This window comes from Celeribacter sp. ULVN23_4, assembly GCF_054788345.1.
This window is the reverse complement of sequence record NZ_JBTVYO010000005.1, coordinates 54,556-165,922: the sequence shown is the minus strand read 5'-3', so window position 1 is coordinate 165,922 and position 111,367 is coordinate 54,556. Positions and strand designations below refer to the sequence as shown.

At 59.8% G+C, this 111,367-nt stretch carries 108 protein-coding genes and 1 riboswitch (1 of these 109 cut by a window edge); of the genes, 73 read left to right on the top strand and 35 right to left on the bottom strand.

Translation table 11 applies throughout. The annotated features are described in order from the left end of the window. Positions 1-141, bottom strand: partial view of a LysE family translocator gene (locus ACYBHZ_RS12745; RefSeq protein ID WP_460274667.1) — the start only. The gene continues 453 nt to the left of window position 1, outside the view; 141 of the gene's 594 nt are visible here — the first part of the coding sequence; its start codon is at positions 139-141; its stop codon lies beyond the left edge, outside the window. A gap of 82 nt (positions 142-223) precedes the next feature. On the opposite strand from ACYBHZ_RS12745, the gene ACYBHZ_RS12740 reads away from it, so the two are divergent. The 4 genes from ACYBHZ_RS12740 (at position 224) to ACYBHZ_RS12725 (ending at position 2,426) form a co-directional block, all read left to right on the top strand. After that, complete coding sequence (locus ACYBHZ_RS12740; protein ID WP_460274666.1) at positions 224-667, top strand: Lrp/AsnC family transcriptional regulator; 444 nt, start codon at positions 224-226, stop codon at positions 665-667. A gap of 105 nt (positions 668-772) precedes the next feature. After that, complete coding sequence (locus ACYBHZ_RS12735) at positions 773-1,402, top strand: FMN-binding negative transcriptional regulator (RefSeq protein WP_460274665.1); 630 nt, start codon at positions 773-775, stop codon at positions 1,400-1,402. Between the two features lie 163 nt (positions 1,403-1,565). Then, a complete protein-coding gene (locus ACYBHZ_RS12730) occupies positions 1,566-1,958 on the top strand; it encodes a hypothetical protein (protein ID WP_460274664.1) in 393 nt (130 codons plus the stop codon). Positions 1,959-2,192: 234 nt separating this feature from the next. Beyond that, the gene (locus ACYBHZ_RS12725) at positions 2,193-2,426 is read left to right on the top strand and encodes a hypothetical protein (protein WP_460274663.1); all 234 of its coding nucleotides are present in this window, start codon (positions 2,193-2,195) and stop codon (positions 2,424-2,426) included. Positions 2,427-2,496: 70 nt separating this feature from the next. Here ACYBHZ_RS12725 and rpiB read toward each other — a convergent pair whose 3' ends face one another. From rpiB to secG, 3 genes are all read right to left on the bottom strand, one after another. Next, positions 2,497-2,946: a ribose 5-phosphate isomerase B gene (rpiB, locus tag ACYBHZ_RS12720; protein ID WP_460274662.1), complete on the bottom strand. Its 450-nt coding sequence runs from the start codon at positions 2,944-2,946 to the stop codon at positions 2,497-2,499. Between the two features lie 11 nt (positions 2,947-2,957). Further along, positions 2,958-4,601, bottom strand: a complete 1,644-nt coding sequence (locus ACYBHZ_RS12715; RefSeq protein ID WP_460274661.1) for a CTP synthase — start codon at positions 4,599-4,601, stop codon at positions 2,958-2,960. Positions 4,602-4,845: 244 nt separating this feature from the next. Continuing rightward, positions 4,846-5,217, bottom strand: coding sequence for a preprotein translocase subunit SecG (secG, locus tag ACYBHZ_RS12710; protein ID WP_460274660.1), 372 nt, complete (start codon positions 5,215-5,217; stop codon positions 4,846-4,848). A gap of 165 nt (positions 5,218-5,382) precedes the next feature. Between secG and ACYBHZ_RS12705 the strand changes: the two genes are divergently transcribed. From ACYBHZ_RS12705 to ACYBHZ_RS12695, 3 genes are all read left to right on the top strand, one after another. Further along, entirely contained in the window at positions 5,383-5,922 is a 540-nt protein-coding gene (locus ACYBHZ_RS12705) for a GNAT family N-acetyltransferase (protein ID WP_460274659.1), read from the top strand. A gap of 187 nt (positions 5,923-6,109) precedes the next feature. Further along, positions 6,110-7,405 carry an adenylosuccinate synthase gene (locus ACYBHZ_RS12700; protein ID WP_460274658.1) on the top strand — a complete coding sequence of 432 codons (1,296 nt, stop codon included), beginning with the start codon at positions 6,110-6,112 and terminating at the stop codon, positions 7,403-7,405. A gap of 10 nt (positions 7,406-7,415) precedes the next feature. Further along, entirely contained in the window at positions 7,416-7,661 is a 246-nt protein-coding gene (locus ACYBHZ_RS12695; RefSeq protein ID WP_460274657.1) for a DUF2842 domain-containing protein, read from the top strand. A 52-nt stretch (positions 7,662-7,713) separates the two neighbouring features. On the opposite strand, the gene ACYBHZ_RS12690 is transcribed toward ACYBHZ_RS12695, so the two are convergent. Next, positions 7,714-10,020: an SPOR domain-containing protein gene (locus ACYBHZ_RS12690; protein WP_460274656.1), complete on the bottom strand. Its 2,307-nt coding sequence runs from the start codon at positions 10,018-10,020 to the stop codon at positions 7,714-7,716. Between the two features lie 169 nt (positions 10,021-10,189). Between ACYBHZ_RS12690 and ACYBHZ_RS12685 the strand changes: the two genes are divergently transcribed. After that, positions 10,190-10,936, top strand: coding sequence for a thiamine diphosphokinase (locus ACYBHZ_RS12685; RefSeq protein WP_460274655.1), 747 nt, complete (start codon positions 10,190-10,192; stop codon positions 10,934-10,936). A 3-nt stretch (positions 10,937-10,939) separates the two neighbouring features. Here ACYBHZ_RS12685 and ACYBHZ_RS12680 read toward each other — a convergent pair whose 3' ends face one another. Beyond that, positions 10,940-11,872 carry a DMT family transporter gene (locus ACYBHZ_RS12680; RefSeq protein ID WP_460274654.1) on the bottom strand — a complete coding sequence of 311 codons (933 nt, stop codon included), beginning with the start codon at positions 11,870-11,872 and terminating at the stop codon, positions 10,940-10,942. A gap of 41 nt (positions 11,873-11,913) precedes the next feature. Beyond that, on the bottom strand, positions 11,914-12,282 hold the full coding sequence (locus ACYBHZ_RS12675; RefSeq protein ID WP_460274653.1) for a YbaN family protein: 369 nt from the start codon (positions 12,280-12,282) through the stop codon (positions 11,914-11,916). Positions 12,283-12,437: 155 nt separating this feature from the next. Between ACYBHZ_RS12675 and rpiA the strand changes: the two genes are divergently transcribed. From rpiA to ACYBHZ_RS12645, 6 genes are all read left to right on the top strand, one after another. Continuing rightward, entirely contained in the window at positions 12,438-13,223 is a 786-nt protein-coding gene (gene rpiA, locus ACYBHZ_RS12670; RefSeq protein WP_460274652.1) for a ribose-5-phosphate isomerase RpiA, read from the top strand. Between the two features lie 119 nt (positions 13,224-13,342). Beyond that, complete coding sequence (gene gor / locus ACYBHZ_RS12665) at positions 13,343-14,704, top strand: glutathione-disulfide reductase (protein WP_460274651.1); 1,362 nt, start codon at positions 13,343-13,345, stop codon at positions 14,702-14,704. A 164-nt stretch (positions 14,705-14,868) separates the two neighbouring features. Then, on the top strand, positions 14,869-16,023 hold the full coding sequence (hflK, locus tag ACYBHZ_RS12660; protein ID WP_460274650.1) for an FtsH protease activity modulator HflK: 1,155 nt from the start codon (positions 14,869-14,871) through the stop codon (positions 16,021-16,023). After that, positions 16,023-16,898 (top strand): protease modulator HflC, encoded by an 876-nt coding sequence (hflC, locus tag ACYBHZ_RS12655; RefSeq protein ID WP_460274649.1) that lies wholly within the window; start codon positions 16,023-16,025, stop codon positions 16,896-16,898. The genes hflK and hflC overlap by 1 nt, the downstream gene beginning before the upstream one ends. Then, positions 16,895-17,092, top strand: a complete 198-nt coding sequence (locus ACYBHZ_RS12650) for a DUF2065 domain-containing protein (protein ID WP_460274648.1) — start codon at positions 16,895-16,897, stop codon at positions 17,090-17,092. Before hflC ends, ACYBHZ_RS12650 begins: the two co-directional genes overlap by 4 nt. A 266-nt stretch (positions 17,093-17,358) precedes the next feature. Beyond that, positions 17,359-18,837 carry a DegQ family serine endoprotease gene (locus tag ACYBHZ_RS12645; protein WP_460274647.1) on the top strand — a complete coding sequence of 493 codons (1,479 nt, stop codon included), beginning with the start codon at positions 17,359-17,361 and terminating at the stop codon, positions 18,835-18,837. Positions 18,838-19,034: 197 nt separating this feature from the next. Here the strand turns inward: ACYBHZ_RS12645 and ACYBHZ_RS12640 are convergent, their stop codons facing one another. Continuing rightward, positions 19,035-19,562, bottom strand: a complete 528-nt coding sequence (locus tag ACYBHZ_RS12640; RefSeq protein ID WP_460274646.1) for a peptidoglycan-binding domain-containing protein — start codon at positions 19,560-19,562, stop codon at positions 19,035-19,037. 259 nt (positions 19,563-19,821) lie between these two features. Between ACYBHZ_RS12640 and ACYBHZ_RS12635 the strand changes: the two genes are divergently transcribed. The 3 genes from ACYBHZ_RS12635 to purU all read left to right on the top strand — a co-directional run bounded on the left by ACYBHZ_RS12635 (position 19,822) and on the right by purU (position 21,887). Then, positions 19,822-20,145: a 2Fe-2S iron-sulfur cluster-binding protein gene (locus ACYBHZ_RS12635; RefSeq protein WP_460274645.1), complete on the top strand. Its 324-nt coding sequence runs from the start codon at positions 19,822-19,824 to the stop codon at positions 20,143-20,145. Then, on the top strand, positions 20,145-20,858 hold the full coding sequence (locus ACYBHZ_RS12630; protein WP_460274644.1) for an FG-GAP repeat domain-containing protein: 714 nt from the start codon (positions 20,145-20,147) through the stop codon (positions 20,856-20,858). The genes ACYBHZ_RS12635 and ACYBHZ_RS12630 overlap by 1 nt, the downstream gene beginning before the upstream one ends. Before the next feature lie 144 nt (positions 20,859-21,002). Then, on the top strand, positions 21,003-21,887 hold the full coding sequence (purU, locus tag ACYBHZ_RS12625) for a formyltetrahydrofolate deformylase (RefSeq protein ID WP_460274643.1): 885 nt from the start codon (positions 21,003-21,005) through the stop codon (positions 21,885-21,887). A gap of 593 nt (positions 21,888-22,480) precedes the next feature. Here the strand turns inward: purU and purD are convergent. After that, positions 22,481-23,746: a phosphoribosylamine--glycine ligase gene (purD, locus tag ACYBHZ_RS12620; protein ID WP_460274642.1), complete on the bottom strand. Its 1,266-nt coding sequence runs from the start codon at positions 23,744-23,746 to the stop codon at positions 22,481-22,483. Between the two features lie 75 nt (positions 23,747-23,821). Between purD and xseA the strand changes: the two genes are divergently transcribed. Further along, on the top strand, positions 23,822-25,420 hold the full coding sequence (gene xseA / locus ACYBHZ_RS12615) for an exodeoxyribonuclease VII large subunit (protein ID WP_460274641.1): 1,599 nt from the start codon (positions 23,822-23,824) through the stop codon (positions 25,418-25,420). 140 nt (positions 25,421-25,560) lie between these two features. On the opposite strand, the gene ACYBHZ_RS12610 is transcribed toward xseA, so the two are convergent. Next, a complete protein-coding gene (locus tag ACYBHZ_RS12610; RefSeq protein ID WP_460274640.1) occupies positions 25,561-25,950 on the bottom strand; it encodes a hypothetical protein in 390 nt (129 codons plus the stop codon). A 52-nt stretch (positions 25,951-26,002) separates the two neighbouring features. Beyond that, positions 26,003-27,055, bottom strand: coding sequence for an alkane 1-monooxygenase (locus tag ACYBHZ_RS12605; protein WP_460274639.1), 1,053 nt, complete (start codon positions 27,053-27,055; stop codon positions 26,003-26,005). 85 nt (positions 27,056-27,140) lie between these two features. On the opposite strand from ACYBHZ_RS12605, the gene ACYBHZ_RS12600 reads away from it, so the two are divergent. The 5 genes from ACYBHZ_RS12600 to ACYBHZ_RS12580 all read left to right on the top strand — a co-directional run bounded on the left by ACYBHZ_RS12600 (position 27,141) and on the right by ACYBHZ_RS12580 (position 31,335). After that, a complete protein-coding gene (locus ACYBHZ_RS12600) occupies positions 27,141-27,758 on the top strand; it encodes a lysoplasmalogenase family protein (RefSeq protein WP_460274638.1) in 618 nt (205 codons plus the stop codon). 63 nt (positions 27,759-27,821) lie between these two features. Then, positions 27,822-29,189 (top strand): signal recognition particle-docking protein FtsY, encoded by a 1,368-nt coding sequence (gene ftsY, locus ACYBHZ_RS12595; RefSeq protein WP_460274637.1) that lies wholly within the window; start codon positions 27,822-27,824, stop codon positions 29,187-29,189. After that, complete coding sequence (locus tag ACYBHZ_RS12590) at positions 29,189-29,620, top strand: GNAT family N-acetyltransferase (RefSeq protein WP_460274636.1); 432 nt, start codon at positions 29,189-29,191, stop codon at positions 29,618-29,620. Before ftsY ends, ACYBHZ_RS12590 begins: the two co-directional genes overlap by 1 nt. A gap of 172 nt (positions 29,621-29,792) precedes the next feature. After that, positions 29,793-30,695 (top strand): EamA family transporter, encoded by a 903-nt coding sequence (locus tag ACYBHZ_RS12585; protein ID WP_460274635.1) that lies wholly within the window; start codon positions 29,793-29,795, stop codon positions 30,693-30,695. Positions 30,696-30,705: 10 nt separating this feature from the next. After that, positions 30,706-31,335, top strand: a complete 630-nt coding sequence (locus tag ACYBHZ_RS12580; protein ID WP_460274634.1) for an inner membrane-spanning protein YciB — start codon at positions 30,706-30,708, stop codon at positions 31,333-31,335. Between the two features lie 3 nt (positions 31,336-31,338). On the opposite strand, the gene ACYBHZ_RS12575 is transcribed toward ACYBHZ_RS12580, so the two are convergent. Then, positions 31,339-32,460 carry an alpha/beta hydrolase gene (locus ACYBHZ_RS12575; protein ID WP_460274633.1) on the bottom strand — a complete coding sequence of 374 codons (1,122 nt, stop codon included), beginning with the start codon at positions 32,458-32,460 and terminating at the stop codon, positions 31,339-31,341. Further along, the gene (locus ACYBHZ_RS12570) at positions 32,457-33,173 is read right to left on the bottom strand and encodes a glutathione S-transferase N-terminal domain-containing protein (RefSeq protein ID WP_460274632.1); all 717 of its coding nucleotides are present in this window, start codon (positions 33,171-33,173) and stop codon (positions 32,457-32,459) included. Before ACYBHZ_RS12570 ends, ACYBHZ_RS12575 begins: the two co-directional genes overlap by 4 nt. A 245-nt stretch (positions 33,174-33,418) precedes the next feature. Next, positions 33,419-33,497, top strand: a riboswitch (SAM riboswitch). Positions 33,498-33,570: 73 nt separating this feature from the next. On the opposite strand from ACYBHZ_RS12570, the gene metZ reads away from it, so the two are divergent. From metZ to ACYBHZ_RS12555, 3 genes are all read left to right on the top strand, one after another. Continuing rightward, positions 33,571-34,755 (top strand): O-succinylhomoserine sulfhydrylase, encoded by a 1,185-nt coding sequence (gene metZ / locus ACYBHZ_RS12565; protein WP_460274631.1) that lies wholly within the window; start codon positions 33,571-33,573, stop codon positions 34,753-34,755. A 76-nt stretch (positions 34,756-34,831) separates the two neighbouring features. Further along, entirely contained in the window at positions 34,832-35,947 is a 1,116-nt protein-coding gene (gene folE2, locus ACYBHZ_RS12560; RefSeq protein ID WP_460274630.1) for a GTP cyclohydrolase FolE2, read from the top strand. A 91-nt stretch (positions 35,948-36,038) separates the two neighbouring features. After that, positions 36,039-37,487, top strand: a complete 1,449-nt coding sequence (locus tag ACYBHZ_RS12555; RefSeq protein ID WP_460274629.1) for a TrkH family potassium uptake protein — start codon at positions 36,039-36,041, stop codon at positions 37,485-37,487. Positions 37,488-37,566: 79 nt separating this feature from the next. On the opposite strand, the gene ACYBHZ_RS12550 is transcribed toward ACYBHZ_RS12555, so the two are convergent. Continuing rightward, positions 37,567-39,309 carry a serine protease gene (locus tag ACYBHZ_RS12550; RefSeq protein ID WP_460274628.1) on the bottom strand — a complete coding sequence of 581 codons (1,743 nt, stop codon included), beginning with the start codon at positions 39,307-39,309 and terminating at the stop codon, positions 37,567-37,569. Between the two features lie 243 nt (positions 39,310-39,552). Here ACYBHZ_RS12550 and ACYBHZ_RS12545 point away from each other — a divergent pair, with 243 nt between their 5' ends. The 8 genes from ACYBHZ_RS12545 (at position 39,553) to glmM (ending at position 50,279) form a co-directional block, all read left to right on the top strand. Further along, positions 39,553-40,509, top strand: a complete 957-nt coding sequence (locus ACYBHZ_RS12545) for a glycine--tRNA ligase subunit alpha (protein ID WP_460274627.1) — start codon at positions 39,553-39,555, stop codon at positions 40,507-40,509. Beyond that, on the top strand, positions 40,506-41,033 hold the full coding sequence (locus ACYBHZ_RS12540; protein ID WP_460274626.1) for a DUF6446 family protein: 528 nt from the start codon (positions 40,506-40,508) through the stop codon (positions 41,031-41,033). The genes ACYBHZ_RS12545 and ACYBHZ_RS12540 overlap by 4 nt, the downstream gene beginning before the upstream one ends. A 3-nt stretch (positions 41,034-41,036) precedes the next feature. Continuing rightward, the gene (glyS, locus tag ACYBHZ_RS12535; RefSeq protein WP_460274625.1) at positions 41,037-43,265 is read left to right on the top strand and encodes a glycine--tRNA ligase subunit beta; all 2,229 of its coding nucleotides are present in this window, start codon (positions 41,037-41,039) and stop codon (positions 43,263-43,265) included. A 135-nt stretch (positions 43,266-43,400) separates the two neighbouring features. Further along, positions 43,401-45,950 (top strand): putative PEP-binding protein, encoded by a 2,550-nt coding sequence (locus ACYBHZ_RS12530; protein ID WP_460274624.1) that lies wholly within the window; start codon positions 43,401-43,403, stop codon positions 45,948-45,950. Between the two features lie 207 nt (positions 45,951-46,157). Further along, positions 46,158-46,841, top strand: coding sequence for a cell wall hydrolase (locus ACYBHZ_RS12525; RefSeq protein WP_460274623.1), 684 nt, complete (start codon positions 46,158-46,160; stop codon positions 46,839-46,841). A gap of 166 nt (positions 46,842-47,007) precedes the next feature. Further along, the gene (locus ACYBHZ_RS12520; protein WP_460274622.1) at positions 47,008-47,913 is read left to right on the top strand and encodes a dihydroneopterin aldolase; all 906 of its coding nucleotides are present in this window, start codon (positions 47,008-47,010) and stop codon (positions 47,911-47,913) included. A gap of 1 nt (position 47,914) precedes the next feature. Then, a complete protein-coding gene (gene folP, locus ACYBHZ_RS12515; protein WP_460274621.1) occupies positions 47,915-48,943 on the top strand; it encodes a dihydropteroate synthase in 1,029 nt (342 codons plus the stop codon). Continuing rightward, complete coding sequence (glmM, locus tag ACYBHZ_RS12510) at positions 48,933-50,279, top strand: phosphoglucosamine mutase (protein ID WP_460274620.1); 1,347 nt, start codon at positions 48,933-48,935, stop codon at positions 50,277-50,279. The genes folP and glmM overlap by 11 nt, the downstream gene beginning before the upstream one ends. A gap of 79 nt (positions 50,280-50,358) precedes the next feature. On the opposite strand, the gene ACYBHZ_RS12505 is transcribed toward glmM, so the two are convergent. From ACYBHZ_RS12505 to ACYBHZ_RS12485, 5 genes are all read right to left on the bottom strand, one after another. After that, positions 50,359-50,814 carry a hypothetical protein gene (locus tag ACYBHZ_RS12505; RefSeq protein ID WP_460274619.1) on the bottom strand — a complete coding sequence of 152 codons (456 nt, stop codon included), beginning with the start codon at positions 50,812-50,814 and terminating at the stop codon, positions 50,359-50,361. Positions 50,815-51,011: 197 nt separating this feature from the next. After that, positions 51,012-51,407 carry a hypothetical protein gene (locus ACYBHZ_RS12500; RefSeq protein ID WP_460274618.1) on the bottom strand — a complete coding sequence of 132 codons (396 nt, stop codon included), beginning with the start codon at positions 51,405-51,407 and terminating at the stop codon, positions 51,012-51,014. Positions 51,408-51,457: 50 nt separating this feature from the next. Further along, a complete protein-coding gene (locus ACYBHZ_RS12495) occupies positions 51,458-52,378 on the bottom strand; it encodes a DMT family transporter (RefSeq protein WP_460274617.1) in 921 nt (306 codons plus the stop codon). A 69-nt stretch (positions 52,379-52,447) separates the two neighbouring features. After that, positions 52,448-53,470 carry a ketol-acid reductoisomerase gene (gene ilvC, locus ACYBHZ_RS12490; protein WP_460274615.1) on the bottom strand — a complete coding sequence of 341 codons (1,023 nt, stop codon included), beginning with the start codon at positions 53,468-53,470 and terminating at the stop codon, positions 52,448-52,450. Positions 53,471-53,631: 161 nt separating this feature from the next. Further along, positions 53,632-54,762, bottom strand: a complete 1,131-nt coding sequence (locus ACYBHZ_RS12485) for a Hint domain-containing protein (RefSeq protein ID WP_460274614.1) — start codon at positions 54,760-54,762, stop codon at positions 53,632-53,634. 270 nt (positions 54,763-55,032) lie between these two features. Between ACYBHZ_RS12485 and ACYBHZ_RS12480 the strand changes: the two genes are divergently transcribed. From ACYBHZ_RS12480 to ACYBHZ_RS12470, 3 genes are all read left to right on the top strand, one after another. Then, a complete protein-coding gene (locus tag ACYBHZ_RS12480; protein ID WP_460274613.1) occupies positions 55,033-55,488 on the top strand; it encodes an Lrp/AsnC family transcriptional regulator in 456 nt (151 codons plus the stop codon). Further along, a complete protein-coding gene (locus ACYBHZ_RS12475; protein ID WP_460274612.1) occupies positions 55,485-55,940 on the top strand; it encodes an Lrp/AsnC family transcriptional regulator in 456 nt (151 codons plus the stop codon). Before ACYBHZ_RS12480 ends, ACYBHZ_RS12475 begins: the two co-directional genes overlap by 4 nt. Before the next feature lie 116 nt (positions 55,941-56,056). After that, positions 56,057-56,929, top strand: coding sequence for a dioxygenase family protein (locus ACYBHZ_RS12470; protein ID WP_460274611.1), 873 nt, complete (start codon positions 56,057-56,059; stop codon positions 56,927-56,929). Positions 56,930-57,004: 75 nt separating this feature from the next. Here the strand turns inward: ACYBHZ_RS12470 and ACYBHZ_RS12465 are convergent, their stop codons facing one another. The 3 genes from ACYBHZ_RS12465 to pepN form a co-directional block, all read right to left on the bottom strand. Beyond that, complete coding sequence (locus tag ACYBHZ_RS12465) at positions 57,005-57,604, bottom strand: cytochrome b/b6 domain-containing protein (protein WP_460274610.1); 600 nt, start codon at positions 57,602-57,604, stop codon at positions 57,005-57,007. Between the two features lie 35 nt (positions 57,605-57,639). Next, positions 57,640-58,098 carry a c-type cytochrome gene (locus ACYBHZ_RS12460; protein ID WP_460274609.1) on the bottom strand — a complete coding sequence of 153 codons (459 nt, stop codon included), beginning with the start codon at positions 58,096-58,098 and terminating at the stop codon, positions 57,640-57,642. Positions 58,099-58,319: 221 nt separating this feature from the next. Continuing rightward, entirely contained in the window at positions 58,320-60,869 is a 2,550-nt protein-coding gene (gene pepN / locus ACYBHZ_RS12455) for an aminopeptidase N (protein ID WP_460274608.1), read from the bottom strand. Between the two features lie 226 nt (positions 60,870-61,095). Here pepN and ACYBHZ_RS12450 point away from each other — a divergent pair, with 226 nt between their 5' ends. Next, on the top strand, positions 61,096-63,237 hold the full coding sequence (locus ACYBHZ_RS12450) for a malate synthase G (RefSeq protein ID WP_460274607.1): 2,142 nt from the start codon (positions 61,096-61,098) through the stop codon (positions 63,235-63,237). Between the two features lie 136 nt (positions 63,238-63,373). Then, positions 63,374-64,150, top strand: coding sequence for a gamma-glutamyl-gamma-aminobutyrate hydrolase family protein (locus ACYBHZ_RS12445; protein ID WP_460274606.1), 777 nt, complete (start codon positions 63,374-63,376; stop codon positions 64,148-64,150). Positions 64,151-64,687: 537 nt separating this feature from the next. Here ACYBHZ_RS12445 and ACYBHZ_RS12440 read toward each other — a convergent pair. Next, the gene (locus ACYBHZ_RS12440) at positions 64,688-65,164 is read right to left on the bottom strand and encodes a GNAT family N-acetyltransferase (RefSeq protein WP_460274605.1); all 477 of its coding nucleotides are present in this window, start codon (positions 65,162-65,164) and stop codon (positions 64,688-64,690) included. A gap of 46 nt (positions 65,165-65,210) precedes the next feature. On the opposite strand from ACYBHZ_RS12440, the gene ACYBHZ_RS12435 reads away from it, so the two are divergent. The 5 genes from ACYBHZ_RS12435 to ACYBHZ_RS12415 all read left to right on the top strand — a co-directional run bounded on the left by ACYBHZ_RS12435 (position 65,211) and on the right by ACYBHZ_RS12415 (position 71,534). After that, positions 65,211-65,654: a methyltransferase family protein gene (locus ACYBHZ_RS12435; protein WP_460274604.1), complete on the top strand. Its 444-nt coding sequence runs from the start codon at positions 65,211-65,213 to the stop codon at positions 65,652-65,654. Positions 65,655-65,764: 110 nt separating this feature from the next. Next, positions 65,765-67,336 (top strand): Re/Si-specific NAD(P)(+) transhydrogenase subunit alpha, encoded by a 1,572-nt coding sequence (locus tag ACYBHZ_RS12430; protein ID WP_460274603.1) that lies wholly within the window; start codon positions 65,765-65,767, stop codon positions 67,334-67,336. A 12-nt stretch (positions 67,337-67,348) separates the two neighbouring features. Next, on the top strand, positions 67,349-68,779 hold the full coding sequence (locus tag ACYBHZ_RS12425; protein WP_460274602.1) for an NAD(P)(+) transhydrogenase (Re/Si-specific) subunit beta: 1,431 nt from the start codon (positions 67,349-67,351) through the stop codon (positions 68,777-68,779). 164 nt (positions 68,780-68,943) lie between these two features. Next, positions 68,944-70,137 carry an amidohydrolase gene (locus ACYBHZ_RS12420; RefSeq protein ID WP_460274601.1) on the top strand — a complete coding sequence of 398 codons (1,194 nt, stop codon included), beginning with the start codon at positions 68,944-68,946 and terminating at the stop codon, positions 70,135-70,137. A gap of 110 nt (positions 70,138-70,247) precedes the next feature. Next, positions 70,248-71,534 carry a DUF3422 family protein gene (locus ACYBHZ_RS12415; RefSeq protein ID WP_460274600.1) on the top strand — a complete coding sequence of 429 codons (1,287 nt, stop codon included), beginning with the start codon at positions 70,248-70,250 and terminating at the stop codon, positions 71,532-71,534. Between the two features lie 49 nt (positions 71,535-71,583). On the opposite strand, the gene ACYBHZ_RS12410 is transcribed toward ACYBHZ_RS12415, so the two are convergent. From ACYBHZ_RS12410 to ACYBHZ_RS12390, 5 genes are all read right to left on the bottom strand, one after another. Next, entirely contained in the window at positions 71,584-72,501 is a 918-nt protein-coding gene (locus tag ACYBHZ_RS12410) for an ABC transporter permease (RefSeq protein WP_460274599.1), read from the bottom strand. 12 nt (positions 72,502-72,513) lie between these two features. Then, complete coding sequence (locus ACYBHZ_RS12405) at positions 72,514-73,521, bottom strand: ABC transporter permease (protein WP_460274598.1); 1,008 nt, start codon at positions 73,519-73,521, stop codon at positions 72,514-72,516. Positions 73,522-73,617: 96 nt separating this feature from the next. Beyond that, a complete protein-coding gene (locus ACYBHZ_RS12400; RefSeq protein ID WP_460274597.1) occupies positions 73,618-75,315 on the bottom strand; it encodes a peptide ABC transporter substrate-binding protein in 1,698 nt (565 codons plus the stop codon). 51 nt (positions 75,316-75,366) lie between these two features. Next, positions 75,367-76,380 (bottom strand): ABC transporter ATP-binding protein, encoded by a 1,014-nt coding sequence (locus ACYBHZ_RS12395; RefSeq protein ID WP_460274596.1) that lies wholly within the window; start codon positions 76,378-76,380, stop codon positions 75,367-75,369. Continuing rightward, positions 76,370-77,416, bottom strand: a complete 1,047-nt coding sequence (locus ACYBHZ_RS12390; RefSeq protein WP_460274595.1) for an ABC transporter ATP-binding protein — start codon at positions 77,414-77,416, stop codon at positions 76,370-76,372. Before ACYBHZ_RS12390 ends, ACYBHZ_RS12395 begins: the two co-directional genes overlap by 11 nt. A 335-nt stretch (positions 77,417-77,751) precedes the next feature. On the opposite strand from ACYBHZ_RS12390, the gene ACYBHZ_RS12385 reads away from it, so the two are divergent. Next, positions 77,752-78,915, top strand: a complete 1,164-nt coding sequence (locus tag ACYBHZ_RS12385) for a M20 aminoacylase family protein (RefSeq protein WP_460274594.1) — start codon at positions 77,752-77,754, stop codon at positions 78,913-78,915. A gap of 99 nt (positions 78,916-79,014) precedes the next feature. Here the strand turns inward: ACYBHZ_RS12385 and moaA are convergent, their stop codons facing one another. Genes moaA through glmU form a run of 5 tightly spaced genes read right to left on the bottom strand, consistent with a single transcriptional unit; the run spans position 79,015 to position 84,474 of the window. Next, the gene (gene moaA / locus ACYBHZ_RS12380; RefSeq protein ID WP_460274593.1) at positions 79,015-80,028 is read right to left on the bottom strand and encodes a GTP 3',8-cyclase MoaA; all 1,014 of its coding nucleotides are present in this window, start codon (positions 80,026-80,028) and stop codon (positions 79,015-79,017) included. 42 nt (positions 80,029-80,070) lie between these two features. Next, on the bottom strand, positions 80,071-80,715 hold the full coding sequence (locus ACYBHZ_RS12375) for a DNA alkylation repair protein (RefSeq protein WP_460274592.1): 645 nt from the start codon (positions 80,713-80,715) through the stop codon (positions 80,071-80,073). A 16-nt stretch (positions 80,716-80,731) separates the two neighbouring features. Continuing rightward, positions 80,732-81,301, bottom strand: a complete 570-nt coding sequence (locus tag ACYBHZ_RS12370; RefSeq protein ID WP_460274591.1) for a GNAT family N-acetyltransferase — start codon at positions 81,299-81,301, stop codon at positions 80,732-80,734. A gap of 2 nt (positions 81,302-81,303) precedes the next feature. Further along, positions 81,304-83,118 carry a glutamine--fructose-6-phosphate transaminase (isomerizing) gene (glmS, locus tag ACYBHZ_RS12365; RefSeq protein WP_460274590.1) on the bottom strand — a complete coding sequence of 605 codons (1,815 nt, stop codon included), beginning with the start codon at positions 83,116-83,118 and terminating at the stop codon, positions 81,304-81,306. A 3-nt stretch (positions 83,119-83,121) separates the two neighbouring features. Beyond that, positions 83,122-84,474 carry a bifunctional UDP-N-acetylglucosamine diphosphorylase/glucosamine-1-phosphate N-acetyltransferase GlmU gene (gene glmU / locus ACYBHZ_RS12360; RefSeq protein WP_460274589.1) on the bottom strand — a complete coding sequence of 451 codons (1,353 nt, stop codon included), beginning with the start codon at positions 84,472-84,474 and terminating at the stop codon, positions 83,122-83,124. Between the two features lie 171 nt (positions 84,475-84,645). Between glmU and ACYBHZ_RS12355 the strand changes: the two genes are divergently transcribed. The 28 genes from ACYBHZ_RS12355 (at position 84,646) to ACYBHZ_RS12220 (ending at position 109,178) form a co-directional block, all read left to right on the top strand. Then, positions 84,646-85,311, top strand: a complete 666-nt coding sequence (locus tag ACYBHZ_RS12355) for an HAD-IA family hydrolase (RefSeq protein WP_460274588.1) — start codon at positions 84,646-84,648, stop codon at positions 85,309-85,311. After that, a complete protein-coding gene (locus tag ACYBHZ_RS12350) occupies positions 85,308-86,507 on the top strand; it encodes a DegT/DnrJ/EryC1/StrS family aminotransferase (protein WP_460274587.1) in 1,200 nt (399 codons plus the stop codon). The genes ACYBHZ_RS12355 and ACYBHZ_RS12350 overlap by 4 nt, the downstream gene beginning before the upstream one ends. A 299-nt stretch (positions 86,508-86,806) precedes the next feature. Continuing rightward, positions 86,807-87,172, top strand: coding sequence for an NADH-quinone oxidoreductase subunit A (locus ACYBHZ_RS12345; protein WP_043870546.1), 366 nt, complete (start codon positions 86,807-86,809; stop codon positions 87,170-87,172). Continuing rightward, the gene (locus tag ACYBHZ_RS12340; RefSeq protein ID WP_460274586.1) at positions 87,163-87,696 is read left to right on the top strand and encodes a NuoB/complex I 20 kDa subunit family protein; all 534 of its coding nucleotides are present in this window, start codon (positions 87,163-87,165) and stop codon (positions 87,694-87,696) included. Before ACYBHZ_RS12345 ends, ACYBHZ_RS12340 begins: the two co-directional genes overlap by 10 nt. Before the next feature lie 12 nt (positions 87,697-87,708). After that, positions 87,709-88,311 carry an NADH-quinone oxidoreductase subunit C gene (locus ACYBHZ_RS12335; protein ID WP_460274585.1) on the top strand — a complete coding sequence of 201 codons (603 nt, stop codon included), beginning with the start codon at positions 87,709-87,711 and terminating at the stop codon, positions 88,309-88,311. Positions 88,312-88,314: 3 nt separating this feature from the next. After that, complete coding sequence (locus tag ACYBHZ_RS12330; RefSeq protein WP_460274584.1) at positions 88,315-89,211, top strand: sulfotransferase; 897 nt, start codon at positions 88,315-88,317, stop codon at positions 89,209-89,211. A 2-nt stretch (positions 89,212-89,213) separates the two neighbouring features. Continuing rightward, the gene (locus tag ACYBHZ_RS12325) at positions 89,214-90,455 is read left to right on the top strand and encodes an NADH-quinone oxidoreductase subunit D (protein WP_460274583.1); all 1,242 of its coding nucleotides are present in this window, start codon (positions 89,214-89,216) and stop codon (positions 90,453-90,455) included. Further along, the gene (gene nuoE / locus ACYBHZ_RS12320) at positions 90,455-91,543 is read left to right on the top strand and encodes an NADH-quinone oxidoreductase subunit NuoE (RefSeq protein WP_460274582.1); all 1,089 of its coding nucleotides are present in this window, start codon (positions 90,455-90,457) and stop codon (positions 91,541-91,543) included. Before ACYBHZ_RS12325 ends, nuoE begins: the two co-directional genes overlap by 1 nt. Before the next feature lie 69 nt (positions 91,544-91,612). Then, positions 91,613-92,317, top strand: a complete 705-nt coding sequence (locus ACYBHZ_RS12315; protein ID WP_460274581.1) for a helix-hairpin-helix domain-containing protein — start codon at positions 91,613-91,615, stop codon at positions 92,315-92,317. Between the two features lie 13 nt (positions 92,318-92,330). Then, positions 92,331-92,552, top strand: a complete 222-nt coding sequence (locus tag ACYBHZ_RS12310) for a DUF5337 domain-containing protein (protein ID WP_460274580.1) — start codon at positions 92,331-92,333, stop codon at positions 92,550-92,552. Between the two features lie 13 nt (positions 92,553-92,565). Further along, positions 92,566-93,864 (top strand): NADH-quinone oxidoreductase subunit NuoF, encoded by a 1,299-nt coding sequence (gene nuoF, locus ACYBHZ_RS12305; protein WP_460274579.1) that lies wholly within the window; start codon positions 92,566-92,568, stop codon positions 93,862-93,864. Between the two features lie 5 nt (positions 93,865-93,869). Continuing rightward, positions 93,870-94,133, top strand: coding sequence for a hypothetical protein (locus ACYBHZ_RS12300; RefSeq protein ID WP_460274578.1), 264 nt, complete (start codon positions 93,870-93,872; stop codon positions 94,131-94,133). Further along, positions 94,133-94,663: a hypothetical protein gene (locus ACYBHZ_RS12295; RefSeq protein WP_460274577.1), complete on the top strand. Its 531-nt coding sequence runs from the start codon at positions 94,133-94,135 to the stop codon at positions 94,661-94,663. The genes ACYBHZ_RS12300 and ACYBHZ_RS12295 overlap by 1 nt, the downstream gene beginning before the upstream one ends. Further along, positions 94,663-95,079, top strand: coding sequence for a DUF5333 domain-containing protein (locus ACYBHZ_RS12290; protein WP_460274576.1), 417 nt, complete (start codon positions 94,663-94,665; stop codon positions 95,077-95,079). The genes ACYBHZ_RS12295 and ACYBHZ_RS12290 overlap by 1 nt, the downstream gene beginning before the upstream one ends. Next, the gene (locus ACYBHZ_RS12285; protein ID WP_460274575.1) at positions 95,076-95,474 is read left to right on the top strand and encodes a DUF5333 family protein; all 399 of its coding nucleotides are present in this window, start codon (positions 95,076-95,078) and stop codon (positions 95,472-95,474) included. The genes ACYBHZ_RS12290 and ACYBHZ_RS12285 overlap by 4 nt, the downstream gene beginning before the upstream one ends. Positions 95,475-95,481: 7 nt before the next feature. Further along, positions 95,482-97,500: an NADH-quinone oxidoreductase subunit NuoG gene (gene nuoG, locus ACYBHZ_RS12280; RefSeq protein ID WP_460274574.1), complete on the top strand. Its 2,019-nt coding sequence runs from the start codon at positions 95,482-95,484 to the stop codon at positions 97,498-97,500. Then, positions 97,500-97,922, top strand: coding sequence for a hypothetical protein (locus tag ACYBHZ_RS12275; protein ID WP_460274573.1), 423 nt, complete (start codon positions 97,500-97,502; stop codon positions 97,920-97,922). The genes nuoG and ACYBHZ_RS12275 overlap by 1 nt, the downstream gene beginning before the upstream one ends. Before the next feature lie 15 nt (positions 97,923-97,937). Beyond that, the gene (nuoH, locus tag ACYBHZ_RS12270) at positions 97,938-98,975 is read left to right on the top strand and encodes an NADH-quinone oxidoreductase subunit NuoH (protein WP_460274572.1); all 1,038 of its coding nucleotides are present in this window, start codon (positions 97,938-97,940) and stop codon (positions 98,973-98,975) included. 3 nt (positions 98,976-98,978) lie between these two features. Beyond that, positions 98,979-99,476, top strand: coding sequence for an NADH-quinone oxidoreductase subunit NuoI (gene nuoI / locus ACYBHZ_RS12265; RefSeq protein ID WP_460274571.1), 498 nt, complete (start codon positions 98,979-98,981; stop codon positions 99,474-99,476). A 43-nt stretch (positions 99,477-99,519) separates the two neighbouring features. Further along, entirely contained in the window at positions 99,520-99,909 is a 390-nt protein-coding gene (locus tag ACYBHZ_RS12260; protein ID WP_460274765.1) for a carboxymuconolactone decarboxylase family protein, read from the top strand. Further along, positions 99,906-100,520 carry an NADH-quinone oxidoreductase subunit J gene (locus ACYBHZ_RS12255; protein WP_460274570.1) on the top strand — a complete coding sequence of 205 codons (615 nt, stop codon included), beginning with the start codon at positions 99,906-99,908 and terminating at the stop codon, positions 100,518-100,520. The genes ACYBHZ_RS12260 and ACYBHZ_RS12255 overlap by 4 nt, the downstream gene beginning before the upstream one ends. An 87-nt stretch (positions 100,521-100,607) precedes the next feature. Further along, entirely contained in the window at positions 100,608-100,913 is a 306-nt protein-coding gene (nuoK, locus tag ACYBHZ_RS12250; protein WP_460274569.1) for an NADH-quinone oxidoreductase subunit NuoK, read from the top strand. A 6-nt stretch (positions 100,914-100,919) separates the two neighbouring features. After that, a complete protein-coding gene (gene nuoL, locus ACYBHZ_RS12245) occupies positions 100,920-103,007 on the top strand; it encodes an NADH-quinone oxidoreductase subunit L (protein WP_460274568.1) in 2,088 nt (695 codons plus the stop codon). Beyond that, positions 103,007-104,539 (top strand): NADH-quinone oxidoreductase subunit M, encoded by a 1,533-nt coding sequence (locus tag ACYBHZ_RS12240; protein WP_460274567.1) that lies wholly within the window; start codon positions 103,007-103,009, stop codon positions 104,537-104,539. Before nuoL ends, ACYBHZ_RS12240 begins: the two co-directional genes overlap by 1 nt. A gap of 12 nt (positions 104,540-104,551) precedes the next feature. Continuing rightward, the gene (nuoN, locus tag ACYBHZ_RS12235; RefSeq protein WP_460274566.1) at positions 104,552-105,985 is read left to right on the top strand and encodes an NADH-quinone oxidoreductase subunit NuoN; all 1,434 of its coding nucleotides are present in this window, start codon (positions 104,552-104,554) and stop codon (positions 105,983-105,985) included. 9 nt (positions 105,986-105,994) lie between these two features. Next, positions 105,995-106,741, top strand: a complete 747-nt coding sequence (locus ACYBHZ_RS12230; RefSeq protein ID WP_460274565.1) for a biotin--[acetyl-CoA-carboxylase] ligase — start codon at positions 105,995-105,997, stop codon at positions 106,739-106,741. Continuing rightward, positions 106,741-107,520, top strand: a complete 780-nt coding sequence (locus ACYBHZ_RS12225) for a type III pantothenate kinase (RefSeq protein WP_460274564.1) — start codon at positions 106,741-106,743, stop codon at positions 107,518-107,520. The genes ACYBHZ_RS12230 and ACYBHZ_RS12225 overlap by 1 nt, the downstream gene beginning before the upstream one ends. Continuing rightward, positions 107,517-109,178, top strand: coding sequence for a ribonuclease J (locus tag ACYBHZ_RS12220; protein ID WP_460274563.1), 1,662 nt, complete (start codon positions 107,517-107,519; stop codon positions 109,176-109,178). The genes ACYBHZ_RS12225 and ACYBHZ_RS12220 overlap by 4 nt, the downstream gene beginning before the upstream one ends. A 115-nt stretch (positions 109,179-109,293) precedes the next feature. On the opposite strand, the gene ACYBHZ_RS12215 is transcribed toward ACYBHZ_RS12220, so the two are convergent. Beyond that, positions 109,294-110,730 carry a DEAD/DEAH box helicase gene (locus ACYBHZ_RS12215; protein ID WP_460274562.1) on the bottom strand — a complete coding sequence of 479 codons (1,437 nt, stop codon included), beginning with the start codon at positions 110,728-110,730 and terminating at the stop codon, positions 109,294-109,296. Positions 110,731-110,882: 152 nt separating this feature from the next. Then, positions 110,883-111,332, bottom strand: a complete 450-nt coding sequence (locus tag ACYBHZ_RS12210; protein WP_460274561.1) for a hypothetical protein — start codon at positions 111,330-111,332, stop codon at positions 110,883-110,885. Positions 111,333-111,367: the final 35 nt, after the last annotated feature.

The following is a 111,367-nucleotide window of genomic DNA, read 5'->3' as shown; positions in this document are numbered from 1 at the left end:
GGCGATGCCGAACATATGTGGCAGGCTGCGGCGGATGCCGAAATTCGCCCCCGATGCCAGCAGCATAAGGTTGTTGGGCCCCGGCGTGACCGAGGTGACGAAGGCAAAGGCGAGAAGCGCGAGAAAGAGTGTCGTATCCATGTCGGTGAGATTAGGCTTTCTCTGGCGCAATGACTGTGCAAAGTTTCGGTTAAATTGTCATTATTTGCATGAAGTGTTGGATATGGATCAAATTGACGAAAAGATATTGCGTGAGCTGGAGCGGGATGGCCGTCTGAGCAACCTCGATCTCGCCGACCGCATCGGCCTGTCGCCCTCCGCGACCTCGCGCCGTGTCAGTGAGCTGGAGCAGTCCGGCGTGATCCGTGGCTATCGTGCTCTAACCGATCCGCAAAAGACCGGGCGGGGATTTGTCACCTATATCGCAGTGGGCCTGTCCGCGCATAGCAAGGATGCGCAAAAGGGATTTGAGCGGGCGATGGAAGCCGCCTCTGAGGTGAAGGAATGTCACAACATCGCCGGGGCGTTTGAATATCTCCTGCGGATCGAGACCTCCGGGCTTGAGGCCTATAAGCGCTTTCACACCGAAGTTCTGGCCACCGTGCCGACTGTGGCCTCGATCACCTCCTATATTGTGATGGATAGCCCGAAAGATTTGCGGGGCTGAGATGTCTGGACGAGTATTCGTCGCTGCGATCAAGAGGGGCAGGGAAAACAGGTGCGATGTGATCCGGGGCGTGGTAGGCCGGGGCATCACAGAGACAGGCAGCCCATGTACCGACCGAACAATTCCGCCATCGACGATCCCGAGGTGCTGCGCCATGTGATGGCGGAGATCGGTTTTGCCGCCCTTGTGACGCCGCATGAGGCGGGGATCGAGATCACGCATGTGCCCGTGGTGGTGCGCGAAGAGAATGGCGGGACGGTCATTGAGACCCATCTCGCCCGCGCCAATGCCCATTGGAAGCTGGCGGGCGCAGGCTCGGTTCTGATTTTTCAGGGGCCACAGGCCTATGTCTCCCCGTCTTTCTATCCGTCGAAACAGGAACACGGCAAAGTCGTCCCGACATGGGCCTATATTGTCGTCCACGCCCACGGCGCGTTTGAGACCTTTGAGGGATCAGAAGCGCTGGGCGCGCATTTGAAGGCGTTGACCGACCGGCATGAGGCAGGCCGTGCCGAGCCTTGGTCCGTGTCTGACGCGCCTGTGCCCTATATCGCCGCGCTCAAACGCGGCATTGTCGGGCTACGCTTCACGGTCGGGCGGCTTGAGGGCAAATGGAAGGTCAACCAGCACCGGTCTCTCGAAGATCGCCAAGGCACCTATGACGGCCTCATGGCCGCCGGAGAGCAGGGCATCGATCTGGCGCAGGCATTGGCGAGTTTTCCGGACGGGGAGTGAGAGAGTGATGCCGGTTGATCTATCGCAGCATGAAAGCCCCCTCGAAAGGTCGAAGCGCCTGACGGATGTGGCGAAGCGCCGGTCGATTAAGTTTGCCGAAATGATGCGCTCTTTCCGTAGCGAGTACGAATATGACAAGTGTCCTGAATAGGAGGAGATTGCCATGGCGACCCGGCCAAAGATTTTGCAAATTGTCGAGGTAATACAGTCGATGGGAGTGGTGTTTGTCGCTCTTGCTGTTGTTGGCTGGGCTGCTTTCTATGTTCAAGCTTGTCACGCTGGGTTTGTTATTCGGCTTGCCTCATATGTCGCTATCTTTGCCGCTCTTTTGCTTTTGGCGCTCGCGACAAAACTAGGATTCAATTTAGCGAGAATATTTGGAGAGGGCCACTCAACATGTTTTGTTGTTACATTGGAGGCTGTGGTGTTTGTCTTGGTGCTTTCGACTTGCATGGTGCTAGGTCAATTTGCCTTGGATCAGTGGTCATATCGGCTAGACGATTGTTCCAACGCCGTTGGCTTTGAACTCCAAGCGTCCAGCAAAATGGAGGGATAGCATGGCAAAGAGCACGATTACACGCGGGCAAGTGTTCCATTGGCGGGGGGGGGAGAGGCGCGCGTCATGGCTGTCGCGGATGGATACGCGATGTGCCGGAAGAAAGGCTGCATGCTATTCGTCGTGAGCCTGAAAGAGATCCAGTAAAGGAGCCCGTTGCGGACTGCCGATTGTCAGACGTCCGAGCGGCGCTAGAATACCCCGCGACAAAGCACCAATGCGAAAGGCGCAGCCATGCTTCAGGACAAGAGAAACGAGCTTGATGCGGAGAAGCAGAAGAAAACCCTGACGCGTCTCGTGACGGCGCTCAGTGAGACAAATCCTGAGCTGTATTATCAATCGACCTCTGAAATTGCGGGGCTTTTGAAAGATGCGATTGATGAGGGGAAGAGCTTGAACGGCGAGGAGCGGCAATTGCTGCAACGCCTGTCCCTGCGCGATATCGAGGTGATGCTGAGCCTGCATTGAAGCTTGGCGATCCAGACAAAGAAAAGGCGCCCGGTGAGGCGCCTTTTTTATTCGGAATGAAGAGAGGGGATTAGCTCTCGATCTCCATGATCATATCGACCCGCGTGCCGTGGCGACCGCCTTCGAACTCGGTGGAGAGGAAGGCTTCGACGATGTCGAGCGCAAGCCCTTCGCCGATCACACGCGCCCCGAGGGAGAGCATGTTCGCGTCGTTATGCTGGCGGAGCATTTTGGCCGAGTAAGATTCGGAGCACACGCCGCAGCGGATGCCTTTGACCTTGTTTGCGGCCAGCATGATGCCTTGGCCGGTGCCGCAGAGGATGATGCCAAAGCGGCAATCGCCAGAGGCCACCAGTTTCGCAGCCGCTTCGCCGTGTTTCGGGTAATGCGTGCTTTCCGGCGTGGTCGGGCCGATGTCGACGGCTTCCCAGCCGAGGGAGGTGATATGGGCGGCAATCGCCTGACGCAGCTCAATGGCCGCGTGGTCGGAAGAGAGCGCGATGCGTTTGTTCTCGGTCATCAAATCGGTCCTTACACCAGTCGCGAGTTTTCTTTCGCCGCCCGGATGAAATCACGGAACAGCGGGGCAGGGGCAAAGGGTTTCGACTTCAGCTCCGGGTGGTATTGCACGCCGATGTACCAGGGGTGATCCTTGGCTTCGACGATCTCCGGCAGACGTCCGTCCGGCGACATGCCGGAGAAGATCAGACCGCAGTTTTCAAGCTGCTCACGGTATTTCGTGTCCACCTCATAACGGTGACGGTGGCGCTCTTCGATCTCGGTGGAGCCGTAAATCTCAGCGACTTTCGAACCTTCCTTGAGGCTGGCGGTGTAAGCGCCGAGGCGCATGGTGCCGCCTTTGTCATCGGTGGATTTGCGTTTGACCGTGTGGTTGCCCTGCACCCATTCCTTGAGGTGATAGACCACCGGTTCAAAGCGTTTCTTGCCGGCTTCGTGGTCGAACTCTTCGGACCCTGCGGATTTGATCCCGGCGAGGTTGCGGGCGGCCTCGATGACCGCCATCTGCATGCCGAGACAAATGCCGAGATAAGGCACCTTGCGTTCACGGGCGAATTTCGCCGCTTTGATTTTGCCTTCCGTGCCGCGCTCGCCGAAGCCGCCGGGCACCAGAATGGCGTCGAACCCTTCAAGATAGGGCGCGGGGTCTTCATGCTCGAAGGTTTCCGCATCGACCCATTCGACCTTGACCTTCACCCGGTTGGCCATGCCGCCGTGGGTGAGCGCTTCGCTGACCGACTTGTAAGCGTCTTCGAGCTGAACGTATTTGCCGACGATGGCGACTTTTACCTCGCCTTCCGGATTGAAAATCCGGTCCGCCACATCGTGCCACACCGCCAAATCCGGCTTCGGGGCAGGGGCGATGTTGAACGCATCGAGCACCGCCTGATCGAGACCTTCACGGTGATAAGCGAGCGGCGCTTCGTAGATGGATTTGAGATCGGGAGCCGCGATCACGTCCTCTTTGCGGACGTTACAGAACAGAGCGATTTTCTCGCGCTCTTTTTCCGGGATTGGATGCTCGGAGCGGCAGACCAGAACATTCGGCTGAAGACCGATGGTGCGCAGCTCTTTCACGGAGTGCTGCGTCGGTTTCGTTTTCAGCTCGCCAGAGGCCGTAATGTAGGGCAGCAGCGTCAGGTGCATGAAGATACACTGACCGCGCGGGCGGTCTTGGGCGAACTGACGGATGGCCTCGAAGAAGGGCAGGCCCTCGATGTCGCCCACGGTGCCGCCGATCTCGCAGAGCATGAAATCGACCTCGTCGTCACCGATTTCGATGAAGTCTTTGATCTCGTTGGTGACGTGCGGAATGACCTGAATGGTCTTGCCAAGGTAATCCCCGCGGCGCTCTTTCTCCAGCACGTTGGTGTAAATCCGGCCCGAGGACACGGAATCGGTCATCCGCGCCGACACGCCGGTGAACCGTTCGTAGTGACCCAGATCGAGGTCGGTCTCCGCCCCGTCATCGGTCACGAACACTTCGCCATGTTCGAACGGGCTCATCGTCCCGGGGTCCACGTTCAGGTAGGGGTCGAGTTTGCGCAAACGTACCGAATATCCGCGTGCTTGCAGCAAAGCGCCAAGGGCGGCCGATGCAAGACCTTTCCCGAGCGAAGAAACAACACCGCCGGTGATGAAGACATAGCGTGCCATGGGCTGGAGAGACTCCCGTGATAGTCCAAATTCTTGTCGACACGTTGTCCCAATGACCAATTCATCCGATCTTTTCGACCGGTTGGTCCCTGCTCAAAACAACGTGGTTCACGGGATTTAAGAAGTAACAGATTCGGTCATCCCGCGCAACCAAACCGCAACATGTTGAGGGGATTTTCCCCTCAACTCTCAAGGTATTGTTAACTTTTGGAAAGATCCGTCAGAACGGATCAGTCTGTCCCGATCAGTCGGCGCGCGGCGGCGCAACCGGAGAATCGGAGCTGCTCGGCGGCAGAAGATCGTCGCCCGACGGCAGCGCCGGCGTCGTTTCTTCGGTCGTGTCAGCCGGAAGCACATCTTCGACAGAGACGCCATCCATAACCGAGGAGGAGGCCGCATCCTTACGGGCCAGAACCGTCAGCGTCACCGAGGTGATGATGAACCCGATGGCGAAAATCCATGTCAGCTTGCTCAGAGCGGTCGCCGCAGCGCGCCCCGTCATGACGTCGCCGCTACCGCCCATGCCAAGACCGCCGCCCTCGGAACGCTGCAAGAGCACAATGCCGATGAGGCAGAGCGCGAGGATCAGGTGGATGACGAGAATGACATTTTCCATGGATCGGGCCTTTGAGGTCGTACGATGGGGCTACTTAAGTGGTCTGGCCCCATCACGCAACCCCGATTTGGCCCGATTTGGCCCCGATTTGCCCGTATCCCTCTGGAACGCGGCGCGGGAAGCACAAGGACTTGTCTTTCAGAGGCGTTTGGGCATTTTGACAGCATGACCGAGCGTTTTTTGATCCGTCCCGCTACTCTTAAAGATGCCCTTTCCATTGCGGAGGTGCAGGTCGCCGTCTGGCGCGCTGCCTATCGTGAGATTCTGCCGGATGCACTGATCGACAGGATGACGGTGCCGGATCGGGAAAAGGGCTGGGTCAAAATTCTGGACGCTTATGAAGCCTCCGGACGCGGCGCGGTGTTCGTGGCGGAGCAAGAGGGGGCTGTCGTCGGGTTCCTGTCCTGCGGCGATCAACGCGACGAGGATTTGCGCACCGCATTTCCCGGCGAAATTTCCGCCATCTATGTTGCAGCCCCGCGCCAAGGGATCGGCTCTGCGCTTATGTCTGCCGGGGCGCGTGCCCTGATCGACATGGGACACAGTTCAGCCGCCCTATGGGTGCTCACGGAAAACGCCCCCGCGCGCGCCTTCTATGAGGCCTTGGGCGGGGCACAGGCCGCAGAGCGGATCGACAACCGGCCCGAGGGCGGGATGAACGAAGTCGCCTATGGATGGAGTGCGCTTTCCGATTTGACTGGCTGATCTGCGCCTGTCCATCGCGAAAGCGGCGTTGATTTTTCCCGGCCATAGGGGCGAAAGGGTCCGACAAAAGTCCGACAGAAGTCCGACGCTTTGCCGACAGGTCAAAAGCTTGCGCAGATTAGGGTTTCATCGCCTTGCACGGATCGCTATACAGCCACGGGTTTTCATCCGTTCATAAGGACTCACTATGGCTAACGTCGTCGTTGTCGGCGCCCAATGGGGTGACGAGGGAAAAGGCAAGATCGTGGACTGGCTCTCGGAGCGCGCAGATGTGATCGCGCGGTTTCAAGGCGGTCATAACGCGGGCCACACGCTCGTCATCAACAATCAGGTGTACAAGCTGAACGCTCTGCCGTCCGGCGTGGTGCGTGGCGGCAAGCTGTCCGTGATCGGCAACGGTGTCGTGCTCGACCCGTGGCACCTTGTGAACGAGATCGCAAAGATCCGCGAACAGGGCGTCGATATTTCGCCGGAAACGCTGATGATCGCGGAAAACACGCCGCTGATCCTGCCGATCCACGGCGAGCTCGACCGCGCCCGCGAAGAGGCTGCTTCCAAAGGCACCAAGATCGGCACCACCGGCCGCGGCATCGGCCCGGCATATGAAGATAAAGTGGGCCGTCGTTCGGTACGCGTTGCCGATCTGGCCGACGAAGCCACGCTCGAATCCCGCGTTGATCGCGCGCTTCAGCACCATGATCCGCTGCGCAAAGGTCTCGGCATCGCGCCGGTTGACCGCGAGCGTTTGATCAATGATCTCAAAGACATCGCGAAAGAAATTCTGCCCTATGCCGGCCCGGTCTGGAAAGTGCTGAACGAAAAACGCAAAGCTGGCAAACGCATCTTGTTCGAAGGCGCGCAAGGCGCACTGCTCGACATCGACTTTGGCACCTATCCCTTCGTGACCTCTTCCAACGTGATCGCTGGTCAGGCTGCCACGGGCGTGGGCATCGGCCCGACCTCCATCGATTATGTGCTCGGCATCGTCAAAGCCTACACCACCCGCGTGGGTGAGGGGCCGTTCCCGACCGAGCTTCTGGACGAGGACGGCAACCGTCTTGGCACCCGTGGCCACGAGTTTGGCACGGTGACGGGCCGCAAACGTCGTTGTGGCTGGTTCGACGCCGCCCTCGTGCGTCAGACCTGCGCCACCTCCGGCGTGACCGGCATCGCCTTCACCAAGCTCGATGTGCTTGACGGCTTTGAGACGCTGAAGATCTGTGTGGGCTATGAACTGGACGGCGAAGTGCTCGATTTCCTGCCGTTCGCGGCCGAAGATCAGGCTCGCTGCACCCCGGTGTACGAAGAGATGCCCGGCTGGTCCGAGTCGACCGAAGGCGCACGCAGCTGGAACGATCTCCCGGCCAACGCGGTGAAATATGTCAAACGGGTCGAAGAGCTGATCGACTGCCCGGTGGCGCTTCTTTCCACTTCGCCGGAACGCGATGACACGATCCTCGTGACCGACCCGTTCGCGGACTGAGGCCGCACAGATGGCGCTCTCCTATAAGGCCCGTCGCCGTCTGGCTCTCGCGATCCTCGTTCTGGGTTTGCCCGGCTATATCGTCGTGGCGGTCAGTGTGCTGAGCCTGCTGAACCGTCCTTCGATCTGGGTCGAGCTTGGGGTCTATATCGGTCTTGGTGTGCTTTGGGCTTTCCCTCTGAAAGCCGTGTTCAAAGGCATCGGGCAACCTGATCCGGACGCGCCAAGCGGGACCAAGGACGACGAACACAGCTAACAAAAAGGCCGCCTCATCGGGCGGCCTTTTGATTTGCAATGTCTTGGTTTCCTTACGGTTTGAAGCGTGTCGTGCTCGAAACCGCGAACTGGCCGCGGCTTTGTTTCCGGATTTTGCCCTGACGCAGAAGCTGGCCAAACGCGCGGAGGCGTTCTTCGATCGGCACATCCTCCGGCGTCACGTCTTTCGCGAGCTGCATGAGCTGCGGGCGGGTGACCGTCTCGCGGCCCTGCACCAGATTCGAGTAGGCGGCAGCAGCCTCCAGAACGTCACAGAGGCCCTCGGCCCCTTGCTCCTCAATGAACTCCGGGAAGGAGATATTGATGTTCGGGGCTTCGAACGGGAGATCGTCCTCGATGGCAAGCGCTTCGCTTTCCGGCACGGCCATGAGAGCCGCACGGGAAACGCGGCGCGGCTGCACCGGGCTGATGTTGGCGCCGCCCGGCATATCCGTAGGCGTGTCGATGCGCTGTTCCGACACAAGCATCAGGGGCGGCAGTTGGCGCGTGCTATGCGTCCCGCTCTCAGGGCGACGCGGATGCACGACACGGGCAAGATCGGCCTTGTAGATTTTGGCCTCTTCCTCAGCCTCATCGTTGAGGTTGCGGTTCTTTTCCGCGCGGATCGCGGTGACGGCGGCTTTCAGATGTTGGATGGCGTTGCGGCGGCGGGTGTTTTCGCCCTTCGCCATTTCCTTGTCGGTCTCCTGCATGAGGCGCGACATGGACGCGTCGGAGGTTTCGAAGACATTGCGGTTGTCGTTGTCGTCGTCGAACTCCGCGCCGCCGGTGAGAAGGGAGAGGGAGGCCTCCGGGGCCTCGTCCTCGACGTCCTCGTCAATATCTGCGGCGATGGCCACTTCGGCCAGTTCGCGCATCAGATCTTCTTCGTCCTGGGCATCCAAGGTGGACGCACCAAGCTCACGGCGCAGCGTTTCTGTCAGCGTGACGGGCTCTTCCGTCTCGGCCAGAAAATCTTCGTCTTGATCGTCTTGGACCTCTGCTGCGGCGTCTTCTGCGGCGAGTTCTTCGATAATCTCGTCCGCGTCGACTTCTACAGCTTCAACTTTCTCAGTCGATTGTGCCTCGTTGGCATCGGCACGACGCATTCTCTCGACGCGCGCACGCACCCGGCTGATCGGATCATTGGACGCGGTCTCATCCTCCTTGACCTCTGCCAGACGGCTGGCTTCGGCGATGTCTGCGGCGAGATTCGGGTCCATCTCGTGCAGTTCGGTGTCCGTGTCGTCTTCTTCAGTTTCGGCCTCATCGGCCTCAACATCCGTTGCGGCTACGGCGTCTTCTTCACTAAGCACGAGGGGGCTCGACAGGCTGTCGTCTTCGGTCTCGTCCGAAGCTTCCTCAGCCTCAAGCGCAGGCTCCTCATGCGTCGCGACATCTTCGGTGACTTCGCTCTCATCCTCTGCTGCTGCGGAAGCTTCCTCATCGGCCAGATCGTTGTTCATCTCTGCGATGATTGCAGCCGCCTCTTGAAACGGTGCAGCGGTGCGGGACAGTTCTTCGGCTTCGGCTTCGGCTTCGGCTTCGGCTTCGGCTTCGGCTTCTGGCTCCGGGGCTAGGACAGCAGCAGGTTCGGCAGGGGATTCGGAAATCTCTTCCGCGATCTCGGCTTCTTCGGCGAGATCGGAGGCAATGACTTCGTCTGCAACTTCTTCAGTGGCGATTTCTGCAGACGGGACGACGTCTTCTTGAGGCTCGTCTTGGACGTCATCGACGTCATAAGAGCTGAGAGGCGCCGCTTGAAGCGGTTCGTCTTCCAGCATCTCTTGTTCAAAACTGTCACGAGCGGGGGCGGTGCCGAAGCTCATGTCATCGTTCTGTTCTTCTGCGAAGTCAGCCTGATTGCGTTGCGCGACGGCTGCGCGAATGCGCTCCAGCTTGTCCGCGATAGAGCCGCTCTCAAGTGTGGCATGCGCAACAGGTTCTACGCGGGCCGCGGCAGCCGTCGCCGATTCGGGCTTCGTGGCCGGTTTCTCAGCAGAGACTTCAGCCGCAGCAATGGGCTGCGGTTGTTCTTGGTTAACGGGCGCGGGGTGCGACTCTGCTGTCTGATTAGGGGCCTGTGCGGGGGCGCTGGCGGGCGGAGGAGGGGATGGGGGAACGGACGGTGTGCTGCGCTCTGCGCGCGGCTCGGGCGCGGCGGCTTCGGTCGGTTCCGCGGTCTCTTTATCCATCTGGCGCAGAACAAGATTGCCTTCCTGAACGCGTGCCTCCACACGACGCTGGATTTCTTTTTCCGCAATGGAATGAAGCATTTGGGGGTCGGGCGTCGGCGGCTCAGCCCCGAAGTAGCGATCATCAGCAGCGAGATCGCGAAAATACTCTGCAATAGAACGCATCGTAGAGAATGGGTCGTCAAACCCCTCCAGCGTACAGGAGAATGTCCCATATGATACGGTTAGAATTTTACTCTCGTTTACCATTATAAATCCCCGCCTTCCCTAATACCCACCGAGCCCTCTTTAACCAAGACTACTCTGCAAAACTGATCAAAACAGGGAAAGGCTAATGATCTTTTCCTGTCCAAAATATGGCAGAGCGGTTAACGACACACCTATGACGTGCATTGAATTTTTGCTTCAAACTGAAAAAAGAGTCACTCTGGTCGGCGGAGGGGCTGTTTCGCCTGCGAGCCTCACAAAAGCTCTATCATACACATGCCATTTGGTGGCTGCTGATGGTGGTGCGGATAGAGCTTTGGCCCTTGGGCACATGCCGGAATACGTGATTGGCGACCTCGATAGTCTGAGTAATTCGGCCCGTGCGCGGATTCCTCACACAAATTTGTGCCACATTTCGGAGCAGGACAGCACCGATTTCGAGAAGAGTTTGACGCAGATCAAAGCGCCGTTGATTCTCGGTGTCGGCTTCACCGGGGCAAGAATCGATCATGAGCTTGCGGTCTACACGACACTCGCGCGTTTCCCCGACCGCCGTTGCATTATTCTGGGCGAGGAAGACATCTGTTTCATGGCGCCGCCGGAGCTTTGTTTCACGACTAAGCCCGGAGATCGCGTCTCTCTTTATCCGATGGGGCCGGTGACAGGACGTTCGGAAGGGCTACATTGGCCGATTGACGAGATTGCCTTTGCTCCTGACGGGCGGGTCGGAACATCGAACATGGCCGAGGGTGATCAGGTGACGCTGACTTTCGATCGTCCCGGCATGATGGTGATCTTGCCGCGAGACTATCTGAGCGAGGAGTTGGTCGACCGCTATGTGAACGCGCCGATTTGGGGTGTCGCCGGAGAGTGACCCCTAAAGCGCGGTCGGATCGCCGGGTATGGCCGGTTTGCGCTGGTTCACGCGTTCGCGGTGAATGAGGTAGAGCCCTGAGGCGACGATCACGGCGATGCCGATCCAGACCATCGGGGCAGGGAAATCGCCGAAGACGAGAAATCCGGCCAGCGTCGAGAAGGCCAGTTCCAGATAGGACAGGGGTGCGATGGTGGCGGAAGGTGCGTTCTTGAGTGCGAGCGTAAGCCCCTGATGCGAGATCGTCGCCGCGACGCCGACGCCCAGAAGCCAAAGCCAGTCGCGGCCTGAGGGCATGCTCGGATCGAACAATCCGCCAGAGCCATCGAAGATCACCAGAAGCGGCAGCGCCACGACCAAGGTCGCCAGCGCGGTGGAGGCCTGAAGGGCTACGGGGTGGTAATGGCGCAGAGCGCGGGTCACGAGCATGTAGCAGGCAAAGAAGAAGCCGGAGGCGAGCGGCAGAAGCGCGGCTGAGCCGAAGGCCACCAGCCCCGGACGCACGACGATCAACACACCGACAAACCCGGTGAGCGAGGCGATGATCCGGCGTGGCCCGACCTCTTCTCCGAACAGCGCCCAGCCGAAGAGCAAAAGAATGAACGGCTCGACAAAGGTGATCGCCAGCGCATTGGCCAGTGGCATCACGGACACGGCCCAGACAAAGGTGAAGGTCGCCGCGAGCGTGAACAGTCCGCGCAGGAAGATCAGCGCCCCGTCGCGTTGGGACATTAGCAAAGGCAGGCCGAGCCCCAAAGCGACAGGCAGCAAAAGCCCGCCCTGTACAAGAAACCGCGCGGCCGTGATCTGGCCGATGGCGTGATGCGCGGAGGCAAGTTTTGCAAAAACGTCGATCATCGGTGCAATGGCGCAAAAGGCCAGCATCATGACCATGCCGAACAGCGGTCGATCTTGGGAGGGGCTTGGTTTACTCATGCGCTCTTGTTGGCGGGAAACACGCCGCGCGCAAGTCACTTTCAGGCATCAGGCCGTGTGAGAATATAAAGAGCCCCCAGCGCGATCAGCACAGCCTGTACCGCGATCCACAGCCAGGGGACGCCCATAAGTGTCGTGGGCACAAAGCTCAGCATCATCATGGAGATCGACAATACTTTGATACGGCGAGGGATTGCTCCGGTCTCTTCCCATGCTCGGATCGTCGGGCCGAAATGCGCGTGGTTGAGCAACCATTGCCGCAAACGCGGTGAGCCTTTGGTGAAAAAGAAGGCGGCAAGGATGAGAAAGCCGGTGGTGGGCATGACGGGAAGCACCGCGCCGATGAAACCAAGCGCGACACAAAGCCATCCGAGGGTGAGGTGGAGGTATTTCGACATCCGGTCCGTCATGTCTTGCGTGTATATCCTATCCCCTTACCTGATCATTTACGTCAGTTGTGGAGCATGTCCAGCGACTTGCGCCGGATTTTGCCTATCCAAATGGTCGCAGCAGCCCTATAAGCGAACAGATATAAACATCTCCATTCGTTGCGTTGGGAGCCGCCATGTCCGACACACTCTCTCCGATCGACACTGCGAAATTCGTCGCGGCCAAGAAGGCTTTGGAATTTGTCGAAGACGGTATGAAGCTCGGTCTTGGGACAGGATCGACGGCGGCATGGATGGTGCGTCTTCTCGGGGAGATGGTGCGCGAGGAAGGACTTGATATCATTGGTGTGCCGACCTCTTCGCGGACGGCGGAACTGGCGCGGCAACAGGGTATTCGTGTCGCATCGCTCGATGACGTAAAATGGCTTGACCTGACGATTGACGGCGCCGACGAGTTTGATGACGAGTTGAACCTGATCAAGGGCGGCGGCGGTGCGCTGTTGCAGGAGAAAATCGTCGCGACGGCTTCGGACCAGATGATCGTGATCACCGATGTCTCTAAAGAGGTCGGTATGCTGGGGAATTTCCCGCTCCCGATCGAAGTGATCCCATTCGGCTGGCAAACCACGAAAGCGCTGGTCGAGGAAACCTTGGTTTCCATGGACGTGCTGGGGCAGCAATCGACGCTGCGGATGAATGGCAATGTCGCCTACATCACGGACGAGGGAAACCACATTATCGACCTGCACCTGCAGCGCATCGGCAATGCCCGCCAGCTTGCTCTCGTGCTCAACCAAATTCCCGGCGTCGTTGAGAACGGCCTTTTTATCGACATTTGCGACAAGGTCATCATCGGCCACGGCGATGGCCGGGTGACGACGAAAGACATCGTGTCCGGCGAGATGCGAGATGATTACGTCGAGTTTGAAGACAGCGAGAATATCTTCGTTGATCTCGACTGAACCCGCGTTCTACCTCTGAAACTGCAAAGACCCCGTGCAAAAGGCGCGGGGTTTTCCTTTCGCATCAAACCGCCTACATCTACCCGCAACTTTAGAATTCTTCCAAAAGGGCGAGACAGATGGATTTCGACTATGATCTCTTCGTGATCGGTGGGGGCTCCGGCGGGGTGCGTGCGGCGCGGCTGACGGCAGCGGGCGGCCAGAAAGTGGCAATGGCGGAGGAATTCCGCATGGGCGGCACCTGCGTGATCCGGGGCTGTGTGCCGAAGAAACTCATGGTTTTCGCCTCGCAATACTCCGCCGCGGCTGACGAGGCCGGCAAATACGGCTGGGACGTGAAACTGGGCAAGTTCGAATGGTCGGGCTTTCAGAAAAAGCTGAAAGCCGAGCTGTCGCGCCTCGAAGGTATCTACACCAAGAACGCGGGCAATGCCGGTGTCGAAATTCTGCACCAGCGCGCGACCGTCAAAGATGCGCACACCGTTGTGCTCGCCGATGGGACCGAGAAGACCTCCAAGCACATTCTCGTCGCGGTCGGTGGCACCCCGTTTGTGCCGGAGCAAACGCCGGGCATCGAACATGCGATCACCTCGAACGAGATTTTCGACATTCCGGAACTGCCGAAGAAAATCCTGATCGTCGGTGGCGGCTATATCGCCTGTGAATTCGCCTGTATCTTCAATGGTCTCGGCTCCGAGGTGACACAGGTCTATCGCGGCGCGCAAATCCTGCGCGGTTTTGACGATGAGGCGCGCGGCCACATCGCAGAGCTGATCGAAGGGCAGGGCGTCAAGCTGCATGTCGGCACGGACATCGAGCGGTTGGAAAAACGCAAGGACGGCATCTGGGTCAAAACCACCGATGGGCGCGAGGCGACCTTTGATGTGGTGCTTTATGCCACGGGGCGCAAACCGGCGACGGCGGGGCTTGGTCTTGAAGAGGCTGGCGTTGAGCTTGGCCGCAATGGTGAGATCAAGGTCGACGACTACAGCCAGACCAACATCCCGTCGATCTTTGCCGTGGGCGATGTAACGGACCGCATCCAGCTGACGCCCGTCGCGATCCGCGAGGCGGTGGCCTTCCACGAGACTGTGTTCAAAGGTAACCCGATGAAGCCGGACCACGCCAATGTGCCCTCCGCGATTTTCACTCAGCCGGAATACGGCGCGGTCGGCCTGACCGAGGAACAGGCGCGCGACGAAGGCCCGGTCGAGGTCTATACCGCCGCCTTCCGCCCGATGCAGAACAGCTTCATCGAGAAGAACGAGCGCGTGATGTTCAAGCTGATCGTGTGTCAGGAAACGCGCAAAGTGCTTGGTTGTCACATCATCGCGCCGCACGCAGGCGAGATGATCCAGCTTGCTGGCGTTGCGGTGAAAATGGGCGCGACCAAGGAAGATTTCGACGCGACCGTGGCGGTGCACCCGACCATGGCCGAGGAAATCGTTCTGATGAAGACGCCGACCCGCGTTCACAACTGACCTGTCCTGACGCCGGGGCGGCTGATTTCATGCGAGAAAGACCGGGAGTTCCCCGCTCCTGCTCTTGAAAATCGGCCCCGGAAAGAACAGGTTGAGAAAGAGCCTCGACCCGGCGGGACATTCCCACCGGGTCGGACCCATATGTAAAAGAGGAAATGACCTTAATGGCCAGCAACAATGGCGGTCCCTGGGGCGGCGGCGGTGGCAACCGACCGACGGGCCCCTCGGGGGGAGACAACCGTGGGGGAGACAATCGTGGCAATAACGGACGGCGTCCGGGCGATCAGCCACAAATCCCCGAAATCGATGAGATGCTCAACAAGGGCAACGAATACCTGAAAGTCCTGATGGGCGGCAAAGGCGGCGGCACAGGTCGTCCCGGCGGCTCCGGTTCGGGTGGTCCCGGTTTCAACAAAGGCACCATTGGCCTTGTGGTGCTCGGCGCGGCCGCGCTTTGGGCTTATTCCTCTTTCTATACAGTCCAGCCGCAGGAGAACGGTGTCGAACTGTTCTTGGGTGAATATCACCGTACCACGGGCGAAGGTCTGCGTTTTGCGCCTTGGCCTGTCGTGACCCATGAGAAAGTGCTGACCACCGCACGCCGGACCGAGACCATCGGCAAGGGCAGCGGCGCGGACAGCGGTCTCATGCTGACCACGGACGAGAACATTGTCGACATCGACTTCAGCGTCGTCTGGACGGTGAAAGATCCGCAGCAATACCTGTTCAACCTCGCGGACCCGCGCGGCACCATTCAGGCCGTGTCCGAATCTTCGATGCGCGAGATTATCGCGGCCTCGAAACTGGCCCCGATCCTCAACCGGGATCGTGCGCAGATCGGTGTCGACGCCAAAGACCTGATCCAATCGACCCTCGACGGGCTCAATTCCGGGATCGCCATTCAACTGGTCAACCTCGACAAGGCCGATCCGCCTTCCGAAGTGATCGACGCTTTCCGCGACGTGCAAGCCGCCGAGCAGGAACGCGATCAGCTTGAACGTCAGGCCGACGCCTATGCCAACACGGTTGTGGCGGGTGCGCGCGGTACTGCGGCGCAGATCGTTGAAGAGGCCGAAGCTTACCGCTCGCAGGTCGTCAACGAAGCCGAAGGTGAGGCGTCACGCTTTACCTCCGTTCTGACCGAGTACAAGAACGCTCCCGAAGTGACGCGCAAGCGTCTCTATCTTGAAGCGATCGAAGAGGTCTACGGCGGGATGGATAAGATCATCCTCGACGAAGGCGCATCCGGTCAGGGCGTTGTGCCTTACCTGCCGCTCAATGAGCTAAAGAAATCGACGACCGATGAGGGAGCGAACTGATGAAGAAACTTCCTATTCTTTTCGCCGCGATTTTCCTTGTGGTCGTTCTGGTGATGTCTTCGCTGTTCATCGTGGACGAACGCCAAAAGGCGCTCGTGCTGCAATTCGGTCAGATCAAGGCCGTGAAGGAAGAGCCGGGTCTCGGCTTTAAAATTCCGTTCATCCAGAATGTCGAATATTTCGATGACCGTATCCTGTCGCTCGACACGGCTGCCATTGAGGTTACGCCTTCTGACGACCGTCGTCTCGTTGTGGACGCCTTCGCGCGGTTCCGCATCAGCGATGTCGAGGCCTTCAAACGGAACATGCCGCTTGGCATGTCGCAGGCCCGTCAGGAACTTCAGGGCATTCTGCTCGACCGTATCCGGGTTGTGCTCGGTGAAGATGGGGTGACGTCCAACACCATCCTGTCTTCTGATCGTGCCGCTCTGATGCAGAAGATCACCGTACAGTCGCGCGTCCGTGCGCAGGGCTTCGGGATCGAGGTGATCGACGTGCGCCTCAAACAGACGAACCTGCCGGAGCAGAACCTTGATGCGACTTTTGCGCGGATGAGTGCGGAACGTGCCCGTGAGGCTGCTGACGAGCGTGCGCGCGGTAAAGAAGCCGCGCAGCGTGTGCGTGCGCAGGCGGATCGTACCGTGGTCGAGCTTGAGTCTGATGCGCGTCGTCAGGCAGAGATCACCCGCGGTGAAGCCGATGCGGAGAAAAACCGGATTTATGCCGATGCCTATGGCGCCGACCCGGATTTCTTCCAATTCTACCGCTCGCTTGATGCCTACCGTCAGGGGCTGAAAGGCTCCAACACCACGATGGTGATGTCGCCGGACAGCGAATTCTTCGATTACCTGAAATCGGATCAAGGCAACCAATGAGCTTTCTGATCCTCGCTGTAGGATTGGTGCTTTGTATGGAGGGGCTGGTGCTTGCACTGGCCCCTTCGCGTTTGGAGGAAGCACTCAAAGCCTTTTCCGAACTTCCCCTGTCCACCCGCCGTCTCATCGGATTGGGGGCTATGGCCATCGGTGTGGTACTGGTCGCTCTGGCACGGCGGGCGCTTGGGCTATGACGCAGGACTTTAACACTGGACTTTAACACGGGGCTGTGAGCGCTCACGTGATCTCGGCATTGCGTGCTCAAAAGAGGGGCGATTTGTCGTCAGAATTCCCCCTTTTCGCGCCGTCTTTGGCCTTGTCACACCCGGCTCACATGCTGTTGACTAAATGCGACAGGGTTTGAGTTGTGCCGCGTGGCCCCCATCTGTACCCCGAAAAGGCAGTTGTCGCGCAGGGGGCCGATGCTCTCGCGCAATCCAATACGGAGGACCGATTACCGATGACACAGGCTCGCGCCGTTTCCCTTCCCATGCGTGCCCCGCGCACCGATCTGAGAACGCTTTTCCTTGCGTTGGTCGGCGCACTTGCACTCATGTTCCAATCCGTCGCCGCAGAGGCGCGCGGGGCCCCGGAAAGCTTTGCCGATCTCGCCGAAAAGGTCAGCCCTGCCGTGGTCAACATCACCACCACGACGATGATCGAAGCGTCGACGGATCAACAACCTGTCGTGCCCGAAGGCTCCCCGTTTGAGGATTTCTTCCGCGATTTCATGGACCGCAACGGTCAGGGCCAACATGGTCCGCGTCGTTCGCAGGCCCTTGGCTCCGGCTTCGTGATCTCTGAAGACGGCTATATCGTCACCAACAACCACGTGATCGAAGGCGCCGACGAAATTTCCATCGAGTTCTTCGAAGGCTTCACGCTTCCGGCGAAACTGGTCGGGACCGACCCGAAAACGGATATCGCCGTGCTGAAAGTCGAAAGCGACAAGCCGCTGAAATTCGTTCCCTTCGGCGACAGCGATGCCTCCCGCGTTGGCGATTGGGTCATGGCGATGGGTAACCCGCTGGGTCAGGGCTTCTCCGTGTCCGCAGGGATCGTATCCCAGCGTGGCCGTGCTCTTTCTGGCGCCTATGACGATTACATTCAGACCGACGCCGCGATCAACCGTGGGAACTCCGGCGGCCCGCTCTTCAACATGGACGGTCAGGTCATCGGTGTGAACACCGCGATCCTGTCGCCGAACGGTGGCTCGATCGGCATCGGTTTCTCGATGGCCTCGAACGTCGTGTCGAAAGTTGTCGATCAGCTCAAACAGTACGGCGAAACCCGTCGCGGCTGGCTCGGCGTCCGCATTCAGGACGTGACCGACGATGTTGCCGAAGCCATGGGGCTTGATGCCGCCAAAGGCGCTCTGGTCACCGATGTGCCGGATGGCCCGTCGAAAGACGCAGGCATTGAAAGCGGCGACGTGATCCTGTCCTTCGACGGCAAAGAAGTCACCGATACCCGTGAACTGGTGCGCACCGTAGGCGAGACCGAGGTCGGCAAAGCCGTCCGTGTCGTGGTGTTCCGCGATGGCAAAACCCAGACGCTGATGGTCACGCTGGGCCGCCGGGAAGACGCTGAAAGCACCTCTTTCCCCGAGGATGCACCCGCTGCGGAGCAGGCACCGCAATCCGAGCAGATGATGGGCCTGACCCTGCAGCCGCTCGATGACACGCTGCGCGAAGAACTGGGTATCTCCGCTGGCACCGATGGTCTGGCCGTTGTGGAAGTGGACGAAGCTTCTGAGGCCTACACGAAAGGCCTGCGCGCTGGTGACGTGATCACCGAAGCCGGTCAGCAGAAGGTGACGAGCTTCTCCGATCTGCAGGCCCGTGTGGGCGAAGCCGAGGACGCCGGTCGCAAAACCGTGCTTCTTCTGGTCCGCCGTGCAGGTGAGCCGCGCTTCGTGGCGCTGGGTGTTGAGGAATAACACCTAATGCGTTTCGACTTAAACCTGAATCAGGGTTTGAGCAGAAACGCGGAGCAACGTCCAAGCGGAGCGGGCGTTTCGACTTTATGTGATAGATCAAGTTAAAGTCGAAACGCTTTAGGCATAGACAAAAGAAAAGGCGGTCCCGATGGGCCGCCTTTTTTGTATCTATTTGGGAAGTTCCCGTCCTCAGAGGGTTAGCCTTCGCGCGCAACTTCCTTAAGTCCAAGCTGACGCGCCGCTGCGATGGAGAGGACATCGCTGTCGACCCCCTGTTCCACCTGATAGGCCCGGATCGCCCGCCGCGTGGCATGGTCCATCTTGCCGTTGACGTTGCCGTGGAAATAGCCACGCACCGCGAGCGCGCGCTGAATGGAGGAAATGAACTCCGGGGTCCAATCTTCAAGGCACAGGGTTTCGAACCAAAGCTCTTTGCGTTCTCGCACGATTTCCTGACGGGTTTCGGTCCGGTAGACAGCGGGGTAGGCCACAGCACCATTGGTGTCGATCTGTGGCGGTTGGACCATCACCTGTTCGGTGACGGTTTCGATGATCGCCGGGGTGACATGGCGGGCATAGCAAGACGCTGGATCGGCGCCGGGCGGCGCGCCGGGCGTGTCGGCGGCCCGCAGGATTTCTTCTTCCGGTGCGGACATCTGACAGGCGGACAGCAGAACGGCCATCACGGCAAGCGAGAGGGGCAGGGAAGGTCTGGCTGGTGTCATCGCTCTGCTCTTGTTGCGCCTCTTCGGGCTTTCCGAAATATTAACGCGCCTTTCCCGAATTCCAAAGCAGGAAAGGCGGAGCTTGTGGGCGCAGATGGGGCGGCGTGCCTAAAAACTGGTCTCGGGGCTGTGCATCGTGGGGAAATCCTCAGTTTTGACAGAACTGGACCCGGAGTCGCGGCGGAATGGCCCTTTTCTCAGGGCGAGCTGCGCGATAAGCCTGTGGCGACGCAAAAGATGCGAAAAGAAGGACAAGCCAATGGTCAAGATCACCTATGTCGAATTCGGCGGAACCGAACATGTCGTGGACGTTCCTGTCGGACGTACCGTCATGGAAGGCGCCCGTGATAACGGCGTTCCGGGCATTGACGCCGACTGTGGCGGCGCCTGCGCCTGCTCCACCTGCCATGTCTATGTCTCCCCCGATTGGGTCGAGAAGCTCCCGGAAAAGGACGACATGGAAGAAGATATGCTCGATTTTGCCTTCGAGCCCGATCCCGTACGCTCCCGTCTGACCTGCCAGATCAAGGTCACCGAGGACATTGACGGCCTTGTCGTCAACATGCCCGAAAAGCAGATCTGATGCTGAAACTGGCCACCTGGCTCGCCTTGGTGGCCAGCCCGCTTGCCGCCGCCGAGATCGCCTCCGCCCGCTACAGCGCGCCGACAGAGGTCTACGGCCATGGCGCGGTCAGAGACGGCGAGTATGCGCGGATGGTGGTCACGCTGGATGACGGCACCGCGCGCGATGTGTCCTTCAAGAAAAGCGTGTTCGAGGATACCGCGCCGCGTCTCCACGATTTCAACGGTGATGGCGCGCCCGAGATCGTCACGGTCGTGAGCGGTTTCGTGACGGGCGCTTGGGTGCAGGTTTGGTTCCTCGATGATCAGGACCGCCTGATCCCCGCCAAGGCGAGCGCGCCCATCGGGACGCGCCACCGCTGGCTCGCCATTGCCGGGATTGCGGATTTTGACGGCGATGGCCTAGACGAAATCGTCTACGTTGATCGCCCGCATCTCGTGAAAGAGCTGAAACTCCTGCCGGTTGATCTCTCCGCCGAAGGTATGCTCGTACCATCAATTTCCGCCCCCGGTCTCACCAATCATCACCTTGGGTCTGATGTGATCGAGGGCGGTTTGCGCACCTGCCTGGATGACGTCCCGGTGATCGTAACCGCCAATGCGGAGTGGACGCAGATCATGGAAACCCGCTGGCAGGCGGGCGCGCTGATCTCGACGCCGGTTGCGCCCTACGAGGGGCCGGAGAGTTTCTCCCCCTATCTGCGCTGCCAATAATCGCATCTGACGCCTTTCGGAAACTTTCGCACCAGTTCGGCGCGGCGGGGCTGAAACTTCTGCGCCAACCCGCCGTTTTGCCTCTGGTTCCCGGGCGCATCCCACTGCAAAACTCCGGGTCAGAATAAAAAACGAAGGCCCGCTATGTCCTCCCATGTCCTGACCGTCACCTGTCCCTCGAAACGCGGCATTGTCGCCGGTATCTCCGCGAAGCTCGCGGAATTGGGATGCAATATCACAGATTCCGCTCAATTCGACGATCCGGTGACGGATCAGTTCTTCATGCGGGTGAGTTTTGTGTCGGAGAAGGGGCTGACACGCGATGAGCTGATCTCCGAGTTCACGCCCGTTGCCGAAGCGTTCGAGATGCAATGGGCGGTCCATGACGAAGAGAAGAAGATGAAAGTGGTGATCATGGTGTCCCGCTTTGGGCATTGCCTGAACGATCTTCTCTACCGCTGGCGCATCGGGGCTTTGCCGATCGACATCGTGGCGGTGGTGTCCAATCACATGGAGTATCAAAAGCTCGTCGTGAACCACGACATCCCGTTCTATCAAGTGCGTGTGACGAAAGAGAACAAACCGCAGGCCGAAGCCCGCCTGATGGAGATCGTCGAGGACAGTGGCGCGGAACTCATCGTTCTGGCGCGCTACATGCAAATCCTGTCGGATCAGCTTTGCAAGAAAATGTCCGGTCGGATCATCAATATCCACCACTCTTTCCTACCGTCCTTCAAGGGCGCGAACCCTTATAAACAGGCGTTTGAGCGCGGCGTGAAACTGATCGGGGCGACGGCGCATTACGTGACCGCTGATCTGGATGAGGGGCCGATCATTGAACAAGACACGATCCGTGTGACCCATGCGCAATCGCCGGAAGATTACGTGTCCTTGGGCCGCGATGTGGAAGCGCAAGTGCTGTCCCGTGCGATCCACGCGCATATTCATCACCGGGTGTTCATCAACGGCACCAAAACGGTGGTCTTTCCGGCCTCTCCGGGGAGCTATGCGTCGGAACGTATGGGGTAAGGCGCGATCAGTCCGTAAGGGTCGATCAAGCGCTCCAGTGGAGCGAGTGAAGCGCCGAACGCGCCCGCATACTTGTGGGCACCGGGCAAAAGAGCCAGTCATCGAAAAGGGGCGCTGCCCCTCTGGCTCCGCCATTCACCCCGGGATATTTGACGACAAAAGAAGCACGCGCCCTCAGTCGCTCTGAGGCCTTGGCGTGTGCCTCTGTCCCGTGATCCGGAACAGAGGGCTTCTTCTGTCACGGTCATCGGCGTCCCCGCCTGTACCGTGCAGTTATCTTGGCGCATTAAAGTTAATCGCCGCTTAACCGCTTTTCTTTTGTCTGGAAATATCCCGGGGGTTTGGGGGCTGGCCCCCAATTGGTCATGTGTTTGGGGGCTGGCCCCCAATTGGTCGTGTGTTTGGAGCAAGTCCTGCAGACAGAAAAAAGGCGCGCCGTTCGAGCGCGCCTTTTGATCTGTCGCGACAGCCGCACGATCACGGCGTCAGGCTTTTGCACCGAAGTTCAAACCGGAGGGCCATTCGAGCCTTGGGTGCCATTCGCAAGGTGGTTATGGCACGGGTAAGGTTAATAAAACCTTATCTCGCGCCGATTATTTCAGAGCGCGCCAGCCGATGTCGGAGCGGTTAAACCCTTCCGGCCAGTCGATCTGATCAATCATGGCATAGGCACGGTCACGGGCTTCCTGCAAGCTGTCGCCGCGTGCGGTGACGTTCAGGACGCGCCCGCCGGTCGCGACGATCTGGCCGTCTTTCTTGGCGGTGCCTGCGTGGAAGACCATGTTCATGCTGTCCTCAGGCAGGGTGTCCAGTCCTTTGATTGCAGAGCCTTTTTCATAGGCCCCCGGATAGCCTTTTGCCGCCATCACAACGGTCATGGCGTGATCGTCGGCCCAGTTCACCTTGGCCTGGTCAAGCGTGCCTTCAGCGGTCGCAAGGAGCAGGTCCAACGCCTGAGCGCCGAGGCGCATCATCAGCACCTGACATTCCGGGTCGCCGAAACGGCAGTTGTATTCGACAAGGCGCGGCTGGCCGTCTTTGATCATGAAGCCTGCGTAAAGCACACCTTGATAGGGCATGCCGCGTTTCGCCATTTCGACAACCGTGGGTTTGACGATTTCGTCCATGGCTTTCTGGATGACGCTGTCGGTCATCACCGGGGCGGGGGAATAGGCGCCCATGCCGCCGGTGTTGAGGCCGGTGTCGCCATCGCCGACGCGTTTGTGGTCTTGTGCCGTGCCCACGGGCAGGACGTTTTCACCATCGCAGAGGATGAACCAGGACGCCTCTTCGCCGTCCATGAATTCTTCGATCACGACCTCTGCGCCCGCGCCGCCGAAGGCCCCGCCGAACATGTCGTCGATGGCGTCGAGCGCGGTGTCGAGATCCATTGCAACGATCACGCCTTTGCCTGCGGCCAGACCATCGGCCTTCACCACAATGGGCGCGCCTTGTTCGCGGATATAGGCTTTGGCTTTTTCTGCGTCGTCAAAGCGCGCATAGCCAGCGGTCGGTGCACCGGAGGCGTCGCAGATTTCCTTGGTGAAGCCTTTCGACGCCTCAAGTTGCGCAGCGGCTTTCGACGGGCCGAAGGTCAAAACACCTGCAGCGCGCAGATCGTCGGCGACACCGGCGGCCAAGGGCGCTTCCGGGCCGATGATCACGAAATCGATGGCGTTTTCCTCAACGAAGGACACGACAGCGGCGCCGTCGTTGATGTCGAAGGACGCGCATTCGGCAATCGCGGCGATGCCCGCATTTCCGGGCGCCACGATCAGCTTGTCGCATTTCGGGTTTTGCATCACCGCCCATGCCAGCGCATGTTCACGTCCGCCGCTGCCCAGGATAAGGATGTTCATCAACGCTCTCCGCTTCACCTTTGGTTGCGCGCGTTCTAAGGTCACTGAGACTTTGACACAAGCACGAGCCGCCTCATGTCCGACCTTTTCGAAGACGATGGCCCCAAAGCCACGTCCAATGCCCCGGAATTTTCCGTTTCCGAACTCTCGGGGGCGGTGAAAAAGATGATCGAGGGCGAATTCGGCTTTGTGCGGGTGCGGGCCGAGGTGGGCCGTGTGTCGCGGCCGCGTTCCGGCCATCTCTATTTTGATCTGAAAGACGACAAGGCGGTGATCAACGCCGTGAGCTGGAAGGGTCAGGTCGCGCGGATGGAGGTCCAGCCCGAAGAGGGGATGGAAGTCATCGCGACGGGCCGGATGACGACATTTCCCGGTGGATCGCGCTATCAGATCATCGTGGACAATGTGGAACCGGCGGGCGCGGGCGCGCTTATGGCGATGCTGGAGAAGCGCAAAAAGGCGTTGGCGGCGGAAGGCCTGTTCGATGCCGCGCGCAAGAAACCTCTGCCGTGGTTGCCGGAGGTGATCGGGGTCGTCACATCGCCTTCAGGCGCGGTGATCCGCGACATTCTGCACCGGCTGAGTGATCGTTTTCCACGTCATGTGCTGATCTGGCCGGTGGCCGTGCAGGGGCAGAAATGCGCCGCTGAGGTTGCCAATGGCATTCGGGGCTTCAACGCCTTGCCGGAAGGCGGAGCGATCCCGCGACCGGACTTGATCATCGTGGCGCGCGGCGGCGGATCGGTCGAAGACCTTTGGGGTTTCAACGAGGAAATCGTGGTGCGCGCGGCGGCTGCATCAGAAATTCCGCTGATCTCCGCCGTGGGGCACGAGACGGACACAACACTGATTGATTTCGCTTCGGATCGCCGTGCCCCGACCCCGACCGCTGCGGCTGAGCTTGCCGTTCCGGTGCGGCGCGAATTGTGGGTGACGGTGCAGGAGTTGCGCGCCCGGATGGAGCGGGCTTTGAGCGGCGGTGTGGAGCTTCGCAAGCAACGGCTGCGCGATCTGAGCCGGGCTTTGCCGCCGAAAGAGCGTCTGCTCGACGGGCCGCGCCAACGTGTCGATCAGATAGACCTGCGTTTGACGCAGGCTTTGATCAATGGCGTACGCAATCGGCGGTTGGCGCTGTCAGAGGCTGCGACCGTTCTGCGTCCGTCGCTTTTGCAAGGCCGGATGCAGGCGCAGGGAGATCGGTTGTCGTCCCTTTCCACGCGTCTGGCCCCGGCACTTGCGCGCGGCGCGGCGCAACATCGCCGGGAGTTCGACGGACTGGCGCGGCGGTTGTCTCCGGCGACGGTGTCGCGGAACACGGTGCAGGCGCGGCGGGATTTGATCCAGCTCTCTGACCGGTTTGCCCGTGCGGCATCCGGGCAAACTCAGCGGTGGCGCGCGGCGCTGGATCAGCGGGCGGGGATGCTGTCCGCGCTGTCCTATGAGGAAACGCTGAAACGCGGTTATGCGGTGGTGCGGGATGCTGAGGGCGGTGTGGTGACCTCGTCCAAGGATGCCGCCAAAATGCATGAGGTGCAGTTCGCGGATGGGCGTGTGCAGATCGGCGGCGCTGTGGCGACACCTTCGCAGGCTCCGAAAGCGACGGCTTCGAAAACTTCAGCGTCCAAACCGCGTGCGAAAAAGGATGCGGGACCGGAGCAGGGCAGCCTGTTCTGAGGCTGTCGGAGGTGCATTAAGCGTTGCGCTCTTTCTCAGGCGTTAACCTTAATCAGATTAACCTTAATGCAAGGTAAAGATGTGCGAGGTGAACGTGCGTCGGGGCAAAGGCGCGACGACGAGGGCCTGCGATGTCTGGATCAAACCCCGACCTCTGGCCCCATGCAGGCGAGCGGCCCATCCGAGGCCCAGGCCTCGTAAAGCTCGGTGCCGCTGTCGCCCTGAAACACGGCCTTGAGCTTGTCGCTCTCAATAAAAAACTGCCAGCACTGCGGGGCGAACCCGTCCTCATAGACGAAACAGATGTTCTGGCCCTGCTCGTACCAGATGCCTTCCTTGCAGGTGTCCTCATCGAAGGCCCAACGAACGCGGTTGTTCGGGAGGTATTGCTCTGCGCCATAGGGCTGCCCGTCTTCCGCGAAGGTCAGGGTTTTGCCCGTGGCATAGGCGTCGAATTCAGCGCCGGTGAGCGGGTCAGCAGCCAAAGGGGCCGCGAACAGAGATAGGAGAAGGAACAGGCGACTCGTCATAGGGAAACCTTGGCACGGGAGACTGTCTCGCACCATTCACGTTCTGAATAGGTCATGCTTCGACCTCTTGTGACTGCGCCGTGAGGCGTTCAACGCGCGGGTCCATCACCTTGCGCCACAAAGGCGGGATCAGCGCGAGCGTCGCCATCGCAGGCAAGGAACGCGGCAGTTGCGGCATCTCCTCGGTGATCTCCAGCGCCGGATAGGGCTTCATCGGGTGCGCGTGGTGATCGGAATGGCGCGGGGCGTTCAGCATCAGCAGAGAGGTGAACCATTGCGGGCTGTTCCAGCTATGGGCCGGGCCGACGGGTTCATATTTCCCGTCCGAGATTTCGCGGCGGCGCAGCCCGTAATGCTGGACGTAATCGGACAGCATGAGCTGGGCGGAGGCGTATCCCGCCAGCAGGATATATTTGAAAACGCCGAGAAAGCCGCCGATCAGGAAGGCGAGGGTGATACAGGCCAAAGCGCCGCCGACATAGAGCGCATAGGGGTGCAGATCGGTGGAGCTTGCCCGCGCGCGCATCGCGTTTTCCTCGCGCAGACCAGCGCGGAACGATCCAAACCATGCGCGCGGCAGGAACCGATAATAGCTCATGCCGAGAGGTGCGGAGTTGGGGTCTTGCGGAGAGGCGGCATAGCGGTGGTGGACACGGACATGGGCGGTGGCGTGATGGCCGAACAAGAGCGTGATATAGACCCATGTGCCAAGGCGGCGGAGCATCCGATCAGAACGGTGCACCATTTCATGGGCGTTGGAGTTCGAGACTTGCCCGAAGAACAGCCCCATGCCGAAAAAGATGAACAGGCGCTCCCACCAGACATGCTGCCCGTTCGAGAGCGCCCAGACCGCGAGCGGCAGAAGCGCGAAATGCGAGAGCGCCAGAACCGTTGAGAGCGCATTGGCGTCGGGAAATTCGGCTTCCGGGTTTTCCGGGTCGCAGGCCAGCGCCACGAGTTGGTCGAGCGAATAGGCCAGAGCCGTCATGTAGAGAAACGCCGCCACGGCCCAAAGTCCGCCAAACAGCGCGCCAAGCGCGAGAAGTCCGACGGGGGCCAATGTCGTTACGGCAAAAAAGCGAACGATATGCGTGGTTTTCTGCATCGTGGGGCCTCTTTCGATTAAGGTGACTATAGACAGTGGGATTTCGTCCTGCAAAAGCGAAAACTGCGACAAATGGGAGGGCGGAATGGATATGGTGCTGATGAGCATCGCGGGGATGACGGCACTGGCGTATCTGCCGCTCACAGCGCGGGAGCCGGGAATGTGGCGCAGTGGGATCAAGGCTGCGCCGGTTCTCTGCCTCTCCTTGATAGCCGTGTTCGCGGGATTGCCTGCGCTTTTGATTCTGGGGCTGGCTTTGTCGGCCTTCGGCGACTGGGCGCTGTCGCGTCCGGGAGAGCGGGCGTTTTTGATGGGGCTCATTGGATTTGCGCTGGCGCACCTGTGCTACATCATTCTCTTTGCTGTGCATCTGGAGGGCTTTGCGCTCTGGACTGTCGCGCCATTCCTGTTGTTGGCCCTCTCCACAGAGGTTTGGCTCGTGCCCCACACGGGGGTGCTCAAAAATCCGGTGCGTCTCTATGTCATCCTGATCTGCGTCATGGCGGTGGCTGCGGTCAATCTGCCTGCGCCGTTGCGGCTCGCCAGTTTAGGGGCGATGGCCTTTGTCCTCTCCGATCTGATCCTCGCGCTGCAACGCTTTCGCCTGAGCGGTGCCGGGACATTAGACCGTGTGGCGGGATATGTGCTTTGGATGCTTTATGTTGTGGCACAGGCGCTGATCCTTGGCGCCTTTGTCCTTTGAGCGTGCGCTGGGGGCTTTCTTCTTGGGGAGAGACTCATTAAGTGACGAAGGAACGGAGGCCCAATGTCGCTTTTTTCGAAACTTAAATCCCGTCTGATGAAATCCTCGTCGAAGATCGACGAGGGGTTGGAAGCCATTGTCGAGGATGGTGGCGAGGAAAGCGGGGCCGATGAGGCCTTTGCCGAAGAGGTCGCGGCTGCTGCCGCAGAGCCTTCCGCGCCTGAGGTGACCCCTGAACCTGCGCCTGAACCGGTTCCGGAACCCGAGCCGATCCCTGCGCCTGAACCGGATGTCGTGCCGGAGATCGTGCCTGAGCCCGAAACGGAACCTCAGCCTGAGCCGGAAATTACGCCCGAGCCGACACCAGAACCGACGCCAGAAGAAATTCCGGTCGATGTGCCGCAGGAAATGCCCGCTGCGCCTGCGCCTGATGTGACGCCCACGCCTGTGGAAATGCCCGTCGAGCAACCTGCCGAGATGCCTGTCGAAATGCCGACGGAAATCCCGGTCGAGGATGTGGTCGAAGCGCCCGCAGAGCCGGTCAAACCGGGGTTCCTCGGTCGCCTTCTGGGCCGCAAGGATCAAAAGACCGTCACCCGCCGGGTGCTTGACGATGACATGCTGGAGCAGCTCGAAGAGCTGTTGATCACCGCCGATATGGGCGTCGAGACCTCCATGCGTGTGACTGCGGCCATGGCCGAAGGGCGCTTTGGCAAGAAGCTCTCGGTCGAAGAAATTAAAAGGCTCATGGCGCGCGAAGTGGCGCGGATCATGGAACCTGTTGCGAAACCCATGCCGCTCTATCCCAAAACGCCGCAGGTGGTTTTGGTCGTGGGCGTCAATGGCTCCGGCAAGACGACGACCATCGGCAAGCTTGCTTCGCAATTCAAAGCGGCGGGCAAATCCGTCGTGATCGCTGCGGGCGATACGTTCCGTGCGGCCGCCGTTGAGCAATTGCAGGTCTGGGGCGACCGCGCTGGCGTGCCCGTTCTGACCGCACCCGAAGGCTCTGATCCGGCGAGCCTTGCGTTCGACGCGATGACCAAGGCGCAGGAGAGCGGGGCTGATCTTTTGATGATCGACACGGCGGGGCGCTTGCAGAACCGTCAGGATCTCATGGAAGAACTGGCCAAGATCGTCCGGGTGATCCGCAAGAAAGACGAAAGCGCGCCGCATAACACTTTGCTTGTGCTCGACGCCACGACAGGGCAGAACGCGATTTCGCAGGTCGAGACCTTCCAGAAACTCGCGGATGTCTCCGGCCTCGTGATGACGAAACTTGACGGGACCGCGCGCGGTGGCGTTCTGGTGAGCCTGGCCGATAAATTCGGCTTGCCGATCCATGCCATTGGCGTGGGCGAGAAGATCGATGATCTCGCGCCCTTCGATCCCGAGGAATTTGCCGCGGCCCTGATGGGTCTGGAGGTTTGATGCTCGAAATTCTGCACGCAATCGGCCCGAACAGCTGGGTGTCGGGGGGCGACCCTGTGGCCCGGCGTGAAGCCATGCATGATCTGTTCTTCGATCATCCGGTCTGCCCGGATGAAACCGGCGAAGACTGGCCCGATGATCGCGAGCTCTATTCCGAAATGGTGATCGTGGACGGATCTCGCCTTGTCGGTACGGCGATGCTGGTCGTTGACCCGGAGCGCGAGGACCGTCCCGCGCGCATCTGGGGCATGGGGGTTTTGCCGGAATACCGCACGGATTTCGTGATCCGCACGCTGGAAGAAGCGCTGATCACCGCCGGATATCTTGATCCGGCCTATGCGTTCATCGAGGCAACGGACGGCATGTTGGTGCCGAATCCCTATTCCGAGATGCCCGGTTTCATGAAATCCGACGGCCCCCGCGCCGCCTGATCAAGGACAGTGCGCTGGTTGCGTTGCCGTAGCTTTTGATACGATGGGCCTGTCTTTGGCGTTGAGACGCTTGGAGCGGCCTCTGCGCGAACACTCTTCTTGAGCGCTGTGCAGGGACGTTGTGCGTTTTCACGCTCTGGACTTGTTTCCGGGCGACGGATAGCAGAGGGCCATGAGCGATTTTATTCTGTCCCTTGAAGGCACCGAAACGGGCCACCACGCGGCGCTTATTCTGGCGCTGATGGCGGCCTTCCTGCATGCGCTGTTTGGTGCGCTTCAGAAGGGGCGGCATGACCCGTGGCTTTCACGTGGGGCGATGGATTTCTTCTACGGGCTGATGGCCGCGCCCTTTGCGCTTTTCGTCGTGCCGTGGCCCGAGCCGCATATGTGGATCATCTTCCTTGGCATGTTCCTGATCCACTTGGGCTATAAGATCGCGCAGGGCTACACCTACACCAAGGGCGCTTACACCGTGGTTTACCCGGTGGTGCGCGGCTCCGGCCCGCTCTTTGCGGTCATCGGGGCAGGCTTTGTCTTTGGTGAGCATTTCACTTTGGTGCAATGGCTCGGCGTGCTGGTGCTGATCTCCGGCATCTTCGGGCTGGCGGTTTACAATCTGCGGACGATTACGGTCGGGCGCGAGACCATGGTGCCCGCTTTGATGCTGGCCGTGCTGACAGGCGGGTTCGTGGCGCTCTACACCACCTATGACGCTTACGGCATTCGCGCCACGGCCGATCCGTTCACCTTTCTGGCGTGGTTCTTCTTCCTCGACGGGCTTGTGATGCCGGTCGTGGCCTTCCTGCGCTATCGCAATATGACCTATAAACCCGATCTAGGTCCGCTCGCGGTCAAAGGCTTTTTCGGCGGGATCGTCGCCTATTTCTCCTTTGGCTGCATCATGCTGGCGACCCGGCTCGACAATGTCGGCGAGGCCGCTGTTCTCCGCGAAACCTCCACCGTTTTTGCGGCATTGATCGGTTGGATCGTGCTGGGCGAAAAGGTGGGGCCGAGAAGATTGTCCCTCATGGCCTTGATTGCCGTTGGCGCGGTCATAGTTGAGATGGGTGGCTAAGAGGAAACGCATGTCCGATCAATCTGAGAAACAGCTCAAACCCTGGGTCAAACCCGCTTTGGAAATGGGGCCGATCCTTGCGTTCTTCGCGGGTTATATCGCGCTTCGGGATCATACGTTTATGATCGGGGGCGCGGAGTATTCCGGGTTTATCGTCATGACGGCGGTGTTCATTCCGCTTCTGGCGCTCTCGACGCTGGCGCTTTGGAAACTCACCGGCAAGCTGTCGGCGATGCAGATCATGACGCTGGTGCTGGTCGTTGTGTTTGGCGGGCTGACGATCTGGCTCAACGACGAGCGGTTCTTCAAGATGAAGCCGACGATGATTTACATCATGTTCGGCGGCATTCTCGGCGTTGGTCTCCTGCGCTCTAAAAGCTATCTTTCACTGGTGCTTGGCGATGTCATGCCCTTGGACGCGGAAGGCTGGCGCAAGCTTGAATTTCGTATGATGCTGTTCTTCTTCGGCCTCGCGGTCGCCAACGAGGCGATCTGGCGGACGATGACCACGGACACATGGGTGAAGTTCAAAACCTTTGGTCTGCCGATTGCGATGTTGGCGTTTTTCATGAGCCAGTCCGGCCTGATGGCGCGTCACTCGACCGAAGAGAAAGACGCCGACAAGGATGCCGCAGAGTAAGCTTCAGTTTCCGGCAATCGTGTAGGGCAGGTAGGCAATCGCGAGGGCCGCATTGCTGGTCATGGAAAGACCGCTGATCAGGATGTCCTGCCCCGGTGAGCCCGCGACAATCTGGTTCACCAGCTCTCCCGAGGAAATCATCGACAAAAGCGCGGGCGAATGCATCAGCGAGGCGTGGCCCAATGGGTCGCCCTTGGGGGCGCCGGATGTGTCAATGACCACCACGCCAAGGTTGCGCAACTCCTCGATATTCGCCGCCTCTCCGACACGCGGGTGTCCGCCGGTCAGCACAGCAGAGATCTTGAGCGCCCGGTCGCGGCGGGAGGCAAACACCGCCAAGTCCACGTTATAGGGCCGGATGTCCTCAACCTGACGCCGGAAGAGATCGACGTCGATGTCCGGCTGCACGAGTACCACACCGACCAGACGGTCGAGGGTTTTGCGGTCGCCTTCAAGCGCCAGCCGTTTGATCGCCTCCATCACCAGCAGACCGCCCATGGAATGCCCCATGATCATGATGTTCTCGGCTTGGCTTTTGCACAAGAGCTGCAAGGTCTGTGCGAGCGCCGAGCGGGCATAGAGTACGGAATCTCGGTCATAGGCATAGCGCGAGAGCCGTCCTGCCGAGGGCCATGAGAACAGCACCATGGGTTGAGTGATGGCAAAGTCGGTGGCGATCTGAGCGGCGCGGAACACGGCGCCGGGGTAGGAGACGTTGTAGCCGTGCACGAAGAGAACGACATTGCGTTCCCCAACGGGCTGCTCCCGCACGCGCTGGTTCAGGCGGTCCAGAAACCCGCGTTGATCGGCGAAATGGGTTGTCTCATCGACAAAGAATTGCGTGTTCGGATCAAGCTTTGCTTTTGGAAAGGAAAACTGGCCGGGATTGCGATCCGGCGGGACGGAAATGCCGTAATCGCAATAGAAGGTCGTGTCAGAGCGCAGGCTGTCGAACTCGATCCCCTGCGTCTGCGAGACGTGCCGGTTGGTCACAACCAAAAGATCCTGACGCCGGGAAACCTCTATGTCGGTAACATCCGGCGGGATGGTCATCTGCGGGATGGAGCAGCCGCTCAGCGTCAGCGCCCCCACACCGAGAACCATCTCCCGCCGGGTTAGAATCACTTTTTATCCCCTTGGCCAAAAAGGACTTTTTGCGCTTCTTTGTCCTGACCAACATCTTTGCGCTTCTCAGCCGCGAGAGCGCGGCCTCGTTTCACCGCGCTGCGCGAACCGATCCGTTCGATCCAACGCGCCAGATGCGGTTTGTCATCGAGTGTTTGCTCCTGCTTCTCCCACAGCGACGCCCAAGGCCAGATCGCCATATCGGCGATGGAGTAAAAGTCGCCCGCGACGAATTCCTCTTCGGCCAGCCGACGGTCGAGCACGCCGTAGAGACGGGTCACCTCGTTGCGGTAGCGGTCCTTGGCATAGGGGATGTCGTTCGGCGGTTCCATGTTGGGCGCATAGCTCAGAAAATGGTGCGCTTGACCTGCCATCGGGCCGAGGCCCCCCATTTGCCACATCAGCCACTGATCGACAGAGGTGCGGTCACGCTCGCCACCGCCATAGAACTGGCCGGTTTTGCGGGCGAGATATTGCAGGATTGCCCCGGACTCGAAGATCGAGATCGGTCGACCGCCGGGGCCTTCCGGGTCCACGATCGCGGGCATGCGATTGTTCGGCGAGATTTTGAGAAAATCGGGGGCAAATTGTTCGCCTTTGCCGATATTCACAAGTTTCACTTCGTAGGGCAGATCCATCTCTTCGAGCGCGATGGAAATCTTCCAGCCATTCGGCGTTGGCCAGTAATAAAGCGTGATGGGAGTGTCGATCATCTCTCTGGTGTCCGTGAGTCATCCGCAAATCGGATGTGGATCAGGATGACGCTTTATTCGGAAAGGACAAGGGAGAAGCGACAGATTCTTGCGCACGCAATCGTGAACTTGGGCGGCAGGTATAGCTGTGGGGCGCGATAAGCCGCGCGCTTTGTCACGATGCTGCGATAGGCGGGGTAAATCTTTGTGAACGAGGGCGTTCGTTGTGGCCATCGTCTTGACAGAATGTCGCAGGATTTGTACCCCACCGCGCATGTGGCGATTTGTTCTCCGGATTGCGGGCCACGATAAACAAACCGCTAAAGAGGTCAGGACGAGACACTGGGTTGCTGAGGACCCGCCGTGCCCCCGCTCTTGATCGAGAGGGGGCTTTTTGTTTGGCGAAAGGATCGCGACGATGGCGAAAGAAAACTGGAAAACCCGGACGAAACTGATCCACGACGGCGTGCGTCGCTCGCAATATGGCGAAGTGTCCGAAGCTTTGTTCCTGACGCAGGGCTTTGTCTATGACACCGCCGAGGCGGCCGAAGCGCGGTTCGTCGATCAGGGCGAGGATGAATTCATCTACGCGCGTTACGGCAACCCGACGACCCGGATGTTCGAAGACCGGATGGCTGCGATCGAGGGCTGTGAAGACGCCTTTGCGACCGCCTCCGGGATGGCCGCCGTCGCGGGTGCTCTGATGTCGGTCCTGAAAGCGGGTGATCACCTCGTGTCCTCCAAAGCGCTGTTCGGCTCCTGTCTTTACATCGTGACCGAAGTGCTGCCGAAATTCGGCGTCGAGACGACGCTGGTCGATGGCAAGGATTTGGACGAATGGAAGGCCGCGATCCGGCCCGACACCAAAGCGGTGTTCCTTGAAACCATCTCCAACCCGACGCTGGAAGTGATCGATCTCAAGGCCGTTTCCGAACTGGCCCACGCCGTCGGCGCTCTCGTCGTCGTGGACAACGCCATGTGCACGCCGATCTTCTCCTATGCCAAGGAGTGCGGCGCCGATCTGATCATCTATTCCACGACGAAACATGTGGACGGGCAGGGGCGTTGCCTCGGCGGGATCATCGCGGGCGACAAGGAGCTGATCCGTGGTCCGGTGGAAATGTATATCAAGCACACGGGCGGGGCGATCTCTCCGTTCAACGCGTGGATTCAGCTCAAGTCGCTCGACACGCTCGATCTGCGCGTGCGGCAACAGGCGGCGACCGCGATGAAGCTCTGCGAGGCGCTCGACGGGCATCCGGCACTCGCCTCTGTGCGCTATCCGTCTTACAAATCGCACCCGCAATACGCGCTTGCCACCGCGCAATCCGAGGCCGCGGGCACCGTGATCACCGTCGATCTCAAAGGCGGCAAGGAGGCGGCGTTTAAATTCCTCAATGCGCTCGAAGTCTTCACGCTGTCGAACAACTTCGCCGATGCGAAATCCATCGCAACGCACCCCTGCACCACCACGCACAAGAACGTGCCGGTGGAGAAACGTCCGGAGCTTGGCTTGACGGACGGGCTGGTGCGCCTGTCGATGGGGCTTGAGGATACCGACGATATTATCGCGGATATTCTGAACGCGCTCGAAGCTGTTTGATCCATACGCAAGTTTCCTTCGTATTGGTAAAAACGCCAAAACCTCCTATATGGAGGCAAAAGGAAGGGCACTGCGGATGAACATGCACCCGAGCGATCTCGACAAAGACGACAGGGCGGCCGCCGAGGCCGCTCTTGCGACGCTGCGCGACTGGGCGTCCCGTGCGACGCCGACAGAGGTGGCCGAGCTTGATCCGGCCATCGCGCGGCTTTTGCCCGAGGCGGATGATTACGCCAACTACCCGGCACTGCGCCGCGCCTATCCCGAGGATTTCGAGGTGTCCGAAGCCTATAAGGAAGGCCTGCCAGACCTGCAGAACGGGCCGGAAAGCCTGATCAAAGGGGCCAAGCGGCAAATCCAGCATGTGGGCATCTCGAACTTCCGCCTGCCGATCCGGTTCCGGACCCGCGACAGCTTGAATGGCGGGGGCGATCTGACGCTTGAAACCTCCGTCACGGGCACCGTGTCGTTGGAGGCGGAGAAGAAGGGCATCAACATGTCCCGCATCATGCGCTCCTTCTACAAACACGCGGAACGCAGCTTTTCCTTCGACGTGATCCAAGCCGCCCTGCGCGACTATCAAAGCGATCTCGACAGTTTTGACGCTCGTATCCAGATGCGCTTTTCCTTCCCGGTGAAACGCCAGTCCCTGCGATCCGGGCTTGAGGGCTATCAGTATTACGACATCGCGCTGGAGCTTGTAGAGCAGGGCGGTGAGATGACAGAAATCATGCATCTGGACTATGTGTATAGCTCCACTTGCCCCTGTTCTCTTGAACTTTCCGAACATGCCCGCCGGACACGGCATCAGCTGGCCACGCCGCATTCGCAGCGATCCGTGGCGCGGATTTCGGTCGAGGTGAGGAACCAGCCGGACACGCTCTGGTTCGAAGACTTGATCGATCTGTGCCGCAAGGCGATCCCCACTGAGACGCAGGTCATGGTGAAACGCGAGGACGAACAGGCCTTTGCGGAGCTGAACGCGGCCAATCCGATTTTCGTGGAAGACGCGGCACGGCTCTTTGCCGAAGCGTTGGAAAACGACCGCCGCGTGGGCGATTTCCGTGTTGTCGCGAGCCATCAGGAAAGCCTGCATTCCCACGATGCGGTTTCGGTCCTGACGGAAGGCGAGACCTTCGCAGCGCAAAGCCTTGATCCGAAATTGTTTTCGACGCTGTTCCATGTCGGCTGACGGCTCCGCCATCTGATTGCGACGTGATGACGTCACAATGGTCGAAAGGCGCGCTTGACTTGTCCGCGCGCTGCGGCCAAGCCTTGGCACCATGACGGATTTACGGCCAGTAGTATATGTGATCGGAACACTTGTCGGCCTGCTCGGTCTGACGATGGTCATTCCTATGGCGTTGGACCTTGCCATGGGCACAGGGGAGTGGGACGTCTTCCTGATGGCGGGCGTGTTCACCTTCCTCTGCGGCGTGGGTATGGCGCTGGCGACCCAGAACGGCCAGCAGCAGGGCCTCTCGATTCGTCAGATGTTCCTTTTGACCTCGCTGATCTGGCTGATCCTGCCGCTGTTCGGCGGCATTCCCTTTATGCTCGGCGCGACAGAGGCCTCTCTGACCGATGCGTTTTTCGAGGCCATGTCGGGGGTGACCACCACCGGCTCGACGGTGTTCTCCGGTCTCGATGATCTGCCGGCGGGCATCTTGCTCTGGCGCTCGATGCTGCAATGGTTCGGCGGCGTGGGGATCATTGTGGTCGCGATGGTCTTCTTGCCTGAACTCAAAGTGGGCGGCATGCAGGTGTTCCGCTCAGAAGCGTTTGAGACCGATGGCAAGGTCTTGCCGCGTGCGGGGGAGATCGCCGCCCGGATTTCGGTGATCTACCTCGCGCTGACATTTGCCTGTTTCTTTGGCTACCTCCTTGTCGGCATGAGTGTTTTCGATGCGGTGAACCACGCGTTGACGACGCTTTCAACCGGAGGATTCTCCACGCGTGACGCGTCTTTCGGGGCCTTTCAGGGGCCTGCCGAATATGTGTCGTCTTTCTTCATGATCCTCGCGAGCCTGCCCTTCGTGCGCTATGTGCAGCTTTTGGCAGGGACGGCGAAGCCGTTCTGGCGCGATACACAAATTCACGCCTATCTCATCATTATCTTTGGTTTGACGCTGGCGTTCTCGGTCTATCGGCTTGTGGTCAACCAAGACCATTTCGAACATTCCTTCCGCGAAGGCCTGTTCAATGTCTCCTCGATCATCTCGGGAACGGGCTATGCCTCGACGGACTATCAACTCTGGGGCGCGTTCCCCGCAGTGGCGTTCTTCTTCATCGGGCTGATCGGCGGCTGCGCTGGCTCGACGGCCTGTTCGGTCAAAGTGTTCCGCTATCAGCTCCTCTGGGCCTCCATGCGCGTGCAAATCCGCCGCATCCTGAGCCCAAACGGGGTATTCACCCCCCGCTATCAAGGCCATCCGGTGACCGAAGATGTGCTGTCTTCCGTGATGGCGTTCTTCTCGTTTTTCATCGTGACGCTTGGCGTGACCTCGGTGCTCTTGGCTGCCACCGGGCTTGATTTCATCACCGCGATTTCGGGAGCGGCCACGGCGTTGGCCTGTGTCGGGCCGGGGCTGGGCGATATCATCGGGCCGTCGGGGAATTTCGAGACGGTGAATCCGATCGCGAAGTGGATTCTCGCCATCGCCATGCTGATCGGACGGCTTGAGGTTATGTCGGTGTTTGCACTGTTTACCATCCGATTCTGGCGCGCCTGATCCCGCCCTGAAACATGAACGCAAAACCCCGCGCAGCGAAAACTGCGCGGGGTTTTGATTTTGCAGTGCCGATAAGGGCTTAGTTCCAGCAGCTCACCAGAACCGTCAGATCACGACCAATGCTGACCAGATCGGCGTCCGGCGTGGTGCTGTCCGAGGCGGATACGGTCACGCCGTTGTCGGACAGGAAGCCGGCGATCTTCTCCATGTCATAGGCAAAAGCGACATCCTCGGGCAGGCTGCGGGCCTGCGCTTCGGGGATGGCGTCTTTGGCGGCCAGCATGCCGATCACGGCGCCCGAGCTGTTCAAAAGCGGTCCGCCCGCTTCGCCCGGAAGTGTCGTCATCGCGAGGCGGAGCAGGTCATCTTCGCCCGACAGCCCTTTGTGCTCTGCCATGAGGCCATAGTTCAGCGTCGGCGCGTCGAGGCGACCGGCGTAAGCGTAGCCGGAGACCGACACTTCGGACTGAAGGCGCGGCATGTGGCTGTCGAATTTGGCGACGCCAAGCGGGGCGAGCGCCTCAGATGGGGTCAAAAGCGCCATGCCGTCTTCGGTGGCGGAGACGTTGGCCTCATAGCCGTCATCAATGGTGATCTTGGCGCAGCTGCCGACGAGATCGGCTGAGGTCAGGACCGTGCCTTTGTCATCAACGTAAAAGCCGGAACCCGCTTTTTCCGGGCGACGAATGTCCAGACCGGCCATCAGGTCGATGTCCTGCACCGCGCCGTCGCCATAGGCATCGGGCAACACGCCGTCGAGCGTCGCGAAAGAGGTCTTCATCGCGTCGAGCGCCATTTGATGCCGGGTCTCATCCCCGGTCGGCCAGATCAGGGTCCAGCCCTTGACCGTGCCATTCACCAGCTTGGCCTCGGTGTGCGAGGTGATCTGCGAATTGGTGCCAGTGAGTGAGAAGCTGTTGCCGCTGCGCGAGCGTGGCCCGTCCATCGGAACGATCTCAAGCGTTTGCATTATTTCATAAAGCCCGCCCAAAGTGGCCTCGTCGCCGGTCTGGGAAATCAGCAGAACCTGCACGCCGGAGCCGTCCGTGGCTTTGTATTTCGCGAAGGGGGGCGTGTAGCTGTCGAAGGCGACCATGCCCATCGGCAAGGTGATCGAAATCCCGGCGACGTCATCCGTCACGGGTTTGAGGCCAAGACTGTCCACGACCGTGCGGTAGGCGGCGAGCACCTCTGTGCGTTGGCGCGTGGTCAGGACGCCCGTGATTTCATAGCCGTTCATCGCCTGCCAGTCGGACATGGCGCGGCGGGTGCCGGGACCGAACGCGCCATCAATGCCGGAGGAATAGACGCCCGCGAATTTCAGCGCGACCTGAAGGTCTTCGCGTTCGGTCCGGGTCAGATCGCGCTCGGAGGCGCGGGCCTCGGCGGGGCTCTCGTCCGGAAGCTCCATAGGCGTCATTGCCGCGTCGATCACATCGGTTGCGGGGGCCTCAGTAACCGACGTGTCAGCTGCGGGCAGGGTGGAAAGCGTTGCGCCCACCGGCCAGAAGGGCTGGCGGTATTGGGCGCCGTCGGAGAGATAGCTGTCGCCGGGGATCAACCCTTGGGCGCGGAGCGTGCGGCGTGCGGCTTCGGCTTCGGCTTCGGTCGCGTAGGGGCCGAGCGCAATGGCGTTCCAGCGGCCCGGCAGTTCGAACCCGACCACATTCGGCAAGCGCCCGGCATATCCGCGCGCGGCCTCTGTTGCCTCTGTCAGGGACGGTTGCGCTTCGATCTGAATCCACTGTTCGGCGTGCAGCGCCGTGGTGAGAAACAACGTGGCGGCGACCCCGAGCGGGGCAACGGCGAGATACCTTTTCATGAAAACCCTTTACATCCTGTCATGCGGACCTTCGGCCCTTATATTGCGGCTTAAGAAAACAGGTTTGGCGGCAAGGTCAACATCAAGCGCGCTGCGCGCCGTGCAAATGGCGGGGTTGTGATCGGAAATCGCCGCGGAATCTGGCCTTGAATCTGCGCTCAGCGCCCCCTTGTCATTGACGCCCTTGCCGGGTCCGGCTAGGGATGTGCCCGCGTTTGACCAGCAGAATTGGCGAAAGAACCCATGTCCCTGTCCCCCTCCGTGAGTGTCGAGAAACCACGTTCTTTTCAGGAGATCATCCTGAGGCTTCAAAGCTATTGGGCCGCACGCGGTTGCGCCATTTTGCAGCCCTATGACATGGAAGTGGGTGCGGGCACGTTCCACCCGGCGACGACGCTGCGCTCTTTGGGCACGACCGCATGGGCTGCGGCCTATGTACAGCCCTCGCGCCGTCCGACCGACGGGCGCTATGGTGAGAACCCGAACCGTCTGCAGCACTACTACCAGTATCAGGTGCTGATCAAACCGTCGCCGCCGGATTTGCAGGACCTCTATCTCGGCTCCCTGAAAGCAATCGGCATCGATACCGATCTGCACGACATTCGTTTCGTGGAAGACGACTGGGAAAGCCCGACGCTTGGCGCTTGGGGCCTCGGTTGGGAAGTTTGGTGTGACGGCATGGAAGTGTCTCAGTTCACCTATTTCCAACAGGTCGGCGGCCATGACTGTAAACCCGTCTCCGGCGAGCTGACCTACGGGCTTGAGCGTCTGGCGATGTATGTTCTCGGGATCGACCATGTGATGAACATGCCGTTCAACGATCCGAGCGCGCCGATCCCGCTGAGCTATGGCGATGTTTTCAAGCAGACCGAGGAAGAATATTCCCGTCACAACTTCGACGCCGCCAACACCGAAGTGCTGCTCAAGCATTTCGAAGAGGCGGAGGCAGAATGCCACGCGCTTCTGGCGAACCCGGCGGAAGACCCGAAAACCGGCAAGCGTATCATCATGGTGCACCCGGCCTATGACCAGTGCATCAAGGCGTCTCACCTTTTCAACCTCTTGGATGCGCGGGGCGTGATCTCCGTTACCGAACGTCAGGCCTATATCGGGCGCGTGCGGGCGCTGGCGAAAGCCTGTGCCGATGCCTTTGTGCAGACCACCGCAGGCGGCTGGATGCCCGAGGCGGAGAGCGCATGAATGGCAAGCTGATCGCAGGGTTTATTGTGGTGCTCGCAATCGTCTTTGGAGCGGGCCTGTATTACACGCAGGTTCACGCCTATTACGAGCGACTGGACGCGTCTGCGCCGGTCGCCGAGATTCATGCGACCACATTTGCCGGCATTTCCGAGGATCTTCTCGCGGAGAAGTTCGAAGGGATCGATGCCGACACCTCGCCGATCAAGTTTCGCGCCTGTTTCATGACGCCTCTTTCGGTCGCGATGATGACCGAAACCTTTCAGCCCTATGTGCGCCCCGAACCTCTGGTGGCACCGCATTGGTTCTCTTGTTTCGACGCCAAGCGCATTGGCGCAGATATCGAATCCGGACGGGCCGTCGCCTTTTTGGGGCAGGAAAATATTGAATATGGCATTGACCGTGTCGTCGCCGTCTATCCTGATGGGCGCGGCTATGCCTGGAACCAGATCAACCGTTGCGGGGAGGCCGTGTTCGACGGCGAGCCCGCCCCCGCGGGCTGTCCGCCCGCACCTGAAGGAAACTGACCCATGCCTGACTTGCTGATCGAGCTGTTCTCCGAAGAAATCCCGGCGCGGATGCAAAAACGCGCTTCCGAGGATTTGAAGAAACTCATCACCGACGGTCTGGTCGAAGCCGGTTTGACCTATGCCAGCGCTGGCGCATTCGCGACGCCGCGCCGTCTTGTGCTCTCGGTCGAAGGCCTGCTTGCGGAAAGCCCGACCACGGTTGAGGAACGCAAAGGTCCGCGCGTCGGTGCGCCTGAGAAAGCTCTGGAAGGCTTCCTGCGTGGGGCTGGGGTCACGATGGACGATCTCGAAATTCGTGACGAGAAAAAAGGTCAGGCCTATTTCGCCAAGATCACCAAGCCGGGCCGTCCGGCGGCGGAGATCGTCGCCGAGGTGCTCGAAGCGACCGTGCGCAATTTCCCGTGGCCAAAATCCATGCGTTGGGGCGCTGGCAGCCTGAAATGGGTGCGCCCGCTGCATTCCATCGTCTGCATCCTGTCGAAAGAAGACGGCGCAGAGATCGTGCCGCTCGACATCGACGGGATCACCTCTGGCAACACCGTTTTTGGTCACCGTTTCATGGCGCCGAAAACCTTCACCGTGTCCTCCTTTGAGGACTATGCCGCCAAGCTGAAACAGCATTTTGTGATCCTCGATCCGCAAGAGCGCGCCGATCACATCTGGCACGACGCCACCAACCAAGCCTTTGCGCAAGGGTTGGAAGTTGTTGAAGACAAAGGGCTTCTGGCCGAGGTCGCCGGGCTTGTCGAATGGCCGGTTGTTCTGATGGGCGAGATTGGCGAAGACTTCCTCGGCCTGCCGCCGGAAGTGCTTCAGACCTCGATGAAAGAGCACCAGAAATTCTTCTCCGTGCGCAATCCGAAAACGGGCCGCATCGAGAAATTTGTCACGGTTGCCAACCGCGAAACCGCGGACAATGGCGCGACCATCCTTGCCGGGAACCAGAAAGTGCTTTCCGCGCGTCTCTCGGATGCGAAATTCTTCTGGGAAAACGATGTGCGCACGGTGGAGCGCGAGGGGCTGGAGGCGATGGCCGCCCCGCTTTCTAATGTCACCTTCCACAACAAACTCGGCTCGCAAGGCGCACGGATTGCCCGGATCGCTCAGCTTGCCCATGACATCGCGCCCATCGTTGGTGCGAAGAAGGGCGATGCGGCGCTTGCCGCAAAAGTGGCCAAGGCCGACCTGTCCTCCGAGATGGTCTACGAGTTCCCGGAACTGCAGGGCATCATGGGCCGTTACTATGCGCTGAAAGCCGGTCTGCCGGAGGCCGTGGCCGATGCCTGCCGCGACCACTATTCGCCGCTCGGCCCGTCCGACGATGTGCCGACCGAGCCGGTTTCCGTGGCCGTCGCTCTGGCGGACAAGCTCGACACGCTTACGGGCTTCTGGGCCATCGACGAAAAGCCGACCGGCTCGAAAGACCCGTTCGCGCTGCGCCGTGCCGCGCTTGGGGTGATCCGGTTGCTGATCACCAATGACGTGCGTCTGCATCTGGACCGTTTCATCGACAGCCAGCTTCTGGCGCATAAGATCGCGACGGCCGATGAGAATGACGGTGTGATCGATACGCTTAAGGACATCCTCGACGAGATCGCCGAGCATGGCGTTTTCGGTGCGGCTTTCGATGCGATTTCCGACAAGCTGTCGGACGAGCAGAAAGACGCCGTGAAATCGGTGGCGGGTGGCGTGCCTGACACGTCCGACGATCTGCTGTCCTTCTTCCACGACCGCCTGAAAGTTTTCTTGCGCGACGAGGGCATTCGCCACGACGTGATCGACGCCTGTCTCGCGATGGACGGCACGGATGACATCACGCTGCTGGTCAAACGTGCCCGCGCGCTACAGGCGATGCTGGACACCGAAGATGGCACCAACCTGATCCAAGGCTTCAAACGCGCCAATAACATTCTGACGCAGGCCGAAGAGAAGGACGGCGTCGAATACAGCTTTGGCCCGGACATCAAATTCGCCGAAACCGAGGAAGAGAAAGCGCTGTTTGCCGCGCTCGATACCGCCGAAGATGCGATCAAGCCCGCGATGAAGGTCGAGGACTTCACCACCGCGATGGAAGCCATGGCCGCCATGCGCCCCTCTGTCGATGCGTTCTTTGAAGCGGTTCAGGTCAATTCCGACAACGATATCGTGCGCCGTAATCGTCTGAACCTTCTGGGCCGTATCCGTGAGATTTGCCTCTCCGTGGCCGATCTGGCGCGGATTGAAAGCTGATCGAACGCTGATCTGATCCCGTTGCCGTGTTAACTTCGCGGCAACGGTTTCCCGCCAATTCTGCACTCCATTAAGCTTAATGGTTGCGCTCACGCGGTTTGGCGGCGTAGCGTTTCGGCAAAGGGAGGTGCCGCAGTGCAGCAAGAGAGCGATATCCTTGGGTTTACCCGTATCCGCCGCGTCGCTCCGATCGCGGTGAAGACCCATGGCGGGCGTGCAAAATGCCTGCAACGGTTGATCCGCCTTGATCTCCCCGTGCCTGAAACCGTGGCCCTGTCCTTTGACTCCGTCCATCGGCTCGCGGAAGGGCAGGGCTTTGATATCAAAGCGCTCTTGCGTGTCTTTGGGGATGCGCCCTTGCTCTCCGTGCGCCCGTCGTCGGAGGACCCCGATTGGGGTGGGCCGGGCGCTGTTCTGAATATCGGGATGAATGATGAGCGTCATGCCGAGTTGGTGAAAAGCCACGGGGCCGAGGCGGCAGACACATTATATCTTCGATTTGTGCAAGCTTTCGCGGTGCATGTCGAACGGCTTGACCCGGAATTGTTCGAATTTGACGCCTCTGTTCCTGTGAGCGAGGCGCTCAAATCGGCGCTTCAGGCGCATGAGGATGAAACCGACGATCCTTTCCCGCAAGACCCGGCGCATCAGCTCGGTCAAGTGCTGCGCTCCATGGCGCGCGCTTGGGAAGGCACGACCGCGCGGCTTTTGCGACAAGCCAAGGGCGCACCTGCGGACGCGGGGCTCGGGCTGATCGTACAAAGCATGGCGCTCGGGCTTGGGGCCGGCGAAAGCGGTGCGGGTGTTATTCAGCTCGTCGATGAAGTCAGCGGGATGCCGAAGGTCAAAGGCCGGTACATGCGGCAATCGCAGGGGCGCGATGCCGTCAGTGCGGCGCCGGGCGAGGATGTCTTTTACCTGACCAGCGACAGCCGTGGTCCGTCTTTGGAAGAGACACAGCCCGCGCTATTTGAGCGCCTTCTGGAGATGACCCGTCTTTGCCGCACGCGGCTGCGCGAAGAGATGCAGGTGGAATTCACCATTTCCGAGGGCAAGCTCTTTATCCTTGATGCGGTGCGTGTGCCGCGCGGGTCACGAGCGGCGTTGCGGATCGCGGTGGAACTGGCGGAAGACGGTATCATTCCGCGCGAAGAGGCGATCTTGCGCGTTCCTGCCCGCTCTCTGACCGAATTGTTGCACCAACAGGTCGACCCGACGGACAAACGCGATGTTCTGGCCAAGGGGATCGCCGCCTCGCCGGGCGGTGCTGTCGGGCGGATCGTGTTCAACTCGACGGTGGCACAGACTTATGAAGCGCGGGGCGAGCCTTGTATCCTTGTGCGGCGTGAAACCACGCCCGAGGACATTCGCGGCATGCATTCCTCTGTCGGTATCCTGACTGAGCGCGGCGGGGTCACCTCGCACGCGGCGGTGATTGCGCGCGGCATGGGCGTCCCCTGTGTCGTCGGTGCGTCGATCCGGATCAATTCCCGCGAACATACCCTGACGCTGGCCGATGGCCGCAAGCTTGAGGAGGGCGACGTGCTCACGCTCGACGGCTCGGCAGGGGAGGCGCTTATGGGCGCGGTTCGGATGCTGCCGCCGGTGAAGGATCATTGGTATGTGACCCTGATGGATTGGGCCGACGCGATCCGCGATATCGGGGTGCGCGCCAACGCCGATACACCCGCCGACGCCTCGGCCGCCCGGAACTTCAAGGCGCAGGGGATCGGGCTTTGCCGGACGGAACATATGTTCTTCGAAGGCGACCGTCTGACCGTGATGCGGGAGATGATTTTCGCCGCGAAACACGAAGATCGCGCCGAAGCTATCGCACGGTTGTTGCCGATGCAAAGATCTGACTTCATTGAGCTTTTTAGGATCATGGAAGGGCTTCCGGTCTGCATTCGCCTGTTCGATCCACCGCTCCATGAATTCCTGCCGTCCGATCGCGAAGGGGCCAAAGATCTGGCCGAAGCGCTCGATCTGCCGCTCTCTGATGTGACCCGCCGCATAGAGTGGCTGTCCGAATTCAACCCGATGCTCGGCATGCGCGGAGTGCGTCTTGGGATCACTTTTCCGGAGATCTACGAGATGCAGGCGCGCGCGATTTTCGAGGCCACGATTGAGGCCAGCAAACACGGTGCGCCGGTGGTGCCGGAGATCATGATCCCTCTGGTGTCGGCGAAACGCGAGGTGGAGCTGGTCAAAACCCAGATCGATGGTGTGGCCGCTGCCGTGCGCAATGAGACGGGCGCGGATTTCACCTATCGCCTCGGTGTCATGGTCGAAACGCCGCGCGCCGCGTTGCGGGCCGGGGACATCGCGCAGAGTGCGGCTTTCCTGTCCTTCGGCACGAACGACCTGACCCAGATGGCTTACGGCCTGTCCCGCGACGATGCCGGACGCTTTATGAACGCTTATGTTCAACAGGGGGTGTTCCCGGAAGACCCGTTCCATACGCTGGATTTCGAAGGGGTCGGCGAACTCCTCAAAATCGGCGCAGAGCGGGGACGGGCGATCCGTCCCGATCTGACCGTTGCAGTTTGTGGTGAACACGGCGGCAACCCCGAATCAATCGCGTTTTGTCGGGCTGCGGGCTTCGATTACGTGTCCTGTTCGCCGTTTCGGGTGCCCGTAGCGCGGCTGGCCGCTGCGCAACTTGTTGCCGAAGAGGCAAAATGACCACAGGGCTATGACAAACTGCTGAAAATAAAGGCTCTCAGATGCCAAATTCTGCGCGTCTGAGTGCGTCTCTGCGCCTTTTGCTTGACGCGCTGGAAACCTCGAAAAACGCCCCGGGGTGGACCTTTTGGCAAAATCCTCCTATGTCCCGCTGCTGAAACCACCCGTGAGGCCCCGATTGAGGGGTGCAATGGAGGGATAACCCTTATGACCCCCTTAGCTAGGCTCAAAGCGTTCGCGCTTCTGGCCACGCTCGGCTTTTTTGCGTTTTCCGGTACGGCTCAGGCCGAGGTGACCGTAAGCCATTCGAATGATCCGAACCTTGTGCTCGGTATGGAACTGAACGCGCTTCTCGATCAGGAGCGTGATGGTATGGAGAACGTCGGCTCCGATGCGATTGAACGCTTGCTGCAAAGCTTCAAGCCGAAATCCGCAGCGCCGAAGAAGATCGAGTACACCAAAGCGTTCCTCGCGAGCCGTCCTGTGGCGACCGGCGACGAGCAATGGCAATGCCTGTCCGAGGCGCTTTATTTCGAAGCGCGCGGGGAGAGCGTGAAAGGCCAGTTCGCGGTTGCGGAAGTGATCCTGAACCGTGTGAACTCGACGTCCTTCCCGAACACCGTCTGCGGTGTGGTCCATCAGGGCACGGGCAAGAAATATCAGTGCCAGTTCACTTACACGTGTGACGGCTACTCCGATGTGATCCGCGAGAAGGCCGCATTTGAACAGGTCGCGAAAGTGGCCCGTCTCATGCTCGATGGCGGGTCACGTGCTTTGACGCAGGGCGCAACCCACTATCACACCAATGCCGTGCATCCCCGTTGGGCGCGCAAATTCGCCAAGACGGCCCAGATCGGTGTGCATATGTTCTACCGCATGCCGCAGGCATAACGCCCGCACAGAACTCAACGCGGCAATCACAGAATTGTTTCAAACCCCGCTGTGAAAACGGCGGGGTTTTGCCGTTCTAAGGCTCTGACTTCGGGAGGGACGATTGGGACTTGGCCCGCCAGCGCCAAAGCGGTAGCAAGGGCCGAACTTTCAAAAGGGACCATAAATGTCCGAAATCAGACAAGCGTTTGAGCATCCAGAAGCCCGCGCGCTCGCCACGTCCGATGATGCGCCGCTCGACCGGATTTCTCTGCGTGACCATGTGGTCGATGTGGAGATCGGTGCCTTTCAGGCCGAGCGCGGTGTGCGCCAACGGGTTTCCTTCAACATCGTGGTCGAGTTGACGCCGGTCTCCGGGCCGATTGATGACGATGTGGACCGCATTCTGTCCTATGACCGGTTGACTGAGGCCATCCATACCGAGCTGGAGGCGGAGCGTCTTAACCTGCTTGAAACCCTCGCTGAACGCATTGCAGAACGTATCCTGACCGAACCGCGTGCTTTCCGCGTGTTCGTGCGTGTCGAAAAGCTGGACCGTGGTCCCGGCGCTTTGGGTGTCGAGATCGTGCGCAGCGTCGATCAGGTCGGGCGGGCCGAAGCGATGGAAGCGCCGGTGCCGCATCCGCTGATCGTGCATCTTGGAGAAGAAGCACTGGCCAGTACCAAGCTGACCGCATGGATTGACGCGCTTGACGCCGATCCGCGCCCGGTGATCCTGACCGTGGGCCTGCCGTTCGGCGAATGGCCGAAAGCGGCGCACAAGGCCGCGCAACGACGGATCGACCTTTTGGCGATGGAACAGAACGCATGGGTTCTTGCAGGGCGCGATGCCCGCTGTGTCGTGCGCGCCAGCCGGACCGAATTGGATTGGGCGATGAAGCACGGGCAAATCTCTGTCTGGGCGCCGTCCAAACTTGTGCTTGATGCGGTGCACGGGCCGAAGGGCGGCATTGCGGAGATGGTCGCCTGGCTTGCCGAGGAACTGTCGGCGACCCAAGTTTTGAGCCTTGGAACGACACAGATCGAAGGCGCGGAGACGCGCGATCCGAACGCGGCGGTGGAGCTGTCCTGAGATGGCACAGGCGTATTACGACCGTCCAATCCCAAGCTGCGACCCGGCGCGCCCCGAAGGCGCTCTGACGCTGGCGGGCGGTTGGGCATGGTTCAGCCATGTGGAACGGATGCGCCGCGATGCGCCGCCGGAGATTTTGCCAGTCTCCGAGCTTGATGAAGAAACGGTTGAGCGCCTGACTGCGCCGCGGACCGCTGTTGCGGGGCTTGATCTGAGCAAACCTGCGGTGATGAGCATTCTCAACGTGACGCCGGACAGCTTTTCCGATGGTGGCAAGTTCAACCGCCCCGAGGCGGCGTTGGCGCAGGTGCGGGAGATGCTGGCCGACGGGGTCGAGATCATCGACATCGGCGGGGAGAGCACACGTCCCGGCGCGGATTATGTGCCCGTAGACGAGGAAATCGCCCGCACCGTCCCCGTGATCGCGGCCATTCGCAAGATCAGTTCCGTGCCGATCTCCATCGATACGCGCAAAGCATCGGTGGCCGACGCGGCGCTTAAAGCCGGGGCGAGCCTTGTGAACGATGTCTATGCCTTCACGCATGACCCCGATCTGGCGTGTGTGAGCGCCGAGGCGGGCGCGCCCGTCTGCCTCATGCATGCGCAGGGCGATCCCGAGGTGATGCAGGACGCACCGCAATACGACAATGTGCTGCTCGACGTGTATGACTTTCTCGAAGAACGGATCGCGGTTGCAGAAGCAGCAGGCATCCCACGCGGTCAAATCCTCGTCGATCCGGGCATCGGCTTTGGCAAGACGGTGGCACACAACCTTGCGCTTCTGGAGCGGATTTCGCTGTTCCACGCTTTGGGCTGCGGCATCCTCCTGGGCGTGTCGCGCAAAGGCTTTATCGGCAAGATCGGCAAAGCCCCCGCGCCGCAGGATCGGGCGCCGGGCACGATTGCGGTGACACTGGCGGCGCTCGGACAGGGTGTGCAAATCCACCGGGTGCATGATTTTAAAGAGACGAAACAGGCGCTTGCTCTCTGGCAGGCGGCGACGGGTGTGGGAGGCGTTTATGACGCGTAAATTCTTTGGCACGGACGGGGTGCGCGGGCGCGCCAATAGCCATCCGATGACGGCCGAAATGGCGCTGAAACTCGGGGCGGCTGCGGGGCGCTATTTCCGGCGTGATGGTTCTCGCGCGCACCGCGTCGTGATCGGCAAGGATACGCGTCTGTCGGGCTATATGTTCGAGACCGCGATGACGGCGGGTTTTACCTCTACCGGGATGAACGTCTTCCTGCTCGGACCGGTGCCGACGCCGGCGGTCGGGATGCTGACCACCTCGATGCGCGCGGATGTCGGCGTGATGATTTCCGCCTCGCACAACCCGGCTGAGGACAATGGCATCAAGTTCTTTGGTCCCGACGGGTTCAAGCTGTCGGATGAGGCTGAGAGCGAGATTGAGCGGCTGATGGAAGAGGGCGTTGAGCCCGCACAGGCCGCCAACATCGGGCGTGCCAAGCGGATCGACGACGGGCGTTTCCGCTACAATGAGCGGGTGAAATCCACCTTGCCGCGTGGCATGACCTTGCAAGGGCTGAAAATCGTCATCGACTGCGCCAACGGGGCCGCCTATCGCACCGCGCCTGAGGTGTTGTGGGAGCTTGGGGCAGAGGTCATCGCAATCGGGACAGCGCCGAACGGCAACAACATCAACGATCACTGTGGTTCGACCTATGTGCAGACCGCTGCTGAGGCGGTTTTGGACCATGGTGCCGATGTCGGCATCTGCCTCGATGGTGATGCGGATCGGGTGATGATCCTCGATGAGCGCGGGCAGGTGGCCGATGGTGATCAGCTCATGGGGCTGATGGCGAAAAGCTGGGCCGATCAGGGCAAGCTGGCGGGCGGGGCCTTGGTCGCGACCGTGATGTCTAATCTCGGGTTGGAGCGCTTCCTTGAGGCCGAAGGCCTGCGTCTTGAGCGCACCGCCGTGGGCGACCGCTATGTGGTCGAGCGGATGCGGCAGGGCGGTTTCAACCTTGGCGGAGAGCAATCCGGGCATATCGTAATGACCGACTATGCGACCACGGGCGACGGGCTGCTCGCAGGGCTGCAATTCCTCGCGGCCATGGTCGAGACGGGTAAGAAAGCTTCCGAGCTGGCGCAGGTGTTCGAGCCGGTGCCGCAGCTTTTGAAAAACGTGCGCTATGGCACGGGGCAGGCGCCCTTGGACGACGCACAGGTGAAGGCGGCGATTTCCGATGCAGAGATCAAGCTGAACGGCAACGGGCGGCTCCTGATCCGCAAGTCCGGTACGGAGCCATTGATCCGTGTGATGGCGGAAAGTGTTGACGAGGCTACTTTGAACATGGCGGTAGACAGCGTTGTCGAGGCGGTTCAGGCCGCAACGCGTTAAGGTCAAACTGTTCGAATGAGACAAGAAAGGCGGCTTTTGGAGCCGCCTTTTTTAAATCAAGACACGCTTTGTCTAAGCCTCAGCGCCCGAGCGGGATGACGATACCGGTCGAGATGACGCCGTAAATGTCATCGTCATAGCCGGTCGCAGCATTGATGAAGAAGTATTTGTAACCAACCTGAATAGAGGGCGCGAAGCCCGTGTAGCCATCGCCAAAGGAGTGGATGTAAGCCCCCACGATCCCGGCTTGGGCATGTTCCCCGATGTCCCACATCTTTGCGGCAGACAGGTGGACCGAGGTGTCGGACATGCTGTCGCGATAGGCACCGACTGTGTAATCCAGCCCATAGGCGCGATCGGCCCATGTGAGCATCAGCCCCGGATTGAACTCGTTGAAATCGTCACCGTGCTCTTTGCCCCAGTCGCCATAATGGTGCGAGGCGAGCGGGATCATGGCGTAGTCGGGGGCAAGCCCGTCGGCCAAGGCAGGGCTGGAGGACAGGAGGAGGGCGGTGAGGGCTGCTTTTATCTTCATGGGTCTCGTGAGATTTGGCTGTGCGATCTGGGGTGGGGTTCTGGTTGGCGGGAAAATAAGGCGTGCGTAAGGCGTTCGTGCGGTTAAAGCGTTTCTCAAAAAACTTGAGGCACTCAATTTTTGAGAAACGCAGCAATATCAATTCAGTGTGGCAACGCTTCTCGCACAATCTGATTTCAGATTAAACGATAAACGCTTTAAGAGCCGCCTGTGAACGGCGTGTAGGCGAGCGACATGGCGGCGTTCATCAGGGTCCAGATCACGCCGAAGATCTTCCACCCCATGCCGGAATTGCCCTTGGGCTTGGCGAGCCAGACCGCGCGCGCGACAAAAAGCAGGTAAATCCCGAACAGAATGAACACCACGGGGATCAGCCCGTAGAGCGGCGGGATCGCGATCAGAAGAACGTAGATCGGCACGAAAAACAAAGCGGCAAGGTAGTTGCCCGCCCAGAACGTATCGCCCATGCCCTCGCGCCCGGCCAGAAGGCTTTTCCAAAAGCCAAAGGTGAACATACGAGCGCGTTCGGCCTCGATCTCGTTTTCATTCTCTGGAGTGAGATCAGCGGGGATGTGGTCGTCATGTTCGGTCATGCGGGAACCTCTTTTGCCTCATCTGTTCACGATTGAGGGCGCTCTGCAAGTCAGGGTTGTACGAAAATGCGTTTCACCACAGGCCATTGCGAAATGGCAACGCCGCCGAGGATTAGGGCCAGAGCGATCAGCAATGTGGGCGGCAGCGGTTCGCCCAATATCTTTGCGCCAAGAACCACGGACCAGACCGGCACTTGGTAATTCACCAATGTCATGAAAGTCGGTCCCGCGGAGCGGATGACCAAAACCCGGAGCTGGTTCATCGCGGCGGTCGAGACCACGCCGAGGAAGATCAAGGCGACAAAGGCTTTGAGCGGCGGCAGGCCCGGCAGCCCTTCGGCGATGAGGGAAAAGGGCAGGGTGATGAGCGCGCCGCTGGCCATCATGATCGTTGTCAGCGCGGTCGAGTCGATCGGCGGCAGACGCCGGATGGTGATCGAGTTCAGGGCATAGCAGAACGCAACGGTCAGGCAGGCCATGCGGCCCCAGAATTCAAGATCAGCGCCGGAGCTGTGCAGAGCATCCTGTCCCACAAGGAGGAACACCCCGATAAAACCGAGGGCGACCCCGATTACGGAGCGGATGGTGAGACGTTCTCCCACGACCATGAAATGCGCCATCGGCAGGACGACCAGCGGCACTGCGGCCATGGAGGTGCCTGCGAAACCGGAGGTCACATATTGCTGGCCCCAGTTCAGGAGCAGGAAGGGAATGGCGGAGGAGAATGCCCCGGCCCAGATCAGCGCCATAGGATGCGGCTTGTTCTCCGGGTCCGTCCCCATTTTAAATCCGTCTACGCCCCAGAAGGCCGCCATGACGATCGCCGCGATGGCGAGGCGGAAGGTGGCGAGCCAGAAGGGGGAGATGCCGACGAGGGCGATCTCGATCACCATGAAGGTCGAGCCCCAGACAAAGCCGAGAATGCCGACCATGATCCATGAGGCGGGGGTGATGTTTGGAAGCGGAGACATATGAACCTTATAAAATAAAAAAGCCCCGACGCATGCGCCGGGGCCTTTCGTCTCTTTTGGACGTAGCGCTTAGTTGCGCTCTTTGTCCACCATTTTGCCAGCGGTGATCCACGGCATCATGCCGCGCAGTTTCTCACCGGTTTGTTCAATGAGGTGCTCGTCGTTGATGCGACGGGTGCCTTTGAAGAACGGTTGGCCGACAGCGTTTTCCTGCATGAAGTCACGCACGAATTTGCCGGTCTGAATGTCGGTCAGAACTTCTTTCATCGCCTTTTTGGTGGCTTCGTAAGGCACCACGCGCGGACCGGAGACGTATTCGCCGTATTCCGCCGTGTTGGAGATGGAGTAGTTCATGTTCGCGATGCCGCCTTCGTAGATCAGGTCGACGATCAGCTTCACTTCGTGCAGACATTCGAAATAGGCCATTTCCGGTGCGTAACCGGCTTCGACCAGCGTTTCGAAACCGGCGCGGATCAGTTCGACGAGGCCGCCGCAGAGCACAGCTTGTTCGCCGAAGAGGTCGGTTTCACACTCTTCGCGGAAGTTGGTTTCGATGATGCCCGAACGGCCGCCACCGATGGCGGAGCAGTAGGACAGGCCGATTTCCAGCGCTTTGCCGGTTGCGTCGCTGTCAACAGCCACAAGGCAGGGCACGCCGCCGCCTTTGGTGTATTCGCCACGCACGGTGTGCCCCGGGCCTTTCGGTGCCATCATGATCACGTCGACGCCTTCTTTCGGCTCGATCAGGCCGAAGTGCACGTTGAGGCCGTGGGCGAATGCAATCGCGGAACCCGGCTTCAGGTTGTCGTGGACGTATTTTTTGTAGGTTTCGGCCTGCAACTCGTCGGGCATGGTGAACATGATCACGTCACACCAAGCAGCGGCTTCGGCGATGCCCATCACGGTGAGGCCTTCAGCTTCGGCTTTTTTCGCGGACGGGGAGCCTTCACGCAGTGCGACGACAAGGTTTTTCGCGCCGGAGTCGCGCAGGTTGAGCGCGTGGGCGTGGCCTTGGGAGCCGTAGCCCAGGATGGCAACTTTCTTGTCTTTGATGATGTTCACATCGCAATCGCGATCGTAATAAACGCGCATATCGGCGCTCCTTCTGATTTGTCTCGAAGGGAAAATACGCCAATCTCGTTTATGAGGGGTGCATAATGTCGAAATTTTACGATTTTTGATGTGTATTCATTCGTAATTGGAAAATTTTACGAGAAAATCATTCTTTCATGCATGCCTGTGGGGCCTTGAGGTCAGGCCAGGCTCGTGAAATTCCGCTTGTGCTGTAGATGACTCGCTGTCGCGGGTGCGCGAAGCGCCGCTGCCTCTGTCATGTTGATTTCCGGACGGCACAGCATGTCAGTGGAAGGGAGCGTATCGCCGAAGATTTCGACGAGCTCTTCACGCGCCTCGTCATTCATGGCGCTCATCGCCATTGGTCCGGTCAGAAGGCTTTCTGTCATGACGCCTTCCGCGAAGATAACTTCATGTTCGCTCAGTAGCAGGTGGATATAGGTCACGCGGCGGCAGGGCGTTGGTCTGATGGTGCAATCATTCACCAGCGCTTTCGCAGGAGAGAATACAGTGTCTTGGCCAAACAGAAGCTCGACATCCGCGCCGCTTAAAAGGAGGCGGTGGTTGGGGGAGATGCGCAAGCGATTGCGATTTCCGAGCGCGCCCGCTTCAATCAGGATCGGCGCGAGTTTCCCGCGGCCATCAACGGTGCTGCGCCCGATCCAAAGAATGGGCTGGGGGCCGTGATCGAGCGTTACAACAAGATCCCCAGCCTTAAGGCGTTCAATCGGCACGTCGCCGTCTGGGGTCGAGATTTTTGTGCCCACGGTGAAGCAGGGGACCGTCGGAGAGGGGGCAAGCTCTGGGCCGTTACTTTGGTAGGTTGAATTGCCTTGAATATAGGTCAGCGTCACGCCCGCAGGGGGCTGGGCGCCATCAAAGGCGACGCCGACGACTTCCGTGTCATATCCTGTGGTGATGGAGATCCCGACCAGCGTATAGGTGATGCCGTCGGAGCCGAGAAGCTCTACGCTATACTCGCTTTCAACTGTGACCGGGGAGGGGCTCGCCCATCTGACAGTGCCGGAGCTCGGCGAATATGTTGTGCCGTTGAGCGTTGTCTCTTCTGAGAGCGTCTGGTCTGTGACGTTACTGCCCGAATATGGATCATCCTGAAGCAGACCATCCTCATCTTCATAGACGATTGCAGTGGTGGTCTCGGGGAGTGTCAGAACGAGATCGTTCGGATTTTCCCAGCTGAAAGCGTCGCCCCACAACGCGCGCTCCAGTACGTTAGATACACTGTCGCCATCTGTCGTCGCGATTGAGATCGCGCTCACCTCGTAGACATAAAGCGTTGTTGTGGTCATGGAATTCGATGCAGTTCGCGGTGGATTGGAGGGTTAACGAGCGAGTTAGAATTTGTTCGTGGCGTTTTGGTGGCGAAACTAGCGTCTAAAAGCGGAATGTGTAACTTGATTTGCCTCTAAGGGATTGGGATTGCTTGGGGGTGTATCTTTCTGGCCTCTCTTCTGTTGCGGTCAGTGGCGGATGTGGATTTCCTTCTGTGTATGAATTTTCGTGCAATTTCGGTTTCGAGTTATTTATTATGCAGATATGAGATGAAATCTGGTGAATTTATGGTAGATGATACAGATCGGCGCTTGCTGCGGCAATTGCAGGCCGCCCCGGATGCTTCTGTCGCCATTTTGGCGGAGCGTGCAGGGATGACGCAATCGACCTATATCCGCCGCCTGGAACGGATGCGCGAGGCCGGTGTCGTCCAAGCGATCCGCGAGGAGGTCGATTGGCGTGCGCTTGGCTATGCGGTGGAGGTGAGCTTGCGGATCACCCTCGACAAGACGGAGCCGCGTGCTTTCGATGAGTTTATCGCTGCGGCGCGCGAGGTGCCAGAGGTGATCAATATTGGCACCTTCCTCGGTCGGGTGGATGCGCGCCTCTTGGTGATCGCCCGGAATATGGCGGATTATCAACGGATTTATCGCGATAAAATTCTGACCCTGCCGCATATGACGGATATCGAAGCGTTGATGCAGGTCGCAACGATCAAAGACAGTCAGTCGGTGCCGCTATGATCGAGTTCGATGATATGGATCGCCAGCTGATCCGCGCGCTGTGCGAGGATGCGACGCAATCGGCGGGGGCGCTTGGGCGCGAATTGGGGCTGAGCCAGCCTGCGACATGGCGCCGGATCAAGCGATTGCGCGAGGCGGGCGTCTTTGGCGCGCGCCGGGTCGATCTCGATCTCGAAGCGCTGGGGTTCGGTGTGACCGTGTTCTTGGGGGTGAAACTCGCCACGAAGGGGCGCGTCAGTCTTGAGGATTTCGAACGCGCCGTACGTGCGATCCCGGAGGTGCAGACGGTGCAGCACGTTTTGGGGCTGTTCGATTACCGGCTCCGTGTCGTCGCGCAGGACTTGCCCGATTTCGAAAGGGTTCTGCGACGGCGGATCATGACGCTTCCGGGCGTGGGGAATGTCGAGGCGAACGTGGTGCTCTCTGAAGAGCGTCTGCCCGGGCCATTATAGATAACGCATCCGGGGGCGAATGCGTTCCATCACGTTCATTTTATAAATTCGACCGACCGAATTGGTGCCATGCCGCGTTTGTGTATCAAAGACAATGATAAGCCAGGAGACACCACATGTCGCACAGCCATGACCACGGATTTAAACATGACCTTCCGAAACTTCTCGGCCGCCGTCGCTTTCTGAGCTTCATGGGCGGTTTGGGCCTCGCTTCTGCCTCCGGGCTTCCGGCCGCCGCCCTCGAATGTATTGCATTGCCTTGGGAGACGCAGGGACCATACCCGGCGGACGGTTCCAATGTGAAAGACGGTCAGACCGTTAATGCGCTGCTTCAGGAAGGCATCCTGCGAGAAGATATCCGCGCCTCCTTCGGGGATTACGAAGGATCGGTCGAAGGCGTGCCTTTGGAACTTGAGCTGACGCTTCAGAATGCTGACGGCTGCACGCCGCTTGAAGGCTATGCGATTTACATTTGGCATTGTGACGGGGAGGGTAAATATTCCCTCTACGACCACACTGAGGCCAACTGGCTGCGCGGTCTGGCAATCGCCGATGCCGAGGGCAAGGTGAAGTTCACCACCATCGTACCGGGCTGTTACCCGTCGCGCTGGCCGCATATTCACTTTGAGGTCTTTGAAAGCGTTGAGGCCGCCGTGTCGGGCGAAAACTCCGTGCTGACGGCGCAGATCGCAATCCCGGAAGATCAGGCACGTCTGGTCTATGAAGATGAGAACTATACGGGCAGCACCGCAAATCTCGACGCCAACTCGATTTCCGGAGACAATGTCTTTGGCGACAACACCGACGATGAAATCGCCCAGCAGACGCTGGCAATGGAAGGCACACCGGCGGATGGGTATGCCGGTTCCGTTGTGATCCCGATTGATTTCGACGCGGAACGCGTTGTTGATACGCCGCCGTCCATGCCGGGTGAAATGGGGCCGGGGGGTATGGACGGAGAAATGCCGCCGATGCCGCCGCAGGATTGATTGCGACGCATGAGGATTTTAAAAGGGGCGCTTGCGAGCGCCCTTTTTCATGTCATTCTGGAGTGAGCATCAGACTTACCCGCGATGCGGGATTTTCTCCGGCGGCAGCTCGGCGTAGCCGGTGATCATAGGCGTGACGAGGTTCTCGCCCTTGCGCTTCTTATACCAAAGAATTGCGGCGATATGCGCCAGCACCATGATCAGAAGCAGAAACGAGAGCGGCTCGTGCAGTGACAGTGCCTTCCGCGTTGTGGCGCTTGAGACGTACTGAGCCAGAGGGCCGACATTGATGTAATCTTCGGGGTCCGCGAGAAGCCCGCTCATGACTTGCATCGCCAGAACGATCAGCACGCCGACGACAAAGATCGCTCCCACCGGGTTGTGCCCGTATGAGCGGGACGGTGTGGCGGAGGGAAGCGTCCGTGCATAGGAGAGAATCTTGCCCGGACCTTTGACAAAATTGGCGAAGCGCGCAGTGTAAAAGCCGAAAAACCCCCACAGAACCCGCAGCACGACGATCGCGGCCACGGTGTAGCCCGCGTAGAAATGCAGCGTCATCTGGTCCGGGCCGAATTTTCCCAGCCCGAAGGCCGTGAAAAACGCGATCACCAGCGCCCAGTGCAAGACGCGCACAACGGGATCCCAGAGATAAGTCTTTTCAAGCTGTTCCGACATCGCTTCGCCTCATGTCTTTTGCGTTTGGGGCCGGATCAGAAATCCTTGGCGCGATAGTCGTCATGGCAGGCTTTGCAGGAGCCACCGACTTTGCCAACCGCCGGGCGCAGTGCGTCAAGACCGTTGCCTGCGACCTCATTAAGGGCGACGACGGCTTCATAGAAAGCCATGCCCTTTGCGCTGAAATCATCCATATTTTCCCAGATAGCGGCCTCCGCGCGCGTTTCTCCCGGAAGGTCGTCGTTCGACGTGCCGGGCGCGAAATAATCGGCGCTGTGCAGGCTGGCGAGGCTCATGAGATCCTTCGCGGTTTGCGTGGCCGTGTCGGCGTCGTAGTCGTTTTTGCCCTGCGCCATGCCGCCCAGAGTGGCCATTTCGAAGCCTATGAGGTCGAAATAGCTTTTGCGGGCCTTGGCCACATCGGAAGGAGATTGCGCGAGTGCGCTGGTCGCGACGGTGGTCACGATCACGGAAGAGATGAGAAGTTTGCGCATTGGATAGGGGTCCCTGTCTGGTCACAAAATAAAAGCGTACAATCCGCACGATGGCAGAGATCATGACACAGCATTGCGTGTTTTGAATGTGACAATCCATCCACCCTGTCAGCTTAATGACCGAAAGCAGGTCAAATTTTTGTTATGACAGGGAGTGTTTGCGCAAACGGTCGCCTGTTTGCGCAAACAACTTTTGGTTGTGTTGGGGCGCGCCGCGAGGCTCAGGCCGCGAGAATCCGACTGACCATCTCCGTGGTGTCGCGCGACAGGTTCGGCGTGGCCAGAATGCGCTCCAATTCGGCGCGGATCATCTGCTGGCGGTCGGCGTCGTAGCGCTTCCATGTCTCGAAGGCACCGCTCATTCGTGCGGTGATCTGCGGGTTCATGGCGTCCAGTGCAATCAGTTGATCTGCAACCAATTTATAGGCCGCGCCGCTGGCATGGTGGAAACCCGCGTGGTTGCCCGTCAAGGCGCCGAAGACCGCGCGGAAGCGGTTCGGGTTCTTGTTGGTGAAAGCCGGGTGATGGCTCAGAGCCTCGGCAACCTCGGCAGCCTTGTCCGGGGCGGCGGAGGCGACCTGCATGGCGAACCATTTGTCCATCACAAGGCGATCGCCTTTCCATTGATCTTCAAAGGCTTGCAACTCTTGCGTGCCGAGCCCCGCGGACAGAAGCGCCTGCAACGCGCCCGCTTGTTCGGTCATGTTGTCGGCCGAGGCAAAAAGCGCTTTCGCCGCCACGCCAGTGTCCAGAAGGGTCAGGAAGGACAGGGCGGCAAGGCTCAGAGAGCGCCGCCCAGACCCTTCTGCGTCGGGCTTATAAGTGCCGGGTTTCGACGGTCGGAAAAGTGTCGGCAAAGCGTCGGACAAGTGTCGGGCAACGGTTTGCCGCAGAACTTCACGGGCCTCGTAGATTTTCTGCGGGTTGGGCGTGACGCCCGCATCAAACAATGTCTGGGCCAGATCGTCCTGCGAGGGCAGGCCAAGCACCAAAGCGCGGAAGGCCGGGTCTTGGCTCTCGTCGGTGACGACGGCGCGGATCGCGTCGAGATAGTCGGCGGCGGGGGCCGCATCATCGACGATCATCGCGATCAAGGTGTCCTTGGCCAATGTCCGGCCCATCTCCCATTTCTGGAACGGATCGGTGTCATGGGCCAGTAGGAAGGCGCGGGTCTCGCTGTCGAGCGCGCGCTCCAAAATCACTGGCGCGGAGAAATCGCGCAAGACAGAGGCCACAGGGCGCGCGCCGAGGCCTTCGAAGGTGAAGCTCTGCTCGGCTCCGGTCATTTCCAGAACCGTGGTCGGTAGAACCTCGTCACCATTCGGGCTGATGAGACCGACGGCGATCGGGATGACCTGCGGATTTTTCTCGCTCTGGCCGGGCGTGGCGGGGGTCTTTTGGGAGAAGCTGAGGGTCAGGGTGCCGTCGTCCCAGCTTTCTTCCATCTTGAGGCGCGGGGTGCCGGCCTGAGAGTACCATTGTTTGAATTGTGTAAGATCACGCCCTGTGACGGTCTCGAAGGAAGCAAGCCAATCCTCGATGGTCACAGCCTCACCGTCATGGCGCTCGAAATAGAGATCGCAGCCCTTGCGGTAATCCTCATCCCCGATCAGGCGGCGCAACATGCCGATGATTTCAGCGCCTTTCTCGTAGACGGTCGCGGTGTAGAAGTTGTTGATCTCGACAAAGCTCTCCGGGCGCACAGGGTGGGCCAGCGGTCCGTTGTCCTCGCGGAACTGGCGAGCGCGCAAAATCATAACTTCTTCAATGCGTTTCACCGCATGGCTGCGCATGTCGCCGGAGAACATCTGGTCGCGATAAACCGTCAGGCCTTCTTTGAGGCAAAGCTGGAACCAGTCACGGCAGGTGATCCGGTCGCCGGTCCAGTTGTGGAAATACTCATGCGCGATGATGCCCTCGATCCGCTCGAAATTGGCATCCGTCGAGGTTTCCTGCGAGGCCAGCACGCAAGACGAGTTGAAGATGTTCAGCCCCTTGTTCTCCATCGCGCCCATGTTGAAGTCATCGACGGCGACGATGTTGAAAAGGTCCAAGTCATATTCACGCCCGTAGGTGTCCTCGTCCCATTTCATCGACTTCTTGAGCGCTTCCATCCCGAAGGCGCATTTGTCCTCATCACCGGGGCGGACCCAGATGTTCAGTTCGACCTCGCGGCCCGACATGGTGGTGAAAGAGCCGGGGTGATTGATCAGCTCGCCCGCGACCAGCGCGAAGAGGTAGGAGGGTTTTGGCCAAGGATCGTGCCAGACCGCGAACCCGTCGCCGCGCTCCACCGGGTTGCCGTTCGACAGAAGCACAGGAAGATCGCCTTCGACGCGCACCGTGAACACCGCCATCACGTCGGGGCGGTCGGGGTAGAAGGTGATCTTGCGAAAGCCCTCGGCTTCGCATTGCGTGGAATACATGCCGTTGGACATGTAGAGCCCTTCGAGCGCGGTGTTGGTTTCGGGGCTGATCTCGACCTCGGCTTCCCATAGGAAAGGGCCATCGGGCACATCGGCCTCAAGCCCGCCCGCAACCAGACGCGGGGTGACGGGTTTGCCGTCAATGCTGGCGGAGATCAGCTTGAGTTCCTCACCATGGAGAAAGAAGCGTTTGTCCGTTGCCTCCGGGGTCGGCGCAAAGGCAATTTTGGAGATCACGCGGGTCGCGGTCGGGTGAAGCTTGAAGGTGAGGTCGACGCTCTCAATCCGGTAGCCGAACGGGGTGTAATCTTTCAGATAAATGGTCTGAGGGGCGGCGTCTTTCATATCCAATTCCTTCTGCGGTCTTCACCGGTTTCGAGCGACGTTAGACCGCGGGTTCGGGGGCTTCAACACCTGCGGTGAGGTACGTCTCGGGAAAGTGAGGTCGGATGACGCCGCGGGAGGACAGAGCGCAGAGCGGGCCGGAGCGTGCCTGTGGCTTGTTTCCGATAGGAAACTCGCTTATTCACGTTTTTAATTCCCCAGAACATTTGCGAAAGGTGATTCCCATATGACGCGCGTCGATAAATCCGGCCTGATGGTTGCCGAAGAGCTCGCCCAGTTCATTGAGGCCGAGGCCTTGCCGGGCACCGGGATCAGTGCCGCGCAGTTCTGGGATGGTCTGGCGGGGATCGTGCGTGATCTCGGGCCGAAGAACCGCGCGCTTCTGGAAAAGCGCGAAGATATTCAGGCGAAGATCGACGCATGGCATCTTGAGCGCAAGGGGAAGGCGCATGACGCCGAGGCCTATACGGCGTTTCTGAAAGAGATCGGCTATTTGCTGCCCGAGGGGGAAGATTTCCAGATCGAGACCAGCAAGATCGACCCGGAATTTGCGACCAAGCCGGGGCCGCAGCTTGTGGTGCCGATCACCAACGCGCGCTATGCGCTCAACGCGGCGAATGCGCGTTGGGGGTCTTTGTATGACGCGCTTTATGGCACGGATGCGCTGGGCGATCTGCCGGAGGGCAAGGGCTATGACGCGGCCCGTGGCGCGCGGGTGATTGCTTGGGCGAAGGCGCATCTGGATGCGGTCGCGCCGCTGGCGGGTGGCTCTTGGGCCGATGTGACGGGGCTGACCGTCAAGGGCGATCTGTTGCTCGTTGAGGGCAAAATGGGCGAGACCGGTCTGGCCGATCCGGCGCAGTTTGCGGGATCGTCCGAGGGGCATGTTTTGCTCCAGAAGAACGGTCTTTATATCGACATCGTGATCGATCCCTCGACGCCGGTCGGTGCACAGGACAGCGCGGGGATTTCCGACATTCTCGTTGAGGCGGCAGTGTCCGCGATCATGGATTGCGAGGACTCTGTGGCGGCCGTCGATGCGGAGGAGAAAACCACCGCCTATCGCAACTGGCTCGGCCTGATGAAGGGCGATCTGACCGAAGAGGTGTCGAAGGGGGGCAAAAGCTTTACCCGCGCGCTGCACGGCGATCGGGTGTTCACCGCGCCGGACGGATCGGAGATCACGCTTCAGGGCCGCGCGATGATGTTGGTGCGCAATGTTGGGCATTTGATGACCAACCCGGCGATCATCGACCCGGAGGGTCATGAGATCGGCGAGGGGATCATGGATGCGCTGGTGACCGTGATGATCGCCATGCATGATCTGCAAAAGACCTCCGGGCCGCGCAACTCCGTGGAGGGCTCGGTCTACGTGGTGAAGCCGAAGATGCACGGGCCGGAAGAGGTGGCTTTCGCCGACGAGATTTTCAGCCGTGTCGAGACTATCCTCGGGCTCGCGCCGAACACCGTGAAGCTGGGCATCATGGATGAGGAGCGCCGCACCTCCGCGAACCTCAAGGAATGTATCCGCGCCGCGAAACATCGCGTCGCCTTCATCAACACCGGTTTCCTTGATCGCACCGGCGATGAAATCCACACCTCGATGGAAGCGGGGCCGATGATCCGCAAAGGCGAGATGAAGGATCAGCCTTGGATCAAATCCTACGAGGAGCGCAACGTCGATATCGGTCTGGCCTGCGGGCTGAAGGGCAAGGCGCAGATCGGCAAGGGCATGTGGGCCATGCCGGACCTGATGCATGCGATGCTTGAGGCCAAGATCGGTCATCCGAAGGCGGGGGCGACCTGTGCTTGGGTGCCGTCGCCGACGGCAGCCACGCTGCACGCGACGCATTATCACAAGGTTGATGTCTTTGCGGTGCAGGACGAGATCGCCAAAAGCGGTGCGCGTGGCTCGTTGGACGATTTGCTGACCATTCCGGTGGCGAAGGGCGTGAACTGGTCCGACGATGAGATCACCGCCGAGATCGAAAACAACGCGCAGGGCATCCTTGGCTATGTGGTGCGCTGGGTCGATCAGGGTGTGGGTTGCTCGAAAGTGCCGGATATTCACGACGTGGGGCTGATGGAAGACCGCGCGACCTGCCGAATTTCGTCTCAGGGCCTTGCGAACTGGCTACACCACGGCGTTGTCACCGAGGAGCAAGTCATGGCCGCGATGAAGAAAATGGCGGCCGTTGTGGACCGTCAAAATGCGGGCGATCCGCTCTATGTACCGATGGCGCCGTCTTTCGACACCATCGCGTTCAAAGCTGCCTGTGATCTGGTGTTCAAAGGCCGGGTACAACCGTCGGGCTACACAGAGCCAGTGTTGCATGCGCGTCGGCTGGAACTGAAAGCGCTGCGCTAAGCGGCATTTCTGCCTGGATGTGCAACATTCCACAGCGCGCGATGCTCTTCGCGCGCTGGTGCATAAGGGCTGCGCGCGGCTTGGCCTTTTCTCCCATGACAAAGCGACTATCTTTGGAGAAAAGGAAAGGCACATCATGAAACGACCTGTCGTTGGCATTATCGGCAACTCTGACATGCTGAATGAAACCTACCCGGCCTACACGGGTGGGAAAATGAATGCTGAGGCCGTGTCCGATGTCGCAGGCTGCCTGCCGCTCTTGATTCCGCCGCATCCGAGTTTTGTCAGGACTGAAGAGTTGATGGAGGTCTGCGATGGCTTCCTGTTCACCGGCGGTCGTCCGAATGTGCACCCGGAAGAATATGGTGAAGAGGAAACTTCCGCGCATGGGGCTTTTGATCGCTGCCGTGATGCGGTGACCTTGCCGCTGATACGGTCCTGTGTCGAAAAAGGCCTGCCGATCTTCGGTATCTGCCGCGGTTTTCAGGAAGTGAACGTCGCGATGGGCGGCACGCTTTATCCGGAAATCCGGGATTTGCCCGGCCGGATGAACCACCGCATGCCGCCGGATGGCTCGCTTGAGGAAAAATTCGCGCTGCGCCACCCGGTCAAGCTGACAACGGGCGGTGTGTTCGCAGGGCTTCTCGGCTCTGACGAGGTGATGACCAACACGCTGCACGGTCAGGGGATCAAGAAACCCGGCGCGCGTATCGTGATCGACGGCTACGCGCCGGACGGCACGCCCGAGGCGATCTATGTGAAAGATGCGCCGGGCTTCACGCTTGCCGTGCAATGGCACCCGGAATACCGCGCCATTGAAGACCCGGTGTCGCGGCCTTTGTTCGAGGCGTTCGGGAAAGCGGTCTATGCGTTTGCTGAGGCACGGCGGGGGAAAGTCGCCGTCGAGGCCTGAATGAATATCTGAAGCCAAGAGGCCACTGAGAGTGGCATGTAAAAGGCGCTCCGAAGGGCGCCTTTTTTGTTGTGGCTAAAGCGTTTCTCCTTAAACCTGAATCAGGGTTTGAGCAGAAACGCGGTGCAACGTCCAAGCGGAGCGGGCGTTTCGACTTTATGTGATAGATCAAGTTGAAGTCGAAACGCTTTAGGCCATGATTTTCTCCTTTTCGTGATGAAAAAGGGTCGCAGAGGTATCTCGTGTGAAAGGCGAAGCCATAGCGCAGCTCCTCTGACCTGCTGAAAAGGACAGGGTCGAAAACCGTGCGGAACACCGAAGCGTTCATGACTTCGCCTTTCCTGCGTTGGGCTGCGTGAAGGCAGGCCAACGTCATGTGTGTGAAACCAGATACAACTCGCGATCCGGGAGGCGTCCTGACGGATCATGGCCGTGGCGTTTCTCCTCACAGGGCCGAAAACTGCGGCCCTCGTTGTAGAAGTAAGTTTGAGATCAGCGATTTAAAGGCCCGTCGCCGGACCGTCTGAACACATCCCATCACGAGTTTTCGATCAGGTTTTTCTGCATTCGGAAATTTTCGATCCCGACCGAGTCGCGGATCACGGTCTGGCGCGCCACCACGGACCAGCCGCGCTTCTCGAAAAAACGCCGGGCCAGATGCGAGGCTTCGGTGTGCATATGCGCAAGGCCAAGACGACGGGCCTCTGTCTCGCAGGCCCCGTAGAGTTTGAGCGCGGTGCCTTTGCCCATCTCTTCGAGCGCGACATAGGCAAAATCGATATGCCCGTCATAGCCCATGGTGAAGAAGCCGACGATCCGCCGCCAGCGGGTGGCGCAGATCGCATAGCCTTCGGTCAACCGGTCGGGCCAGCTTTCCGGGGCATGTTCCCGCGCGGGAGCCCATGCGGCGCGCTGCGCGGCATCGTAAAACGCGCCGGTGCCACCATGAATGGTCCGGTGATAGAGCGCATAACAGGCATCCGCGTCTTTTTTACTCAGGGGGCGCAATCTCATGGGGAGTTCCTAGCTTGAGTGTCTGGGGCGGGCTAGTGTTCTTTGCATGAAACATCTCGATTATCCGTCGATCTGGCTTTTGGGCTTTCTGACGCTCACATGGGGCTGTGCAGAGGCGGGGCTGGCGATCCCATCGCCCGTCTGGCTGAAAACTCTCGGCGGCCTGCTCATTGCCGTCGGGCTTGGCCTCATGGGGCCCGTTGTCGTTCCCATGTGGCGACATCATACCACAGTGGTCCCTCACCGCGTCCCGTCCGATATTGTCACCGATGGGGTTTGCCGATTGTCTCGCAACCCCATTTGCCTCGGCGATGCCTTTACTCTTGCAGGCTTTGCTTTACTGTGCGGCAGCCCGGCAGGGATGTTGATGAGCCCCGTCTTTATGGCGGTGATTCAAAGATGGTTCATTGTTGAGGAAGAACGATGGCTCAGGACGAAATTCCCTCGGGAGTTTCAAACCTGGGCACAACACACACGACGTTGGCTGTGACCTGCCGTCACAGTTGTGGATTTGTTTGCGCAATATTGTTGCGCCGCACTGCCGCAATTGGGTAAGGAAGGTGCCAAGGATGAAGACTGGGGAAGAAAAGGACATACACGTTGAAATTCGGTGTTCCTAAGGAAGTTTTCGAGGGGGAGGCGCGTGTCGCGCTGACACCTGAGAGTGCCAAGCAATTGCAAAAGCTTGGCTATGACTGCGCAATCGAAGCCGGGGCCGGTGCGCTCGCGGGCTTTTCCGACAAAAGCTATGAAGAGGCCGGTGTCGAGGTGATCGAAGGGGCGAAGCCGCTCTGGGATGCCTGCGATATCGTCGCGAAGGTGCGTCAGCCCGACGAGGCTGAGATGGGTTATCTGCGCGCAGGCCAGACCCTGATCTCCTTCTTCAATCCGGGCGGCAATGCCGACGGGATGGAAAAGGCGAAAGAAACGGGCGCGAACGTCATCGCCATGGAAATGGTGCCGCGTATTTCGCGCGCGCAGAAGATGGACGCTCTGTCGTCGATGGCGAACATCGCGGGCTATCGCGCCGTGATCGAGGCGGGCAACAACTTTGGCCGGTTCTTCACCGGTCAGGTGACCGCCGCCGGTAAAGTGCCGCCTGCCAAAGTGCTGATCGTCGGCGCTGGTGTGGCAGGTCTTGCGGCCATCGGCACCTCCACCTCTCTGGGGGCGATCACCTACGCTTTCGACGTGCGGCCGGAAGTGGCCGAGCAGGTCGAATCCATGGGCGCCGAATTCGTCTATCTCGATTTCGAGGAAGAGCAGCAGGACGGCGCCTCGACGGGCGGCTATGCCTCTGTCTCCAGCCCCGAATTCCGCGAAGCCCAGCTCGCCAAGTTCCGTGAGCTTGCGCCCGAGATGGACATCGTGATCACCACGGCCCTCATTCCGAACCGCGAAGCGCCGGAACTGTGGACCGAGGACATGGTTGCCGCGATGAAACCGGGCTCCGTGATCGTGGACCTTGCTGCGGAGAAAGGCGGCAACTGCAAACTCACCGTGAAAGACGAGAAAATCGTTACCGAGAATGGCGTGACCATCATCGGCTACACCGATTTCCCGTCCCGCATGGCGACGCAGGCCTCGACGCTTTATGCGACGAACATCCGTCACATGATGACCGACCTGACCCCTGAGAAAGACGGCCAGATCAATCACAACATGGAAGACGACGTGATCCGCGGCGCGACCGTGACCTATGATCACGAGATCACCTTCCCGCCGCCGCCGCCGAAAGTGGCTGCGATCGCAGCGAAACCGAAGGAGAAGCCGAAAGAGCTGACGCCTGAGGAAAAACGCGCGGCAGAAGTCGAGGCCTTCAAGAAACAGACCCGCAATCAGGTTGGCCTGATCGCCATCGGTGCTGTGCTTCTTCTGGGCGTCGGTCTTGTGGCCCCCGCAAGCTTCATGCAGCACTTCATCGTCTTCGTGCTTTCCGTGTTCATCGGCTTCCAGGTGATCTGGAACGTCAGCCACGCGCTGCACACGCCGCTGATGGCGGTCACCAACGCGATCTCCTCGATCATCATCCTTGGCGCGCTGATGCAAATCGGCTCGGGCAACTGGCTGGTGATCATTCTTGCCGCGCTTTCGGTCTTCATGGCCGGGATCAACATCTTCGGCGGCTTCCTTGTCACGCGGCGCATGCTCGCCATGTTCCAGAAATCGTAAGGGAGAGAGATTATGGATTTTGGTTTCACCACTGCGGCTTACGTGGTCGCTGCCGTTCTCTTTATCCTCGCGCTTGGCGGCCTTTCGGGGCAGGAAAGTGCGAAACGTGCGGTCTGGTACGGCATCGCTGGCATGGCTCTGGCCGTGTTCGCAACCCTGATCGGGCCGGGCTCCGGCCTCTGGCTCCTCTCCGCGATCCTGATCGCGGCGGGCGGTGTGATCGGCTGGTATGTCGCGAAAAAGGTCGAAATGACCGAGATGCCGCAGCTTGTCGCCGCGATGCACTCCCTGGTCGGTCTGGCGGCTGTCTTCGTCGGCTATAACGCGCATTTCGTCATGGGCCATGTCGCCGGTTTCGAAGGCCATGCCGAGGATCTCGGCACTTTCGCGCAGCTTGTGGCACACAAAAGCGCCGTTGAACTGAACATTCTCAAGGTCGAACTGTTCCTTGGTGTGTTCATCGGTGCTGTGACTTTCACCGGTTCGGTCATTGCCTTTGGCAAGCTGGCGGGCAAGGTCAACACCAAGGCGGAGAAACTGCCGGGCGGACATATGCTCAACGCGGGCGCGGCGATCATCTCGCTTCTCTGCCTGATCTGGTACTTCAACACCGGCGCGTTCTTCCCGCTGTTCCTGATGACGCTTCTGGCGCTGTTCATCGGCTATCACCTGATCATGGGCATCGGCGGCGCCGACATGCCGGTGGTCGTGTCGATGCTCAACTCCTACTCGGGCTGGGCCGCTGCGGCGATTGGTTTCTCGCTGTCGAACGATCTTCTGATTGTGGTCGGTGCTCTTGTGGGCTCCTCCGGTGCGATCCTGTCCTACATCATGTGTAAGGCGATGAACCGCAGCTTCGTCTCCGTGATCCTCGGCGGCTTCGGCGGCACGGCGGGTCCGGCGATGGCAGTGGAAGGCGAGCAGGTCGCCATCGACGTCGATGGTGTGGCCAATGCGCTCAACGAGGCCGACAGCATCGTGATCGTGCCGGGCTACGGCATGGCCGTGGCTCAGGCGCAGCAAAACGTGGCGGAACTGACCTCGAAACTGCGCGCCAAGGGCAAGAATGTCCGTTTTGCGATCCACCCGGTCGCAGGCCGTCTGCCGGGGCACATGAACGTGCTTCTGGCCGAAGCCAAGGTGCCTTACGACATCGTGCTGGAAATGGACGAGATCAACGACGACTTCCCGGAGACGGATGTGGTCATCGTGATCGGCTCGAACGACATCGTGAACCCGGCGGCACAGGACGACCCGAATTCCCCGATTGCGGGCATGCCGGTTCTGGAAGTGTGGAAAGCCAAGCAGGTCTTCGTCTGCAAACGCGGTCAGGGCACGGGCTACTCGGGCATCGAGAACCCGCTGTTCTACAAGGACAACACGCGCATGTATTACGGCGATGCGAAGAAATCCATCGGCGACCTGCTGCCCAAAATCGATTGATCGGGGCAGACAAAAGATAGGAAGGGCGGTCTTTGGGCCGCCCTTTTTCTTTGAGTATTTGGGGCAGCAAAGGAAACGCACAACTGCCTTTCGCGGAGAGGACTTTTCATCGTTGTGGCAAGCGGTCATTCTGGCTTTAGAAAAGCCCGAAAACTGGAAGCCCCATGAAACATGTGACCCCCGAAGATATCGCCGCCGATCAGAGCTTTGTCGAGAAGATGACCGCGATCCGGCGCGATATTCATGCCCATCCTGAGACCGCATTTGAAGAGGTGCGGACCTCTGATTTAGTGGCAAAATTTCTGGAGGGGCTTGGCATTGAGGTGCATCGCGGGCTTGGCAAAACCGGCGTCGTTGGGACGCTCAAGGGCAAGCGTCCGGGGCAGAAGGTGATTGCGCTCAGGGCCGATATGGACGCGCTGCACATTCATGAGCAGACCGGGCTGCCCTATGCTTCGACCGTGCCGGGCAAGATGCATGCCTGCGGGCATGACGGGCATACGACCATGCTTTTGGCAGCGGCCGAAAAGCTGGCCCATGATCCTGATTTCGCAGGCACGGTGCGCTTTGTCTTTCAGCCCGCCGAAGAGGGCGGCGGCGGGGCCAATGAGATGATCAAGGATGGTTTGTTCGATCTTTTCCCGACCGATGCGATCTACGGCGTTCACAACGGGCCGCTTGACCCGCTTGGGCAGCTGACAACGCGAGCGGGGCCGTACACTTCGGCATGCGACGATTGGGAAGTGACGTTCGAAGGCAGCGGCGGGCACGGGGCTTCGCCGTTCAAGGGCACCGATCCGACGGTTGCCGCAGGGCAGTTCATGGCCAGCCTCGGCAATATCATCTCGCGCAAGGTTGCACTCACGGATTGGGCGGTGATGTCCATCGGACATGTGGCGGGGGGCGAGCGGGAAAGCCCGAACATCATTCCGGCCAAGGTTCTGGTGGCAGGCACCGCGCGCAGCTACAAACCGGAGGTGCGCGAGACTTTGATGACGGAACTCACGCGGTTGGCGGAGGGCTGCGCCTTGGCGGCGAATGTGACGGCCACCGTTGAGATTGACCGGGGCTATCCGCCGCTGGTGAATACAGCCGATGAGGTGGCGCTTGCGGGGCGGGCGCATGCGGCGGGCGCAGGGGCGGCGCTGACCGACACGGAGGCCTCCGCCATCGGTGCGAGCGAGGACTTTGCCTACTACCTCGAAAAGATCCCCGGCGCTTATGTGTCGATCGGCAATGGTGACGGTCCGGATGCCTCTTTCGTGCATACGCCGACCTTCGATTTCAACGATGCGCTCATCCCGATTGGCGTGGCCTATTGGCTCAATATCGTCACGGAAGAGCTGGGGGATGTGTAAAGTATACCATGGCATTCCGTTAAGTCTTTGATAAAGCTCTAAAATTTTTATTGCCTCAAAGGGCGTGTGCAGGCTATAGCCGAAGGAACGCAAACGCACGGAAAACGCCAATGGCCCCTTTGCAAGACCACCCACGCCGCTATGAGCTGGCCAATGAGTTGCATGCCCGTCCCTTTCCTGAGGTGACGTCCAATGCCCGTGCGGCCTATCTGGCGATCCGGGCGGCGGGGGATGCCGCACGGCGGGATCGTGATCTGGATCGGGCACATCTGCTGGCGCTTTTGGACCGCTACGGGGCACCGCATCCGGCGCCGGGGGCGACACATTACATCGGGCCGTTGGGCAAGTATCGCCTGAAATGGGAAAGCCACACGGAATTCGTGACGTACACGATTTTCGCCGAGGGTGTGGCGGAACGCGCCTTTGACAAGAACACTTTCGATCTGTTCCCCGAAGACTGGCTTGGAGACGCGCCGGGGCAGCGGATCACCTCGGCCCTCATCCGCGTCGAGACGGTGGAGCAGGATGCGCAGATCGTCGAGCGGATCGACAGCTGGTTCGAGCGCGAGAGCCTTGCCGTGGCGCGGGTGCTTGACGGCGCGATGGTGGTCGCGGGGGATTTCCGGATCGACGAAGCGGGGCATATGCGCTTTGCAATGTTCCCGAGCCCCGATTGCGGCCAGCGCCGGATCGGGCGGGTGCTTCAGAGGCTTTGCGAGATCGAGACCTACAAGGCGATGTCGATGCTGGGCCTTGTGCAGGCGCGCAATGTGGTGCGCGAACTGGCGGATATCGAGAAAGAGCTTTCCGAAATCATGGCGACGCTGACGTCGAAGAACGGCGCGTCGGTGGAAGCGTTGCTCGGCGACATTCTCGGCCTGTCGACCCGGATCGAAGGCATCGTGACCCGGACGAATTTCCGGTTCGGCGCGACGGGGGCTTATGAGGCGATTGTCAATCAGCGGATCGAAGTGCTGCGGGAGAGCCGTTTTATGGCGCGCCAGCTGTTTCGCGAGTTCATGATGCGGCGTTACGATCCGGCGATGCGCACAGTGAGCGCGGCGAAAGGGCAGCTCGAAGGGCTTGCCGAACGGGCGGCGCGGGCGGCGAACCTGCTCCGCACCAAGGTCGATGTGAGCCGTCAGGACCAGAACCAGAAGCTTTTGGAGAGCATGGACAAGCGCGCTGATATGCAGCTGCGGTTGCAGGAGACGGTGGAAGGGCTGTCTGTGGTGGCGATCAGCTACTACGCGGTGAGCCTTGTGGGCTATGTGATCTATCCGGTGCTGGAACCACTTGGCCTGTCAAAAGGCGTGGCTCTGGCGATGGCGACGCCGGTGGTCGTGGGGCTGGTTTGGCTCGCGATCCGGCGGATCAAGAAACAGCATTTCGGATAAGAAAAACGCGCCCGGTGGGGCGCGTTTTTGTGATGGGCGAGGCGGGTGATTACCGGCCACGAATGCGCGGGTCGAGCGCGTCGCGCAGACCATCGCCGATGTAGTTCACGGCCAGTACGGTCAGAGAGATCGCCAGACCCGGCCAAATCACGCGCTCGGGGTATTGCTGGATCATATCTTTCGCATCGAACAGCAGACGACCCCATGTCGGGTAATCCGGCGGGAAGCCGAGGCCGAGGAAGGAAAGCGCGCTTTCCGTGATGATCGCATTGGCGATGCCCAGCGTGGCGGAGACCATGATCGGCGACATGATGTTTGGCAGGATGTGACGCAGCACCACACGGCGCGAGGGCGTGCCGATGGAGCGGGCGGCCAGAACGTATTCGCGTTCCTTGAGGGCCAACACATCGCCGCGCACGATGCGGGCGGTCTGCATCCAGCTGGTGATGCCGATGACGAAGACGATCAGGATGAAAATCCCGGCCTCAAGTCCGAAGACATTCCGCAGCGGATCGCGGAACAGCATGATGATGACCATCAAAAGCGGCAGAAGGGGAAGGGCCAGAAACAGGTCGGTGAGGCGCATCAGCAGCCCGTCGAGCCTTTTCCAATAGCCGGCCAGCACACCTACGAAGGTGCCAAGTACGAGAGACAGCCCCATCGCGGTGAGGCCGACGGAGATCGAGACCTGCCCGCCGGTGAGCATCCGGGCCAGAATGTCCCGGCCCAACTGGTCCGCCCCGAACGGGTGCGCCAGAGAAGGGCCGGAGTTGCGGGCGCGGATGTCGATATAGGTCGGGTCGATGGTCCAGATAAACGGGCCGAGATAGACCGCCAGAATGATGAAGATAAAGAACACCAGCCCGGCCATGGCGCCTTTGTGGGTTTTGAACTGATCCCAGACGTCCCACCATTGGTTGCGGGGCGCTTTGGGTTTCACGGTGCTGGTCACGGTTGCGTCTGACATGATCAACCTCCCTTAGTCGTAGCGGATGCGCGGATCGAGAACGCCGTAGAGGATGTCCGCGATGAGGTTGAAGAGAACGATGAGCACGGCGAAGATGAAGGTCAGCGTCTGCACCATTGGCGCATCAGACGCGTAGATCGCGGTGATCAGCATCTGGCCAAGGCCGTTCACCTGAAACACCTGCTCGGTGATGATCGCGCCACCAAAGATCGAAGGCACGCCGAGCGCGATCACGGTGACGACCGGGATCATCGAGTTGCGCAGGACGTGTAGGAGGACGACGACCTTCTCGGACATGCCCTTGGCGCGGGCCGTGCGCACATAGTCCTGATTGAGATTGTCCAGCATGGAGGCGCGCATGAAGCGGCTGACCTGCGCGGCGTTGTAAAGCGTCAGGACGAAGACCGGCATCGCCATTTGCTTCATCTGGTAGACGAAGGATGACCAGTCGGTGACTTCATGTGTCGTGTCATAGATCGAAGGGAACCAGCCGAGCCCCACGGAGAAGATCACGATCAGCAGCACGCCAGAGAAGAAGGTCGGGATGGAGAAGCCGATCATCGAGACGAAGGTGCCGATCTGGTCGAACCAGCTGTATTGCCGGTAAGCGGAGATGATCCCGATCGGCACAGCAATCAGCGTGGCGAAGATGTAGGACAGGCCAACGACCCAAAGGGTTTGCGGCATGCGCTCGGCCACAACAGTCATGACCGGGGAGCGCGACTGGAAGGAAATGATGCGCTGTTTGCCCTCGGAGAAATCCGTGCCGAAAATGTGGTCAAAGGCCACTTGCGGTTCGACGATGAAGAACTGGTAGAGCCAGTTCAGAAAGCGAATATGGACCGGCTCGCCAAGGCCCAAGGCCTCACGCATGCGCTCTTTGACCTCGGGAGGCACTGTGAGCGGGATGGAGGCCATCGGATCGCCGGGGGCGAGATCCAACAGCAGGAAAATCACCAAAGATATGAACAGAAGCGTCGGGATGGCGAGAAGTAAACGACGGATCGTGTAGTGGAGCATGAGCGACGCCTCGGTTCAGGTCTTTTGTCATTGAAACGTGGGGGGAGGGCGCCCCGCCCCTGTGTGGTGAAGGGGCGCCCGAAAGTGACGTGCCACTTATTTGATGCGGTACCAGTCTGCGACATTCCAGAGCTCGGAATCCCACGAGTTCATGATCACACCGCCCAGAGTGTTGGAGGCGGCGGACACACGGCCACGGTAGACCAGCGGGATGATCGCGTAGTCTTGCATCAGCATGTCGTTCATCGATTTGGCCAGTTCAGCGCGCTTTTCAAGCTCGCCGGTTTTGGCCATTTCTGCGACGAGCGCGTCAAACTCTTCGGTGCAGTAGCGCGGCATGTTGTTGCCCTGCCATTGCGTTTCCGGGCGCGGGGCCTGAATACATGCCCAGTTGGCCATGTAGGCTTCCGGGTCGGTGCCGTCGAAGTTGTTGGCGTACATTTCTACGTCCGCAAAGAACTTCTGGAAGGTATCCGGGGAGCCAGCATCGCCGCCGAAGAACACGGAACTGTCGATGTTGCGCAGTTCGACTTCGACGCCGATCTCGTTCCACCACTGTTTGATGATCGCCTGGAAGTCTTGGCGCACAGCGTTGGTCGAGGTTTGGAACAGCAGCGAGAGTTTCTTGCCGTCTTTTTCGCGGATGCCGTCGGAACCAACCACCCAGCCATCAGCGTCGAGCAGGGCTTTCGCGCCTTCGATGTCCTGAACCATGCAGGCGTCATTGGCGGTGGAGGCGTAGATCGCCGGGGCCGGAAGCACGTTACAGGTGACTTTACCCGCAGCGCCGTATCCGATTTCCACCAAAAGCTCGCGGTCGATCGCCATGGAGAGCGCCTGACGCACGGATTTGTCGGACAGGATCGGGTGCGGGTGCGCAGCGGTGGCGCGCTCTTCGCCGAGAGCCGGATCCGGATCGGTGAAGTTCACCATGATGCGTTCGACCAGCGTACCGAAGGAGACTTCGAGCTTGCCTTTGCCTTTGCTCTCCATATCGGCGAGCACATCGGGGGCGAGCTGGAGGTTCCAAGCGTAGTCGAATTCGCCGGTTTCCAGAACAGAACGACCCGCAGCTGCGGCATCGCCGCCGCCTTTGACGGTCGCGGTCGCGAAGGCCGGTTTCGCCGGGTCGCGATAGTTCGGGTTGGCGGACATGGACACCACGTCGTTGGTCTTGAACTCATCCACAACGAAGGGGCCGGTGCCGATCGGGTTGAAGTTCTGCTCAGTGCAGGAAGCCATGGCTTCGCCGGTACAATCCGCGAACTGGGCCTTCTGGATGATCGGAGCTTGCGCGCCGACGAAGGGGCCGTAGGGGAAGGGCTTGGCGACGCCGAAGTGCACGGTGACGGTCAGGTCGTCGACAATTTCCACGTCGGTGACGTCATTGTATTTTTCGGTCTGGGCACAGCCGCCGCCTTCGGAGGTGCAATATTCCCAGGTGAACTTGAGATCTTCCGAGGTCAGTGGGGTGCCATCGGACCACAGAAGGCCGGGTTTCAGCTTCCAGGTGATGTTTTTCAGATCTTCGGACACGCCACCGTTTTCGATGGTCGGCACGGATTCGGCCAGAAACGGCACCATGGCGCCGGTTTCGTCGTAGCGGGCGAGCGGTTCGAGCACGAGAGAGCCGACTTCCAGCTCTTTGGTGCCGCCCGACAGATAGGGGTTCATCGTCGACGGTGCTTGCCAATAGATGATGTTCACATGGCCGTCCGCACCGCGTTCCGCAAAAGCGGCCGGGGCAAGCGCGAGCCCCGCGACGGCGCCCAGCAGGGCAGTCTTGATATTCATGGGGTTAACCTCTCCTTGTTGGATGCTCTTTTCGTCCTCGAAACCGGCGCCTTATGCGGCGCTCTCTTCGGTTTGCGTGTACAGGTGGCAAGCCACCTGATGACCCGGCGCGATGTCCTGACCCACGGGGTCCAACTCGCGGCAGATATCCATCACCTGCGGGCAGCGCGTGCAGAAGTTGCAGCCCTTGGGCGGATTCGACGGGGAGGGCACATCGCCCTCCAGAAGGATGCGCTCGACCTTTTCCTCAAGCCATGGATCGGGCTCGGGCACGGCGGAAAGAAGCGCTTGGGTATAGGGATGTTTGGGATTGGCGAAGAGCTCTTCGCGGCTCGCAAGCTCGACCACGCGTCCGAGATACATCACCGCCACCCGGTCCGCGATATGGCGGACCATCGACAGATCGTGCGAAATAAACAGGTAGGTCAGGCCGAATTCTGCCTGCAAATCTTCCAGAAGGTTCACCACCTGCGCCTGAATGGACACGTCGAGCGCCGCAATGGGTTCGTCGCAGACGATGAATTTCGGGTTCAGGGCCAGAGCGCGGGCGATACCGATCCGCTGGCGCTGGCCGCCGGAAAACTCATGCGGGTAGCGATTGGCAAAATCGCGGTTGAGCCCGACGGCATCCATCAGGGACAGAACCTTTTTGCGCTTCTCCGCTTTGCCCAGTTTCGCATGCTCGTCCAGAGGCTCGCCGATGATCGCCGCCACGGTCATGCGCGGGTTCAGAGAGGCCTGCGGATCCTGAAACACCATCTGCATGGTCGGGCGCATGGTACGCAGGTCGGGCTGCGGCGTTGCGCCGATCTCCACCCCGTCGATCTTGATCGAGCCTTCGGTGATGTCATAGAGCCGCAGGATCGCGCGCCCGGCGGTGGATTTGCCACAGCCAGACTCGCCAACGAGGCCAAGGGTTTCCCCTTCGATGATGTCAAAAGAAATCCCGTCGACCGCCTTCACCTCGCCCACGCGCTTTTTGAGCACGCCGGCGTGGATCGGGAAATGCATTTTCAGATCCCGGACCTCGACCAGAACAGTGTCGGATTTGGTGTCATCCAGCATCGATTACTCCCTCGGTGACGGAGGTGGCTTGAACTGAGACACGCGGCGCGTCGATCTCGAAATCGTAGAAACAGGCGGCATCATGGCCGGGCCGGACATCATAGCGCGGTGGGTTTTCCGCGAGGCAGCGCTCAAAAGCGAAGGGGCAACGCGAGGCAAAGGAACAGCTCGACGGTTCCGCGCGCAGGATGGGTGGCTGACCTTCGATCACCTCAAGCCGCTCGGCGCGGTCGCCGCGCACGGAGGGCACGGTTTTCAGCAGGGCGCGGGTGTAGGGGTGGCGCGGATGTTTGAACAGGTCGCGTACGGGGGCGTGTTCGACGATCTGGCCGCCGTACATCACCAGCACCCGATCTGCGATCCCGGCGATCACGCCCAAATCATGGGTGATCCAGATCACCGCCATGCCGAGCTTGGCGCGCAGCTCGTGCATCAACTCAAGAATTTGCGCCTGAATGGTCACGTCGAGCGCGGTGGTCGGCTCGTCGGCGATCAGAACTTCGGGATCACAAGCCAGCGCGATGGCGATCATCACACGTTGGCGCATGCCGCCGGAGAATTGGTGCGGGAAATCCGAGAGGCGACGTTCCGCATCCGGAATGCCGACCAGTTCGAGCAACTCCTTGGCGCGGACACGGGCCTGTGCCTTCGACATTTTCATGTGTTTGCGCAGCGGTTCCATAATTTGGTAGCCGACCGTGAACACCGGGTTCAGCGAGGTCATGGGATCTTGGAACACAAAACCGATCCGGGCGCCGCGAATGGCGCGCAGCTCGCTCTCGGAAGCTTTCAGGAGGTCGATGCCGCCAAAATCGATGCCGCCACCGGAGGCTTGCGCAGGGGGCGAGGGGATCAGGCCGATCAGCGACATCATGGTCACGGATTTGCCAGAGCCAGATTCGCCGACGACGCCCAGCAATTCACCAGGCTTCAGTGAAAAAGAGACGGAATTGACGGCATGAACGGACCCGGACCGCGTTTTGAAAACGGTCTTCAGGTCCCGGACATTGAGTACGGGTGCGGCCCCATCGGCCATGCGGTGACCCCCAAGCTGTTGGTTTTATTTTATTTTTATAATCCGCCCCAGTTGCTCCGAGGTCGGTATGATCAAAACGGTACCAACTCTTTGCAATGGCGCAAGGGGCAAGTTGTCTCGGGGTGCAACTTTTTTTACCAACGGATAAATTATGAGGCGCTCCTGCTTGACCTCTGCACAAAGGGCGATCACCTTTGGGTTGAGGGGGCCGCGATCAGGGGGGTGTGCCAAATCGCTGCTTGCCTCTCTCGCGCCGCCGACGTCCCGTACAGGAAGCCCGGTCAGAGATCGGTCCAATACTTCTACCCTCGCTTATTCCACCCTCGGAGACCCAAATGCCCATCAAGAACCGCCTCGCCGAATTGCTTCCGGAAATCACCGCATGGCGACGAGACATCCACGAGAATCCCGAATTGCAATTCGATCTGCCGCGCACCTCTAAAAAGGTCGCTGAACTGCTGCGCGAGTTCGGTTGTGACGAGGTGGTCGAGGGCATGGCCCAGACCGGCGTCGTGGGGGTGATCAAGGGGAAAACCGATAGCAAAGGCCGCACCATAGGTCTGCGCGCCGATATGGATGCCCTGCCGATCTTCGAAGAGACCGGTTCGGAATATGCCTCGAAAAATCCGGGCGTTATGCATGCTTGCGGGCATGACGGTCACACCGCGATGCTTCTGGGGGCAGCCAAATATCTCACGGAGACGCGCAATTTCGACGGCACCGCCGTTGTGATCTTCCAGCCTGCCGAAGAGGGCGGCGGCGGCGGCAAGATCATGTGCGACGAGGGGCTGATGGATAAATTCGGCATCGACGAAGTTTATGGCATGCACAACTGGCCGAACCTGCCGACCGGCACGTTCGCGATCCGTCCGGGTCCGTTCTTTGCCGCCGCCGACGAATTCGAGATTTATGTGAAGGGCAAGGGCGGCCACGCCGCGAAGCCGCATGAAACGGTCGACAGCACGGTGACGGCGGCGCATCTGGTGCTTGCGCTCCAGACCATCGCCTCCCGCAATGTCGATCCGACCAAACAGGTGGTGGTCTCCGTCTGTACGATCGAAAGCTCTTCGAAAGCGCATAACGTCCTTCCGGCGCAGGTTATGCTGAAAGGCACGGTGCGCACGCTCGACGACGAGGTTCGGACACAGGCGGAAGACCGCGTGAAAGACATCTGTGCCGGGGTCGGGGCGACCTATGGCGCCGATATTCAAGTCGATTACCATCGCGGCTACCCCGTCATGGTGAACCACGATCGGGAAACCGAATACGCAATTGAGGCAGCCACCAAGGTCGCCGGAAGCTGCGAGGAATATCCGCTGGTGATGGGCGGCGAAGACTTCGCCTATATGCTGGAAGAGCGTCCGGGGGCCTATATCATCGTCGGCAACGGTCCGGGCGCGCCGGTGCACCATCCGAAATACATGTTTAACGACGAGGCCCTCCCTGCGGGGTGTTCGTGGTATGCGGAGATGGTGGAAAGCCGTTTGCCTGCGGCGTGAGCTGTGTCTTAGAGCTGAAATGAAAACAAAGCGCTCCCGGTTGGGGGCGCTTTTTTGTCTGGAAATATCCGGTGAGCCGAAGGCGAGGGGCGGCGCCCCTCAGCCGCCCGTATGCGACATATGCCGCGACACCTGACCGTCGGCCTTTTGCCGCGAATAGTCGAAGTCGTGGCCTTTCGGCTTGCGCGAAATGGCGGCTTCGATGGCCTCAATCAACGGTGCGTCATCCTCTGGATGGGCCCGCATGATGTCGCGCAGAGAAGCGTTGTCTTCTTGGCCCAGACACATGAACAGATCGCCAGTACAGGTCATCCGCACCCGGTTACAGCTTTCGCAGAAGTTATGCGTCAGCGGGGTGATGAAGCCGATCTTCTGGCCGGTTTCCTCAAGGCGCACATAGCGGGCCGGGCCGCCGGTGCGTTCCGCCAGATCGGTGAGCGTGTAGCGCGTGGCAAGATCACTGCGCAGATCGTTCAAAGACCAATATTGCCCGACACGGTCCTCATTGCCGAGATCGCCCATTGGCATGACCTCGATAAAGGTCAGGTCCATACCTTCGCGCGCGCACCAGTCGGTCAATTCGAACAGCTCGTTCTCGTTGAAGCCCTTGAGCGCCACGGTGTTGATTTTGATCTTAAGCCCCGCCTCGCGCGCCGCATCAATGCCGCGCAGCACCTGTTCGAGACGGCCCCAGCGGGTCACGCGGGCGAATTTCTCGGCGTCCAGCGTGTCGAGCGACACATTCACGCGCCGCACGCCCGCCGCGTATAAATCCTTCGCGAACCGATCAAGCTGTGAGCCGTTGGTGGTCAGGGTCAGTTCTTGCAGCGCACCGCTCTCAAGATGGCGGCTCATGCCGTTGAAGAAATTCATGATCTCGCGCCGGACCAAGGGTTCCCCGCCGGTGATCCGCAGTTTCTCGACGCCCAGCCCGATGAAGGTGGAACACATCCGGTCCAGCTCTTCGAGGGTCAGCAATTCTTTCTTCGGCAAAAAGGTCATGTGTTCCGCCATGCAATAGACACAGCGGAAGTCACAGCGATCCGTCACCGAGACCCGCAGGTAGGTGATCGCACGGGCGAAGGGATCGATAAGGCGCGGGGCGTTCGTCATAGAGGGCAATCTAGGGCGCATCCGGGCGACTGCCAAGCTGTATCAAGTGTCATTTGTGCGCGATTGAACCACTCGTCGCACCATGCTTGCGCGTTTGCGATCATGTTTGCCGAGGCTTTTGAGCCAGCTGTCGGCCATGCGCGAGACATCCTTATCGGCATCCTGCAAGGCATAGGTCAGCCAGAACAGCACATCGTCGATGGCGCTGAGCTCTTCCTCTGTCGGATGTGCGCGTTTCGCGAGGGGCAGGGACAGGCCAAGGGCGGCACGGCGGTCCAAAACGCGTTCGGATTGAGCGAGCGCGTGCACCTTTTCCATGCGGGACAAGTCCGTGACGATCCGGCGCGCCCCGGCGGCGGACAGGGCATCAATCTCGGCCCAGTTGCCTGCCTCGGACACCCATGTGCAAATCTGCTCCCAAATCTCCGCGTCATCCTGAATGCGCGCTTGAGTCAGAAGTTTTGCGGCCATGAGGCGAGCTTCATAAGTGCCGTTGTCCCAAAGCGCGCGCGCCAGTTCGAGCCGGTCGGGAAAGGCCACATCTTGCCGCCAGCTGCGGGCGAGATCTTCGAGTGTTTGCGGCGGAACGCCGAGATAGTTGGAGGGGCCGAAACGCGTTTCGAGCTCTGCCGCCCGGCCCGAGTCAGACGCCTCGGTGAGCGCGGAAAAATAGGAAGAATAACTCATTTTGGGTCCTTCGTGATCAGCAGCAGCTACAGCTTTTGCCATGGACTGCCGGTGCGGGGCTCAGACTGATTTTTGCGATATCCGGGCGCAAAACATATTCCACTTTGCCTTTTGTCGGCTTCATCGACAATTTTGCACCGAGTTTCTCAACAGCTTTGCGCGAGCGTTTGTTCGCCGCTCCGATATCAAAGTAAACGGCAGATTTCGAGGCAAAGGCATGGTTGAGCATCAACAGTTTCACTTCGCGGTTCAGGCCAGTGCCCCAAAATTCGCGAGCCAGAAACGTATAACCGATCCGGGTCGCCTCCGGTGTGGTGCCATAGAACCGCGTCGATCCAATGATTTTCCCGGTTTCGTAGTTGCCGATCACATACATGCCTTCGGGATTTTCGAGGCCAGCGTCGAAAAACAGGCGGAATTTTTCTTCTGTCCAGCGGTCTTTCTCTGGATGGTTGGCCCAGATTTTTTTATCGCGGGCCACGTCGTAAAGCGCATACCAATCATTGGGAACGGCTTGCCGCAGCCCGATGGTGAGCCCATCGAGACGCGGTTTGGGATCAAATTCGACAGGTTTCACATCCGCCATGTTTACTCCACCGTCACCGATTTCGCGAGGTTGCGGGGCTGATCCACATCCGTGCCTTTGGCGACCGCCGTGTGATAGGCGATGAGCTGCGCCGGGATGGCGTAGAGGATCGGGGCGAAAAGGTCGGGGACTTCCGGCATGCGGACGGTTTGCCAGACGCCTTCGGACGCGACATCGAGCCCTTTTTTGTCGGAGACCAAAAGCACCTTACCGCCGCGCGCCATGACTTCCTGCATGTTCGAAACGGTTTTGTCGAACAGCGCGTCATGCGGGGCGAAGACGATCACCGGGGTGTGGCTGTCGATCAGCGCGATGGGGCCGTGTTTCAACTCGCCGGACGCATAACCTTCGGCGTGGATGTAGCTGATTTCTTTAAGTTTAAGAGCGCCTTCGAGGGCGAGCGGGTACATCGGGCCGCGCCCGAGGAACAGCACGTCACGGGCTTCGGACAAGTCGTTTGAAACGATGTTCAAAGCCTCGTCGAGACCCAGCGCATGGCTCATCAGAGCGGGCAGGCTGCGCAGATCTTCCATGTGTTTGGCAAGGTCCGTCTCGCTCAGATGGCCGCGATCACGTGCGGCCTTGAGAGCGAGGCTTGCGAGGACGAGCAGCTGACAGGTGAAGGCCTTGGTCGAGGCCACGCCGACTTCGACGCCTGCGAGGATCGGCAGGGCAATGTCGCATTCGCGGGCTATGGAGGAGGTCGGCACGTTGACCACGGCGACGGTTTTCGCAACCTTTTCATCGCAATAGCGGAGCGCGGCCAGCGTGTCGGCGGTTTCGCCGGACTGGCTGACGAAAATCGCGTAGCTGTCGTCGGGCATCGGGGGTTCGCGGTAGCGGAACTCGGAGGCGACATCGATTTCGACGGGCAGGCGGGCAAGGCTTTCGAACCAGTATTTCGCCACGGAGCAGGCGTAGAAGGCGGTACCGCAGGCGACCATGGTCAGGCGGGAGATTTTGGAGAAGTCCAAATCTTCCGGCAGGTTTAGGCCTTTGTCGCCGAGATAATGCTGCAAAGCGTCGCCGAGCACGACGGGCTGTTCGGCGATTTCTTTGGCCATGAAGTGTTTGTAGCCACCCTTTTCGATCTGCGCCGCACCGAGATCGATCCGGACCTCATCACGGTTCGCACGCCGTCCTTCGGCGTCGAAAAGTTCCACGCCTTCGCGGGTGATGAAGGCATAATCGCCTTGTTCCAGATAGGTGATGCGATCTGTCATCGGGGCCAGAGCAATTGCGTCCGAGCCAGCGAACATCTCGCCGTCGCCATGACCGATTGCTAGCGGCGCGCCATTGCGGGCCGCGATCATCAGATCGTCTTCGCCCTCGAACAGCCAGAGAAGCGCGAACGCGCCTTCGAGTTTCTTGAGCGCGGCCACAGCGGCCTCACGGGGCGCCATGCCCTGATCCATATACATGCGGGTCATCAGGACAACGGTCTCGGTGTCCGTTTCCGTTTCGGGGTAGATGCCCGCCTCGGCCAGCTCAGCGCGCAGTTCGCGGAAGTTCTCGATGATCCCGTTGTGCACCACGGTGACCGGGCCGGAACGATGCGGGTGCGCATTGCCGGTGGTGGCGGCACCGTGGGTTGCCCAGCGGATATGGCCGATACCGGTTTTGCCGGAGAGGGGCTCGTGCACCAGAAGGTCCGACAGGTTGACGAGCTTGCCAACGGCGCGGCGACGGTCGAGTTTTCCGCTCGACACCGTGGCGATCCCGGCGCTGTCATAGCCGCGATATTCGAGCTTTTTCAGCGACTCTACGAGGATCGGAGCCGCTTCATGATTTCCCAAAATCCCAACAATACCACACATGTATTACTGCCCTTTTTGCTTTTTAGCTTTGAGAGACTTTAACTTTTCGAACATCCGCACGGCGAGCATGGGTTTGTTCACCTGTTTTGCCCGTCCAATGGCGAGCGCGCCCGGCTCGACATTGGAGGTGATCACCGATCCGCTCGCGGTCATCGCTTCGTCACCCACCGTCACCGGGGCGACCAGCATGGTGTTGGAGCCGATGAAGGCGTTGCGCCCCACCACGGTGCGGTGTTTGAACACGCCGTCATAGTTGCAGGTGATCGTGCCAGCACCGACGTTCGTGCCGTCGCCGATGTCCGCGTCGCCGATATAGGTCAGATGGTTCACCTTGGTGCCTTCGCCGATCAGGGCGTTTTTCACCTCGACGAAGTTGCCGATATGGGCGTTGTTCGACAGTTCCGCGCCGGGGCGCAGACGGGCGAAGGGGCCGACGGTGGAGCCCATCGAGACATGGCAGCCTTCGAAATGGCTGAACGCGCGGATGCGGGTTTGAGATTCCACCGTCACGCCGGGTCCGAAGATGACGTTCGGCTCCACAACAGTGTCGCGACCAATATAGGTGTCGAGTGAGAAGAACACCGTTTCCGGGGCCATCAGGGTCACGCCGTTGTCGAGCGCCTCAGCGCGCTTGGTGGCTTGAAAAATCGCCTCGGCCCGCGCAAGTTCGCTGCGGGTGTTGACGCCCAGCGTCTCGGCTTCATCACAAGCCACAGCCGTCGCGGTGCGGCCCGTGTTCCAAGCGATCTGGACGATGTCCGGCAGGTAATATTCCCCGGCGGCATTGTCATTGCCGACCTGTTCCAGCAGCTCGAACAGCACGGAGGCGTCGGCGGCAACCAGACCGGAGTTACAGAAGGTGAGGGCGCGCTCGGTCTCCGAGGCGTCTTTATATTCGACGATGCGGGTGAGCTTGTCGCCGTCCATTACCAGACGCCCGTAGCGGGCGGGATCGGCGGCCTCGAACCCCAGAACCACGACATCGGCGCTTTTGCGGGCCTCGATCATCCTCAGGATCGTGTCCTCGGAAATGAACGGCGTGTCGCCGTACACCACGATGGCGTCGCCTTCAAAGCCCAGAAGCGCATCTTTCGCCTGCAAAACCGCATGGGCGGTGCCGAGCTGTTCCTCTTGGCGGGCGATCACGATCTCTTCGTCAATCTTGGCGGCCTCTGCAGCCACCAGATCGCCACCGTGTCCGACAACCAGAACCGTGCGTTCGGGCTCAAGCGCGCTCCCGGAGGCCAGCGCATGGGCGAACATGGGGGCATTTCCGATCGGATGTAGCACCTTCGGCAGGTCGGAATTCATCCGCGTCCCTTGTCCGGCGGCAAGAAGAATGAGGGCTGTGGCCATGAGTTTCGTTCCGATCTGCTCTTTTCTTTGTCTCTTAGCCGTTTTACCCATGACGCGGAGCGCTGCAAGGGGCCGTTGCGGACAAAGGGCTTCACTTATTCTGACGTGAGATTACAGCGTTCAGCGAATGTTTGCCAAAGCCTTCGCGGCCGGATCAGCAAAGGACCAAAGATGCGCACAGTGATTTTCGATCTCGATGGCACGCTGGCGGACACCTCCGCCGATCTGATCGCTGCGGCGAATGCCTGTTTCAGAGGGCTGGGCTATGGCGACGTCCTTGATCCGAAAGCGGACGCGCATACGGCCTTTCGCGGCGCGCGCGCGATGCTGCGCCTTGGCTATTCGCGGGTGCAGCCGACGTTCTCCGACGAGGATGTGATGGCGCAATATCCGATCCTGATAGACACCTATGCCGAACATATCGACACTCACACGCGCCTTTATGACGGCGCGGCGGAAGCGGTCGAAGGCTTGCGCCGCGATGGCTATGCCGTGGGGGTGTGCACCAACAAGCCCGAGGATCTGGCGGATCGTTTGCTGACCCGGTTGGGCATCCGCGATCTGTTTGGCTCAATGATCGGGGCGAAAACCGTGGGCGTGTCGAAACCCGATCCGAAACCCTATCTCGCGGCGGTGGAAGAGGCGGGGGGCGTCTTGTCCCAGTCTTATCTGGTGGGTGACACGGAAACCGACCGGGAAACCGCGCGTGCGGCGGGGGTGCCCTGCGCGCTTGTGACCTTTGGGCCGGACGGGGACGGGGTCAAACGGCTCTCTCCGGAGGCGATTTTGACGCATTATAGTGAGCTGGGCCTGCTAACGAAGGAGCTGATCGGATGAGCGACGAAGTGTTTCGCGGCAATTTCACCCAGCAGGAGCCGATCCCGGAAGAGGCGATCGAGAAGGCCGTTGAGGTGATGCGCTCTGGCCGTTTGCATCGCTACAACACGGCGCCGGGGGAGAAGGGCGAGGTGGCCGAGCTTGAAGAAGAGTTCGCCGCTTACACCGGCGCGAAATACTGTCTCGCGGTGGCGTCGGGCGGCTATGCGCTGGGCTGTGCGCTGCGGGCCTTGGAGGTGCAGCCGGGCGAGCCGGTCCTGACCAACGCCTTCACGCTGGCACCGGTGCCGGGGGCGATTGCTTCTGTGGGCGCGAAGCCGGTGTTTGTCGGCGTGACCGAAGGTCTGGTAATCGATCTCGACGATTTGCAGGTGAAAATCGCGGAAAGCGGCGCGAAGGTTCTGATGCTGTCGCACATGCGCGGGCATATCGTCGATATGGACGCGCTGATGTACATCTGTAACGGCGCGGGTGTCGCTGTGATCGAGGATTGCGCGCATACGATGGGCGCGCATTGGGACGGGGTGCCGTCCGGGCGGCATGGTGTGATCGGCTGCTATTCGACCCAGACCTACAAGCATATCAACTCGGGTGAGGGCGGGTTCCTCATCACCGATGACGAAGAGATTGCCGCACGGGCGATCATGCTCTCGGGCTCTTACATGCTTTACGTCAAACATTCGGCCGGGCCGGATGCAGAGGTGTTCGAAAAGGTCAAGTACACAACGCCCAATGTGTCTGGGCGGATGGATCACCTGCGTGCTGCGATCCTGCGGGTGCAGCTCCGGTCTCTCGATGCTCAGGTGGAGAACTGGAACGCGCGCTACAGGGTGGTCGAAGAGGGGCTGCGCAGCACGCCGGGTCTGACGCTGATCGAACGGCCCCAGCAAGAGCACTATGTCGGATCGTCCATTCAGTTCCTCCTGATGGACTGGCCGGATGAGAAAATCGAAGCGCTGGTCGCGGCTTGCCTCAAACGCGGCGTGGAACTCAAATGGTTCGGTGCGCCGGAGCCGGTGGCCTTTACCTCGCGTTATGAAAGCTGGCGTTATTGTGAGGCGCAAAGCCTGCCGGACAGTGACCGCGTTCTGCGGGCGATTATGGACATGCGTTTGCCTCTGACCTTTCGTCTTGAGGATTGCGCCCTCTTGGCGCGGATTATCCGCGATGAGGTGAGCAAGGCAGAACAGCTTTGAACGATGAAACGGTTCTTTCACTTTGAGTTGTAAGTGGAAGTTCAACATTTCCTACTAAAATAATAAGAAATTCATATACGAATCAAATACTCGGTCAGACTTCGTTGCGGCGCAGCAAAAAACGCGTGAGCCGGTAAAAAAATTCGTGAAGCCCCTTGAAAGCATGGGCTTTGTGAGACTCGGTTTGGTTGACCATATTGTCGCAGGGGGCTAAACCACATCAAGCTAGCAAAGCAGCGCGCCTGCGATCGCCCGACACCGAAGTCCCGCGAAGAGGCGCGCAGATCAAGGAGCCGCTCGTGGAAGACTTGCTTCGGGAATATCTCCCCATCGTCATTTTCATCGGCCTCGCCATTGCGCTGGGTCTGGTGTTCATCTTCGCAGCCCTCATCCTCGCCGTTCGCAATCCCGACCCTGAAAAAGTCTCGGCCTATGAATGTGGTTTCAACGCATTCGACGACGCGCGGATGAAATTCGATGTGCGGTTCTACCTCGTGTCGATCCTCTTCATCATCTTCGATCTCGAAATCGCCTTCCTCTTCCCTTGGGCTGTTGCCTTCAAGGACCTGAGCATGACGGGCTTCTGGTCGATGATGGTGTTCTTGGGCGTGCTGACCGTGGGCTTCGCCTATGAATGGAAGAAAGGGGCGCTGGAATGGGCGTGATGACTTCTGCCAATACCGCCGGGGCCGACAAAGACGTCGCCACGCAGGCTCTGAACACAGAGTTGCAGGACAAGGGCTTTCTGCTCACCTCGACCGAGGACATGATCAACTGGGCCCGCACCGGGTCGCTGCACTGGATGACCTTTGGTCTTGCCTGTTGCGCCGTCGAGATGATGCAGACCTCCATGCCGCGCTATGATCTCGAACGGTTCGGTACCGCTCCGCGTGCTTCCCCGCGCCAGTCTGACCTGATGATCGTCGCTGGCACGCTGACCAACAAAATGGCCCCGGCGCTGCGCAAAGTGTACGACCAGATGCCTGAACCGCGTTACGTGATTTCCATGGGCTCCTGCGCCAATGGCGGCGGCTATTACCATTACAGCTATTCGGTTGTGCGCGGCTGTGACCGCATCGTGCCGGTGGATGTTTACGTGCCCGGCTGCCCGCCGACCGCAGAAGCGCTGATGTACGGATTGTTGCAATTGCAGCGTAAAATTCGCCGCACCGGCACGATCGCCCGCTGAGGAGAGGAACTTATGAGCGAAGAAGCCCTCAAGGAACTCGCCGCCCATATCGAGCTGAAACGTCCCGATGACGTGCTCTCGACCAAGGTGGAATATGGCGAGCTGACCGTGACCGTGACCCCGTCCGGGATCACCGATTTCGTTGATTTCCTCAAAGCCGACGGGAGTTGCAGGTTCTCCACGTTGATCGACATCACGGCGGTGGACTACCCGGAACGCGATCAACGCTTCGACGTGGTCTATCACTTCCTGTCGATGTACCAGAACCACCGCATCCGTCTGGTGGCGGCGCTGCGCGAGGAAGAGACGATCCCGTCGATCACCTCCGTGCACCCCTCTGCTGGCTGGTTTGAGCGCGAAGTGTTCGACATGTTCGGCCTGATTTTCTCCGGCCACCCGGACCTGCGCCGCATTCTCACCGACTACGGTTTCCGCGGTCACCCGCTGCGCAAAGACTTCCCGGCGACGGGCTACACCGAAGTGCGCTATGACGAAGAGCTGAAACGCGTCGTCTATGAGCCGGTGAGCCTCGTGCAGGAATACCGCCAGTTCGACAATCTGTCCCCGTGGGAAGGTGCGAAATACATCCTCCCGGGGGATGAGAAAGGGGCGTAAAGCGTGAGCGGCGATCCGGCCATTATGATCTGCGTCGGCGCGACGAAAGCGGGCACCAGCTCGCTGTACCGCTATTTGCATGATCACCCGGATTGCCACATGCGCTCCATCAAGGAAATCCACTATTTCGATACGGTGGATTTCGATGATTATGCGCATCAGTTCGACGTTTACGCCCGTCTGCGCGCCGATTTGATCCGGCGTCAGGACGTTGCACGCAACAACGAGAACAAGTGGAAGGTCGGCAATCTCCAGCGTCAGATCGATGACGTGGACGAGATGGTGCGCATCCTCAAACTTGGACGCGAGGGCGTGTCGGATTACCTGTTCTACCTGCTCGACGGGATCGGCGAGAAGAAACTCGCGGGGGACATCACGCCGGGCTACGGTCTTTTGACCGAAGAGCGACTGCGCGAGATGGCTCATATGGCCCCCGACGTGCGGTTTGTCTTTCTGATGCGCGATCCGGTGGACCGGCTTTGGTCTCACGCCCGGATGCAGGCCACGCGCCAGCGTCAGCCCGGCGAAGAGATCGAGATCAAGGCCCGGCGGATCATGAACCGCACGATGAAAAAGGGCATGGAGACCCATATTCCCGAACGCGGCGACTATGCCGGGATCGTGGAGAAACTCAAACGGGCGGTGCCCGAGGACAAGCTTTTCGTCGGGTTCACCGAGGATGTGCTGTCGGGCGAGGGGCTGTCACAGCTCTGTGCCTTCCTCGGGATTTCCGAGGCCCCCGTGGACCAAGAACCGCATGCGCATGAAGGTGTGCATCTGAAACTGAGCGACAAGCAACGGCATGAGGCGGCGCAATTCCTGGCCCCGCAATATGCCTATGTCGAAAAGACCTTTGGCCCGCTGCCCGCGCGGTGGCAGGCGAACATGGCGAGGATCTGAGAATGGACGTCGATATCCGGCAAAACACCTACGATGACGGCTCGCGCGATGCGACCGACACCGAACAGAAGATCCGGAACTTCAACATCAACTTCGGGCCTCAGCACCCTGCGGCCCACGGCGTGTTGCGGATGGTTCTGGAGCTGGACGGTGAGATCGTGGAGCGCGCCGACCCGCATATCGGTCTGTTGCACCGCGGTACTGAGAAGCTGATGGAGAACCGTACCTATCTCCAGAACCTGCCGTATCTCGACCGTCTCGATTACGTCGCGCCGATGAATCAGGAACATGCCTGGTGTCTGGCGATTGAGAAACTCGCGGGGGTCGAAATCCCGCGCCGCGCCTCGCTGATCCGTGTGCTTTACTCGGAGATTGGCCGCGTTCTGAACCACCTTCTGAACACCACGACCGGCGCGATGGACGTGGGCGCTCTGACCCCGCCGCTTTGGGGCTTTGAAGAGCGTGAAAAGCTCATGATCTTCTACGAGCGCGCCTGCGGTGCGCGTCTGCACTCCGCCTATTTCCGTCCGGGCGGCGTCCACCAAGACCTGCCGCCGGAGCTGATCGACGATATCGAAGCTTGGGCCGATCACTTCCCGAAAGTCCTCGCCGACATTCACTACCTTCTGGATGACAACCGCATCTTCAAACAGCGGACCGTGGACATCGGTATCATCAACGAGGATGAGGCTCAGGAGTGGGGCTTTTCCGGTGTGATGGTGCGCGGCTCCGGCCTTGCATGGGATTTGCGCCGCAGCCAGCCTTATGAGTGCTACAACGAATTCGACTTCCAAATCCCGGTGGGCACCAATGGTGACTGCTATGACCGTTACATGGTCCGCATGATGGAAATGGAAGAGTCGACCAAGATCATCAAACAGGCCTGCGCGCTGCTGCGCCTGCCGGAAAATCAGGGCGACGTTCTGGTTCGGGGCAAACTCACCCCGCCGAAGCGGAAGGATATGAAGACCTCCATGGAGGCGCTTATCCACCACTTCAAACTCTACACCGAAGGGTTCAAGCTTCCGAAAGGCGAGGTGTTTGCCTCCGTCGAAGCGCCGAAAGGCGAGTTTGGGGTGTTCCTCGTGTCCGACGGGACCAACAAACCCTACCGCGCCAAACTCCGGGCGCCGGGCTACCTTCACTTGCAGGCGATGGATCATATGGCCAAAGGCCACCAGCTCGCGGACGTCTCCGCTCTCATCGCCACCATGGACATCGTTTTCGGGGAGGTCGACCGCTAATGCTCCGCCGTCTTTATTCTGAACAACCCGCCTCTTTCGAATACACTGAGGCGAACCTCGCCTGGGCGCAGGGGCAAATCGCCAAGTATCCGGACGGGCGTCAGCAATCCGCGATCATTCCGCTTTTGTGGCGGGCGCAGGAACAGCAGGGCTGGCTCACCAAACCGGCGATCGAATATGTCGCCGATCTTCTGGGCATGCCCTATATGCGCGCGCTCGAAGTCGCGACTTTCTACTTCATGTTCCAGCTGCAACCGGTTGGTTCCGTTGCACATATTCAGGTCTGTGGCACCACGACCTGCATGATCTGCGGCTCTGGTGACATCATTGACGTCTGCAAACGTCGCATCGCGGCCAACCCGTTTGAGTTGTCCGCCGATGGCAAGTTCAGCTGGGAAGAGGTCGAGTGCCTTGGCGCCTGTGCCAACGCCCCGATGGCCGCAATCGGCAAGGATTACTACGAAGATCTGACCGCCGAGAATTTCGAGAAACTGCTCGATCAGATGGAAGCGGGCAATGTGCCGCTGCCGGGCTCGCAGCAGGGCCGCTATGCGGCTGAACCCGCTGGCGGTCCGAATGTTCTGGCTGAGCATGTCGGCACCGGCGCGCAATACAACGGCTCCGTGCAGCGCGCGGTGGACATTGGCGATACGCTCAAACGCATCGACGGCACCGAAGTGCCGCTTCTGACACCGTGGATTTCCAAAGGCGCAGGTCATGGGGCCGTTGCGAAACCCGCTCCGGCTCCGAAGCCGGCGGTGCAACAGGCGGCTGAGAAAAAGGCCGAGGCTCCGAAAACTGACGCGCCTGCCGTGGAAGAGAAAGAGCCGGAACTGCTGAGCGCGGCGCGCGAGGGTGGGGCGGACGATCTCAAGAAACTCAAAGGCGTCGGGCCGAAGCTTGAGCAGACGCTCAATGAGCTTGGCTTCTATCATTTCGATCAGGTCGCGGCATGGACCCCGGCAGAGATCGCTTGGGTGGACAGCCGTTTGAAATTCAAAGGCCGGATCGAACGTGACGGCTGGATTGAACAAGCCAAAATTCTGGCTGCGGGTGGGGAAACGGAATTCTCCAAACGCGCGAAATAACGAAGACGACAAGACAGAGAGGCCAAAGGCCCGATGAAAACCTGACAGGGACCGGTAAAGGAGAACACGATGAGTGAGGTAACGACGAAGATGCCGAAGATTTGGTTGATCGCAGCAATCTGCGGTGTGCTGGCCTTTTTGGCGCTGTTGATGATCGCGGGGTATTCCACCGCGGCCTCGCTCATTGTGGGCGTGCTTGTGGCCCTGCTCGTCGCCATTCTGTTGTGGATCGGCTGGTATCAAGAGGAGCCCGCTGTCGAAGGTCATCCCGAAGCGGCAGTCAGTGCGCAGGGGCTGATGGAAACCTCCGGGATCGGCGATGAGCCAGCCGCTTCTGCGGCTGACGAGATTGCACCTGAACCGCATGCCAGCGACACCCGCGAAGTGCGCTCTGCCGCTGCGGCTGAAACGCCTGCGGCCGAGCCGGTTGTCGAGGACGAACCGGTTACCGAAGAAGAGCCGGTTGCCGAGGTTGTCGAAGAGGTTGCTGCTCCGGTCGCTGCCACTCCGGTCGCCGAGAGCGCTTCCACCGCCGATGATCTCAAACAGATCAAGGGCGTCGGTCCGAAAATCGAAGTGCAGCTCCATGAGCGTGGGCTGACAACTTTCGCGCAGATCGCGGCCTTGAGCGGCGAAGAGATCGAAGCTCTGGGCGATGCGCTCAAAGGCACCTCGGCGGCGCAACTGACGAAATGGGCCGAACAGGCCAAGCTTCTCGCCTCCGGCGCGGAGACGGAATTCTCGAAACGCGTCAAAGATGGCGACGTGTACTGAGGAGTGAAAGACAATGGTTCCCGATAAGGACCGACAATTGGAGCGCAAGACACGGCGGATGGCCGTGATGGTTGCTGCGACGATGGTGCTTTGGATCGGGGCCCAATGGTTGGGCGGGACGCATGTGGTGCCGATGCGCTACGTGATCCTGTTCGACCTCGCAGCTCTGGCCGCATTCTTTTGGGCCATGGTGGTGATTTATCGGATCTGGCGCGACAAGCGTCAGCAGGATTGAAGGAATAAGAGCGATGCTCAAGGATCAGGATCGGATCTTTACCAACCTCTACGGGATGAACGACCGTAGCCTCAAAGGCGCAATGGCTCGCGGCCATTGGGACGGAACGGCTGGCATTCTCGCCAACGGGCGCGACTGGATCATCGAACAGGTGAAAGCCTCCGGTCTGCGCGGTCGTGGCGGCGCGGGCTTCCCGACCGGTCTGAAATGGTCCTTCATGCCAAAAGAAAGCGATGGTCGCCCGGCCTATCTGGTGATCAACGCCGATGAATCCGAGCCTGCGACCTGTAAAGACCGCGAAATCATGCGTCACGACCCGCACACGCTGGTCGAGGGCGCGCTGATCGCCGGTTTCGCGATGGGGGCGGTGGCCGCTTACATCTACATTCGTGGTGAATACATCCGGGAACGCGAGGCGCTTCAGGCCGCAATCGACGAAGCCTATGACGCCGGTTTCCTTGGCCGCAACGCCTGCAAATCCGGTTATGATTTCGACGTCTACCTGCACCACGGGGCAGGGGCCTATATCTGCGGCGAAGAAACCGCGCTGCTCGAAAGCCTTGAGGGCAAAAAGGGCATGCCCCGCATGAAACCGCCGTTCCCGGCGGGCGCGGGCCTTTATGGCTGCCCGACCACGGTGAACAACGTGGAATCCATTTCTGTTGTGCCGACGATCCTGCGGCGCGGCCCGGAATGGTTCTCCTCCTTCGGTCGTCCGAACAACGCGGGCACCAAGCTCATGGCGCTGACCGGCCACGTCAACACGCCCTGCGTGTTCGAAGAAGAGATGTCGCTCTCCGTGCGCGAGATCATCGAGAAACACGGCGGCGGCATTCGTGGCGGCTGGGACAATCTGAAAGCCATCATCCCGGGTGGGGCCTCCTGTCCGGTGCTGCCGAAATCGGCGCTTGAAGATGCGATTTTCGATTACGACTGGATGCGGGAGAACAAATCCTCCTTCGGCACCGGCTGTATGATCGTCATGGACAATTCCGTGGATGTGGTGAAAGCCGTCTGGCGTCTGACGAAATTCTTCAAACATGAAAGCTGTGGCCAATGTACGCCGTGCCGCGAAGGCACCGGCTGGATGAGCCGCGTGATGGATCGTCTGGTGACGGGGGATGCGGAGATCGAAGAGATCGACATGCTGCTCTCCGTGACCAAACAGATCGAAGGTCACACGATCTGCGCCCTCGGCGACGCGGCGGCCTGGCCGATCCAAGGCCTCGTGCGTCACTTCCGCGACGAGATCGAAGAGCGTATCAAGATCAAGAAAACCGGCCGCGTGTCGGCGGCCTTTGCGGCGGAGTAAAACCTGTGAATTTTTGGCTTGAAACACAATTTGGCGAATTTGGTGGTGGTGCAGTTTTGCTCCTCCTCGGCGCCATTGCGTTTCTCGCTTCTCTTCACGGCCTTTGTGCCAAATTGGAATTTAAGAGCATTCAAGGCGATGGCAAGAGAGGTCTCTTGTTCGGCTGGAGCAAGGATGTGACCCGTCGTATGTTTTTCGCCCATTTCTGGGCGCTCTACGGTTTGCTTGGATTTGCTATTGGGTTGTTTGCTCTGGAGGTAAAACTTTAATGACTTCGACCAAACATACCGCGGAGCTTAACGTCGGGCGTTCCAACGCTTCGGTGACGTCTTCGCCTGTGGTCGGGTTTGAGAGCATGTCGGGGCGGGGCAAACGGACGCTGAAGTCCGCACTCGCCATATTGCCAATAACGCTGCTCGCCGCCTGCCAGGTGGATCAGGCGAACGAAGCGATGCGTGGCATGTCCGTGGACCGCATGACGGTCGCGCGGGCGGCGTTCCGGGATATGGGCACCGAAGAGCTGGCGGGCATGCTGCTGTTGTCCGAAGACATCGCCGATAGCTGCGAAGACATCTCGACCCATGGGCAGGTTCGGACCTTGTTGTCGTCGCGGGTGGAACGGTTGCCGTTCAGCGACCCGCAGGTCAATCAGACCCGGCTTGAAACGGCGCGCTCGGGCTTTTCCGCGCGCCATGGCCTGATGGGCGCGGGAGATACCAAGGCGTATTGCGCTGCGGTCAAGGTGGAAATGAAACAGATGACGCCTCTGGGTGCGACGTTGATGGAGGAGGTGCTGTGATGAGAATGCTCGTGAAACCCTCACTGATCGCTGCGCTGACGCTAACCTTTGGTGCCGCATCCGCAGCCGAGCTTAAACCGCTGCGTGAAGTGAAAGAAATCGACCAGAACATGCTCTGGGCGGCTCTGGCCGTCGAGGTGAGCGACGAATGCCCGACCATCGAGGTGAAGAAGATCAAAGGTCTGTCTTTCCTGTGGGGGCTGAAAAACAAGGCGTCTTCCATGGGCTACTCGGATGATGAAATCCGGGCCTATGTCGAAAGCGACAAGGAAGAGGCGCGTATCCGCAAGCTTGGCGAAGAGGTTATTCGCCATGCGGGCTTTGATCCGAAGACAGAGCAAGGGCTCTGCGGCTTTGGTGAGGCGGAGATTGCGAAGGGATCCATCGTTGGATCTTTTCTGAGGAGTGACAAATGAAACTTGGTTTTGCATATGCTGCGCTTTTGGCGCTGATGACTGGTCCGGCGATGGCGCAAAGCGCGATCACCGAAGATCCGGATATCCGCGCGCCTTTGGTGGACAACATGATCGTCACGGAGCTGACGACGATCTGTCCGCGACTTGCCCCGCGCACGTATCAGATCAACAAACAGGCCAAAACCATGATGGAGACGATCGTTTCCAAGGGCTATGGCGCAGACGACATTCAAACGCTTCAGGATCCGGCTTTCTTGGCGGTTCTGGCGCATGAATCACAGAATTTCTTTGCCGCCCAAGGCATCGAGAAACGAGATACGGAGGCGATGTGCGCCTTCGGCAAAGCACAGATTGCAAAGCGCACGACGCTCGGCAAGCTGATGAAGAACAGGTGACGTGACTATGGCAGATACGCGCAAAATCATCATTGACGGGAACGAGATCGAAGTCGATCCGGCCATGACGCTCCTACAGGCTTGTGAGGAAGCCGGGATCGAAGTGCCGCGTTTCTGCTACCATGAACGGCTGTCGATTGCGGGCAACTGCCGCATGTGCCTCGTGGAAGTCGTGGGCGGTCCGCCGAAACCGGCGGCGAGCTGTGCGATGCAGGTCAAGGACATGCGCGGTGGCCGCAATGGCGAGCTGCCGGAGATCAAGACTAACTCGCCGATGGTGAAGAAAGCCCGCGAAGGGGTGATGGAATTCCTCCTGATCAACCACCCGCTCGATTGCCCGATCTGCGATCAGGGCGGCGAGTGCGATCTTCAGGATCAGGCCATGGCCTACGGTGTGGATTTCTCCCGCTTCCGCGAAGCGAAACGCGCTTCCGAGAACCTGAACCTCGGCCCGCTCGTGGCGACCACCATGACGCGTTGCATTTCCTGCACCCGCTGTGTGCGCTTCACGACCGAAGTCGCGGGCATCACCCAGATGGGCCAGACGGGGCGCGGTGAGGATGCGGAGATTTCCAGCTATCTCAACCAGACGCTCGACTCGAACCTGCAGGGCAACATCATCGACCTGTGCCCGGTCGGGGCGCTGACCTCGAAACCCTATGCTTTCACCGCGCGCCCGTGGGAACTGACCAAGACCGAGACCATCGACGTGATGGACGCGCTTGGCTCGAACATCCGGGTGGACACCAAAGGCCGCGAAGTGATGCGCATTCTGCCGCGCAACCACGACGAGGTGAACGAGGAGTGGATTTCCGACAAGACCCGCTTCATCTGGGACGGTCTGAAACGCCAACGCATCGACACGCCTTACATCCGCAAAAACGGCAAACTGACCAAAGCGACGTGGGCCGAGGCTCTGTCCGCCGCCGCCGCTGCCATGAAGGGCAAAAAGGTTGCGGCTCTGGTCGGTGATCTCGCCCCGGTCGAAGCGATCTATGCGCTCAAAGGTCTGGTCGAAGGGCTGGGTGGCACTATCGAATGCCGCGTGGATGGCGCGAAACTGCCCATCGGCAACCGCGGCGTTTATGCCGGGACCGCGAGTATCGCCGATATCGACGATGCGAAATACATTCAGCTGATCGGCACCAACCCGCGTGACGAAGCGCCGGTGCTGAACGCTCGTATCCGCAAAGCTTGGGCCAAAGGCGCCAAGGTCGGTCTCGTCGGCGCAGCCGCCGATCTGACCTATGACTACGCTCATGTCGGCACCGATCGTGCGGCGCTTGAAGGCCTTCTCGGTCATCAGTACGGCGACGTGCTTGAGCAACCGTCCATCATCATCGTTGGCGCGGGCGCGATCAACGAGGCCGATGGCGAAGCGGTTCTGGCCACGGCGCAGAAACTGGCGGAAGCGACCGGCTCCAAACTCATGGTTCTGCACACTGCCGCTTCCCGTGTGGGCGCGATGGATGTGAATGCCGTGACCGAAGGCGGGCTGGACGCTGCGACCAACGGGGCAGAGGTGATCTACAACCTCGGTGCCGACGAGGTCGAAATCGCTGACGGTCCCTTCGTGATCTACCAAGGCTCCCACGGCGATCTTGGCGCACACCGCGCCGACGTGATCCTGCCGGGTGCGGCCTACACGGAAGAGAACGGTCTCTTCGTGAACCTCGAAGGCCGTCCGCAGCTTGCGCTGCGCGCCGCTTTCCCGCCGGGTGATGCGAAAGAGAACTGGGCGATCCTGCGGGCGCTGTCCGCCGAGCTTGGTGCGACCTTGCCCTACGATACGCTGGCGCAGCTGCGCAACGCGCTGATCAAGGACGTTCCGCATCTCGCGATGATCGACAGCGTGCCGGAAAACGCGGTGGTTGCTCTGCCCGAGAAGAAACTCGGCAACGCCACCTTCCGCAACGCGATCAAGGATTTCTATCTCAGCAACCCGATCGCACGCGCCTCCGTGCTCATGGCGGAACTGTCCGCCATGGCCAAGGCGCGCACTGAGACGCCGGTGGCGGCTGAGTGATGGCGCTGAGCGGGGCACATATCGCCGGTTTCGGGCTTATGGCGCTGGTTCTGTCCGGATGCGGAAAGACCTGCTGCACGGCTCTGGTGCCGGATGTGTCGCGCGCGGCGCAGACAACCGATTTTCTCGGGGTGGAGACCCGTCTTCTCGACGGCGATCTGGTGAATTTTTTCGTCTCCGCACAAGGAGATGGGGCAAAAGACAGCGTGGTGGCCTATGCCGATTGTGCCGCCGCGCAATATGCGTTGATCCGAGGGTTCGGATTTGCGCGCCATGTGCGCACAAATGTCGCACATGAGGGTGGAATTTGGCGGGCAGATGCTGTTTACACCATCTCGCCAGCGCTCCCCGATGGTTTGCGCCAGCTCGACGCTGAAGTCGTCGTCGCGAACTGCCGGGACAACGGAATACCGACGGTGTGAAAGGCTAGGACGACAATGGTCGAATATTTCACGACAACTAATCTGGGGATCTTTCTGCTCACCCTTGGGCAGATTTTGCTGGTCCTCGTGCCGCTCTTCGTGGCGCTCGCCTTCCTGATGTATGGCGACCGGAAAATCTGGGCGGCTGTCCAGATGCGCAAAGGTCCGAACATCGTGGGTGTTTTCGGCCTGTTGCAGTCCTTCGCGGACTTCCTCAAATACCTCGTCAAAGAGGTGGTGGTCCCGGCCGGGGCCGATAAATTCGTCTTCTACCTCGCGCCGATGATCACTTTCATCACGGCGGCCATCGCCTGGGCGGTGATCCCGTGGAACGACGGCTGGGTGATCTCCGACATCAACGTCGCGATCCTCTACATCTTCGCGATTTCTTCGCTTGAGGTGTACGGCGTGATCATGGGCGGTTGGGCCTCCAACTCGAAATACCCGTTCCTCGGCTCGCTGCGCTCCGCCGCGCAGATGATCTCTTACGAGGTGTCCATCGGTCTGATCATCATCGGTGTGATCATCTCCACCGGCTCCATGAACTTCGGCGATATCGTCGCGGCGCAAGACGGGATGGGGATTCTGTCCTGGTACTGGCTGCCGCACTTCCCGATGGTCTTCCTGTTCTTCGTCTCCGCGCTCGCCGAAACCAACCGTCCGCCGTTCGATTTGCCAGAGGCTGAATCCGAACTCGTCGCGGGCTATCAGGTGGAATACTCCTCCACGCCGTTCCTGCTCTTCATGATGGGCGAGCTGATGGCGGTGGTGCTGATGTGCGCGCTGATCACGGTGCTGTTCTTCGGCGGCTGGAACTCCCCGGTTGAATTCTTGCCCGACGGCATCCTCTGGATGATCGGCAAGATGCTGTTCTTCTTCTTCATCTTCTCGATGGTGAAAGCCATCGTTCCGCGCTACCGCTACGACCAGCTGATGCGTATCGGTTGGAAAGTCTTCCTGCCGATCTCGCTCGTCTGGGTCGTTCTGATCGCGTTCCTTGCAAAATACGAAGTCCTTGGCGCGTTCTGGGCGCGCTGGACGATGGGAGGCTGATCCATGGCTCAAGAGTTCGATTACACCCGTGCCGCCAAGTATTTCCTGATGATGGATATCTGGGCCGGCTTCAAAATCGGTCTGCGGTATTTCTTCGCGCCCAAGGCGACGATCAACTACCCGCACGAGAAAGGCCCGCTTTCCCCGCGTTTTCGCGGTGAGCACGCGCTGCGCCGTTATCCGAATGGCGAGGAACGCTGCATCGCTTGTAAGCTTTGCGAAGCGATCTGCCCGGCGCAGGCCATCACCATCGACGCCGAACCGCGCGAAGACGGCTCGCGGCGCACCACGCGCTACGACATCGATATGACGAAATGCATCTACTGCGGCTTCTGCCAAGAGGCCTGCCCGGTGGACGCGATCGTCGAAGGCCCGAACTTTGAATTCTCCACCGAGACGCGTGAAGAACTGTTCTACGACAAGGAAAAACTCCTTGAGAACGGCGCGCGTTGGGAAGCGGAGATTGCCCGTAACCTCGAACTGGATGCGCCATACCGGTAATCCGGAGCGCCAAGGGAGCTGACCGTTGAACGATTTCGCCAAAATGTTCGGAGAGATGATCGCGCAGAGCCAGAAGATGGCCTCGGCCTTCAATCCGGCTTTGGAGAATTTTCAGGTGCCCGCCTTCGACAAGCTGTTCCCGACGATGGGGAAAGAGCAGATGGAGATGCTCTGGGGCAACACGTTCAACCCGGACGGTCTCGACAGCAAAACGCGCCTTCTGGTCGTTCTCGCCGGGATGACCGCGCAGGGCGCGCAGGCCGAGGTGCCGTTCAAACTGACCGTCCGCCACGCTCTGGAGGCGGGGGCCACACAAAAAGAGATCGCGGAAGTGATCTACCAAATGTCAATGCTGGGCGGTGTGCCCGCAATGTCAAAAGCACTGGAGTTGGCGCAGACCGTCTTCTCCGAGACGCAGGAGGACAGTGAATGACTGTCGCGGATTTCGCATTTTATTGTTTTGCCATCCTGATGCTGGTGGGCGGGGCCTTTACCGTGGTCTCGAAGAACCCGGTGCATTCGGTGCTCTGGCTTATCCTCACCTTCCTGTCGGCCGCCGGGCTTTTCGTCCTTCTGGGGGCTGAATTCGTCGCGATGCTCCTGATCATCGTCTATGTCGGCGCCGTCATGGTGTTGTTCCTTTTCGTGGTCATGATGCTGGATGTCGATTTCGCCGCGCTCAAGGCGGGGGCGGCAAAATACCTGCCCTTCGGTCTGCTGATCGGCGTGGTGTTGATCATGCAGCTTTTCCTCGCCTTCGGGGATTGGCACAGCGCGCCGGGCGCAGAGGCCCTGCATCAGGCGGTGACACCGGATGCGGTCGAGGTCCACAACACCGCAGCGCTTGGTCTGTTGATGTATGACCAATACCTGATGCTGTTCCAACTCGCGGGGCTGGTGCTGCTGGTCTCGATGATCGGCGCGATCACCCTGACGCTGCGCCACCGTTCGGACATCAAACGCCAGAACGTGCTGCACCAGATGTATCGCAAACCGGAAGAGGCCTTCGAGATGAAGGACGTGAAACCGGGGCAGGGGCTTTAAGCCCGGAAGAATGATCGGGGCGACCGCGTGCCGCCCCGCAGATGAGGCCGCCAGAGCGCGGCGAGAGAGAAAGAACTGAGGGACGACATGGTCGGACTTGAACATTACCTGACAGTGGCCGCAACGCTGTTTGTCATCGGCATCTTCGGGCTCTTTTTGAACCGAAAGAACGTCATCATCATCTTGATGTCCATCGAGTTGATCCTGTTGTCGGTCAATATCAACCTTGTCGCCTTCTCCTCTTTCATGGGGGATCTGACGGGACAGATTTTCACGATGCTCGTGCTCACCGTGGCAGCCGCCGAGGCCGCCATCGGGCTTGCGATCCTCGTGGGGTTCTTCCGCAACCGCGGCACGATCGACGTCGAAGACGTCAACGTGATGAAAGGGTAACAGGCTATGGAATCGATCATCCTCTTCGCGCCGCTCGTCGGTGCCATCATCGCGGGCTTCGGCTGGCGCGTGATCAGCGAGCAGGGCGCGCAGTATGTCTCCACGGCGCTGTTGTTCCTAGCGGCGATCCTGTCTTGGGTTCTCTTTCTCTCCTTTGACGGTTCGACCCAACACATCACGCTCATGCGTTGGATCGACAGCGGCTCGGTTCAGGTCAACTGGGGCATCCGGATCGACCGGCTGACGACGATCATGCTGGTCGTGGTCAACACGGTCTCGGCGCTCGTGCACCTCTATTCCATCGGCTACATGGCCCATGATGAGAATTTTGATGAGGGCGAGAACTACAAAGGGCGCTTCTTCGCCTTCCTGTCTCTCTTCACCTTCACCATGCTGATGCTCGTCACCGCCGACAACCTGATCCAGATGTTCTTCGGCTGGGAAGGCGTTGGTCTCGCGTCCTACCTTCTGATCGGCTTCTACTTTAAAAAGCCCTCCGCGGGCGCCGCCTCGATGAAAGCCTTCATCGTCAACCGGGTGGGGGACTTCGGGTTCCTGCTTGGTGTGCTGGGCCTGTTCTTCGTGGTGGATGACATTCGCTTCGATGCGGTCTTTGCATCTGGCCCGATGCTGGCGGATACGACGTTGCATTTTCTCTGGGGTGACTGGAACGCGGCCAATCTGATCGCGGTTCTTCTGTTCATCGGTGCGATGGGGAAATCGGCGCAGCTCTTCCTGCACACTTGGTTGCCGGACGCGATGGAAGGCCCGACCCCTGTGTCGGCGCTGATCCACGCCGCGACCATGGTGACCGCAGGCGTCTTCCTCGTCTGCCGCATGTCGCCGATCTTTGAATACGCACCGCAAGCGCAGATGTTCGTCGTCTACATCGGCGCGACCACGGCCTTCTTCGCGGCCACGGTCGGTCTCGTGCAGAACGACATCAAACGCGTCATCGCTTACTCCACCTGTTCGCAGCTCGGCTACATGTTCGTGGCCGCCGGTGTCGGCGCTTACGGTCCCGCGATGTTCCACCTGCTGACGCACGCCTTCTTTAAAGCGATGCTCTTCCTCGGCGCGGGGTCGGTCATCACCGCGATGCACCACGAACAGGACATGCGCAATTACGGCAACCTGCGTCACAAGATCCCGTTCACCTTCTGGATGATGATCATCGGCACGCTTGCGATCACAGGTGTCGGCATTCCGCTCACCCATATCGGTTTTGCAGGCTTCCTGTCGAAAGACTCGATCATTGAGAGCGCCTATGCCTCCGGTGTCGGCTATGCCTTCTGGATGCTGGTCATCGCGGCGCTGTTCACCTCCTTCTACTCCTGGCGTCTGATCTTCATGACCTTCTTCGGCAAGGAACGCGGCGATCATCATGCCCATGAGCATGCCCATGAAAGCCCGCTTGTGATGCTGGTCCCGATTGGCGTCTTGTCCATCGGTGCGATCTTCGGCGGGATGATCTGGTACAACAGTTTCTTCGGCGATCATGACAAAATGACCGAATTCTTCGGCATGCCGCAGCACGCGCAGGTCGAGATGGTCGATGGTCATGGGACTGAGGCGGCTGCCACCGACGAGCATGTCGCAGCGGCTGACACGCATGGCGAAGACATGGTCGAGGGTATGGCGCCGCAGGGCGCGATCTTCCTCGCCGCCGACAATACGGTTCTGGACGATGCGCACCATGCCCCGGCTTGGGTGAAAGTCTCGCCCTTCATCGCGATGGCCATCGGTTTCGTCATTGCTCTGTGGTTCTACATCTGGAGCCCGGCGCTGCCGAAGAAACTGGCCGAGAACCAGCCGGTCGCCTACCGCTTCCTGCTCAATAAGTGGTATTTCGACGAGATTTACACCGCGATCTTCATCCGTCCCGCCCTCGCGATTGGTCGTTTCTTCTGGAAACGCGGCGATGAGATGGTGATCGACGGTGCGCTCAACGGTCTCGCCATGAACGTCGTGCCCTTCATCACCCGGCTCGCGGGCCGGGCTCAGACGGGCTTCATCTTTACATATGCGTTTAGCATGGTTCTGGGGATTGTACTCTTGATTACCTGGATGACGATTGGCGGGGGTGCACAGTAATGGATAACGTGCTTTCCTTCGTCACCTTCCTTCCGACGGTGGCCGCTCTTGTTCTGGCCTTCTTCCTGCATGGCGATGACGAAATTGCCCAGCTCAACGCGAAACGGCTGGCGCTGTTCGCGACGGTGATCACCTTCGTGATCTCTCTGTTCATCCTCTTTGGGTTCGATCCGGACAATACCGGCTTCCAGATGGTTGAAGAAACCGATTGGATCATGGGCCTGAAATACAAGGTCGGCGTCGATGGCATCTCGGTGCTCTTCGTGATGCTGATCACCTCGCTCATGCCGATCACCATTTGGTCGACGTGGAAAACCACGAAACGCGTCAAGGAATACATGATCGCGTTCCTCGTGCTTGAGACTTTCATGCTCGGCGCGTTCACCGCGCTTGACCTGTTCCTCTTCTACCTGTTCTTCGAAGCCTGTCTGATCCCGATGTTCTTGATCATCGGCATCTGGGGCGGCCCGCGCCGGATTTACGCGACCTTCAAATTCTTCCTCTACACTTTCGTCGGCTCCGTGCTGATGCTGGTGGCGATGATCGCGATGTATATCGACGCCGGCACCGCCGACATCGAACAGCTTATGCAGCACCAGTTCTCTTATGACACCATCACGGTTCTGGGCATGAGCATTCCGGGCGGCTTCCAGATGCTGGCTTTCCTCGCCTTCTTCGTCTCCTTCGCGGTGAAGATGCCGATGTGGCCGGTGCACACCTGGTTGCCGGATGCCCACGTCGAAGCGCCGACGGCTGGCTCCGTGGACCTTGCCGCTATTCTGCTGAAAGTCGGTGGCTACGGCTTCCTGCGCTTCTCGCTTCCGATGTTCCCGGTCGCGGCGGATATGCTCGACACGTTTGTCCTGACGCTCTCGGTCATCGCGATTGTCTACGCATCGCTGGTGGCGCTTGTGCAGGAGGATATGAAAAAGCTCATCGCCTACAGCTCTGTCGCGCACATGGGCTATGTCACCGCAGGTATCTTTACCTTCACGCAACAGGGGGTTGACGGGGCCGTCTTCCAGATGCTCTCGCACGGCTATGTGTCCAGTGCGCTCTTCCTGCTCGTCGGTGTCGTCTATGACCGGATCCACACGCGTGAGATTTCGGCCTATGGCGGCTTGGTCAACCGGATGCCGGCCTATGCCGCCGTCTTCATGTTCTTCACCATGGCCAACGTCGGCCTGCCGGGGACCGGCGGGTTCATCGGGGAATTCCTGACCCTCGTCGGCATGTACAAGGTCAACACCTGGATCGCGCTCGTCGCGACGAGTGGTGTGATCCTGTCCGCCGGCTATGCGCTCTGGCTCTACCGCAAGGTGATGCTGGGCGATCTGATCAAGGAGAGCCTCAAGGGGATCAAAGATATGTCCTCGCGTGAGAAATGGATCTTTGCGCCGCTCATCGCGATCACCCTGCTTTTGGGGATCTACCCCTCGCTGGTGACGGATATCATTGGCCCCTCGGTTGAGGCGCTGGTCACGAACTATCACAATGCTCTGCAACTGGCCGCAGACGCAGCCGTTCAGTAAGGGACACGGGATATGACCTCTACAGATTTTTCCATCGTCCTGCCGGAAGTATTCCTTGTCGTCTACGGCATGGCAGCACTGCTCTTCGCGGTTTACACCGAGAAGGACAAATACGCAGGGCTCGTCACTTGGATCACCTCCGCCGTCATGCTGGTTGTTGCGCTCTGGATCGGGTTTCAGAACGAAGCGAATGCTGTTGCGTTCCATGGCATGTTCATTGACGACAGCTTCGCGCGCTTCGGCAAGATCGGGGCGCTGCTCGCGGCTGCGGCGGTTCTTGCGATGTCTTGTGACTTCCTCGACAAGCGCGGTTATGGCCGCTTCGAATATCCGATCCTGATCCTGTTTGCGACCGTCGGCATGATGGTCATGGTCTCTGCGGGCGATCTGATGGCGCTCTACATGGGCCTCGAACTGATGTCGCTGTCGCTTTATGTGATCGCCTCGATCCGCCGGGATACGCGCTCCAACGAGGCGGGCCTCAAGTACTTCGTGCTTGGCTCGCTGTCCTCCGGCCTGCTGCTTTACGGCGCTTCGCTGATCTACGGGTTTGCGGGCACAACCTCCTTCGCCGGGATCATTTCCGTGGTGCAGGGCAACGTGCCGATCGGCGTTCTCTTCGGCCTCGTGTTCGTGATGACCGGTCTTGCGTTCAAAGTCTCCGCCGTGCCGTTCCACATGTGGACGCCGGATGTGTACGAAGGCGCTCCGACGCCGACGACCGCCTTCTTCGCCACCGCGCCGAAGCTTGCCGCCATGGGCCTTTTCGCCCGTGTGCTCTATGATGCTTTCGGCGGCATTCCGGGCGACTGGCAGCAAATTCTTGCGGTCATCTCGGTCGCTTCCATGTTCTGGGGCGCATTCGCCGGGATCGGGCAGACCAACATCAAACGTCTGATGGCCTATTCCTCGATCACCCATATGGGCTTTGCTCTGATGGGGCTTGCCTCCGCAGATGAACAAGGTGTCTCGGCCGCGCTGCTCTACATGGCGATCTATGTCACGATGAACATCGGGGTTTTCGCCTTCATCATCGCGATGGAGCGCGACGGCAAGCCGATTTACGACATCTCCGCGTTGAACCAGTATTCGACCTATGCGCCGCTCAAGGCTCTGGCCGTGCTGATCCTGTTCTTCTCGCTTGCAGGTGTGCCGCCGACCCTCGGTTTCTTCGGCAAACTGGTCATCCTCAACGCGGCATGGTCCGCAGGTCTCGGCTGGCTCGCCGTCATGGGCGTTCTCGCCTCTGTCATCGCGGCCTATTACTACCTCCGTATCGTGTACCTGATGTATTTCGGGGGCGAAGCCGATCCGCTTGATGAGAACAAGAGTATGGCCGCCAACGCCTTCCTGTTCGTCTCGGCTGCCGTGACGCTTGTGGGGATCGCCAATATGTTTGGTGTCGACCACATGGCGGCTGCTGCTGCGGAAGCGCTGCTGAAGTGATCGGCAAACGTGTCAGATAACCGCCATACATGGCCCGAAGGGGTAGGGCGCACGGTCCTCTCCTCCGTGGATAGCACAATGTCGGAGGCCGCGCGTGTCGCGGCCTCTTCCGCGTTTCCCCAGTGGATTTTGGCGCTGTCGCAAACGGGCGCTCACGGACGCCGTGGACGGCCTTGGAGCATGCCCGAAGGCAACTTCGCCGCCACGCTCCTCATGTTCCCGACAGAACCGCCCGCGCTCATTGCGCTGCGCAGTTTCGTGGCCTCTCTGGCGCTCTTCGATGCCTTTGTCGCGGTCACCGGGCGCACCGATCCATTCGCGCTGAAATGGCCGAATGACGTGCTGCTCAACGGTGGCAAGGTCGCGGGCATTCTTTTGGAGCGCGGCGCTTCCCATCTCGCCATCGGCATCGGGATCAATCTGGTCGAAGCGCCGGGCGCAGATCAGGTCGAACCGGGTGCGACGCCGCCCGTGTCGCTGGCCCATGAGACCGGGGCGTTGATCGCGCCGGAAGAGTTTCTGGAACATCTCGCGGTTGCCTATGCCCATTGGGAACACCAATTCACCACCTATGGGTTCGCGCCCGTGCGCGAAGCCTGGCTCTCGCGTGCCGCCCGTATCGGCACTCGCATCCGTGCGCGGACGATGACCGAGGAACATCACGGCATTTTCGAAACCGTGGATGCCTATGGCAATCTCGTGCTTAAAACGGATACGGACACACTCACCATTCCAGCCGCAGAGGTCTATTTCTGATGCTTCTCTGTATCGACACCGGCAACACCAACACGGTCTTTTCCATCTGGAACGGCGCCGAGATCATCGCCACATGGCGCACCTCGACGGAGCATCAGCGGACGGCCGATCAATATTACGTCTGGCTTTCGACGCTTTTGAACTTCCAAAAGATCGAAGCCGATATCACCGAGGTGATCATCTCTTCGACCGTGCCGCGTGTGGTGTTCAACCTGCGTGTGCTGGCGAACCGCTATTTCGATTGCCGCCCGCTTGTGGTCGGAAAGCCGGAATGCCTCCTGCCGCATATGCCGCGGGTGGACGAGGGGACGACTGTCGGCCCGGACCGCCTTGTGAACTCGGCTGGTGCGTTCGATCTCTATGGCGGCGATCTCATCGTCGTCGATTTCGGCACGGCGACGACCTTTGACGTGGTGGCGGAAGATGGGGCCTATGTCGGGGGCGTGATCTCTCCCGGTGTGAACGCCTCGCTCGAAAGCCTCCACCATGCCGCCGCCGCGCTTCCGCATGTGGATGTGACCATGCCGCAGAAGGTCATCGGGACCAATACCGTGGACTGTATGCAGTCGGGCGTGTTCTGGGGCTATATCGGCCTCGTGCGTGAGACATGCAACCGGATCAAGGCCGAATATGGCCGTCCGATGCGGGTGATCGCGACCGGGGGCCTTGCGCCGCTGTTCAATCAAGGTCACAAACTGTTTGACCACTTCGACGAATTTCTGACGATCCACGGCCTTGTCGTGATCCATAACTATAATAAGGACATGGGCAACTCATGAGCGAACGTCTTCTCTATCTTCCCTTGGGCGGTGCCGGCGAGATCGGTATGAACTGTTACGTCTACGGCTACGGGCCGGAGGGGAACGAGCGCTACATCGTTGTCGATCTTGGCGTCACCTTCCCGTCGATGGACGGCACGCCGGGGGTGGACCTGATCTTCGCCGACGTCGCTTGGCTCGTTGAGCGCAAGGACCAGATTGAGGCGATCTTCATCACCCATGCGCATGAAGACCACGTCGGCGCCGTCGGCCACCTTTGGCCGCGTTTGGAAGCCCCGATCTACGCCCGTGCCTTCACCGCACACATCGCCCGTCTCAAGTTCGAAGAGCACGGCCATGATGAGCTACAGATCAAGACCGTTTCGAAATGGCCGGAAACGATCCAATGCGGTCCGTTCACCGTCGGTTTCCTGCCGGTGTCGCACTCCATTCCGGAATCCTCCGCGCTTGTCATCGACACGCCTGCGGGCCGTGTGATCCACACCGGCGACTTCAAACTCGATGAAAACCCTGTCGTGGGCGAGCCGTTTGATCGTGAACTTTGGGAAAGCGTTGCCTCGTCTGGCGTCAAGGCGCTTGTCTGTGACTCGACCAACGTCTTTTCACCGAAGCCGGGCCGCTCGGAATCTGAGGTGGTCGAACCGCTGACACAGCTTGTCGCCTCGCTCGACGGCATGGTGGCTGCGACCACATTCGCGTCCAACATCGCGCGGGTGAAAACTTTGGCAGAGGCCGGGTCCAAAGCTGGGCGCTCTGTCGTGCTTCTGGGCCGCGCCATGCGCCGGATGATCACGGCGGCAATCGAGACCGGCATCATCTCCGACTTCCCGAAAACCGTGTCGCCGGAAAACGCCGGAGACATTCCGCGCGAGAACCTCATGCTGCTGACCACAGGCTCGCAGGGCGAACATCGCGCCGCCACCGCACAGCTGTCGCGGGGCAAATATCTCGGCCTCAAGATGGCCGAGGGCGATACGGTGATCTTCTCCTCGAAAACCATTCCAGGCAACGAAGTCTCCGTCGGACGTATCCTCAACAGCTTCTCCGAGATGGGGGTTGAGACGATCTCCAGCCGCGATGAATATCACGTCTCCGGTCACGCGAACGGACCCGATCTGGCGCTGCTGCACGAGATCGTCAAACCGCAGATCGTGATCCCGATGCATGGCGAACACCGTCACCTGCGCGAACATGCCAAAATGGCCGAAAGCAACGGGTTCCAAGCGATCGTTGCGCCCAATGGCGTTGGCGTCGATCTTTCGGGTAACAAACCGCGCGTCTCGGAATATATCGAAACGGGCCGCACCTACCTTGACGGTTCGGTGCAGATCGGTGCGCTCGATGGCATCGTGCGCGACCGTATCCGCATGGCGATGAACGGGCTGGTGGTCGCGACGGTGATCATCGAGGATGACGAGCCGCTCGGCGATTGCTGGTGCGAGCTGCGCGGTCTGCCGGAGGTGGGTCTGTCGCGTGCGCCGCTGATCGATGTGCTCGAAGAAGACGTGAACCAGTTCCTGATGCGCGCAAAACCCAAGACGCTCTCCGACGACGGCGCTCTGGAAGAAGAAATGCGCCGCATTCTGCGCCGGACGACACAGGAAGAAGTGGGCAAAAAGCCCGAAGTGCAGATCGTGATTTCGCGCCTGTCGAGCTGAACGAGAAGCGCGTGGGGGGCTCTGCCCTCCCGTTTCCTTTGCTGCCGCAAATACTCAAAACAAAACCCGCGCTTTCGGCGCGGGTTTCTTCGTCTTGAAAGGGAGGTAGGGGCGTTTAGCCCGCCTGACGCTCTTCAAAGCTCAGCGCGATGAAGGACGGCAGGTGATCTCCAAGGCCCACGACCTTGTTGTCGTCTTCCTTGCGGCCCCGGCCACGGCGCGAGCGGGATTGATCCGCTTTCGGCTCCGGCTTGGGCTCCTCACGCGGGGTCTCTTCGACCTGAGCCTGGGGTTGTGCCTCGGCCTTCGGTGCATCGTCGGATTTGCGCTTGCGGGAGCGCGACCGTTTCGGCTTGTCGCTTTTGACCTCTGCCGCCGGAGTGGCCTCTTCGACAGGGGCCTCACCCAGCGGGTTTTCGAGACGCGGAATTTCTTTCGCGATCAGCGTTTCGACATCAGCGAAGTTCTTCTCGTCGCGCGGTTCACAGATCATGATCGCCTTGCCCTGACGCCCCGCGCGTCCGGTGCGGCCGATCCGGTGGACATAGTCCTCAGCATGGCCCGGTACGTCGAAGTTGAACACATGGGTCACAGAGGCAACGTCGAGACCGCGCGCGGCCACATCAGACGCCACAAGGATCTTGATCTCGCCTTCGCGGAACTTTTCAAGCGTGGCGTTGCGCTGGCTCTGGTCCAGATCACCGTGGATCGGAGAGGCCTGATAGCCGTATTTGTTCAGCGATTTCGAGACGATATCCACATCCGTCTTACGGTTGCAGAAAATGATCCCGTTTTGCAGCTTGTCACCCTCAGCATCGATCAGCGCGCGCAGAAGCTTGCGCTTCTCGCTGGCGGCGCGATCACGGCGGGAGCCTTTGAACATGACCACATGCTGTTCGATATTCTCGCCGGACGTCGCCTGGCGCGCGACTTCGACGCGGGCAGGGGCCGACAGGAAGGTGTTGGTGATGCGCTCGATCTCCGGCGCCATGGTGGCCGAGAAGAACAGGGTTTGACGGGTAAAGGGTGTCAGGCCAAAGATGCGCTCGATGTCCGGGATGAAGCCCATGTCGAGCATCCGGTCGGCCTCGTCCACAACCATGACTTTCACGTCGGAGAGGATCAGCTTGCCGCGCTCGAAATGGTCGAGAAGACGGCCCGGAGTGGCGATCAGAACGTCCACGCCCTTGTCGATCAGAGCGTCTTGTTCCTTGAAGCTCACGCCGCCAATCAGCAGCGCTTTGGTCAGCTTCATGTACTTGGTGTACTGATCAAAATTCTCGGCCACCTGAGCAGCCAGTTCGCGCGTCGGGCAAAGCACCAGAGAGCGCGGCATGCGGGCGCGGGCGCGGCCACGGGCCAGCATGGTGATCATCGGCAGCACGAAAGAGGCGGTTTTGCCGGTCCCGGTTTGGGCGATTCCCAACACGTCCTTGCCTTCAAGCGCGGGCGGAATCGCCCCAGCCTGAATCGGTGTCGGGCTCTCGTAGCCCACGTCTTCGATAGCTTTGAGAACTTTCGGAGCGAGATTAAGATCGGTGAACTTGGTCAAACTGTGCCTTTCGCGATGTACGGCTGTTAAAATGGCCGCAAAACACCGCGCGGCCCGTCCGGCCATATTGCCGGGACGTCTTTGGCGCGTCTTCTACGCTCGATAGCGCAAAAGGTCAAGGAAAGGCAGGTTTAAAGGCGCAAAGAAGAGGCTTAGCCCCCCACAACTACCGCGTTTTCGAGAATGGCGGCTTGCCATGTCTCCGGATCGAGCACCGGTTTCATGTTGCCCTTGAGGGTGATGCGGGTGCCTTCTTCAAGGCCGACAATCGGGCTGTCGAGGCTCACTTGCACCGAAGCGCCGTGATCTGCGCTGCCGCAGAACGGGCAAAGTCCCATATCAGACACGAGGATCAAATCCCGCACATCGGAGCCGGGCGTGAGCGGCACGGCATAGCCGGTCAACTCCATCCCCTTGACCCCGTTTTTGAGACGATCCGGAAAGCCCTTTTTCACCTCATAGCTCGTCTCGGTGACGATCTCTTCGATGGTGATGCCCTTGAGCATGTCCCAGCCCGCATTTTCCGCAAATGCGGGAAGGCCCAGCGTGGAAACGGCTGTGGCGGACAGGCCTGCGGTAAGGGCGATGCGGCTGACGGACATGGGGGCTCCTACGGGTTAGGTCGGGGGGACTTTAA

What these genes read in the sequence shown, in the direction of transcription:
- ACYBHZ_RS12295 (WP_460274577.1), top strand. Translation starts at nt 94,133, where the DNA reads ATGACTTCGACCAAACATACCGCGGAGCTTAACGTCGGGCGTTCCAAC.
- ACYBHZ_RS12435 (WP_460274604.1), top strand. Translation starts at nt 65,211, where the DNA reads ATGAAACATCTCGATTATCCGTCGATCTGGCTTTTGGGCTTTCTGACG.
- ACYBHZ_RS12605 (WP_460274639.1), bottom strand. Translation starts at nt 27,055, where the DNA reads ATGCAGAAAACCACGCATATCGTTCGCTTTTTTGCCGTAACGACATTG.
- ACYBHZ_RS12600 (WP_460274638.1), top strand. Translation starts at nt 27,141, where the DNA reads ATGGATATGGTGCTGATGAGCATCGCGGGGATGACGGCACTGGCGTAT.
- secG (WP_460274660.1), bottom strand. Translation starts at nt 5,217, where the DNA reads ATGGAAAATGTCATTCTCGTCATCCACCTGATCCTCGCGCTCTGCCTC.
- nuoL (WP_460274568.1), top strand. Translation starts at nt 100,920, where the DNA reads ATGGAATCGATCATCCTCTTCGCGCCGCTCGTCGGTGCCATCATCGCG.
- ACYBHZ_RS12520 (WP_460274622.1), top strand. Translation starts at nt 47,008, where the DNA reads ATGTCCGAAATCAGACAAGCGTTTGAGCATCCAGAAGCCCGCGCGCTC.
- ACYBHZ_RS12220 (WP_460274563.1), top strand. Translation starts at nt 107,517, where the DNA reads ATGAGCGAACGTCTTCTCTATCTTCCCTTGGGCGGTGCCGGCGAGATC.
- ACYBHZ_RS12690 (WP_460274656.1), bottom strand. Translation starts at nt 10,020, where the DNA reads ATGCGTTCTATTGCAGAGTATTTTCGCGATCTCGCTGCTGATGATCGC.
- ilvC (WP_460274615.1), bottom strand. Translation starts at nt 53,470, where the DNA reads ATGCGCGTTTATTACGATCGCGATTGCGATGTGAACATCATCAAAGAC.
- ftsY (WP_460274637.1), top strand. Translation starts at nt 27,822, where the DNA reads ATGTCGCTTTTTTCGAAACTTAAATCCCGTCTGATGAAATCCTCGTCG.
- glmS (WP_460274590.1), bottom strand. Translation starts at nt 83,118, where the DNA reads ATGTGTGGTATTGTTGGGATTTTGGGAAATCATGAAGCGGCTCCGATC.
- purD (WP_460274642.1), bottom strand. Translation starts at nt 23,746, where the DNA reads ATGAACATCCTTATCCTGGGCAGCGGCGGACGTGAACATGCGCTGGCA.
- gor (WP_460274651.1), top strand. Translation starts at nt 13,343, where the DNA reads ATGGATTTCGACTATGATCTCTTCGTGATCGGTGGGGGCTCCGGCGGG.
- ACYBHZ_RS12485 (WP_460274614.1), bottom strand. Translation starts at nt 54,762, where the DNA reads ATGACCACAACAACGCTTTATGTCTACGAGGTGAGCGCGATCTCAATC.
- nuoH (WP_460274572.1), top strand. Translation starts at nt 97,938, where the DNA reads ATGGTCGAATATTTCACGACAACTAATCTGGGGATCTTTCTGCTCACC.
- ACYBHZ_RS12255 (WP_460274570.1), top strand. Translation starts at nt 99,906, where the DNA reads ATGACTGTCGCGGATTTCGCATTTTATTGTTTTGCCATCCTGATGCTG.
- rpiA (WP_460274652.1), top strand. Translation starts at nt 12,438, where the DNA reads ATGTCCGACACACTCTCTCCGATCGACACTGCGAAATTCGTCGCGGCC.
- ACYBHZ_RS12290 (WP_460274576.1), top strand. Translation starts at nt 94,663, where the DNA reads ATGAGAATGCTCGTGAAACCCTCACTGATCGCTGCGCTGACGCTAACC.
- ACYBHZ_RS12225 (WP_460274564.1), top strand. Translation starts at nt 106,741, where the DNA reads ATGCTTCTCTGTATCGACACCGGCAACACCAACACGGTCTTTTCCATC.
- ACYBHZ_RS12715 (WP_460274661.1), bottom strand. Translation starts at nt 4,601, where the DNA reads ATGGCACGCTATGTCTTCATCACCGGCGGTGTTGTTTCTTCGCTCGGG.
- ACYBHZ_RS12725 (WP_460274663.1), top strand. Translation starts at nt 2,193, where the DNA reads ATGCTTCAGGACAAGAGAAACGAGCTTGATGCGGAGAAGCAGAAGAAA.
- ACYBHZ_RS12400 (WP_460274597.1), bottom strand. Translation starts at nt 75,315, where the DNA reads ATGAATATCAAGACTGCCCTGCTGGGCGCCGTCGCGGGGCTCGCGCTT.
- ACYBHZ_RS12410 (WP_460274599.1), bottom strand. Translation starts at nt 72,501, where the DNA reads ATGTCAGACGCAACCGTGACCAGCACCGTGAAACCCAAAGCGCCCCGC.
- ACYBHZ_RS12580 (WP_460274634.1), top strand. Translation starts at nt 30,706, where the DNA reads ATGTCCGATCAATCTGAGAAACAGCTCAAACCCTGGGTCAAACCCGCT.
- ACYBHZ_RS12740 (WP_460274666.1), top strand. Translation starts at nt 224, where the DNA reads ATGGATCAAATTGACGAAAAGATATTGCGTGAGCTGGAGCGGGATGGC.
- ACYBHZ_RS12585 (WP_460274635.1), top strand. Translation starts at nt 29,793, where the DNA reads ATGAGCGATTTTATTCTGTCCCTTGAAGGCACCGAAACGGGCCACCAC.
- ACYBHZ_RS12735 (WP_460274665.1), top strand. Translation starts at nt 773, where the DNA reads ATGTACCGACCGAACAATTCCGCCATCGACGATCCCGAGGTGCTGCGC.
- ACYBHZ_RS12635 (WP_460274645.1), top strand. Translation starts at nt 19,822, where the DNA reads ATGGTCAAGATCACCTATGTCGAATTCGGCGGAACCGAACATGTCGTG.
- ACYBHZ_RS12630 (WP_460274644.1), top strand. Translation starts at nt 20,145, where the DNA reads ATGCTGAAACTGGCCACCTGGCTCGCCTTGGTGGCCAGCCCGCTTGCC.
- ACYBHZ_RS12645 (WP_460274647.1), top strand. Translation starts at nt 17,359, where the DNA reads ATGACACAGGCTCGCGCCGTTTCCCTTCCCATGCGTGCCCCGCGCACC.
- glmU (WP_460274589.1), bottom strand. Translation starts at nt 84,474, where the DNA reads ATGGCCACAGCCCTCATTCTTCTTGCCGCCGGACAAGGGACGCGGATG.
- ACYBHZ_RS12500 (WP_460274618.1), bottom strand. Translation starts at nt 51,407, where the DNA reads ATGACCGAACATGACGACCACATCCCCGCTGATCTCACTCCAGAGAAT.
- ACYBHZ_RS12440 (WP_460274605.1), bottom strand. Translation starts at nt 65,164, where the DNA reads ATGAGATTGCGCCCCCTGAGTAAAAAAGACGCGGATGCCTGTTATGCG.
- ACYBHZ_RS12415 (WP_460274600.1), top strand. Translation starts at nt 70,248, where the DNA reads ATGGCCCCTTTGCAAGACCACCCACGCCGCTATGAGCTGGCCAATGAG.
- glmM (WP_460274620.1), top strand. Translation starts at nt 48,933, where the DNA reads ATGACGCGTAAATTCTTTGGCACGGACGGGGTGCGCGGGCGCGCCAAT.
- ACYBHZ_RS12210 (WP_460274561.1), bottom strand. Translation starts at nt 111,332, where the DNA reads ATGTCCGTCAGCCGCATCGCCCTTACCGCAGGCCTGTCCGCCACAGCC.
- ACYBHZ_RS12450 (WP_460274607.1), top strand. Translation starts at nt 61,096, where the DNA reads ATGACGCGCGTCGATAAATCCGGCCTGATGGTTGCCGAAGAGCTCGCC.
- ACYBHZ_RS12460 (WP_460274609.1), bottom strand. Translation starts at nt 58,098, where the DNA reads ATGCGCAAACTTCTCATCTCTTCCGTGATCGTGACCACCGTCGCGACC.
- ACYBHZ_RS12405 (WP_460274598.1), bottom strand. Translation starts at nt 73,521, where the DNA reads ATGCTCCACTACACGATCCGTCGTTTACTTCTCGCCATCCCGACGCTT.
- ACYBHZ_RS12680 (WP_460274654.1), bottom strand. Translation starts at nt 11,872, where the DNA reads ATGAGTAAACCAAGCCCCTCCCAAGATCGACCGCTGTTCGGCATGGTC.
- ACYBHZ_RS12340 (WP_460274586.1), top strand. Translation starts at nt 87,163, where the DNA reads ATGGGCGTGATGACTTCTGCCAATACCGCCGGGGCCGACAAAGACGTC.
- ACYBHZ_RS12370 (WP_460274591.1), bottom strand. Translation starts at nt 81,301, where the DNA reads ATGGCGGATGTGAAACCTGTCGAATTTGATCCCAAACCGCGTCTCGAT.
- folP (WP_460274621.1), top strand. Translation starts at nt 47,915, where the DNA reads ATGGCACAGGCGTATTACGACCGTCCAATCCCAAGCTGCGACCCGGCG.
- ACYBHZ_RS12420 (WP_460274601.1), top strand. Translation starts at nt 68,944, where the DNA reads ATGAAACATGTGACCCCCGAAGATATCGCCGCCGATCAGAGCTTTGTC.
- ACYBHZ_RS12570 (WP_460274632.1), bottom strand. Translation starts at nt 33,173, where the DNA reads ATGATCGACACTCCCATCACGCTTTATTACTGGCCAACGCCGAATGGC.
- ACYBHZ_RS12695 (WP_460274657.1), top strand. Translation starts at nt 7,416, where the DNA reads ATGGCGCTCTCCTATAAGGCCCGTCGCCGTCTGGCTCTCGCGATCCTC.
- folE2 (WP_460274630.1), top strand. Translation starts at nt 34,832, where the DNA reads ATGAACATGCACCCGAGCGATCTCGACAAAGACGACAGGGCGGCCGCC.
- ACYBHZ_RS12700 (WP_460274658.1), top strand. Translation starts at nt 6,110, where the DNA reads ATGGCTAACGTCGTCGTTGTCGGCGCCCAATGGGGTGACGAGGGAAAA.
- ACYBHZ_RS12540 (WP_460274626.1), top strand. Translation starts at nt 40,506, where the DNA reads ATGAATGGCAAGCTGATCGCAGGGTTTATTGTGGTGCTCGCAATCGTC.
- ACYBHZ_RS12610 (WP_460274640.1), bottom strand. Translation starts at nt 25,950, where the DNA reads ATGACGAGTCGCCTGTTCCTTCTCCTATCTCTGTTCGCGGCCCCTTTG.
- ACYBHZ_RS12470 (WP_460274611.1), top strand. Translation starts at nt 56,057, where the DNA reads ATGTCGCACAGCCATGACCACGGATTTAAACATGACCTTCCGAAACTT.
- xseA (WP_460274641.1), top strand. Translation starts at nt 23,822, where the DNA reads ATGTCCGACCTTTTCGAAGACGATGGCCCCAAAGCCACGTCCAATGCC.
- ACYBHZ_RS12425 (WP_460274602.1), top strand. Translation starts at nt 67,349, where the DNA reads ATGGATTTTGGTTTCACCACTGCGGCTTACGTGGTCGCTGCCGTTCTC.
- ACYBHZ_RS12395 (WP_460274596.1), bottom strand. Translation starts at nt 76,380, where the DNA reads ATGCTGGATGACACCAAATCCGACACTGTTCTGGTCGAGGTCCGGGAT.
- ACYBHZ_RS12325 (WP_460274583.1), top strand. Translation starts at nt 89,214, where the DNA reads ATGGACGTCGATATCCGGCAAAACACCTACGATGACGGCTCGCGCGAT.
- ACYBHZ_RS12730 (WP_460274664.1), top strand. Translation starts at nt 1,566, where the DNA reads ATGGCGACCCGGCCAAAGATTTTGCAAATTGTCGAGGTAATACAGTCG.
- hflK (WP_460274650.1), top strand. Translation starts at nt 14,869, where the DNA reads ATGGCCAGCAACAATGGCGGTCCCTGGGGCGGCGGCGGTGGCAACCGA.
- ACYBHZ_RS12335 (WP_460274585.1), top strand. Translation starts at nt 87,709, where the DNA reads ATGAGCGAAGAAGCCCTCAAGGAACTCGCCGCCCATATCGAGCTGAAA.
- ACYBHZ_RS12495 (WP_460274617.1), bottom strand. Translation starts at nt 52,378, where the DNA reads ATGTCTCCGCTTCCAAACATCACCCCCGCCTCATGGATCATGGTCGGC.
- ACYBHZ_RS12705 (WP_460274659.1), top strand. Translation starts at nt 5,383, where the DNA reads ATGACCGAGCGTTTTTTGATCCGTCCCGCTACTCTTAAAGATGCCCTT.
- hflC (WP_460274649.1), top strand. Translation starts at nt 16,023, where the DNA reads ATGAAGAAACTTCCTATTCTTTTCGCCGCGATTTTCCTTGTGGTCGTT.
- pepN (WP_460274608.1), bottom strand. Translation starts at nt 60,869, where the DNA reads ATGAAAGACGCCGCCCCTCAGACCATTTATCTGAAAGATTACACCCCG.
- ACYBHZ_RS12505 (WP_460274619.1), bottom strand. Translation starts at nt 50,814, where the DNA reads ATGAAGATAAAAGCAGCCCTCACCGCCCTCCTCCTGTCCTCCAGCCCT.
- ACYBHZ_RS12355 (WP_460274588.1), top strand. Translation starts at nt 84,646, where the DNA reads ATGCGCACAGTGATTTTCGATCTCGATGGCACGCTGGCGGACACCTCC.
- ACYBHZ_RS12310 (WP_460274580.1), top strand. Translation starts at nt 92,331, where the DNA reads ATGGTTCCCGATAAGGACCGACAATTGGAGCGCAAGACACGGCGGATG.
- nuoN (WP_460274566.1), top strand. Translation starts at nt 104,552, where the DNA reads ATGACCTCTACAGATTTTTCCATCGTCCTGCCGGAAGTATTCCTTGTC.
- metZ (WP_460274631.1), top strand. Translation starts at nt 33,571, where the DNA reads ATGGCGAAAGAAAACTGGAAAACCCGGACGAAACTGATCCACGACGGC.
- nuoF (WP_460274579.1), top strand. Translation starts at nt 92,566, where the DNA reads ATGCTCAAGGATCAGGATCGGATCTTTACCAACCTCTACGGGATGAAC.
- ACYBHZ_RS12315 (WP_460274581.1), top strand. Translation starts at nt 91,613, where the DNA reads ATGAGTGAGGTAACGACGAAGATGCCGAAGATTTGGTTGATCGCAGCA.
- ACYBHZ_RS12475 (WP_460274612.1), top strand. Translation starts at nt 55,485, where the DNA reads ATGATCGAGTTCGATGATATGGATCGCCAGCTGATCCGCGCGCTGTGC.
- ACYBHZ_RS12445 (WP_460274606.1), top strand. Translation starts at nt 63,374, where the DNA reads ATGAAACGACCTGTCGTTGGCATTATCGGCAACTCTGACATGCTGAAT.
- ACYBHZ_RS12375 (WP_460274592.1), bottom strand. Translation starts at nt 80,715, where the DNA reads ATGAGTTATTCTTCCTATTTTTCCGCGCTCACCGAGGCGTCTGACTCG.
- ACYBHZ_RS12525 (WP_460274623.1), top strand. Translation starts at nt 46,158, where the DNA reads ATGACCCCCTTAGCTAGGCTCAAAGCGTTCGCGCTTCTGGCCACGCTC.
- ACYBHZ_RS12465 (WP_460274610.1), bottom strand. Translation starts at nt 57,604, where the DNA reads ATGTCGGAACAGCTTGAAAAGACTTATCTCTGGGATCCCGTTGTGCGC.
- rpiB (WP_460274662.1), bottom strand. Translation starts at nt 2,946, where the DNA reads ATGACCGAGAACAAACGCATCGCGCTCTCTTCCGACCACGCGGCCATT.
- purU (WP_460274643.1), top strand. Translation starts at nt 21,003, where the DNA reads ATGTCCTCCCATGTCCTGACCGTCACCTGTCCCTCGAAACGCGGCATT.
- ACYBHZ_RS12685 (WP_460274655.1), top strand. Translation starts at nt 10,190, where the DNA reads ATGATCTTTTCCTGTCCAAAATATGGCAGAGCGGTTAACGACACACCT.
- ACYBHZ_RS12240 (WP_460274567.1), top strand. Translation starts at nt 103,007, where the DNA reads ATGGATAACGTGCTTTCCTTCGTCACCTTCCTTCCGACGGTGGCCGCT.
- nuoK (WP_460274569.1), top strand. Translation starts at nt 100,608, where the DNA reads ATGGTCGGACTTGAACATTACCTGACAGTGGCCGCAACGCTGTTTGTC.
- ACYBHZ_RS12590 (WP_460274636.1), top strand. Translation starts at nt 29,189, where the DNA reads ATGCTCGAAATTCTGCACGCAATCGGCCCGAACAGCTGGGTGTCGGGG.
- ACYBHZ_RS12555 (WP_460274629.1), top strand. Translation starts at nt 36,039, where the DNA reads ATGACGGATTTACGGCCAGTAGTATATGTGATCGGAACACTTGTCGGC.
- ACYBHZ_RS12480 (WP_460274613.1), top strand. Translation starts at nt 55,033, where the DNA reads ATGGTAGATGATACAGATCGGCGCTTGCTGCGGCAATTGCAGGCCGCC.
- ACYBHZ_RS12390 (WP_460274595.1), bottom strand. Translation starts at nt 77,416, where the DNA reads ATGGCCGATGGGGCCGCACCCGTACTCAATGTCCGGGACCTGAAGACC.
- ACYBHZ_RS12385 (WP_460274594.1), top strand. Translation starts at nt 77,752, where the DNA reads ATGCCCATCAAGAACCGCCTCGCCGAATTGCTTCCGGAAATCACCGCA.
- ACYBHZ_RS12350 (WP_460274587.1), top strand. Translation starts at nt 85,308, where the DNA reads ATGAGCGACGAAGTGTTTCGCGGCAATTTCACCCAGCAGGAGCCGATC.
- moaA (WP_460274593.1), bottom strand. Translation starts at nt 80,028, where the DNA reads ATGACGAACGCCCCGCGCCTTATCGATCCCTTCGCCCGTGCGATCACC.
- ACYBHZ_RS12550 (WP_460274628.1), bottom strand. Translation starts at nt 39,309, where the DNA reads ATGAAAAGGTATCTCGCCGTTGCCCCGCTCGGGGTCGCCGCCACGTTG.
- ACYBHZ_RS12275 (WP_460274573.1), top strand. Translation starts at nt 97,500, where the DNA reads ATGGCGCTGAGCGGGGCACATATCGCCGGTTTCGGGCTTATGGCGCTG.
- nuoG (WP_460274574.1), top strand. Translation starts at nt 95,482, where the DNA reads ATGGCAGATACGCGCAAAATCATCATTGACGGGAACGAGATCGAAGTC.
- ACYBHZ_RS12675 (WP_460274653.1), bottom strand. Translation starts at nt 12,282, where the DNA reads ATGACGGACCGGATGTCGAAATACCTCCACCTCACCCTCGGATGGCTT.
- nuoE (WP_460274582.1), top strand. Translation starts at nt 90,455, where the DNA reads ATGCTCCGCCGTCTTTATTCTGAACAACCCGCCTCTTTCGAATACACT.
- ACYBHZ_RS12545 (WP_460274627.1), top strand. Translation starts at nt 39,553, where the DNA reads ATGTCCCTGTCCCCCTCCGTGAGTGTCGAGAAACCACGTTCTTTTCAG.
- ACYBHZ_RS12285 (WP_460274575.1), top strand. Translation starts at nt 95,076, where the DNA reads ATGAAACTTGGTTTTGCATATGCTGCGCTTTTGGCGCTGATGACTGGT.
- nuoI (WP_460274571.1), top strand. Translation starts at nt 98,979, where the DNA reads ATGGCTCAAGAGTTCGATTACACCCGTGCCGCCAAGTATTTCCTGATG.
- ACYBHZ_RS12260 (WP_460274765.1), top strand. Translation starts at nt 99,520, where the DNA reads ATGTTCGGAGAGATGATCGCGCAGAGCCAGAAGATGGCCTCGGCCTTC.
- ACYBHZ_RS12650 (WP_460274648.1), top strand. Translation starts at nt 16,895, where the DNA reads ATGAGCTTTCTGATCCTCGCTGTAGGATTGGTGCTTTGTATGGAGGGG.
- ACYBHZ_RS12640 (WP_460274646.1), bottom strand. Translation starts at nt 19,562, where the DNA reads ATGACACCAGCCAGACCTTCCCTGCCCCTCTCGCTTGCCGTGATGGCC.
- glyS (WP_460274625.1), top strand. Translation starts at nt 41,037, where the DNA reads ATGCCTGACTTGCTGATCGAGCTGTTCTCCGAAGAAATCCCGGCGCGG.